113 protein-coding genes and 4 tRNA genes (1 of these 117 only partly in view) are annotated in these 111,317 nt (G+C 69.9%); 29 read left to right on the top strand and 88 right to left on the bottom strand.

All coding sequences use genetic code 11. The features are described 5' to 3' along the window. The 4 genes from ABVB68_RS08555 to ABVB68_RS08570 all read right to left on the bottom strand — a co-directional run. Positions 1-1,192 (bottom strand): hypothetical protein (locus tag ABVB68_RS08555; RefSeq protein ID WP_503006045.1); only part of this gene is annotated, 1,192 nt, incomplete at its 3' end. Between the two features lie 358 nt (positions 1,193-1,550). After that, complete coding sequence (locus tag ABVB68_RS08560; protein WP_353600293.1) at positions 1,551-2,294, bottom strand: LPXTG cell wall anchor domain-containing protein; 744 nt, start codon at positions 2,292-2,294, stop codon at positions 1,551-1,553. A 230-nt stretch (positions 2,295-2,524) separates the two neighbouring features. After that, positions 2,525-3,085: an ATP-binding protein gene (locus ABVB68_RS08565; RefSeq protein WP_353600294.1), complete on the bottom strand. Its 561-nt coding sequence runs from the start codon at positions 3,083-3,085 to the stop codon at positions 2,525-2,527. Positions 3,086-3,394: 309 nt separating this feature from the next. Further along, on the bottom strand, positions 3,395-3,772 hold the full coding sequence (locus tag ABVB68_RS08570; RefSeq protein ID WP_353600295.1) for an STAS domain-containing protein: 378 nt from the start codon (positions 3,770-3,772) through the stop codon (positions 3,395-3,397). 250 nt (positions 3,773-4,022) lie between these two features. Here ABVB68_RS08570 and ABVB68_RS08575 point away from each other — a divergent pair, with 250 nt between their 5' ends. Beyond that, positions 4,023-4,919, top strand: coding sequence for an RNA polymerase sigma factor SigF (locus ABVB68_RS08575; protein WP_353600296.1), 897 nt, complete (start codon positions 4,023-4,025; stop codon positions 4,917-4,919). A 231-nt stretch (positions 4,920-5,150) separates the two neighbouring features. Beyond that, complete coding sequence (locus tag ABVB68_RS08580; RefSeq protein WP_353600297.1) at positions 5,151-6,680, top strand: ricin-type beta-trefoil lectin domain protein; 1,530 nt, start codon at positions 5,151-5,153, stop codon at positions 6,678-6,680. Positions 6,681-6,790: 110 nt separating this feature from the next. Here ABVB68_RS08580 and hutI read toward each other — a convergent pair whose 3' ends face one another. From hutI to hutU, 4 genes are read right to left on the bottom strand one after another with little or no spacing between them, the layout of a single operon-like run. After that, complete coding sequence (hutI, locus tag ABVB68_RS08585; RefSeq protein WP_353600298.1) at positions 6,791-7,966, bottom strand: imidazolonepropionase; 1,176 nt, start codon at positions 7,964-7,966, stop codon at positions 6,791-6,793. Between the two features lie 38 nt (positions 7,967-8,004). Continuing rightward, positions 8,005-9,366 carry a formimidoylglutamate deiminase gene (locus ABVB68_RS08590; RefSeq protein WP_353600299.1) on the bottom strand — a complete coding sequence of 454 codons (1,362 nt, stop codon included), beginning with the start codon at positions 9,364-9,366 and terminating at the stop codon, positions 8,005-8,007. Further along, positions 9,363-10,580 carry an allantoate amidohydrolase gene (locus ABVB68_RS08595; protein WP_353600300.1) on the bottom strand — a complete coding sequence of 406 codons (1,218 nt, stop codon included), beginning with the start codon at positions 10,578-10,580 and terminating at the stop codon, positions 9,363-9,365. Before ABVB68_RS08595 ends, ABVB68_RS08590 begins: the two co-directional genes overlap by 4 nt. Continuing rightward, a complete protein-coding gene (gene hutU / locus ABVB68_RS08600) occupies positions 10,577-12,241 on the bottom strand; it encodes a urocanate hydratase (protein ID WP_353600301.1) in 1,665 nt (554 codons plus the stop codon). Before hutU ends, ABVB68_RS08595 begins: the two co-directional genes overlap by 4 nt. A 138-nt stretch (positions 12,242-12,379) precedes the next feature. On the opposite strand from hutU, the gene ABVB68_RS08605 reads away from it, so the two are divergent. The 5 genes from ABVB68_RS08605 (at position 12,380) to ABVB68_RS08625 (ending at position 16,057) form a co-directional block, all read left to right on the top strand. Continuing rightward, positions 12,380-13,753, top strand: coding sequence for a type III PLP-dependent enzyme domain-containing protein (locus tag ABVB68_RS08605; RefSeq protein WP_353600302.1), 1,374 nt, complete (start codon positions 12,380-12,382; stop codon positions 13,751-13,753). 178 nt (positions 13,754-13,931) lie between these two features. After that, positions 13,932-14,321: a hypothetical protein gene (locus ABVB68_RS08610; protein ID WP_353600303.1), complete on the top strand. Its 390-nt coding sequence runs from the start codon at positions 13,932-13,934 to the stop codon at positions 14,319-14,321. Further along, a complete protein-coding gene (locus ABVB68_RS08615) occupies positions 14,318-15,118 on the top strand; it encodes a transcriptional regulator (RefSeq protein WP_353600304.1) in 801 nt (266 codons plus the stop codon). The genes ABVB68_RS08610 and ABVB68_RS08615 overlap by 4 nt, the downstream gene beginning before the upstream one ends. A 31-nt stretch (positions 15,119-15,149) precedes the next feature. Continuing rightward, positions 15,150-15,662 carry a roadblock/LC7 domain-containing protein gene (locus ABVB68_RS08620; protein ID WP_353600305.1) on the top strand — a complete coding sequence of 171 codons (513 nt, stop codon included), beginning with the start codon at positions 15,150-15,152 and terminating at the stop codon, positions 15,660-15,662. Between the two features lie 20 nt (positions 15,663-15,682). After that, the gene (locus ABVB68_RS08625; protein WP_353600306.1) at positions 15,683-16,057 is read left to right on the top strand and encodes a roadblock/LC7 domain-containing protein; all 375 of its coding nucleotides are present in this window, start codon (positions 15,683-15,685) and stop codon (positions 16,055-16,057) included. On the opposite strand, the gene ABVB68_RS08630 is transcribed toward ABVB68_RS08625, so the two are convergent. The 3 genes from ABVB68_RS08630 to ABVB68_RS08640 all read right to left on the bottom strand — a co-directional run bounded on the left by ABVB68_RS08630 (position 16,054) and on the right by ABVB68_RS08640 (position 19,118). Further along, positions 16,054-16,638 (bottom strand): hypothetical protein, encoded by a 585-nt coding sequence (locus tag ABVB68_RS08630; protein WP_353600307.1) that lies wholly within the window; start codon positions 16,636-16,638, stop codon positions 16,054-16,056. The two genes, ABVB68_RS08625 and ABVB68_RS08630, sit on opposite strands and share 4 nt — an antisense overlap. A 90-nt stretch (positions 16,639-16,728) precedes the next feature. Further along, on the bottom strand, positions 16,729-17,613 hold the full coding sequence (locus tag ABVB68_RS08635) for a MurR/RpiR family transcriptional regulator (protein WP_353600308.1): 885 nt from the start codon (positions 17,611-17,613) through the stop codon (positions 16,729-16,731). Further along, on the bottom strand, positions 17,610-19,118 hold the full coding sequence (locus ABVB68_RS08640) for an aromatic amino acid ammonia-lyase (protein WP_353600309.1): 1,509 nt from the start codon (positions 19,116-19,118) through the stop codon (positions 17,610-17,612). Before ABVB68_RS08640 ends, ABVB68_RS08635 begins: the two co-directional genes overlap by 4 nt. A 141-nt stretch (positions 19,119-19,259) precedes the next feature. On the opposite strand from ABVB68_RS08640, the gene ABVB68_RS08645 reads away from it, so the two are divergent. The 6 genes from ABVB68_RS08645 to ABVB68_RS08670 are packed head-to-tail and all read left to right on the top strand — an operon-like array spanning position 19,260 to position 24,447. Further along, the gene (locus tag ABVB68_RS08645; RefSeq protein WP_353600310.1) at positions 19,260-20,294 is read left to right on the top strand and encodes an ABC transporter ATP-binding protein; all 1,035 of its coding nucleotides are present in this window, start codon (positions 19,260-19,262) and stop codon (positions 20,292-20,294) included. Then, entirely contained in the window at positions 20,291-20,932 is a 642-nt protein-coding gene (locus ABVB68_RS08650; RefSeq protein WP_353600311.1) for an ABC transporter permease, read from the top strand. The genes ABVB68_RS08645 and ABVB68_RS08650 overlap by 4 nt, the downstream gene beginning before the upstream one ends. 1 nt (position 20,933) lies before the next feature. Beyond that, positions 20,934-21,596 carry an ABC transporter permease gene (locus ABVB68_RS08655; protein WP_353600312.1) on the top strand — a complete coding sequence of 221 codons (663 nt, stop codon included), beginning with the start codon at positions 20,934-20,936 and terminating at the stop codon, positions 21,594-21,596. A 24-nt stretch (positions 21,597-21,620) separates the two neighbouring features. Next, positions 21,621-22,553: an ABC transporter substrate-binding protein gene (locus ABVB68_RS08660; RefSeq protein ID WP_353600313.1), complete on the top strand. Its 933-nt coding sequence runs from the start codon at positions 21,621-21,623 to the stop codon at positions 22,551-22,553. After that, positions 22,554-23,978, top strand: a complete 1,425-nt coding sequence (locus ABVB68_RS08665; RefSeq protein ID WP_353600314.1) for a purine-cytosine permease family protein — start codon at positions 22,554-22,556, stop codon at positions 23,976-23,978. Between the two features lie 10 nt (positions 23,979-23,988). Next, complete coding sequence (locus ABVB68_RS08670) at positions 23,989-24,447, top strand: hypothetical protein (RefSeq protein WP_353600315.1); 459 nt, start codon at positions 23,989-23,991, stop codon at positions 24,445-24,447. Positions 24,448-24,731: 284 nt separating this feature from the next. On the opposite strand, the gene glmS is transcribed toward ABVB68_RS08670, so the two are convergent. After that, on the bottom strand, positions 24,732-26,579 hold the full coding sequence (glmS, locus tag ABVB68_RS08675; protein WP_353600316.1) for a glutamine--fructose-6-phosphate transaminase (isomerizing): 1,848 nt from the start codon (positions 26,577-26,579) through the stop codon (positions 24,732-24,734). A 548-nt stretch (positions 26,580-27,127) separates the two neighbouring features. Between glmS and ABVB68_RS08680 the strand changes: the two genes are divergently transcribed. The 4 genes from ABVB68_RS08680 (at position 27,128) to ABVB68_RS08695 (ending at position 34,707) form a co-directional block, all read left to right on the top strand. Next, positions 27,128-32,080: an RICIN domain-containing protein gene (locus ABVB68_RS08680; RefSeq protein ID WP_503006046.1), complete on the top strand. Its 4,953-nt coding sequence runs from the start codon at positions 27,128-27,130 to the stop codon at positions 32,078-32,080. A 28-nt stretch (positions 32,081-32,108) separates the two neighbouring features. After that, positions 32,109-32,462, top strand: a complete 354-nt coding sequence (locus ABVB68_RS08685; protein ID WP_353600318.1) for a hypothetical protein — start codon at positions 32,109-32,111, stop codon at positions 32,460-32,462. A gap of 309 nt (positions 32,463-32,771) precedes the next feature. Beyond that, a complete protein-coding gene (coaA, locus tag ABVB68_RS08690; protein WP_353600482.1) occupies positions 32,772-33,740 on the top strand; it encodes a type I pantothenate kinase in 969 nt (322 codons plus the stop codon). Between the two features lie 31 nt (positions 33,741-33,771). Next, entirely contained in the window at positions 33,772-34,707 is a 936-nt protein-coding gene (locus ABVB68_RS08695; RefSeq protein WP_353600319.1) for a DUF389 domain-containing protein, read from the top strand. 31 nt (positions 34,708-34,738) lie between these two features. On the opposite strand, the gene glmM is transcribed toward ABVB68_RS08695, so the two are convergent. The 3 genes from glmM to rplM form a co-directional block, all read right to left on the bottom strand. Next, on the bottom strand, positions 34,739-36,097 hold the full coding sequence (glmM, locus tag ABVB68_RS08700; RefSeq protein ID WP_353600320.1) for a phosphoglucosamine mutase: 1,359 nt from the start codon (positions 36,095-36,097) through the stop codon (positions 34,739-34,741). Positions 36,098-36,275: 178 nt separating this feature from the next. Further along, positions 36,276-36,788 (bottom strand): 30S ribosomal protein S9, encoded by a 513-nt coding sequence (gene rpsI / locus ABVB68_RS08705; RefSeq protein ID WP_161162943.1) that lies wholly within the window; start codon positions 36,786-36,788, stop codon positions 36,276-36,278. A 41-nt stretch (positions 36,789-36,829) separates the two neighbouring features. Then, positions 36,830-37,273 (bottom strand): 50S ribosomal protein L13, encoded by a 444-nt coding sequence (gene rplM, locus ABVB68_RS08710; RefSeq protein ID WP_353600321.1) that lies wholly within the window; start codon positions 37,271-37,273, stop codon positions 36,830-36,832. 289 nt (positions 37,274-37,562) lie between these two features. On the opposite strand from rplM, the gene ABVB68_RS08715 reads away from it, so the two are divergent. Beyond that, the gene (locus ABVB68_RS08715; protein WP_353600322.1) at positions 37,563-38,441 is read left to right on the top strand and encodes a hypothetical protein; all 879 of its coding nucleotides are present in this window, start codon (positions 37,563-37,565) and stop codon (positions 38,439-38,441) included. A gap of 1 nt (position 38,442) precedes the next feature. Here ABVB68_RS08715 and truA read toward each other — a convergent pair whose 3' ends face one another. The 49 genes from truA to ABVB68_RS08960 all read right to left on the bottom strand — a co-directional run bounded on the left by truA (position 38,443) and on the right by ABVB68_RS08960 (position 78,589). Further along, a complete protein-coding gene (gene truA / locus ABVB68_RS08720; protein ID WP_353600323.1) occupies positions 38,443-39,297 on the bottom strand; it encodes a tRNA pseudouridine(38-40) synthase TruA in 855 nt (284 codons plus the stop codon). Between the two features lie 141 nt (positions 39,298-39,438). Beyond that, complete coding sequence (rplQ, locus tag ABVB68_RS08725; RefSeq protein WP_353600324.1) at positions 39,439-39,933, bottom strand: 50S ribosomal protein L17; 495 nt, start codon at positions 39,931-39,933, stop codon at positions 39,439-39,441. A 194-nt stretch (positions 39,934-40,127) separates the two neighbouring features. After that, complete coding sequence (locus tag ABVB68_RS08730; protein WP_003966937.1) at positions 40,128-41,150, bottom strand: DNA-directed RNA polymerase subunit alpha; 1,023 nt, start codon at positions 41,148-41,150, stop codon at positions 40,128-40,130. 149 nt (positions 41,151-41,299) lie between these two features. Then, positions 41,300-41,704, bottom strand: coding sequence for a 30S ribosomal protein S11 (rpsK, locus tag ABVB68_RS08735; protein WP_003956432.1), 405 nt, complete (start codon positions 41,702-41,704; stop codon positions 41,300-41,302). A 65-nt stretch (positions 41,705-41,769) separates the two neighbouring features. Then, a complete protein-coding gene (gene rpsM / locus ABVB68_RS08740) occupies positions 41,770-42,150 on the bottom strand; it encodes a 30S ribosomal protein S13 (RefSeq protein ID WP_020135802.1) in 381 nt (126 codons plus the stop codon). 188 nt (positions 42,151-42,338) lie between these two features. Continuing rightward, positions 42,339-42,452 carry a 50S ribosomal protein L36 gene (gene rpmJ, locus ABVB68_RS08745; RefSeq protein WP_003974245.1) on the bottom strand — a complete coding sequence of 38 codons (114 nt, stop codon included), beginning with the start codon at positions 42,450-42,452 and terminating at the stop codon, positions 42,339-42,341. A gap of 60 nt (positions 42,453-42,512) precedes the next feature. Then, positions 42,513-42,734 (bottom strand): translation initiation factor IF-1, encoded by a 222-nt coding sequence (infA, locus tag ABVB68_RS08750; RefSeq protein ID WP_003948620.1) that lies wholly within the window; start codon positions 42,732-42,734, stop codon positions 42,513-42,515. Positions 42,735-42,897: 163 nt separating this feature from the next. Beyond that, the gene (gene map / locus ABVB68_RS08755; protein ID WP_353600325.1) at positions 42,898-43,734 is read right to left on the bottom strand and encodes a type I methionyl aminopeptidase; all 837 of its coding nucleotides are present in this window, start codon (positions 43,732-43,734) and stop codon (positions 42,898-42,900) included. A gap of 124 nt (positions 43,735-43,858) precedes the next feature. Continuing rightward, positions 43,859-44,524, bottom strand: a complete 666-nt coding sequence (locus ABVB68_RS08760; protein WP_353600326.1) for an adenylate kinase — start codon at positions 44,522-44,524, stop codon at positions 43,859-43,861. Continuing rightward, the gene (gene secY, locus ABVB68_RS08765; protein ID WP_353600327.1) at positions 44,524-45,837 is read right to left on the bottom strand and encodes a preprotein translocase subunit SecY; all 1,314 of its coding nucleotides are present in this window, start codon (positions 45,835-45,837) and stop codon (positions 44,524-44,526) included. The genes ABVB68_RS08760 and secY overlap by 1 nt, the downstream gene beginning before the upstream one ends. A gap of 232 nt (positions 45,838-46,069) precedes the next feature. After that, positions 46,070-46,525 carry a 50S ribosomal protein L15 gene (gene rplO, locus ABVB68_RS08770; protein WP_003974249.1) on the bottom strand — a complete coding sequence of 152 codons (456 nt, stop codon included), beginning with the start codon at positions 46,523-46,525 and terminating at the stop codon, positions 46,070-46,072. Between the two features lie 2 nt (positions 46,526-46,527). Next, positions 46,528-46,710 carry a 50S ribosomal protein L30 gene (rpmD, locus tag ABVB68_RS08775; RefSeq protein ID WP_003974250.1) on the bottom strand — a complete coding sequence of 61 codons (183 nt, stop codon included), beginning with the start codon at positions 46,708-46,710 and terminating at the stop codon, positions 46,528-46,530. A 2-nt stretch (positions 46,711-46,712) separates the two neighbouring features. Then, entirely contained in the window at positions 46,713-47,318 is a 606-nt protein-coding gene (gene rpsE / locus ABVB68_RS08780) for a 30S ribosomal protein S5 (RefSeq protein WP_353600328.1), read from the bottom strand. Between the two features lie 39 nt (positions 47,319-47,357). Next, a complete protein-coding gene (rplR, locus tag ABVB68_RS08785; protein WP_030860987.1) occupies positions 47,358-47,741 on the bottom strand; it encodes a 50S ribosomal protein L18 in 384 nt (127 codons plus the stop codon). A 3-nt stretch (positions 47,742-47,744) separates the two neighbouring features. After that, complete coding sequence (rplF, locus tag ABVB68_RS08790) at positions 47,745-48,284, bottom strand: 50S ribosomal protein L6 (protein ID WP_353600329.1); 540 nt, start codon at positions 48,282-48,284, stop codon at positions 47,745-47,747. A gap of 24 nt (positions 48,285-48,308) precedes the next feature. Next, on the bottom strand, positions 48,309-48,707 hold the full coding sequence (gene rpsH, locus ABVB68_RS08795) for a 30S ribosomal protein S8 (RefSeq protein ID WP_026248232.1): 399 nt from the start codon (positions 48,705-48,707) through the stop codon (positions 48,309-48,311). A gap of 209 nt (positions 48,708-48,916) precedes the next feature. Further along, complete coding sequence (locus ABVB68_RS08800) at positions 48,917-49,102, bottom strand: type Z 30S ribosomal protein S14 (RefSeq protein WP_003948630.1); 186 nt, start codon at positions 49,100-49,102, stop codon at positions 48,917-48,919. A 5-nt stretch (positions 49,103-49,107) separates the two neighbouring features. After that, positions 49,108-49,665: a 50S ribosomal protein L5 gene (gene rplE / locus ABVB68_RS08805; protein WP_121787373.1), complete on the bottom strand. Its 558-nt coding sequence runs from the start codon at positions 49,663-49,665 to the stop codon at positions 49,108-49,110. After that, entirely contained in the window at positions 49,665-49,988 is a 324-nt protein-coding gene (gene rplX / locus ABVB68_RS08810; RefSeq protein ID WP_030671805.1) for a 50S ribosomal protein L24, read from the bottom strand. The genes rplE and rplX overlap by 1 nt, the downstream gene beginning before the upstream one ends. 2 nt (positions 49,989-49,990) lie before the next feature. Next, on the bottom strand, positions 49,991-50,359 hold the full coding sequence (rplN, locus tag ABVB68_RS08815; RefSeq protein WP_003992364.1) for a 50S ribosomal protein L14: 369 nt from the start codon (positions 50,357-50,359) through the stop codon (positions 49,991-49,993). A 99-nt stretch (positions 50,360-50,458) separates the two neighbouring features. Next, on the bottom strand, positions 50,459-50,743 hold the full coding sequence (gene rpsQ / locus ABVB68_RS08820; protein WP_014674375.1) for a 30S ribosomal protein S17: 285 nt from the start codon (positions 50,741-50,743) through the stop codon (positions 50,459-50,461). Then, the gene (gene rpmC / locus ABVB68_RS08825) at positions 50,743-50,967 is read right to left on the bottom strand and encodes a 50S ribosomal protein L29 (RefSeq protein WP_010036720.1); all 225 of its coding nucleotides are present in this window, start codon (positions 50,965-50,967) and stop codon (positions 50,743-50,745) included. The genes rpsQ and rpmC overlap by 1 nt, the downstream gene beginning before the upstream one ends. Next, positions 50,967-51,386 carry a 50S ribosomal protein L16 gene (gene rplP, locus ABVB68_RS08830; protein WP_030745246.1) on the bottom strand — a complete coding sequence of 140 codons (420 nt, stop codon included), beginning with the start codon at positions 51,384-51,386 and terminating at the stop codon, positions 50,967-50,969. Before rplP ends, rpmC begins: the two co-directional genes overlap by 1 nt. 5 nt (positions 51,387-51,391) lie before the next feature. Further along, positions 51,392-52,213 carry a 30S ribosomal protein S3 gene (rpsC, locus tag ABVB68_RS08835; RefSeq protein WP_003998826.1) on the bottom strand — a complete coding sequence of 274 codons (822 nt, stop codon included), beginning with the start codon at positions 52,211-52,213 and terminating at the stop codon, positions 51,392-51,394. Continuing rightward, positions 52,213-52,560 carry a 50S ribosomal protein L22 gene (gene rplV, locus ABVB68_RS08840; protein ID WP_003974262.1) on the bottom strand — a complete coding sequence of 116 codons (348 nt, stop codon included), beginning with the start codon at positions 52,558-52,560 and terminating at the stop codon, positions 52,213-52,215. The genes rpsC and rplV overlap by 1 nt, the downstream gene beginning before the upstream one ends. Before the next feature lie 43 nt (positions 52,561-52,603). Next, positions 52,604-52,885 (bottom strand): 30S ribosomal protein S19, encoded by a 282-nt coding sequence (gene rpsS, locus ABVB68_RS08845; RefSeq protein WP_009190133.1) that lies wholly within the window; start codon positions 52,883-52,885, stop codon positions 52,604-52,606. 12 nt (positions 52,886-52,897) lie between these two features. Further along, positions 52,898-53,734: a 50S ribosomal protein L2 gene (gene rplB, locus ABVB68_RS08850; RefSeq protein WP_353600330.1), complete on the bottom strand. Its 837-nt coding sequence runs from the start codon at positions 53,732-53,734 to the stop codon at positions 52,898-52,900. Positions 53,735-53,774: 40 nt separating this feature from the next. Beyond that, a complete protein-coding gene (rplW, locus tag ABVB68_RS08855) occupies positions 53,775-54,194 on the bottom strand; it encodes a 50S ribosomal protein L23 (protein ID WP_353600331.1) in 420 nt (139 codons plus the stop codon). Next, positions 54,194-54,859 (bottom strand): 50S ribosomal protein L4, encoded by a 666-nt coding sequence (rplD, locus tag ABVB68_RS08860; protein ID WP_353600332.1) that lies wholly within the window; start codon positions 54,857-54,859, stop codon positions 54,194-54,196. The genes rplW and rplD overlap by 1 nt, the downstream gene beginning before the upstream one ends. A gap of 8 nt (positions 54,860-54,867) precedes the next feature. Then, positions 54,868-55,512, bottom strand: coding sequence for a 50S ribosomal protein L3 (rplC, locus tag ABVB68_RS08865; protein ID WP_123991105.1), 645 nt, complete (start codon positions 55,510-55,512; stop codon positions 54,868-54,870). A 17-nt stretch (positions 55,513-55,529) separates the two neighbouring features. Further along, a complete protein-coding gene (gene rpsJ, locus ABVB68_RS08870) occupies positions 55,530-55,838 on the bottom strand; it encodes a 30S ribosomal protein S10 (protein WP_003948644.1) in 309 nt (102 codons plus the stop codon). Between the two features lie 577 nt (positions 55,839-56,415). Further along, positions 56,416-56,940 carry a hypothetical protein gene (locus tag ABVB68_RS08875; protein ID WP_353600333.1) on the bottom strand — a complete coding sequence of 175 codons (525 nt, stop codon included), beginning with the start codon at positions 56,938-56,940 and terminating at the stop codon, positions 56,416-56,418. Further along, the gene (locus tag ABVB68_RS08880; RefSeq protein WP_353600334.1) at positions 56,937-58,994 is read right to left on the bottom strand and encodes a hypothetical protein; all 2,058 of its coding nucleotides are present in this window, start codon (positions 58,992-58,994) and stop codon (positions 56,937-56,939) included. Before ABVB68_RS08880 ends, ABVB68_RS08875 begins: the two co-directional genes overlap by 4 nt. Before the next feature lie 15 nt (positions 58,995-59,009). Further along, positions 59,010-59,369: a hypothetical protein gene (locus tag ABVB68_RS08885; protein ID WP_353600335.1), complete on the bottom strand. Its 360-nt coding sequence runs from the start codon at positions 59,367-59,369 to the stop codon at positions 59,010-59,012. A gap of 237 nt (positions 59,370-59,606) precedes the next feature. Then, on the bottom strand, positions 59,607-60,800 hold the full coding sequence (gene tuf, locus ABVB68_RS08890) for an elongation factor Tu (protein ID WP_353600336.1): 1,194 nt from the start codon (positions 60,798-60,800) through the stop codon (positions 59,607-59,609). A gap of 158 nt (positions 60,801-60,958) precedes the next feature. Continuing rightward, positions 60,959-63,085, bottom strand: a complete 2,127-nt coding sequence (gene fusA, locus ABVB68_RS08895; RefSeq protein WP_353600337.1) for an elongation factor G — start codon at positions 63,083-63,085, stop codon at positions 60,959-60,961. Between the two features lie 39 nt (positions 63,086-63,124). Beyond that, on the bottom strand, positions 63,125-63,595 hold the full coding sequence (gene rpsG, locus ABVB68_RS08900; protein ID WP_003992340.1) for a 30S ribosomal protein S7: 471 nt from the start codon (positions 63,593-63,595) through the stop codon (positions 63,125-63,127). 2 nt (positions 63,596-63,597) lie between these two features. After that, entirely contained in the window at positions 63,598-63,969 is a 372-nt protein-coding gene (gene rpsL, locus ABVB68_RS08905; RefSeq protein ID WP_003948652.1) for a 30S ribosomal protein S12, read from the bottom strand. Positions 63,970-64,731: 762 nt separating this feature from the next. Beyond that, the gene (locus ABVB68_RS08910) at positions 64,732-68,631 is read right to left on the bottom strand and encodes a DNA-directed RNA polymerase subunit beta' (protein ID WP_353600338.1); all 3,900 of its coding nucleotides are present in this window, start codon (positions 68,629-68,631) and stop codon (positions 64,732-64,734) included. Between the two features lie 97 nt (positions 68,632-68,728). Next, complete coding sequence (gene rpoB, locus ABVB68_RS08915; RefSeq protein WP_353600339.1) at positions 68,729-72,214, bottom strand: DNA-directed RNA polymerase subunit beta; 3,486 nt, start codon at positions 72,212-72,214, stop codon at positions 68,729-68,731. A 590-nt stretch (positions 72,215-72,804) separates the two neighbouring features. Next, positions 72,805-73,194 (bottom strand): 50S ribosomal protein L7/L12, encoded by a 390-nt coding sequence (rplL, locus tag ABVB68_RS08920; protein WP_353600340.1) that lies wholly within the window; start codon positions 73,192-73,194, stop codon positions 72,805-72,807. 116 nt (positions 73,195-73,310) lie between these two features. Beyond that, entirely contained in the window at positions 73,311-73,841 is a 531-nt protein-coding gene (gene rplJ, locus ABVB68_RS08925) for a 50S ribosomal protein L10 (RefSeq protein WP_353600341.1), read from the bottom strand. A 315-nt stretch (positions 73,842-74,156) separates the two neighbouring features. Then, the gene (locus ABVB68_RS08930) at positions 74,157-75,083 is read right to left on the bottom strand and encodes an SCO4651 family lipoprotein (protein WP_353600342.1); all 927 of its coding nucleotides are present in this window, start codon (positions 75,081-75,083) and stop codon (positions 74,157-74,159) included. 164 nt (positions 75,084-75,247) lie between these two features. Further along, a complete protein-coding gene (rplA, locus tag ABVB68_RS08935; RefSeq protein ID WP_345046720.1) occupies positions 75,248-75,973 on the bottom strand; it encodes a 50S ribosomal protein L1 in 726 nt (241 codons plus the stop codon). A gap of 98 nt (positions 75,974-76,071) precedes the next feature. Next, positions 76,072-76,506, bottom strand: coding sequence for a 50S ribosomal protein L11 (gene rplK / locus ABVB68_RS08940; RefSeq protein WP_353600343.1), 435 nt, complete (start codon positions 76,504-76,506; stop codon positions 76,072-76,074). A 133-nt stretch (positions 76,507-76,639) separates the two neighbouring features. Continuing rightward, a complete protein-coding gene (locus tag ABVB68_RS08945; protein ID WP_353600344.1) occupies positions 76,640-77,092 on the bottom strand; it encodes a hypothetical protein in 453 nt (150 codons plus the stop codon). 26 nt (positions 77,093-77,118) lie between these two features. Beyond that, positions 77,119-78,045 (bottom strand): transcription termination/antitermination protein NusG, encoded by a 927-nt coding sequence (nusG, locus tag ABVB68_RS08950; protein WP_353600345.1) that lies wholly within the window; start codon positions 78,043-78,045, stop codon positions 77,119-77,121. An 80-nt stretch (positions 78,046-78,125) separates the two neighbouring features. Further along, positions 78,126-78,410: a preprotein translocase subunit SecE gene (secE, locus tag ABVB68_RS08955; RefSeq protein ID WP_353600483.1), complete on the bottom strand. Its 285-nt coding sequence runs from the start codon at positions 78,408-78,410 to the stop codon at positions 78,126-78,128. Positions 78,411-78,516: 106 nt separating this feature from the next. Next, positions 78,517-78,589, bottom strand: a tRNA-Trp gene (locus ABVB68_RS08960). A gap of 262 nt (positions 78,590-78,851) precedes the next feature. On the opposite strand from ABVB68_RS08960, the gene ABVB68_RS08965 reads away from it, so the two are divergent. Together ABVB68_RS08965 and ABVB68_RS08970 are read left to right on the top strand one after the other, a co-directional pair. Then, a complete protein-coding gene (locus ABVB68_RS08965; protein WP_353600346.1) occupies positions 78,852-80,078 on the top strand; it encodes a pyridoxal phosphate-dependent aminotransferase in 1,227 nt (408 codons plus the stop codon). Between the two features lie 131 nt (positions 80,079-80,209). After that, the gene (locus tag ABVB68_RS08970; protein WP_353600347.1) at positions 80,210-81,250 is read left to right on the top strand and encodes an adenosine deaminase; all 1,041 of its coding nucleotides are present in this window, start codon (positions 80,210-80,212) and stop codon (positions 81,248-81,250) included. 180 nt (positions 81,251-81,430) lie between these two features. On the opposite strand, the gene ABVB68_RS08975 is transcribed toward ABVB68_RS08970, so the two are convergent. From ABVB68_RS08975 to ABVB68_RS09010, 8 genes are all read right to left on the bottom strand, one after another. Continuing rightward, positions 81,431-82,519, bottom strand: a complete 1,089-nt coding sequence (locus tag ABVB68_RS08975; RefSeq protein ID WP_353600348.1) for a UDP-N-acetylmuramate dehydrogenase — start codon at positions 82,517-82,519, stop codon at positions 81,431-81,433. 454 nt (positions 82,520-82,973) lie between these two features. After that, positions 82,974-84,434 (bottom strand): DHA2 family efflux MFS transporter permease subunit, encoded by a 1,461-nt coding sequence (locus ABVB68_RS08980; protein WP_353600349.1) that lies wholly within the window; start codon positions 84,432-84,434, stop codon positions 82,974-82,976. A gap of 110 nt (positions 84,435-84,544) precedes the next feature. Beyond that, positions 84,545-85,114 carry a TetR/AcrR family transcriptional regulator gene (locus ABVB68_RS08985; protein WP_353600350.1) on the bottom strand — a complete coding sequence of 190 codons (570 nt, stop codon included), beginning with the start codon at positions 85,112-85,114 and terminating at the stop codon, positions 84,545-84,547. A 248-nt stretch (positions 85,115-85,362) separates the two neighbouring features. Further along, positions 85,363-85,791, bottom strand: a complete 429-nt coding sequence (locus ABVB68_RS08990) for a MaoC family dehydratase (protein WP_353600351.1) — start codon at positions 85,789-85,791, stop codon at positions 85,363-85,365. Positions 85,792-85,798: 7 nt separating this feature from the next. Further along, positions 85,799-86,251 carry an FAS1-like dehydratase domain-containing protein gene (locus ABVB68_RS08995; RefSeq protein WP_353600352.1) on the bottom strand — a complete coding sequence of 151 codons (453 nt, stop codon included), beginning with the start codon at positions 86,249-86,251 and terminating at the stop codon, positions 85,799-85,801. 189 nt (positions 86,252-86,440) lie between these two features. After that, positions 86,441-86,605, bottom strand: a complete 165-nt coding sequence (gene rpmG, locus ABVB68_RS09000; RefSeq protein ID WP_003948671.1) for a 50S ribosomal protein L33 — start codon at positions 86,603-86,605, stop codon at positions 86,441-86,443. Positions 86,606-86,695: 90 nt separating this feature from the next. Continuing rightward, a tRNA-Met gene (locus tag ABVB68_RS09005) sits at positions 86,696-86,768 on the bottom strand. A gap of 46 nt (positions 86,769-86,814) precedes the next feature. After that, a tRNA-Thr gene (locus ABVB68_RS09010) sits at positions 86,815-86,887 on the bottom strand. Between the two features lie 574 nt (positions 86,888-87,461). On the opposite strand from ABVB68_RS09010, the gene ABVB68_RS09015 reads away from it, so the two are divergent. Together ABVB68_RS09015 and ABVB68_RS09020 are read left to right on the top strand one after the other, a co-directional pair. After that, positions 87,462-88,727 (top strand): amidohydrolase family protein, encoded by a 1,266-nt coding sequence (locus tag ABVB68_RS09015; protein ID WP_353600353.1) that lies wholly within the window; start codon positions 87,462-87,464, stop codon positions 88,725-88,727. A 273-nt stretch (positions 88,728-89,000) separates the two neighbouring features. Beyond that, positions 89,001-89,657 carry an SDR family oxidoreductase gene (locus tag ABVB68_RS09020; protein ID WP_353600354.1) on the top strand — a complete coding sequence of 219 codons (657 nt, stop codon included), beginning with the start codon at positions 89,001-89,003 and terminating at the stop codon, positions 89,655-89,657. Positions 89,658-89,913: 256 nt separating this feature from the next. Here the strand turns inward: ABVB68_RS09020 and ABVB68_RS09025 are convergent, their stop codons facing one another. From ABVB68_RS09025 to ABVB68_RS09035, 3 genes are read right to left on the bottom strand one after another with little or no spacing between them, the layout of a single operon-like run. Beyond that, on the bottom strand, positions 89,914-90,126 hold the full coding sequence (locus ABVB68_RS09025; protein WP_353600355.1) for a hypothetical protein: 213 nt from the start codon (positions 90,124-90,126) through the stop codon (positions 89,914-89,916). Between the two features lie 41 nt (positions 90,127-90,167). Further along, on the bottom strand, positions 90,168-90,392 hold the full coding sequence (locus ABVB68_RS09030) for a hypothetical protein (RefSeq protein ID WP_353600356.1): 225 nt from the start codon (positions 90,390-90,392) through the stop codon (positions 90,168-90,170). Between the two features lie 44 nt (positions 90,393-90,436). Next, a complete protein-coding gene (locus tag ABVB68_RS09035) occupies positions 90,437-90,790 on the bottom strand; it encodes a DUF6233 domain-containing protein (protein WP_353600357.1) in 354 nt (117 codons plus the stop codon). Between the two features lie 169 nt (positions 90,791-90,959). Between ABVB68_RS09035 and ABVB68_RS09040 the strand changes: the two genes are divergently transcribed. From ABVB68_RS09040 to ABVB68_RS09050, 3 genes are all read left to right on the top strand, one after another. Then, complete coding sequence (locus ABVB68_RS09040) at positions 90,960-91,262, top strand: ArsR/SmtB family transcription factor (RefSeq protein ID WP_353600358.1); 303 nt, start codon at positions 90,960-90,962, stop codon at positions 91,260-91,262. Beyond that, positions 91,259-91,651, top strand: a complete 393-nt coding sequence (locus ABVB68_RS09045) for a VOC family protein (protein WP_353600359.1) — start codon at positions 91,259-91,261, stop codon at positions 91,649-91,651. Before ABVB68_RS09040 ends, ABVB68_RS09045 begins: the two co-directional genes overlap by 4 nt. A gap of 1,100 nt (positions 91,652-92,751) precedes the next feature. Continuing rightward, the gene (locus ABVB68_RS09050; RefSeq protein WP_353600360.1) at positions 92,752-93,000 is read left to right on the top strand and encodes a hypothetical protein; all 249 of its coding nucleotides are present in this window, start codon (positions 92,752-92,754) and stop codon (positions 92,998-93,000) included. 261 nt (positions 93,001-93,261) lie between these two features. On the opposite strand, the gene ABVB68_RS09055 is transcribed toward ABVB68_RS09050, so the two are convergent. Further along, a complete protein-coding gene (locus ABVB68_RS09055) occupies positions 93,262-94,443 on the bottom strand; it encodes a DUF4231 domain-containing protein (protein WP_353600361.1) in 1,182 nt (393 codons plus the stop codon). 371 nt (positions 94,444-94,814) lie between these two features. On the opposite strand from ABVB68_RS09055, the gene ABVB68_RS09060 reads away from it, so the two are divergent. Continuing rightward, entirely contained in the window at positions 94,815-95,600 is a 786-nt protein-coding gene (locus tag ABVB68_RS09060) for a tyrosine-type recombinase/integrase (protein ID WP_353600362.1), read from the top strand. Between the two features lie 174 nt (positions 95,601-95,774). Here the strand turns inward: ABVB68_RS09060 and ABVB68_RS09065 are convergent. Next, positions 95,775-95,856: transfer RNA gene (locus ABVB68_RS09065), tRNA-Tyr, on the bottom strand. A gap of 228 nt (positions 95,857-96,084) precedes the next feature. Here ABVB68_RS09065 and ABVB68_RS09070 point away from each other — a divergent pair. Continuing rightward, on the top strand, positions 96,085-96,573 hold the full coding sequence (locus tag ABVB68_RS09070; protein WP_353600363.1) for a YajQ family cyclic di-GMP-binding protein: 489 nt from the start codon (positions 96,085-96,087) through the stop codon (positions 96,571-96,573). A gap of 383 nt (positions 96,574-96,956) precedes the next feature. On the opposite strand, the gene ABVB68_RS09075 is transcribed toward ABVB68_RS09070, so the two are convergent. After that, complete coding sequence (locus ABVB68_RS09075; protein WP_353600364.1) at positions 96,957-97,223, bottom strand: GlsB/YeaQ/YmgE family stress response membrane protein; 267 nt, start codon at positions 97,221-97,223, stop codon at positions 96,957-96,959. A gap of 387 nt (positions 97,224-97,610) precedes the next feature. On the opposite strand from ABVB68_RS09075, the gene ABVB68_RS09080 reads away from it, so the two are divergent. Next, positions 97,611-98,012: a YccF domain-containing protein gene (locus ABVB68_RS09080; RefSeq protein ID WP_353600365.1), complete on the top strand. Its 402-nt coding sequence runs from the start codon at positions 97,611-97,613 to the stop codon at positions 98,010-98,012. A 762-nt stretch (positions 98,013-98,774) separates the two neighbouring features. Continuing rightward, positions 98,775-99,749, top strand: a complete 975-nt coding sequence (locus ABVB68_RS09085; protein WP_353600366.1) for a DUF2637 domain-containing protein — start codon at positions 98,775-98,777, stop codon at positions 99,747-99,749. A 249-nt stretch (positions 99,750-99,998) separates the two neighbouring features. Here ABVB68_RS09085 and htpX read toward each other — a convergent pair whose 3' ends face one another. From htpX to ABVB68_RS09135, 10 genes are all read right to left on the bottom strand, one after another. Continuing rightward, the gene (gene htpX / locus ABVB68_RS09090; RefSeq protein WP_353600367.1) at positions 99,999-100,862 is read right to left on the bottom strand and encodes a zinc metalloprotease HtpX; all 864 of its coding nucleotides are present in this window, start codon (positions 100,860-100,862) and stop codon (positions 99,999-100,001) included. 214 nt (positions 100,863-101,076) lie between these two features. Next, the gene (locus tag ABVB68_RS09095; protein ID WP_353600368.1) at positions 101,077-102,594 is read right to left on the bottom strand and encodes an NADH-quinone oxidoreductase subunit N; all 1,518 of its coding nucleotides are present in this window, start codon (positions 102,592-102,594) and stop codon (positions 101,077-101,079) included. Continuing rightward, positions 102,591-104,165, bottom strand: a complete 1,575-nt coding sequence (locus ABVB68_RS09100) for an NADH-quinone oxidoreductase subunit M (protein ID WP_353600369.1) — start codon at positions 104,163-104,165, stop codon at positions 102,591-102,593. Before ABVB68_RS09100 ends, ABVB68_RS09095 begins: the two co-directional genes overlap by 4 nt. Before the next feature lie 6 nt (positions 104,166-104,171). Further along, positions 104,172-106,166 (bottom strand): NADH-quinone oxidoreductase subunit 5 family protein, encoded by a 1,995-nt coding sequence (locus tag ABVB68_RS09105; protein ID WP_353600370.1) that lies wholly within the window; start codon positions 106,164-106,166, stop codon positions 104,172-104,174. Next, positions 106,163-106,537 (bottom strand): NADH-quinone oxidoreductase subunit NuoK, encoded by a 375-nt coding sequence (nuoK, locus tag ABVB68_RS09110; RefSeq protein WP_353600371.1) that lies wholly within the window; start codon positions 106,535-106,537, stop codon positions 106,163-106,165. Before nuoK ends, ABVB68_RS09105 begins: the two co-directional genes overlap by 4 nt. Continuing rightward, positions 106,537-107,322 carry an NADH-quinone oxidoreductase subunit J family protein gene (locus ABVB68_RS09115; protein ID WP_353600372.1) on the bottom strand — a complete coding sequence of 262 codons (786 nt, stop codon included), beginning with the start codon at positions 107,320-107,322 and terminating at the stop codon, positions 106,537-106,539. Before ABVB68_RS09115 ends, nuoK begins: the two co-directional genes overlap by 1 nt. Then, on the bottom strand, positions 107,319-108,005 hold the full coding sequence (locus tag ABVB68_RS09120; protein WP_353600373.1) for a NuoI/complex I 23 kDa subunit family protein: 687 nt from the start codon (positions 108,003-108,005) through the stop codon (positions 107,319-107,321). The genes ABVB68_RS09115 and ABVB68_RS09120 overlap by 4 nt, the downstream gene beginning before the upstream one ends. Before the next feature lie 2 nt (positions 108,006-108,007). Further along, positions 108,008-108,976, bottom strand: coding sequence for a complex I subunit 1/NuoH family protein (locus tag ABVB68_RS09125; protein WP_353600374.1), 969 nt, complete (start codon positions 108,974-108,976; stop codon positions 108,008-108,010). Beyond that, positions 108,973-110,886: an NADH-quinone oxidoreductase subunit C gene (locus ABVB68_RS09130; protein WP_353600375.1), complete on the bottom strand. Its 1,914-nt coding sequence runs from the start codon at positions 110,884-110,886 to the stop codon at positions 108,973-108,975. The genes ABVB68_RS09125 and ABVB68_RS09130 overlap by 4 nt, the downstream gene beginning before the upstream one ends. Next, positions 110,883-111,317, bottom strand: partial view of an NADH-quinone oxidoreductase subunit B gene (locus ABVB68_RS09135; RefSeq protein WP_353600376.1) — the 3' portion only. It continues 339 nt past the right edge of the window; 435 of the gene's 774 nt are visible here — the last part of the coding sequence; its start codon lies off the right edge, out of view; it ends in the stop codon at positions 110,883-110,885. The genes ABVB68_RS09130 and ABVB68_RS09135 overlap by 4 nt, the downstream gene beginning before the upstream one ends.

A 111,317-nucleotide genomic window follows, 5' to 3' on the forward strand; every position in this document is an offset into this window, starting at 1 on the left:
GCCCGGATGCCGGGCTCCCGCCGGACGCCCCGCTCTGTCCGGGCGCCGGCCCCTCACCGGGGACCACGGACACCGGCCCCCCACCGAGGACCGTGCTCCGCCCCGCCGCCGGGTTGTCACCAGGGACCTCGCTCCCCCCGGCCGCCGAACCCTCACCGGACGCCCCGCTCTGCCCGGATGCCGGGCTCCCGCCGGACGCCCCGCTCTGTCCGGGCGCCGGCCCCTCACCGGGGACCACGGACACCGGCCCCCCACCGAGGACCGTGCCCCACCCCGCCGCCGGGCTGTCACCAGGGACCTCGCTCCCCCCGGCCGCCGGACCCCCGCCGGACGTCGCGTCCTCGTCTGCCGCCCGGCCGTCGTCCGGCCCGCGGCTGCGCCTGCGTCGTACGGCGATCGCCGCGGCCGTGCCCGCGGCCAGCGTGCCGGCAGCGGCGGCCGGTACCGGCCACGGCACGAAACGCGCGGTCGTGGTCGCCGTGTCGTGGGCTCCGCCCGCTGCCGTGACCGTCACCCGTACGTCGACCGCGTCCAGTGCCGGCCGGTTCGGCCAGGGCTCGGTCAGCTTCAGCCGGGCGCCCGGTGGCAGGCGGACGGGCAGGTCGCGCGGGGCACGGTCCAGGACCCGGCCGAGGACGCCGTCCGCGCGCACCGCGAGCCTCGGCACGAGGACCGTGGTGCCACGGTTGACCAGCTCGTAGCCGATCCGGTCGGTGTGCACGGACAGGTGCTCGACGGTCAGCGCGGCGAGCGCCGGAGCGGCGACGCGCAGCCGCAGCGCGACGGTTTCCGTCCGGCCGCCGTCGGCGCGCGCGACGACGGCGCCGGAGCGGTCGCCGGACACCGATCCGGTCGGGACGGTCACCGTGAAGGGCACGTCGGCGCGGGTGCGGGCGGGGACGCGCAGGGTGTTGGCGGCGAAGGCGATCGGGACACCGGTGCCGGAGAGCCGTACGACGAGCGGCGTCCGCCCGGGGTTGGTGACCGACACCTTGTCCTGCAGCACCGCTCCGGGCGGCCCCTCGGCGTACAGGGAGGGCCGTCCGCCGCCCGCCGGCGCGACGGACCAGGTACCGGCGGCAGCGGCCCGTGGCGCGGCGCTCAGCAGGGCGAGCAGGCACAGGGACGCGGATCCGGCGGCGGCCGGGAGCGGATGCGGGCGGCGGTGCGCGGCGCGGGTGGCGGACGGCATGGACGGCTCCAGCGGTCGTGGGCCGGGCGGGTTCAGCGGCGTGGGCCGGTGTGTTCAACGGCCTGGGCCGGGCGGGTTCAGCGGCCTGCGGCGGCGGTTTCAGCGGGCTGGACCCGTCCGTTCAGCGACCTGGTCCAGGCGGATTCAGCGGCGTGGGCCGGTGTGTTCAACGACCTGGGCCGGGGGCTTCAGCGGGCTGGGCCGGGGGCTTCAGCGGGCTGGACCCGTCCGTTCAGCGACCTGGACCGGGCGGGTTCAGCGGGCTGGGCCGGTCCGTTCAGCGGCGTTGGCCGGCGCGTTCGGCGGCGTGAGGCGGTGCGTTCGGCGGCGTGAGGCGGTGCGGCCTGGGCCGGTCCGTTCAGCGGCGTGCGGTCTGGCCGCGCCTGGTCAGCCACAGGGTGCCCGCGGCACCGGCGAGCAGGACCGTGCCGCCGAGTGTGCCGAGGGCCACGGCGGAGTCCACGGGGCCGGTCTGCGGAAGACTGCCGCCCGTGTCACCGCCCGAGGAGGAGCCGGCGGAGGAAGACCCTCCCGAGGACGAGCCACCGGAGGTGGAACCGCTCGATGACGAGCCGCCGGAGGAAGAGCCGCCGGGTGCCGTCACGTCGAGTGCCAGGGACGGCGCGGGGTTGTTCGTCGGCGTGCAGGTCGTCGTCGTACCGAGCGCCCTGATCGTGAGGACGGCCGCCGTGAAGGTGACCTTTCCGCTCTTCCTCGGCGTGTACGTGCCGCTCAAGTCGCTTATCCTGATCGGGGTGTCGGCCGGAATGGCGGCCGCGTTGGCCGGGCCGCTGACGGCGAGGCCGCCGCTGTCGGCGCCGCCGAGCCTGATGGTGGCGCTCGGCGTCATCGCCCCTTTGCCCAGCTCCACCGGGCTGGAGGAGACGCCCTTCTGCCAGGACATGGTGATCTTGTAGCCGTTGCCGCTCCCGACGCCCTTGATGTCGATGGGCGAGACGGCGGTCTTGACGCCGATCGGCGTCTGGCAGCGGTAGTTGACGTCGACGACGTCGGCACGGGCGGCCGGCGCGGTCAGCAGCACCACCGAGCCGGCCAGGGCCGCGGCGGACGCGAGCGCGGCGGTTCGCTTCGGGTACGACACGATCGGTCCACCCCATTCGTTCATGACGGCAGAAAGCTGACGGCATATCAGATTCGGCCGTCAAGGTACGCCCGGGGCCGTGAGGAAGGAAGACGCGGTACGCGCGGGATCCGTGGCGATGCGAAACGCCACGCGCGGGCGCCGGAGCGGCCGGGCTCCGCCGGCGCACGGCTTCGCAGGCCCTCCGGATGGAAGGCCTGCGTCGAGGGGAGGAGCCGAGCGAAATACGCCTACGCGGGAGCGCCCAGCTCCGCCCACACCGTCTTGCCGGGGCGGCCGGTCGCGCGGACCACGCCCCAGTCCAGGCACAGCCGCTGCACGATGAACATGCCGTGGCCGCCGGGGCGGCCGGCGCGGTGCGGCGTCCGCGGGGCCGGCTGGCCGGCGCCGCGGTCGGAGACCTCGATCCGGATCACCTTGTTGTCGCAGGCGAGGACCAGCTCGTCGGGGCCCTCGGCGTGCAGGCAGGCGTTGGTGACCAGTTCGGACACGACGAGCAGCACGTCCTCGGCGGCGGCCCGCTGCTCCGCGCCGGCGGCGGGCAGCCAGCCCCACGCGTACAGCGCCTGGCGGGTGAAGTCACGCGCCAGCGGGACGACCCCGCTCTCCCCCTCCAGGCCGAGTCTGCGGATCTGCCTGCCGCGGGTCCCCGCAGTGCCGCCGGACGGCACGGACGGCGCGGCTGCCTCCGTGGCTGCGCCGGCAACCGGCGCATCCCCCTCGGGCGCCCCGGAAGCGCCGCTGGGCTCCGGGCCGCGGTCGCCCGGCGAGTAAGGCCGGGTGGTGCTCATCAGCGCTTCACCTCACCGATTCACCAGTTCACGATTCAAGAGTCGACATCCTCCGATGCCGGCCGGTCCGTACGTCTGTCCACCCGCTGTGGGCGCGGGTCGGTTTCCGTCCGTCGCACGTGTGCCCCGTCCAGGACACACTCCGGGCCGTTCTCGGGTCGCGGAACGATCCGGCGGCGGACGGTCGGCAGGATGCTTCCTGCCTTCCCCTGCCCTCTCCTGCCCGACGGATCCGGCGAAACACCCCTGTATTCGGCGTGACAGACGCAACGCCCGGAGTGGCCGCGGCACGGGAGGGCCGGGCCGGGCTCAGTCGGCGCCGTCGGCCAGGGCCGCCTCCACGGAGTCGTGAACGGTGAAGACCGTCTCGGCCCCGGTGATCTCGAACACGCGAGCGACCACCGGCAGCATGCCAGCCAGATGGACCCCGCCACCGGCGGCCTCCGCCTTCAGTCGCGCCCCGAGCAGGACGTTCAAGCCCGTGGAGTCGCAGAACTCCAGGCGTGAGCAGTCCACCACCAGGCGTGAGAAGCCCTTTGCCAGAAGGTCGTCGAGGGGCTCACGCAGAAGATCGGCGGTGTGGTGATCGAGCTCACCCGCCGGTGTCACAACGGCGCTGGAGCCCTCTTCCCGCACCTCCACCAGAAGCCGGCCCGACTGTGCGCTGCCGACCGTCCCGTGGTCCATGCCGTCTCTCTCTCCCGAGGTCGTGGCTGCTGATGCCCTCGAACATTACGCCTTCCGTCCACACTCCGACACCCGAACAACCGCACACAAACGGACATACCGCAACATAACGCACTTGCGACTCGCTCAGGGAAGCGGGTAGGGCTAGTACGTACACACGCACCTACACGCCGGCTTCGGAGGCGCCGCACACCGCAGTGCACGCTTTTTGGCTTCGGCAGCCATATGCCGAGAACGATGGAGGACACCCATGTCACCCCGGCTCGACGCATCGCATACCCAGGTCGCGACGTCGACATCCCCACCGGAAAAACTGGATCATCCCATCGATCCCCTCGACCTCTTCGAGGGTCTCCCGGAGATCCCCCCGTACGACGAGATCGGCGCGGTCGACGCGCGGGCCCTGTCCAAGACCCTCTTCGAGCGGCTGGAGTCGCTGGCGGAAGGGACGTACGAGTACTCGTACGTCCGCAACACGCTGGTCGAGCTCAACCTCGCGCTCGTCAAGTTCGCCGCCTCCCGCTTCCGCTCGCGCAGCGAGCCGATGGAGGACATCATCCAGGTCGGCACCATCGGCCTGATCAAGGCGATCGACCGCTTCGAACTCGCCCGCGGTGTGGAGTTCCCCACCTTCGCGATGCCGACCATCATCGGCGAGATCAAGCGCTTCTTCCGCGACACCTCGTGGTCCGTGCGCGTCCCGCGCCGGCTGCAGGAGCTGCGGCTCGACCTCGCGAAGGCCGGGGACGAGCTGGCGCAGAAGCTGGACCGCGCCCCCACGGTCGCGGAACTCGCCGAGCGGCTCGGCATCTCCCGTGACGAGGTCGTCGAGGGCATGGCCGCCTCGAACGCCTACACCGCCTCCTCGCTGGACGCCCAGCCCGAGGAGGACGAGACCGAGGGCTCCCTGGCGAACCGCATCGGGTACGAGGACCACGGGCTCGAGGGCATCGAGTACATCGAGTCGCTCAAGCCCCTGATCGCCGGCCTGCCCTCGCGAGACCGGCAGATCCTCTCCCTGCGGTTCGTGGCGAACATGACCCAGTCGGAGATCGGTGAGGAACTCGGCATCTCCCAGATGCACGTCTCCCGGCTGCTGTCGCGCACGCTGGTGCGGTTGCGCAAGGGGCTGACCGTGGAGGAGTGAGCCTCCGCACGGGTCCTGGGCTACTCCGGGTGACCTCCGAAAAGCGAAGCGGTCCGGCGCACGACGCCGGACCGCTTCGCTTTTCGGAGGTCGGCTTCCCGGTTGTCGGGGACCCTTCTCGATTACCGCGGGTAACCCTCTTTTCCAAAAGGGCCGCCTCCGCCACCATGGGCACCCCAAACTGGCTGGTACGTCAGGACGGGGGATGGTCGGCGGGCGAGGAGGGCGAGGATGGCTCAGGGCGGCGACGCTGCCGGGGACGCGGGCGGCGGGCCGTACGGCCAGGCGCCGGACGCGCGGCTGACCGTACTGCTGCGCGGCGACACCGCCACCGCCTACGCGGCGCTGCGGGAGCTCCACCGACGGCACCGCCCGACGGTCCTCGGCTACGCCCGGCTGTGCACCGCGAGCGAGTCGGCGGCCCGGCGGCTGGTGGCCGAGACCTTCACGGTGGCGGCCCGCGAGACGGCACACGGTGTGGAACCCCGCGTCCCCCTCCGCCACCACCTCCTGCTGCTGACCGCCCGGCTGGCCGCCTCCTGGGCCCGCGACGACCGCTCCGCGGGCCTGGACCCCGGCCTGCTGCTGGTCCTGAACACCACCGGCACCCCGGAGGGCCCGCTCCCGCCCCTGCTGGCCGCGTTCCACACCCTGTCCTCCCGCACCCAGGGCCTGCTCTGGTACGCCGTCGTGGACGAGGAGCCCGAGGACCGCACGGCCGCCTTCCTCGACCTCGCCCCCCAGGACGTGGGGTACGGCACCCCGCAGGCCCTCCACGCGATGTCCCAGGCCTGTCTCAGGTCCCGCCTGGCCGCCTCCGACGACCCGCGCTGCGCGGACTTCCGCCGCCTCATCGAGGAGTCGACGCGGGCGGACGCCCCCCGCCACAGCGCCGACCTGCACGCCCACATGGCGCAGTGCCCGCACTGCACGGCCGCCCACGAGGAGCTGACGACCCTGCGGGACACCCCGCGCGCCGCCCTGGCGGAGGGCCTGCTGCCCTGGTCCGGTTCGGCGTACACGACCCGGCAAGGCCCCGAGCCCCGGGTCGTCGCCGGCGGCGCGGGCTCGCGGCGCCCGCCGTCCCACCGCTTACTGCTGGCGTCCGCGGCCTTCGGCGTGGCCCTGGTCCCCCTGGTGATCCTCATGCTGCCCTCGGACGGCTCGGTGGACCACCGCCCGGCGGGCGCCGTCGGCACGCCCACGACCGCGCCGCCGGTCACGGTCACGGCCACGGTGTCCGCGACACCGTCGCCGCCCCGGACCTCCAGGCCCCCGTCTCCCGCGCGGAGCCCGAGCCCGACGACCCGGCCCCCGAGCCGCAGCCCCCGCCCGTCCCCCTCCCCCACGGCCCACGCGCCGGACGGCACGTACGCCCAGGTCGTGAACGCCGCCTCGGGCCTGTGCCTGGACGTGTCCGGCGACTTCGACAACGGCACCGACGTCGTCACCGCCCCCTGCAGCGCCGCCCCCAGCCAGCGCTGGCGCGTCGACACCGGCCGCGGTGTCGTGCAGTCGTCCGCGAACCCCGGCTTCTGCCTGGACAGCCGCGGTTCCGTCGACAAGGGCGTGGGCATCTGGGACTGCGACTCGGTCGACGGCGACCACGGCGACAACCTGCGCTTCACGGTCGACGCCGACGGGGTGATCCGCCCGGCGATCGCCATCGAGACGGCGGTCACCGAGGACGGGAGCGGCGGGCTGTCCCTGGAGCCGCTGACCGGGGGCACGGCTCAGCGGTGGCGGGCCGGGGGGGAGTGACCCCGCCCCTCCCGACGCCGTCGCACGACGCCCGGGAACCCGCGTACCGGATCGCCGGACCGCGCCGTCGGGACTGGTCGCCGCCGGACATCCGGGCGGGTCCGGGCGGGTCAGACCACGCGCGCACCGCGCCGCCAGACCCCGGCGACCAGCGGGACGCCCGGCCGGTACGCCAGGTGGACATGGCTCGGCGCGTCGAGGAGGGTCAGGTCGGCGCGAGCACCCGGCGTGAGGCGGCCGATGTCGTCGCGGCGCAGGGCCGCCGCGCCGCCCGCCGTCGCCGACCAGACCGCCTCGTCCGGGGTCATCCCCATGTCCCGCACCGCCAGCGCGATGCAGAAGGGGACCGACGAGGTGAAGGACGAGCCGGGGTTGCAGTCCGTGGACAGGGCCACCGTGACGCCCGCGTCCAGCAGGCGGCGGGCGTCGGGCCACCGGGCGCGGGTGGAGAACTCGGCGCCGGGGAGGAGTGTGGCGACCGTACGGCCGCTCGCCAGGGCGTTTACGTCCGCGTCCGTGAGGTGGGTGCAGTGGTCCGCGCTGGCCGCGTCGAGCTCCACCGCGAGCTGCACACCCGGGCCGTACGACAGCTGGTTGGCGTGGATCCGGGGGTGGAGCCCCTTCGCCCTGCCCGCCGTGAGAACCGCGCGCGCCTGGTCGCCGTCGAAGGCGCCCTTCTCGCAGAACACGTCGATCCAGCGGGCGTGCGGCGCGCAGGCGTCCAGCATCTCGCCGGTGACCAGGGCCACGTAGGCGGCGGGGTCGTCGGCGAGGTCCGGGGAGACGATGTGGGCGCCGAGGTAGGTCACCTCCTCGGTGTGCCGGGCCGCGATGCGCAGGGCGCGGGACTCGTCCTCGACGGTGAGGCCGTAGCCCGACTTGGTCTCGAAGGTGGTGGTGCCCTGGCGGAGCGCCTCCGCCAGGTAGTGGGTGAGGTTCGCCTCCAGTTCCGCGTCGCTCGCGGCGCGGGTGGCCGCGACCGTGGTGCGGATGCCGCCCGCCGAGTAGGAGCGGCCGGACATGCGGGCGTTGAACTCCGCCGTGCGGTCACCGGCGAAGACCAGGTGCGAGTGGGAGTCCACGAAGCCCGGCAGCACCGCCCGGCCGCCCGCGTCGACGCGGTTGTCGGTGGCGGGTGCTCTGCTGGACTCACCGGTCCACGCGACGCGGTCGCCGTCGATGACGACGGCCGCGTCCTGGATCAGGCCCAGGGGGGATCCGTCACCGGAGGAGGGGTCGTTGGTGACCAGCGTGGCGATGTTGGTGATGACGGTGCTGCTGCTCATGGTGTCCTCACGAGTGACCGGGTGGGGGGCGGCTGGCCTCAGCCGCGGACTGCTGCGATCGCGTCCGCCAGCGCCGACGGCACGTCCGGTACGAGCGCGTGCGCGCCGTCCCGTACGACATGCCGGCCGCCCACGACCGTGTGGCGTACATCCGCCGCGGACGCGGCGAATACGGCGGTCTCGGCGCCGAGCCGCGGCACCGGGCCCGCCGTCCTGACGGTGTCCAGGGCGACGGTCGTGAAGTCGGCGAGCGCCCCCGGTTCCAGGGTGCCCGCGTCCGGCCAGCCCAGGGCGGCGTGACCGTCCTCCGACGCCGCGCGCAGCAGGGCCGCGGCCGTCCAGTGGCCGCGGGTGCGGGTGCGCAGCCGCTCGTCCAGCTCCATCGCGCGCGCCTCTTCGAGCAGGTCGATGACGGCGTGGCTGTCGGAGCCGAGGGAGAGCGGGGAGCCGGCCCGCTGGAGGGCGGCGGCCGGGCCGATGCCGTCGGCCAGGTCGCGCTCGGTCGTCGGGCACATGCAGGTGCCCGTGCCCGAGCCGCCGAGCAGGGCGATGTCGTCGTCGGTGAGGTGGGTGTTGTGCACGCCGGTGGTGCGCGGCCCGAGGACGCCGTGGTCGGCGAGCAGCCGGGTGGGCGTGCGGCCGTGCGCGGCGAGGCAGGCGTCGTTCTCCGCGGTCTGCTCCGACAGGTGCACGTGCAGCGGGACCCGCCGCTCCTGCGCCCACCCGGCCACGGTCGCCAGCTGGTCGGCGGGCACGGCCCGGACCGAGTGGATCGCCGCCCCGATCCGTGCGTGATCCCGTTCCTCGAGCACGGCGCAGCGTTCGGCCCAGGCGTCCGCGCTGCCGTCGGAGAAGCGCTGCTGGTGCCTGTCGGGCGGCTCGCCGAAGCCGGCGGAGAGGTAGCAGGTGTCGAGCAGGGTGATCCGGATCCCGGCCTCGGCGGCGGCCGCGATCAGCGCCTCGCCCATCGCGTTGGGGTCGGTGTAGCGGGTGCCGCCCGGCTGGTGGTGCACGTAGTGGAACTCGCCGACGCAGGTGACGCCGGCCAGCGCCATCTCGGCGTACACCGCGCGGGCGAGTGCGTGGTAGGTGTCCGGGGTCAGCCGGTCGGCGACGGCGTACATCAGCTCGCGCCAGGTCCAGAAGGTCCCGGAGCCGACCTGGACGGTGCCGCGCAGCGCCCGGTGGAAGGCGTGGCTGTGCGTGTTCGCCAGGCCGGGCAGGGTGAGTCCGCGCAGGATCTCGGCGCCGGGCGGCGGGCTGGGGACACCGGTGCGGACGGCGCCGATCCGGCCGTCCGCCGCAGCGCCGCCGTCGCCGGACGACACCGTCACGAGGACTCCCGGCTCGACGAACGTGCCGAGCCAGGCGTGTTCCAACCAGTAGGTCCGTTCGGTCACCTGCAGGCCAGCCCTTCCAGTACGTCGGCGAGCGCACTCACCCCGGCCACGCAGTCGTCCTCGGCCGCGAACTCGGCCGGGGAGTGCGAGACACCGGTGGGGTTGCGCACGAACAGCATGGCGGTCGGGATGCTGGCGGAGAGGATTCCGGCGTCGTGTCCGGCGCCGGTCCCGAGGACGGGCACCGTCAGCCCGCCGTCCTTGCCCAGGATGCGGCCCAGTTCGTCGCGCAGGGCGTGGTCGAACTCCACGACCGGCGTGAAGGACTCCCGGACGACGTCCAGGTCGATGCCGTGGGCGTCCGCGTGCTCCCGGGCCGCCCGCTCGATGCCGCCGACCACCGTGTCCAGGGTCTGCTGGTCGGCGGCGCGGGAGTCCAGCCAGCCGCGCACCAGCGAGGGGATCGCGTTGACCCCGTTCGGCTCCACCGCGATCTTGCCGAAGGTGGCGACCGCACCGGCGAGTTCGGCCTGCCGTCGGGCGGCGAGGACGGTCTCGGCGTACGACGGCATCGGGTCGCGGCGGTCGGCCAGCCGGGTGGTGCCGGCGTGGTTGGCCTCGCCCCGGAAGTCGAACCGCCAGCGTCCGTGCGGCCAGATGGCGCTGGCGATGCCGACCCGGTCGCCGGACAGGTCCAGCGCGCGGCCCTGCTCGACGTGCAGCTCCACGAAGGCGCCGATCCGGGCCAGCCGCCCGGGATCGGGCCCGATGGCCTCGGGGTCGTGTCCGGCGGCGGCCATGGCCTGCGGCAGGCTGATCCCGTCGGTGTCGGTGAGCCGGTGGGCCTGCTCGACGGTCAGCTGTCCCGCGGTGAGCCGGGAGCCGACGCAGGCGAGCCCGAAGCGGGCGCCCTCCTCGTCGCCGAAGTTGACGATCGCGAGGGGCTTGGTGAGGTGCGCGTTCCTGTCGCGCAGCTCGTCCAGGGCGGCGAAGGAGGACACGATGCCGAGGGGGCCGTCGAAGGCACCGCCGTCGGGCACCGAGTCCAGGTGCGAGCCGGTGACGACGGCGTCCGTACCGGCCGGATCCCCGAGCCAGGCCCACTGGTTGCCGTTGCGGTCCACCTCGTACGACAGCCCGCGCGCCGTGGCCTGCTCCTCGAACCAGGCCCGGCAGTCGGCGTCGGCGCCGGTCCAGGCGTAGCGCCGGTAGCCGCCGGAGGCGCGGTCGCGACCGATCGGCAGCAGCTCCGCCCACATGCTGTGGAAGGTCACGCGTCGTCACCCTCGCGCATCGGCACCCGCACCCCGCGCTCGCCGGCCACCGACTCCGCGATGTCGTAGCCCGCGTCCACGTGCCGGATGACGCCCATGCCGGGGTCGTTGGTCAGCACGCGGCGGATCTTCTCGCCGCCCAGCTTCGTGCCGTCGGCCACCGTCACCTGGCCGGCGTGGATGGACCGGCCCATGCCGACGCCGCCGCCGTGGTGGAGGGAGACCCAGGAGGCGCCCGATGCCACGTTCACCATGGCGTTCAGCAGCGGCCAGTCGGCGATCGCGTCGGAGCCGTCGAGCATGGCCTCGGTCTCGCGGTACGGCGAGGCCACGGAGCCGCAGTCCAGGTGGTCGCGGCCGATGGCGAGCGGCGCGGCCAGTTCACCGGAGGCGACCATGTCGTTGAAGCGCTCGCCGGCCTTGTCGCGCTCGCCGTAGCCGAGCCAGCAGATGCGTGCGGGCAGGCCCTGGAAGTGGACGCGCTCGCCGGCCAGCTTGATCCAGCGGGCCAGGGACTCGTTCTCCGGGAACAGCTCCAGGATCGCCTTGTCGGTCTTGGCGATGTCGGCGGGGTCGCCGGACAGGGCGGCCCAGCGGAAGGGGCCCTTGCCCTCGCAGAAGAGCGGCCGGATGTAGGCGGGGACGAAGCCGGGGAAGGCGAACGCGCGGTCGTATCCGGCCAGCTGGGCCTCGCCGCGGATGGAGTTGCCGTAGTCGAAGACCTCCGCGCCGGCGTCCTGGAAGCCGACCATGGCCTCCACGTGCCGGGCCATGGACTCGCGCGCCCGGGTGGTGAAGCCGGCCGGGTCCTTGGCGGCGGCGTCGGCCATGTCCTCGAAGGCGATGCCGACGGGCAGGTAGGCCAGCGGGTCGTGGGCCGAGGTCTGGTCGGTGACGATGTCGATCGGCGCGTCCATCGCGAGGAGCTGCGGGACCAGTTCGGCGGCGTTGCCGAGGACCCCGATGGACAGCGGCCGGCGCTGGTCGCGGGCCTCGACGGCCAGGCGCAGCGCGTGGTCGAGGGAGTCGGCCCGGACGTCCAGGTACCGGTGCTCGATGCGGCGCTCGATGGCGCGCGGGTCGCAGTCGATGCAGAGGGCGACGCCGTCGTTCATGGTGACGGCGAGGGGCTGGGCGCCGCCCATGCCGCCGAGGCCGGCGGTGAGCGTGATCGTCCCGGCGAGGGTGCCGCCGAACTTCTTCGCGGCGACGGCGGCGAAGGTCTCGTAGGTGCCCTGGAGGATGCCCTGGGTGCCGATGTAGATCCAGGAGCCGGCGGTCATCTGGCCGTACATGGTCAGGCCGAGGGCCTCCAGGCGGCGGAACTCCTCCCAGTTGGCCCAGTCGCCGACGAGGTTGGAGTTGGCGATGAGGACGCGCGGGGCCCACTCGTGGGTCTGCATCACGCCGACGGGGCGGCCGGACTGGACCAGCATGGTCTCGTCCTGCTTGAGGGTCCGCAGCGTGCGCACCATGGCGTCGAAGGAGCGCCAGTCACGGGCGGCCTTGCCGGTGCCGCCGTAGACGACGAGCTTGTCGGGGTGCTCGGCGACCTCGGGGTCGAGGTTGTTCTGCAGCATCCGCAGGGCGGCTTCCTGCTGCCATCCCAGGGCGCTGAGTTCCGTGCCGCGCGGGGCTCGTACGGGGCGGGGTCCCGACATCGTCTGCTCCTCCTGTTAGTTCCTCTATTCACATCCTGGCCATCTGAATAGAACTAGTCAATACATCGGTGGGGCCCCGTCGGCGCGCGGCGGATGTTTGGCTGGAAGGACCGGTAGCCGAGACAGGATGGGGAAGCCGTGCAGCACGACGACGACACTGAGGCCCAGGAACGCTCCGGCCGGCGGGACGAGGCGGTGCGGGCGGCGGTCGAGCAGGGTCTGCTGGGGCCGGAGGCGGCCGTGGTGGGCCTGCTGGACGTCACCGGGATCCGGCGGTCGGCGGCGGCCCTGCGGGCGGCCTTCGACGCGGTCACCGCGCCCGGGACGCCGGTCCTGCACGCGTTCGCGGTGAAGGCCACCCCGCTGGTGCCGGTACTGCGGCTGCTGCACGAGGCCGGCATCGGCGCGGAGGTGGCGAGCCCCGGGGAGCTGGCGCTGGCCCGGGCCGCCGGGGTGCCGCCCGCCCGGACGGTGCTGGACTCGCCCGCCAAGACGCCGGCGGAGCTGCGCGAGGCGCTGGCGCTGGGCATCGCCGTGAACGCCGACAACCCGCAGGAGCTGGACCGGCTGGACGCCGCGGTCCGGTCCGCTCCCGTCCGCTCCCCGCTCGGCATCCGGGTCAATCCGCAGGTCGGCGGCGGCAGCATCGGGGCGACCTCCACAGCGACCACGACGTCGAAGTTCGGGGTGGCGCTGCGCGACGAGGGGGCGCGCGAGTGGGTCGTCGGGGCGTTCCTGGAACGGCCGTGGCTGACCCGGCTGCACGCGCACACCGGCTCGCAGGGCATTCCGCTGCCGCTGCTGGCGCGGGGCGTGGCGGAGACGTACGCGCTGGCCGAGGAGATCAACGCGCGCGCCGGGCGGCGGCAGATCGACACGCTCGACATCGGCGGCGGGCTGCCGGTGAACTTCGGCTCCGAGGCGACGGCACCGACGTACGCGCGGTTCGCGCGGCTGCTGGCGCGGGAGGTCCCGGGGCTCTTCGACGGGCGGTACGGACTGGTGACCGAGTTCGGGCGGTCGCTGCTGGCCAAGCACGGGACGGTGGTGGCGCGGGTGGAGTACGCCAAGAGCGCGGGCGGCCGGCGGATCGCGGTGACGCACGCGGGCGTGCAGGTGGCGACGCGCACGGTGTACGCGCCGCAGGCCTGGCCGCTGCGGATCGCCGCGTACGACGCCAAGGGACGCCCCAAGGCGGGGCCGGACGTGGTGCAGGACGTGGCGGGACCGGCCTGCTTCTCGGGTGACCTGCTGGCCGAGGGCCGCGCGCTGCCGCGGCTGGAGCAGGGCGACTACGCGGCGGCGCTCGACACGGGGGCGTACTACTTCGCCCACCACTACTCGTACAACTCCCTCGCCCGGCCGGGCGTCTACGGCTTCGCACCCGACGGCGCGGGCGGCATCACCTTCGCGACCGCGCGGGAGCCCCAGACGATCACGGAGATCGTGGCGGAGGCCGGCGGGGCACACACCCCGGCACTCACCGCCCTGGGTACGCCCGAGCGCGGCTGACGCACCCCGGGCGGCCCTGGACGAACGGGTCAACCGCCCTGAGGCAAACGTCAGTTGCCCAACAGTAGTACTCCGGAAGCATGTTCCGCCGGAAAATGCCAAAGGCCTCACCCGTCGCGCACACGTTGCGTAGTGTCGGCGTCACTCAGCCGGAGACCCAGGCGGGAGGGGAGCCACGGTGCCCGGAATCGACGAGTGCCTGCTGGAAGCCATGCGATTGCCCGGTGCCCGGGGGGCCGCACTGGTCGACTGGACGAGCGGACTGGCGCTCGGCACGGTCGGGGAGGCCCCCGGCGGCGATCACGAGACGACCGCCGCCGAGGCGGCCGAGCTGGCCCGGATGGCCGCCGAGCACGGCGCCTTCACCGCCGGCGCCGTCCCGGACGGCCGGCCTCCGGTGGAGGACGTGATCGTCAGCAACCACGACAGCTACCACCTGCTGCGGTTCGTGGACACGTCGTTCGACAGCAGTGTGTTCCTGCACCTGTGGCTCGGACGTGAGGAGGGCAACCTCGCGCTGGCCCGAATACGGCTGGGCGAGATGGCCGCGCGGCTGGTGCTCGGATGACCATGGTCCGAACCCCTCCGCCGCCGCTGCCGGTACGCGACAAGGCGCTGGCGCGCGCCCTGTCGCCGATGCTGACCCGGCTCGCCGAGGAGCGGGCCACCGGCGTCCTGCTCCGTGAGCACGGCACCCTGTACCTCGCCGAGGGCCGGGTGGTGCACGCCGAGAGCCCCCTGGCCCCCGGCCTCGACGTGCTCCTCACCGCCCACGGCACCCTCGCCGGCGCCGCCTGGCAGCGGGCCGCCGCCCGGGCCGCCGGCCCGCTGCAGGCCGCCGAACTGCTGCTGGACTCGGGGCTGCTGCCCGCGGGCGCGCTGGAACTGTGCCACCTGGACGCGCTGTACGACGCCGGGTACTTCGCGCTGGCGCCGAGCAGCACCCCGGGCCGGTTCCGCTACGACAACACGCCCCGGCCCGGCCCGCTGCCCTCGGTCCCGGTCGTGGCGCTGGAACGCGAGACGCTGCGCCGCCGTCTGCTGCTGCACCGGCTGTGGCGCGACCCGGCCGCCGACAGCGCGCCGCTGATCCGCGCGGACCCGGCCCACGGCGCGCCGGTCACGCCCCGGCAGCGGGCGGTCCTGGACCGGGTGGACGGGGTCCGCACGGCCGCCGAGATCGCCCGGAACCTGGGCCGGCAGGCCTTCCACACCCTCGTCGACGTGCGCCGGCTCGCGGCGGCCGGACACGTGACGCCGGTGGCACCCCTGTTCACCGACCCCGTCCCGCCGCCCCCACCCCCGGTCACCGACCCCGACGTCGCGCTGCTGAAGAGGCTCAGGGATGCGCTGGAGGCGCTTTGAACGGCACCGCCCCGCCGAGAGGAGAGAGCTGATGGTGTCCGAGGAGGACCGGAGTTCCGTCCTGGACGAGCTGCACCGGCTGCGCAACCGGGTGCCCCAGCTCACCGGCGCCCTCGCGGCCGGCGTCGACGGGCTCGTCGTGGCCCACGACACCCCCGGGGTCGACCCGGACGGCCTGTCGGCGCTGACCGCGGCCGCGCTGGGCGTCGCGGTCCGCGTCGCCGACGCCACCGGGCACGGCGGCTTCCGCGAACTGCTGGTGCGCGGCGAGCACGGCTACATCGCCACCTACGCCGCCGGCCGGACCGCCGTACTGACCCTGCTCGCCCAGGACCGGGTCAACGTGGGCCGGCTGCACCTGGAGGGCCGCCGGGCCGGCGCCCGCGTCGGGGAACTGCTCGACGCCGCCGAGGCCGCCGCCCGGGCCGCCCGCCCGGCCGGGAGACCTCTGGGCGCCGTCAGCACCGCACCGCCGGCCCGTACCCGCACGACCCGCACGACCCGCACCCCGGGCGCCGAAGCGCGCACCGCAACCGACAGTTGAACGATCCGAGAGGACTCACCATGGCGAACACCGAGACCGCACTGAAAGAGGCGCTCACCTCCATCGAAGGTGCCACCGGCGTCGCGCTCGTCGACTACACCAGCGGAATGGCGCTGGGCACGATGGGCGGCAGCAAGACCTTCGACCTGAACGTGGCGGCCGCCGGCAACACCGACGTCATCCGCGCCAAGATGCGCACGATGGAGATGCTGGGCCTCAAGGGCGGCATCGAGGACATCCTCATCACCCTCTCGGACCAGTACCACCTGATCCGCCTGCTCAACAGCCGCGGCGGCAACGGCCTGTTCCTCTACCTGGTCCTCGACGCGAGCCGGGCCAACCTGGCGATGGCCCGGCACCAGCTGAAGAAGATCGAGGCGGAACTCGAGGTCTAGACGAGGGCGGCGGTACGGCGGCGGGCCCCGCCCGGGGCCGCGTCGCCGGCCGCGACGCCGGTGCCGCGCAGGGCCTTCACGGCCCTGCCCGCCGGCCGGCCGCCGCGGGCGTCGAGCCAGTCGACGCGCACCCACAGCAAGGTCTCCTCGGCCCGCTCGCGCCGGCCCAGCCAGGCGGCCTTCAGCCGGAGCCCGGTGCCGAGCCCGGCGAGCAGCATGCCGCCGGCCGCGGGCACCGCGAAGGACGAGCCGAGCGCCGCGAGGAAGGCCGCCAGCAGCCACCAGCGGTGTCCCCGGCGCCAGTTGCGCACGGTCACCGCCCGGTCCTGCAGGATGTCGTACCTGCCCGCGCGGGCGGCCCCGCGGGCGAGGGCGGCGTACCGGCCGCGGCTCGCCAGTGCCACCACGGCCGCGCCGAGGAGGAACAGCGCGGCTCCGGCCGCCACGCCGATCCGGCGCCCGGTCAGCCCGGGCACCAGTACACCGATCCCCGCCGCGAACACCCCGAGCCACCACATCGGGGCGGCCCCCGCCCGTACGACGACGGCCACCCGGGCCAGTCCCTGTCCTCCGCGCGCCACGTCGGCCTCCCGTGTCACGTCCTCGCGCACTGCCTGTCTTCGCGGGGAAGTTAACGGCCGAACGTGAGACGAACATGAGAGAGCGGCGGCTCACTCCACGAACAGCCCGCGGGCGGCCGCCTTCGCGTCGAACTCCTCCAGCCGGGCCTGTGCCTGCGGCAGGTCGTCGCAGAGCGCCTCCAGCAGCACCCGGCCGAGCAGCATCGGCGCGCACGCGGTGTCGAAGGCGAGCCCGGTGCCGACGGCGGCGGGCAGCAGGAGGTCGGAGTACTTGGCGACCGGCGCGAAGGCGGAGTCGGCGACCGTGACGACGGTCAGTCCCGCCTCCTTGGCGTAGGCGAGGGTGTCGACGACTTCGCGCGGATGCCGGGGCAGGGCGAAGCAGAGCAGGGCCGTGGCGCCCGCGCGCACGGCCGCGTCGATGCGGTCCTGGATCATCGTGCCGCCCTCGTCGAGCAGCCGGACGTCCGGGTGGACCTTGGCGGCGAAGTACGCGAAGCCGTAGGCCTGGGAGGCGGCGGCGCGCAGCCCGAGCACCGGCAGCGGCCGGGAGGCGGCGAGGATCCGGCCGGCCTTCTGCACCGGGCGGGGGTCGGCGAGCAGCTCCGCGAGGTGCCTGAGGTTCTCGATCTCGGCCTCGACGGCCTGCTGGTACTCGTTGAACGAGCCCGCCTCGGCGGCCGGTTCGGCGGGCACGACCTCGCGCAGGTGCCTGCGCAGGGCGGGGTAGCCGTCGAAGCCGAGCGCGACGGCGAACCGGGTCACCGACGGCTGGCTGACCCCGGCCAGCTCGGCCAGTTCCACGCTGGACAGGAAGGGCACGTCGGCGGCCCGGCGCACCATGCTGTGCGCGATGCGGCGCTGGGTCGGCGTGAGCCGGTGCCCCTCGAAGAGCGCCTGCAGCCGGGTGGCCGGGCTGTCCGTGGCCCTGGACGTGCCACCCGTGCTGATGTCGGTACTCCGGTCGACGCTCATGGCGTGCTCCCCCTCCAGATGTCCGTGAACCGGTCGAGCAGTGCGGCCGCCGCCGTCACGTCGCCCGTGAGCGGCCGGTCGGCCGGGTCGGCGTCGAGGACCGCTTCGGCGAGCGCGAACGCCCGGCCGACGGGCAGCCCCGGTTCGGGCCTCAGGTCGCGCTGGCGCAACGCCCGGACGGCGGCGACGAGTTCGCAGCCGACCACCAGGCGGTACGCACCGCACGCGCGCAGGGTCTGCCGCGCGGCGAGCGAGGCGAAGCTCGCCTGTTCCTCGACGCCCCGGGAGAGTACAGCGTGGCCGAGCGAGGCGGGGGCGGAGAAGGCCCGCAGATCGCCGAGGGCGGCTCCGGCCGCGTACTCCAGGATCATCACGCCGGAGGAGGCCGGCTCGTGGTCGGCGAGGAAGGGGCGCAGCCGGGTGTAGGCGGGCTCGTTGAGCGTGGACAGGCGGGACGTCGACAGCCGGGCCACCTGGGTCACCGCCAGCCTGAAGTGGTCCAGGGCGAGCGCGAGTTGGGCCTGGTAGAAGCCGCCGTGGTGGTAGGCGGCCAGGTCCTCGGGGGCGATCAGCGGGTTCTCGGCGGCCGCGTTGATCTCCACGGTCAGGACCTGCTCCAGGGCGTCGGCGGCGTCCTGCGCCGGGCCGTGGATCTGGGGCAGGCAGCGGAACCCGTACGGGTCCTGGAGCCGGCCCAGTGGCGGGGTCGGCCGGTCCGCGGCGCCGACCAGCTCCCGCATCCGGCGTGCCACCTCGGCGCTGCCCCGGTGCGCGCGGGCGGCGTGCACGGGTGCGGCGTAGGCCTCGTGGGAGCCGTCGACGGCGAGCAGGGACAGCGCCCCGACGACCTGGGTGGCGCCGATGAGGCCGCGCAGCTCGTGCAGGGCGAGCGCGGACTGGCCGAGGGTGAGGGCGTTGCTGCTGATCAGGGCGAGGGCGTCGTTGTTGTCGAGGGGCTGCGGGGCGGGGGCGCCGGCGCCCCGCCACGGGTGCTCCCCGGCCAGGGCCAGTCCGGCCTGGGCGAGTGCCGCGATGTCGCCGGTGCCGACGGAGCCGAACTCGTTGACGACCGGGTAGGCGCCCGTCTCCAGCGCCTCGCACAGGGCGGTGACCACACCGGGCCGCAGTCCGGCGCCGCCGGCCAGCAGCTGGTTGGCCCGGACGGCGAGCATGGCGCGCACCTGCCGCGCCGGGAGTTCCTCGCCTATGGCGCCGGCGTGGCTGCGCAGCAGGCGCAGGCCGTGCCCGGCGGCCGCCTCGGTGGGCACGTCCTCGTTCCGGTTCGCGCCGACTCCGGTGGAGCGGCCGTAGACGCGGCCGGTGGCGGCGATCTGCCGGGCGGCGTTCCAGGACTCCTCGACCCGCTTGACCGCCGCGGCGCCGGGGAGCGGCACGGCGGCGCCGTCGGCGAGCCGTACGACGTCCTCGACGCCGAGTCCGGCGCCGTCGAGGACGACGGTCCTGGACCGCACGGACTCCGGCGCGTCCACCATGCGAGACGACATCAAGCCCAAACTCCCCTCAACCGTGACATCAGGTCTTGCCCTGCGGCCATCGGTTACCTCGGATTAACACCGGCCCATTGACAATCTATTCAGACACCAAGAACTCTGCATGACGTTATACAGCCGGGCAAGGGACATCTCATGATCCAGTTCGATGCGGTCCACAAGCGCTTCCCCAACGGCACCACGGCAGTCCACGATCTCCACCTGGAGATCCCGGAGGGCGGCATCACCGTCCTGGTGGGATCCTCCGGTTGCGGCAAGACGACCACCCTGCGGATGATCAACCGCATGGTCGAACCGACCTCCGGCACGATCCGCGTCGGCGGCCGGGACGTCACCCGGCAGGACGCGGCCGAGCTGCGCCGCTCCATCGGCTACGTCATCCAGCAGGCCGGCCTCTTCCCGCACCGCACGGTGCTCGACAACATCGCCACCGTCCCGCTGCTGCTCGGCCGGCGCCGCCGCGAGGCCCGGGCCCGCGCCGCCGAACTGCTGGAGACCGTCGGCCTCGCCGCCGACGCCGGCAAGCGCTACCCGCACCAGCTCTCCGGCGGCCAGCAGCAGCGCGTCGGCGTCGCCCGCGCCCTCGCCGCCGACCCGCCGGTCCTGCTGATGGACGAACCCTTCGGCGCGGTCGACCCCGTGGTCCGCACCCAGCTGCAGGACGAACTGCTCAGACTCCAGAAGGACCTGAACAAGACCATCGTCTTCGTCACCCACGACGTGGACGAGGCCGTCCGGCTCGGCGACCAGATCGCGGTCTTCCGCACCGGCGGGCACCTCGTCCAGTGCGCCTCCCCCGCCGAACTGCTCGCCCGCCCCGCCGACGACTTCGTGGCCGGCTTCCTCGGCGCCGAGCGCGGGCTGAAGCTCCTGTCGCTGACGACCCTCGCCGACGTGCCCCAGGGCCCGGCCCCCGAGGGCGGCGCCTGGTCCCTGGTCCTGGATCCGGCGAACAGGCCCCTGCACTGGTCCTCGGCCGGCGCCGAACTGCCCGTGCGCCCGCTGAGGGACACCGACTCCCTGCTGTCGGCCCTCAACGAGTCGCTCTCCTCCCCCACCGGCCTGATCGTCCGCGTCGCCGCCGACGGCACGCTCACCGGCGTCTCCTCCCGGGACGACGTCCACGAGCACGCCGGCCGGGCCCACGCCGAAGTGCGGGTGGCCGCATGACGATCGACTGGTCCTGGATAGCCGCCCACACCGACGACCTCACCACCCTCACCCTCTCCCACCTGCAGGCCGCCCTCACGGCCGTCCTGCTCGGCCTGCTGATCTCCCTCCCGCTGGCCGTCGTCGCCCACCGGATCCGCCCGTTGCGCGGCTTCCTGCTCGGCGCCTCGAACGTCCTGTTCACCATCCCCTCGATCGCGATCTTCGTGCTCCTGCTGCCGGTCAGCGGCCTCACCCGGACCACGACCGTGACCGGCCTGACCGTCTACACCCTGGTCGTCCTGCTGCGGAACACCGTCGAGGGCCTCGACTCGGTCCCGGTGAAGGTGAAGGAGGCGGCGAAGGCGATGGGCACGCGCCCGCTGCGCACGCTCCTCACGGTCGAGATCCCGCTGGCCCTGCCCGTGATCATGGCGGGGGTCCGCATCGCCACCGTGATGTCGATCTCCCTCGTCTCCGTCGCCACCTACATCGGCGACGGCGGGCTCGGCCAGCTCTTCACCGACGGCTTCCAGCGCGACTTCCCGACCCCGGTGATCGCCGGAGTGGTGCTCACCCTGCTCCTCGCCGTCGTCGCGGACGCGGCCCTGGTCGCCCTCCAGTACGCCCTCACCCCCTGGCAGAGGCGGCGAGCCTGACATGTACGAACTCCTCGCGAACCTCGGCGGCTGGCTGACCGACGGCGCCCAGTGGACCGGGCCCGACGGCATCGCGCACCGCCTCGCCGAACACCTCCAGTACTCGCTGCTGGCCACGCTCATCGCGGCCGCCATCGGCCTCCCGCTCGGCCTGCTGATCGGCCACACCGGCCGGGGCGCGTTCCTCGCCATCAACCTCGCCTCCTTCGGCCGCGCCCTGCCGACCGTCGGCCTGGTCGTCCTGGTCTTCCTGGCCGGCGGCCTGTCGATGCTGCCGGTGTACGTCGCGCTGGTCGCGCTCGCGGTCCCGGCGATCGTCACCAACACCTACGCGGGCATGACGGCCGTGGACCCGGACGTGCGCGACGCCGCGCGCGGCCAGGGGATGCGCGGCCACCAGGTCCTGCTCCAGGTCGAGTTGCCGCTCGCCCTCCCGCTGATCATGACCGGCCTGCGCCTCGCCCTGATCCAGGTCGTCGCCACGGCCACCATCGCCGCCTACGTCTCCTTCGGCGGCCTGGGCCGCTACGTCTTCGACGGCCTCGCCCAGCGCGATCTCGTCCAGGTGCTCGGGGGCGCGGTGCTCGTCGCCGTCGTCGCCATCGCCCTGGACCTGGCCCTGTCCGGCCTCCAGCGCCTCCTCTTCCGCCACCGCACCGCCTGACGGCCCGACTGACTGGGAACCCCGATGAATCGTCGTACTGTCCTCGGCGGCCTGCTCGCGGTCGCCTCGGCCCCCGCACTCTCCGCCTGCGCGAGCGGCGTCACCTCCCTGAAGGGCGACGGCTCCGGCGCCGGCGGTGGCGGCTCCAGCAAAGGCGGAGTCACCATCGGCACGGCCAACTTCACCGAGAACCAGGTACTCGGGTACCTGTACGCCGCGGCCCTGCGCGGCGCCGGGGTGAAGGTGAGCGTCCGCCCCAACCTCGGCACCCGGGAGATCGTCATCCCGGCCCTGCGGGGCGGTGACATCGACCTGCTGCCCGAGTACCAGGGCGCCCTGCTCAACTACCTCGACCCGAAGGCCACCCCCACCGAGTCGGGTGCCATGCAGAACGCCCTCACCCTCGCCCTGCCGGCCGGCCTGCAGGTGCTGCCCTACGGGCTCGCGGAGGACTCCGACGCCTTCGTCGTCACCCGCGAGACGGCACGCAGGTACGGTCTGGCCTCGCTCGCCGACCTCAGGAGGCACAACGGCGAGCTGGTGATCGGCGCCGCTCCCGAGGTGAAGAAACGCCAGGTGGGCGCGGTCGGCCTGAAGGAGGTGTACGGCGTGGAGTTCAAGGAGTTCAAGTCGCTGGACTCCGACGGTCCGCTGGTCAAGGGCGCGCTGAAGAAGGGCGACGTGGACGTGGCGAACCTGTTCACCACCGACACCGACATCAGGGCCGAGGACTGGGTGGTGCTGTCCGACCCCCAGCACCTGATCCCCAGCCAGCACATAGTCCCCCTCATCGCCGACCGCAAGGCCGACGACACCGTCCGCAAGGCGCTCGCCCGGCTCGGGAACATTCTGACCACCGCCCAGCTCACCGAGCTCAACCGGCTGGTGGACAAGGACAAGAAGGACCCCGAGGACGTGGCGGACACGTACGCGAAGCAGCACGGGCTGGTGAAGTAGATGAGCGGCCTGGTGGAACTGCGCTCGATCGACGTCGTCCCCGACGAGGAGCGGCACGGCAGGGCCGTCAGCCAGTTCACCCTGTGGCTCGGGGCGAACCTGCAGATCACGGCCGTCGTCACCGGCGCCCTCGCGGTGGTCTTCGGCGGTGACGTGGTGTGGTCGGTGACCGCACTGCTGCTCGGCAATCTGCTCGGCGGCGCCGTGATGGCCCTGCACTCGGCCCAGGGCCCCAGGCTCGGCCTGCCGCAGATGATCCAGTCGCGGGCCCAGTTCGGGGTGCGCGGAGCGGTCGTACCGCTGCTGCTGGTCGTCGTCATGTACGTCGGCTTCTTCGCCTCCGGCAGCGTGCTGGCCGGGCAGGCGGTGGGCGAGCTGACGCACACGAACGACACGACCGGCATCGTCGTCTTCGCGGCCGTCACCGCGGTCACGGCGGCCGTCGGCTACCGGGTCATCCACGCCCTCGGCCGCGTCGCGAGCACCGTCTGCGCACTCGCCTTCGTCTACCTGGGCATCCGCCTGCTGGAGCGCGCCGACGTCACCGCCCTGGCGCACGACGCCCACTTCTCGCTGCCGATGTTCCTGCTGGCCGTGTCCCTGTCGGCGTCGTGGCAGCTGGCGTTCGGCCCGTACGTCGCCGACTACTCGCGCTATCTGCCGCGCACCACGTCCGCGAAGGCCACCTTCTGGTGGACCCTGTCCGGCTCGGCGCTCGGCGCGCAGTGGTCGATGACCTTCGGTGTGCTGGTCGCGGCCACGGCGGGCGAGAAGTTCCTGGCGAGCCAGGTCGGCTACGTCGTCGCGCTCGGCGGCACCGGCCTGGTCGCGTCCCTCTTCTACTTCGTCATCGCCCTCGGCAAGCTCACCGTCAACGTCCTCAACACCTACGGCGGCTTCATGTCGATGGTGACGAGCGTCAGCGGCTTCCGCGGACAGCGCCGGCTGTCCCGCACCGGGCGGGCCGCGTACATCGCGCTGGTCATGGCCGCGGGCACGGCCGTGGCCCTGCTGGGCAAGGACAGCTTCCTGTCGTCCTTCAAGGACTTCCTGCTGTTCCTGCTGACGTTCTTCACGCCCTGGTCGGCGATCAACCTGGTCGACTACTACCTGATCTCCAGGGAGCGGTACGACATCCCGGCCCTGTCCGACCCCAACGGCCGCTACGGCGCGTGGCGCTGGGACGCGCTCGGGGTCTACGCGCTGGGCCTGCTCGCCCAGCTGCCCTTCCTCGCCACGGGCTTCTACACCGGTCCGCTGGTGGACCCGCTGGGCGGCGCGGACATCTCCTGGATCGTCGGACTGGCCGTACCCGCGCCGGCGTACTGGCTGGTCGCACGGCGGAACGCGGCGGTCCCGCCCGAGCCGCCCGAGGACGCGAAGAGGGGGGCTGTCCCCAGTGCGGAGGGCCTGACCGCTCCCTAGGGTGAACCGCATGAGCGCACCGGACCCGCGAGACGTCGGGCTGAAACAGGACATGGACCTGCGCAAGGACCTCGACGCCACCGTACGGACCCGCAGGGAACTGGGTGAGGAGTACGACTCCGCGCTGGTGGACTCGTTCCTGGAGCGGGTCGAGCAGCGGATCGACGACGTCACGGACCGCCGGGTGCGGCGGCACCTGGCCGAGCAGCAGCTGGCGGCGGCCCGCGGGAGCCGGCGGCCCAAGGACGCCGACACCTGGGCCGAGCGCCACGGTTTCGCGCTGATCACCCTGGTCCTGGCGATCCCGCTGTCCGCGATCGCCGGCGCCCTCGCCGGGATCACCGGGATCGTGGCCGGCTGGATCGGCATCGTCGGCGTCAACGCGGTCCAGGCCGTACGGCTCAACCCGGAGCTCCTCGCGGGCCGGCGCGCCCGCGACCGGTCCGACGGGTCCGGCCAGGACCGCTGAGCGGGACCACCCCTCGGGACGGCCGAGCGGAACGCGGTCCCGGGCAGTTCCCGGACACGGTCCCGGGCAGCGGTGCCGGACACCGGGCCCGGACACCCGACGGGACCGCCGGCCGGACCGGCGGGCGCCCTCGGGGTCCCCGGCTCCGGCCGCCGACCGCGGCGTCACGCCTGCCGGGCCGGCGGCACCGTGATCCGGCGGAGGTCGACGCGCCGGGCGGCCGGGCGGGGCCGGGGTGCGAGCGTGGGCGACGCCGTCCTGGGGAACCTCGCCGCCCAGCCGTCTCACTCCACCGTCACGGACTTCGCCAGGTTGCGCGGCTGGTCCACCTCGTTGCCCCGGGCGGTGGCCAGTTCGCACGCGAAGACCTGCAGCGGGACCGTGGCCACCAGCGGCTGCAGCAGCGTCGGCGTGACCGGGATGCGGATCAGGTGGTCGGCGTACGGGACCACCGCCTCGTCCCCCTCCTCCGCGATCACGATCGTCCGCGCCCCGCGGGCCCGGATCTCCTGGATGTTGGAGACGATCTTGTCGTGCAGGACGGACCGGCCACGCGGTGACGGGACGACCACCACCACAGGCAGGTCCTCCTCGATCAGCGCGATCGGGCCGTGCTTCAGCTCGCCCGCCGCGAAGCCCTCGGCGTGCATGTAGGCCAGCTCCTTGAGCTTCAGGGCGCCTTCGAGGGCGACCGGGTAGCCCACGTGCCGGCCCAGGAACAGCACCGTGTCCTTGGTGGCCAGGGTGCGGGCCAGCGCCCGTACCGGCTCCATCGTCTCCAGGACCCGCTCGACCTCCTCCGAGATCCGGGACAGGTCGCGGATCACGTCCTGGATCTCGTCGCCCCACTTGGTGCCCCGGACCTGGCCCAGGTACAGGGCCACGAGATAGCAGGCGACCAGCTGGGTGAGGAAGGCCTTCGTGGAGGCGACGGCCACCTCGGGTCCGGCGTGCGTGTACAGCACCGCGTCCGACTCGCGCGGGATGGTCGAGCCGTTGGTGTTGCAGATCGCCAGCACCTTGGAGCCTTGCTCGCGGGCGTGCCGCAGCGCCATCAGGGTGTCCATGGTCTCGCCGGACTGGGAGATGGCGATGACGAGCGAACGCCCGTCCAGGATCGGGTCCCGGTAGCGGAACTCGCTGGCCAGCTCCACCTCGCACGGGATGCGCGTCCAGTGCTCGATGGCGTACTTGGCGATCAGACCGGCGTGGAAGGCCGTACCGCAGGCGACGATGACGACCTTGTCGAGCTCGCGCAGCTCGGACGGGCTGATCCGCACCTCGTCCAGGGTCAGCGAGCCGGACGGGTCGATGCGCCCGAGCAGGGTGTCGGCGACCGCCTTGGGCTGCTCGGCGATCTCCTTGAGCATGAAGTAGTCGTAGCCCCCCTTCTCCGCGGCGGAGGCGTCCCAGTCCACGTGGTAGGAGCGGGTCTCGGCCGGCCGGCCGTCGAATCCGGTCACCGTGACGCCGTCGCGGCGCAGCTCCACCACCTGGTCCTGGCCCAGCTCGATCGCGGAGCGCGTGTGGGCGATGAACGCGGCGACGTCGGAGGCCAGGAACGCCTCGCCCTCTCCGACACCCACCACCAGCGGGGAGTTGCGCCGTGCGCCGACGACCACGTCCGGCTCGTCGGCGTGCACCGCGACCAGCGTGAACGCGCCCTCCAGCCGCCGGCACACCAGCCGCATCGCCTCCGCGAGGCCCCCGGTCACCGAGAACTCCTCGGCCAGCAGGTGCGCGACCACCTCGGTGTCCGTCTCGGAGGCCAGATCGTGGCCGCGCTCGGCCAGTTCCGCCCGCAGCACGGCGAAGTTCTCGATGATGCCGTTGTGCACCACGGCGACCCGGCCCGCGTTGTCCAGGTGCGGGTGCGCGTTGGCGTCCGTGGGGCCGCCGTGCGTGGCCCAGCGCGTGTGCCCGATGCCCGTCGAACCCGTCGGCAAAGGCCCCTCGACCAGCGCCTTCTCCAGGTTGACCAGCTTTCCGGCCTTCTTCGCCGCGGCCAGCCCGCCGTCCGCGAGCACGGCGACACCCGCCGAGTCGTACCCCCGGTACTCCAGCCGCTTGAGCCCGGCCATCACGACATCGAGCGCCGACTGCGACCCTACGTATCCCACGATTCCGCACATGTGGCGCAGCCTACGACCCGGGAGCCGCCGAAAACGGTCACCGCCTGCCCGAAATCGGAAATCGGCACGGGGGTACCAACGGTTTCCGGGGCTGCCGCCCCCACCGGCCGGAGAGGTCGAAAATCAGCCAAGTTCAATCGGCCATGGCACCTCCCACGCTCCTCCTGTCCACCGGAAGCACACATGAATTCCTTGCTCATGCAGGGAAGGTGAGGACTTCGTCCGGCTCGCGGTCGTGATCGGACGCCGCGAGATTTCACGCCAGTCGCTCTCTCCACAAAACGACCCCTTGTTCGAGACTGCGTGTACATGCCTAAAGTGACGCCGCGCGCGGACACGGCCTGACCACCGCGTCATCACGCGCATCGCGACCCGGGGAACGGCGTCGCTCACGGGGAGGGGTCACATCGTCATGCCGCCGCGCCGGCCATCGGCACACGTCAGCCCGGCCGGCCCGGTGTGCTTCTGAGGCGTCCTCAGCACACGGCTCGTCTCCGCTTCCCGCTCTTCGCCCCCCTCCGGCCGACAGCCCCCTGACCGAGAAAGGGATGCTCTTGCATTCCAGACCTTGGTTCCGCCTGCGCGGAACCCGAAGTCCACGAAAGATCTTCTCCGCCGTCACCTCGGTGACCACGCTGGCGGTGCTGGCCGGTCTGGCCGTCCAGCCCGGCTCGGTACGGCTGAACGCCGAGCCCGTGAGCGACTCGCACCCGTGGTACGACGACACGGCCGCCGAGCAATTGCGGCAGGACCAGTGCCTGATGAGCGAGGTGCTGCGGCTGGGCGGCCCGTCGATGGCCGCGGTCGCGCAGGACGGTCTCAACCAGCCGGCGGACAGGCTCCATGTCCTGGCCGACCGGAAGAACTGGGAGCAGACGCCGCTGGCCGGCGCCTACAAGAGCGACCGCGACGCCGCCGGCAAGCAGCTGGACGACCTCGCCGCTCTGCGGGACGGATGGAAGAAGCCCCTCGACGGCCTGGAGACGCCAGGGGGATTCACCGTCACCGGCTTCCACTGGCCGCCCGGCTCCCCGGGCGACGGCCAGCAGACGTTCTACGACCAGACGGGCCTGACCACCTGGGTCGCCGACCGGTTCTGGAAGAACGACAGCGACTTCTACGAGGACTCCACCCCGAAGGCCGACGACAAGACCGTCAAGGCCGTCGACGATCTCGGCACCCCGCTGTACGGGCAGGACCCGACGCCGGACGGCAAGACCCGGGACGAGTGGAACCGGGCGCTCGACGAGCGCGACGCCTTCGAGTGGATGCACACGTCCATCGCCGGGATGGGCGCGGACGACGCGCGGATCTTCCTGTCCGCGGGCGGTTTCCCGCGCACGGCGCCGCAACCGGGCACGGCCGAGTACCGCGTGGCGGTCGAGGACCTCAAGACCCGCTTCGCCTCCTGCGCCTGGCGTGACCCGCTCGACCCGGACGCCGTCCTGAACGACGCCACGTCCACCGCGGCCGGTGAGTGGCAGCAGGAGGTCTCCGCGCAGGCCACGCAGCGCAACCAGATCGTCAACGCGAACAAGGACGCCACCGACGCCCTGGCCAAGGGCGCGAAGGCGCTGTCCGAGATGCTGGGTCAGTCCTGGGTCGCCGACCACATCACCCGCTGGCAGGACTACTGGTCCCCCGGCGGCCTCGGTTACATCGGTGACGCCCCGCTGGTCATCCAGGTGCCGGGCGCTTCCGGCAAGTGCCTCGACGTCGCGGGCGCCGGCAAGACCAACGGCACCCCGGTGCAGATCTACACCTGCAACGGCAGCACCGCGCAGAAGTGGCAGTTGTGGGCTGCCTACGACGGTGGCTACACCCTGCGCAACATCAACTCGGGCAAGTGCCTGGAGGTGCTGAACGGGGCCACCGCCGACGGTACGAAGATCCAGATCCGGGACTGCGGCAGCGCCAAGGCCCAGCAGTGGAAGTTCGACGTGCGCAGCGCCGGTCCGCTGGTGAACGCGGCGTCCGGCAAGTGCGTGCACCTGCCGACGTTCGACAACAGCAAGGACGCCGTGCAGTCGACCTGCAACGGCTCCGCCGCGCAGAAGTTCAGGATCGTCCCGGAGGGTCACACCGGCGACGACAAGCTGGACTATCCGACCACGGCGCAGTTCACGAAGGCCAAGTCCGGTCTGTCGGCCGCGCAGGCCGCCGCGAAGAGCCAGCTGGCCGTCCTCAAGACGCAGCTGGCCGCCGGGCAGAAGGCGGCGACCTCGTCGGACACGGCGCTGCAGGCGGCGTACGGCATCGCTGACGCGGCGGGTGCTCCGCGGGGTCGCGGTCTGCTGGTGGGTCTGCAGAAGGACCAGGTCACCAAGGGTGCGGCCGCCGCGCTGACGGCGCTGGAGAAGGCCGGCGAGACCGCCGAGGCCGCGACCCGCGCCGCGGCCGGGGACAGCGCGACGATCGCGCAGCGCGCGTTGGCGCAGGCGGCGCAGTCGAAGGCGGAGTTCCGTAAGAAGGCCGCCGAGGCGGCGGAGTTGCAGGCCAAGGCCGCGGCCGATGCGGCCAAGGTGCACCGGGACAACGCCAAGAAGGACAAGGAGACCGCGGAGGCCAAGCTCGCCGTCGCGGTGAAGGCGGAGGGTGACGCGAAGGCGGCCGCCGCCGACGCGCACGCCAAGCGGCTCTCGGCGGAGGCCGAGGAGAAGACGGCCAAGGCGGAGAAGGAGAACGCCGCCGCCAGCCGGGCCGAGGCCGCCGAGCACCGCAAGAACGCCGAGTCCGAGGCGACGAAGGCGAAGGATGCCAAGGACAGGGCCGAGGCCGCCGAGAAGACGGCCGGGGACCGGCGCGACGACGCGGTCGCGGCCAAGGACCACGCCAAGGAGATGCGCGACGACGCGTGGGACGCCGAGCAGAAGGCGGACGCGGCCCGCGCCAAGGCGGACGCCAAGGAGGCCTACGCCGACAAGCTGGACTCGGGCGCGGCGGCCGACGCGGCCCGTGCCGCGGCGAACGACGCGGACAAGGCGGCCGACCAGGCCGAAGCCGCGGCGGGCAGGGCCCGTTCGGAGGCGGACGCCGCGACCAAGGCGGCGGCCGACGCGGATGCCGCGGCCACGCGCGCGGAAGCCGCCGCGAAGCGTGCCCGCTCCGACGCGGACGCCGCGCAGGCGGACAAGCTCAAGGCCGACGCGGCGGTGAAGACCGCCACCAGCGCCGCCGCGGACGCCATCAAGGCGTCCCAGGACGCCGCCGCCGAGGCGAAGGCCGCCGTCAAGCTGGCCGACGAGGCCGAGCAGCACGCCAAGGACGCCAAGACCCAGGCCGACGCGGCGAACAAGGAAGCCGGCAACGCACTCGCCGCCGCCGCCAAGGCCGCCGGCTACGCCCACGTCACCGCGCAGGCGGCCGTGGACGCGGGCGAAGCGGCCCAGCAGGTCGCCAACCCCGCCAACGACGCCGTCCAGCTCGGTTCCGCGTACGTCGACACCGACTCCGCCGCCGGCCTGGTCGTGCTGACCGGCCAGTCGTCGAAGACGATCGCCGAGCAGCAGCAGGCCGTCGCCGACGCGCACGCCAAGAACGCCGCCGCCGAGGCCGACGCCGCCAAGAACCTCGCCGACCAGGCCAAGGGCGACGCCAAGGAGGCCTACCAGCACGCGGCGAACGCGGCCAAGTACGCCGCCGACGCCCGCACCTACTCCAAGGAGGCCCTCGGCTACTCCGCCGACGCGGCCAAGGCCGCGGCAGCGGCACAGTCGTCACTGGCCCGCACCATCGAGTACGACCAGCAGGCCACCGACGACGCGGCAGCCGCCGACAAGGCGGCCGGCAACGCCGAGGGCTACGCCAAGGACGCCCGCGACTCCGCCGACGCCGCCGAACTCGACGCCGCAGCCGCCCGCTCCGCCGCCAGCCAGGCCGAACAGGACGCCAAGGACGCCCGCGCCGCCGCCACCCGCGCCGACGCCGCCGCGACCGAGGCCGAACAGGCGGCGAAGGACGCCGACAAGTACGCCAAGGAGGCCCAGGAAGCGGCCGACCGGGCGGAACGGGAGGAGGCCAACAAGGACGCATCCCAAGGAGCCGGTACGGGCCTTCCCGGCGTGTTCGCCGTCCCGGACGAGTCCACCGTCGAGATCGTCAGCTCCAAGCAGATCGGCACCTGCCCGGGGATGCCCGAAGCGGCCTTCCAGGGCTGCAACGCGACATACGATCTGGTCGTCACCTACGAGGCCGACTTCTACCTGTGCACCGACGACCAGGCCCAGGCCACGGCCGACGGTTGCCCCAAGGCGGCGTGGCAGTTCCTCAAGCGAGCGACGCTGAAGAACATCAAGATCGACGGCTGGACGCACAAGTTCTCCGGCAAGGACATCGTCCGCGCCGGATGGCAGAGCCTCTTCGGTGATGTGGCCGGGTCGATCCTGTTCTCCTTCTTCGCCGAAGACCTGATGGACTGCTGGCACGGCGACAAGACCGCCTGTGCCTGGAGCCTCGCCACCTACGTTCCGGTCGACGGCGCGCTCGCCGAGATCTCACGTGCCGTCAAGGCCCTCGACGCCGCCGCTCGTACCGGCATCGGATTCACGGACGCCTGGAAGGCCCTGCGCACTGCCGGGCTCTCCGAAGAGGCAATCGCCGGAATCGGTGCCAAGGCGCTGGAGGCTCTCGGCAAGGCGCGGAAGTTGTGCACCGGCAACAGCTTCCCGGGCACCACGCGCGTGCTGATGGCCGACGGAACGACCGAGGAGATCAAGGACGTCAGGATCGGCGACGCGGTCCTGGCCACCGATCCCGAAAGCGGCCGAACCGAAACCCACACCGTCTCCCGCACCATCTACACACCGGACGACACCGACTTCGCCGACATCACGATCGACGTCGGGCATGCCCGGATCACCGCCACTCAGCACCACCCCTTCTGGTCACCCAGCGCCCATCGCTGGATAGACGGAGGCGACCTGCGGCCCGGACAGACGCTGCGTACCAGCAGTGGTGCGACCGTCACCGTGGTCCGTGTCCACCGCTTCCACGGGCTCCACTCCGCCTACAACCTCACTGTCGACAGCCTCCACACCTACTATGTGCTGGCCGGAACGACACCGGTTCTGGTGCACAACACGAATGCGTGCCCGACCGGAACCATGGTGCTCGGAATCGGCGAGCACTCGGAAGCTCTGGCCAAGGAGATCCAGGGGGGCTACACCTTCAACGGCGACGCATTCGCGGAAGTGGTCGGCAAGGTCAACGGGAAGCCGATCGCCCTATGGATGACCGAGGTCTCGAACGTCCTGCGCAACAACGGCAAGGTCGCAGTCAGCCTGAAGGGTTTCGATGGAGATTCCCCGGCTGAGCAGTATGCGCTCGCCTACAAGGCCTGGCGATCCGGTGACTGGGCAGCCACTCAGTGGGAAATGGGTCAGATCGGCCTCCAGATACAGCTGGAGAACTTCGAATGGCGGAACATCACGTTCTACAGCAAAGAGGGGCAAGTCGTGCACATACCCGAACCGAACTGGGACGCACTGAATGGCGGGAGTTGAGTTGACGCCGGAGTCCACCGGTTCCGAGATGTTCCGATCGGACAGGTACTTCAAGGTCTGGCAGTACGCCGTAGGTCATCGCAGGCTGCTCCTCCGCAGCAGCCGGGACAGGCCACCGGACACCCGGATCGACATCCACTTCGCCAACGTCGACCTCATGCTGCTCCGTCCCGGCTACGACGGCCTGGTCATCCGCCGTGCCGACGACGAGGAATGCGAGAAGATCGGCCTCGACTACGGGGTGGAAGTCAAGCCCGGGCGTCTGTTCGCGCTGGGTGGTGACCTGAGGAGCTTCGTCGTTTCGGCGCCTCCTCAGTGGCACGAGGACGAGGGCGCGATGGACGACCCGTCCTGGTTCGGCCACATGCGGGGAACGCGCTGAAACAGGTCGGGAGGCCCCTTCACGAAGGGGCCTCCCGATGCCGTCGGACCGTTTCCCGGTTCCCCGGCTGACCGTCCCGGTGTGGGAGCTCTGCTACCCCGGGGGCCTCGTGGACGACCACGTCGACGTCGGCCGGGGACGACCGGTCCGACGAGCGCCACTCGGGTCCCGCGGGGACGGAGCCGTACCGGCTCCGGTCTCGGCGGGACCTTCTCCATGCCGCACGGGCCGCCCCCACGTGACGCACCCCACCCCACCGCCCCGTTCAAACTCCGTTAACAATGGACTGTGATCTCACAGGTCTCCTCGATGCCCCGGAGCGCCCACCGGCACAGGCCGGAGGCGACTCCCTACGTCGACCTCACCCGCGCCGAGTGGAGCGCGCTGCGCGACAAGACGCCGCTCCCGCTCACCGCCGAGGAGGTGGAGAAGCTCCGCGGCCTCGGCGACGTCATCGACCTCGACGAGGTGCGGGACATCTACCTCCCGCTCTCCCGGCTCCTCAACCTCTACGTCGGCGCCACGGACGGCCTGAGAGGAGCACTGAACACCTTCCTCGGCGAACAGGGCTCCCAGTCCGGCACCCCGTTCGTCATAGGAGTCGCCGGCTCCGTGGCCGTCGGCAAGTCCACCGTGGCCCGGCTGCTGCAGGCCCTGCTCTCCCGCTGGCCCGAACACCCGCGTGTGGAACTCGTCACCACCGACGGCTTCCTGCTGCCCACCAAGGAGCTGGAGGCCCGCGGTCTGATGTCGCGCAAGGGCTTCCCCGAGTCCTACGACCGCCGGGCCCTGACCCGGTTCGTCGCGGACATCAAGGCCGGCAAGGGCGAGGTGACGGCCCCCGTCTACTCCCACCTCATCTACGACATCGTCCGCGACGAGCGGCTCACCGTCCGCCGCCCGGACATCCTGATCGTCGAGGGCCTGAACGTCCTGCAGCCCGCGCTCCCCGGCAAGGACGGCCGCACCCGGGTCGGCCTGGCCGACTACTTCGACTTCAGCGTGTACGTGGACGCCGGCGCCGACGACATCGAGCGCTGGTACGTCAACCGGTTCAAGAAGCTGCGTCAGACGGCCTTCCAGAACCCGAACTCCTACTTCCGCAAGTACACCCAGGTGTCCGAGGAGGAAGCCGTCGACTACGCCCGCACCCTGTGGCGGACGATCAACAAGCCCAACCTCGTCGAGAACATCGCCCCCACCCGCGGCCGCGCCGCCCTCGTCGTGCGCAAGGGCCCGGACCACAAGGTGCAGCGGCTCAGGCTGCGGAAACTGTGACGTGTCCCTGGCGACCTGTTAGAAAGGCGTCATGCTGCACCTGCGCCTGATCACCCCGGCCGAGACGACGGACGAGGTGGTGCGGCTGGTCGAGAAGACGGTCGGCACCACCCACCTCGTCGTCCTGCCGGGAGCCGCCCGCAATCCCGCCGGGGACGTGGTGATGTGCGACGTGGCGCGCGAGGCGGCCGACGAACTCCTCGCCTCGCTGCGCGGCCTCGGCCTGGACAGGACCGGGTCCATCGCGATGGAGAACATCGACCTCTCCCTGTCCCGGCGGGCGGACAAGGCGGAGGACGAGGCGCCGGGCGAGGGCGCGGACGCGGTGCTGTGGGAGGGCCTGACCGAGGCGTCCCACGAGGAGTCGACCCTGTCGGTCACCTACGTGGCCTTCATCACGCTGGCCACGATGATCGCGGCGTGCGGCGTGGTGCTGGACAACGCCATCCTGATCGTGGGCGCCATGGCGGTGGGCCCGGAGTTCGGCCCACTGGCCGGCATCTGCACCGCCCTGGTCCGGCGCCACCCACGACTGGCGTGGCGCTCGGTGATCGCGCTGCTGGTGGGATTCGCCGCGGCCGTGGCGGTCACCGTCGCCTTCAGCCTCTTCATGGACGCCATCGGGCTGTTCGACCGGGCCGACCTGGAGGGCGAGCGGCCCAACACCGCCTTCGTGTACGCCCCGGACGCCTTCTCGTTCATCGTGGCGGTCCTCGCCGGCATCGCCGGCACCCTGTCCCTGACCTCGGCCAAGTCGGGCGCGCTGGTGGGCGTGGCCATCTCCGTGACGACGGTGCCGGCCGCCGCCAACGCGGCGGTGGCCCTCGCCTACGGCGACACGGGCCAGACCGCCGGCTCGATCGAACAGCTCCTGCTGAACCTGCTGGGCATCGTCCTGGCGGGGACGGCCACGCTGCTCACCCAGAAGTACTTCTGGTCCAGGCAACGGCAACGTACCGGCGGCTAGGGCCGGCGAGGCCGGCCCCGGGCCCCCGGAACTATCCCAGCGCCGACTTCACCGCGTCCGCCAGCCGCCCCGCGACCGACCGGGCCTGCTCGATGTCGGCGGCCTCGACCATCACCCGGACCAGCGGCTCGGTCCCCGAGGGACGCAGCAGCACCCGCCCGGTCTCCCCCAGCTCCCGCTCCGCCTCGGTGACGGCGGCGGCAAGGTCCGCGGACGTCTTCACCCGGGACTTGTCCACGTCCGGGACATTGATCAGCACCTGCGGCAGCCGCTCCATCACGGAGGCCAGGTCCCGCAGCGTACGGCCGGACTGGGCGACCCGCGCGGCCAGCAGCAGGCCGGTCAGCGTGCCGTCACCGGTCGTCGCGTGGTCGAGGATGATCACGTGCCCGGACTGCTCGCCGCCCAGGGCGAAGTCGTGCCGCTTCATCTCCTCCAGCACGTACCGGTCGCCGACGGCCGTCTGCACGAGCCGGACGCCCGCGCGCTCCATCGCCAGCTTGAAGCCGAGGTTGGACATCACCGTGGCGACGACCGTGTCGGCCCGCAGCTCGGACCGCTCCCGCATCGCCAGCGCGAGCACGGCGAGGATCTGGTCGCCGTCGACCTCCTCACCGGTGTGGTCCACGGCCAGGCACCGGTCGGCGTCACCGTCGTGCGCGATGCCCAGGTGCGCGCCGTGCCCGACGACGGCGGCCCTCAGCTTGTCCAGGTGGGTGGAGCCGCAGCCGTCGTTGATGTTGAGCCCGTCCGGCTCGGCACCGATCGTGACGACCTCGGCGCCCGCCCGGGAGAACACCGCCGGCGAGACCCCCGAGGCCGCGCCGTGCGCTTCGTCCAGGACGATCTTCAGGCCGTCGAGCCGGTTGGGCAGCACCGACAGCAGGTGGGCGACGTACTGCTCGAAGCCCTCCCCGTACGACCGCACGCGGCCGACCCCGGCGCCCGTCGGCCGCTGCCAGGGCTCACCGTGCCGGTGCGAGTCGTAGACCGCCTCGATCCGGTCCTCCAGGTCGTCGGCCAGCTTGTGGCCGCCGCGGGCGAAGAACTTGATGCCGTTGTCCGGCATGGCGTTGTGGCTGGCGGAGAGCATCACGCCCAGGTCGGCGCCGAGCGCACCGGTGAGGTGGGCGACCGCCGGCGTCGGCAGCACACCGACGCACAGCACGTCCACGCCCGCGCTGGCCAGGCCCGCGACCACGGCCGCCTCCAGGAACTCCCCGGACGCGCGCGGGTCCCGTCCGACCACCGCCGTCGGCTTGTGGCCCTCGAAGGTGCCCGACTCGGCCAGCACGTGTGCCGCGGCGACGGAGAGGCCGAGCGCCATCTCGGCCGTCAGATCCGCATTGGCGACACCGCGCACGCCGTCCGTGCCGAAGAGTCGTCCCACTTGTCCTCCTGAGGAAGCGTCCATGTGCCGGGAATGATGGCAGACGCCATGCGATCCGATCACACAAGCCTTTGAGCGTCTTGTGTCGTTATACGCCGTTGGCCGGGATAAACGAACGCCCCGACGGCACATGTGGCGTGCCGCCGGGGCGTTCGGAGTACGAGCAGGCAGCTGCTGTTTACCGCTTGCTGTACTGCGGAGCCTTGCGGGCCTTCTTCAGACCGGCCTTCTTGCGCTCGACCGCACGGTCGTCGCGCTTGAGGAAGCCGGCCTTCTTGAGCGGGCCACGGTTGTTGTCGACGTCGGCCTCGTTCAGGGCACGGGCGACACCGAGACGGAGCGCACCGGCCTGACCGGAGACACCGCCACCCGCGATGCGGGCGATGACGTCGTAACGACCCTCGAGCTCGAGCACCTTGAAGGGCTCGTTGACTTCCTGCTGGTGCACCTTGTTCGGGAAGTAGTCCTCGAGGGTGCGACCGTTGATCTTCCACTTGCCGGTGCCCGGGACGATCCGGACGCGGGCGATGGCGTTCTTGCGGCGGCCCAGGCCGGCGGCCGGCTGGGGCTCGCCGAAGCGGGACGCCATCGACTCCGAGGTGTACTCACCCTCGACGGGGACCTCGGACTCGGTGGTGTAGCTCTCGATGTCGATCTCTTCGATCGGCTGCTCGGCAGTGGTCTCGGCCACGATTCTCCTCAGATTCTCTTCAGTCTTAGGGGTGGCCGGTACTACTGCGCGACCTGGGTGATCTCGAACGGCTGCGGCTGCTGCGCGCCGTGCGGGTGCTGGTCACCCTTGTAGACCTTCAGCTTCGAGAGCATCTGACGGCCCAGCGTGTTCTTGGGGAGCATGCCCTTGACGGCCTTCTCGACCGCCTTCTCGGGGTTCTTGTCGAGCAGCTCGTCGTAGCGGACGGAACGCAGACCACCCGGGTAGCCGGAGTGGCGGTACGCCATCTTCTGGGTCCGCTTGTTGCCGGACAGGTGCACCTTGTCGGCGTTGATGATGATGACGAAGTCACCAGCGTCGACGTGCGGCGCGTAGATCGGCTTGTGCTTGCCCCTGAGAAGGGTCGCTGCGGTGGTGGCGAGACGGCCCAGGACAACGTCCTGAGCGTCGATGACGTGCCACTGGCGCGTCACATCGCCGGGCTTGGGGCTGTACGTACGCACGGTTCGTAGCCTTCGCTTCGAGTGAATGGTCCTGAACAGGTCACCGAAACGATCACGACAGCCTGGACCTCACTGCGGCGACGCATACCGCGTACGTGGGTCGCTGGTCATCGGCCCGGTGGACCGGTGTAAGGGCCCGTCCCGTGAGAATGAGCAAGCCAATACACAACGAAGAAGCAGGTTACCGCCCGCCCCCCGGACGGGTCAAAACGAGGCATGCCGACGGACAAACGCGGCATGCCGCCGCACGCGGTCCGACACACCCCGTCCCCCGTCTAAGATGCGCCCCATGAGTTACGGGCAGGGGGGACCCCAGTCTCAGTGGGATCCCTGGAAACCGCAATCGCAGCAGCCCTGGAGCAGCGGCGCCGACGACGGGACTCCGGACTGGGCCGCGCTGGCGGAGGCCTCGGAGACCCGGAACAAACGCCGGAGGCTGCTGTTCATCGGCGGCGGCGCGCTCGCCGTGATCGCCGTGGGCACGGCCGTCGCCATGGCCGTCGTCTCCGCGAACGGCGGCGGCGACCCGGAGGCCGGGCCCAGCAGCCTGCCGGCCAGCGGCACGCTGCCCAACGGCTCGCCCACGGCTCCGTCCTTCGCGCCCACCAGCGCGCCGCCGCCGCTGGATCCGAAGGACTTCATATCCAGCGCCAAGAAGGACACCGCCCCGCTCAGCGCCGGCACCCTCTTCCCGGGCACCCGGCTGACCATGGGCGACGCGGTGTACAAGAAGGGCGCCACGGCCGACACCAAGAGCTGCGCCACCGCCGCCGGCGGCACCCTGCCCAAGGTGCTCACGGCGAACGGCTGCACCCGCCTGATCCGCGCCACCTACAGCAACGGCGGCATCGCGGTCACCGTCGGCGTCGCCGTCTTCGACACCGAGGCCCAGGCCACGAAGGCCAAGGCCCAGACCGACGACCGCAGCATCGTGCGCTCGCTGTCCGGCAAGGGCGTCAAGCCGTTCTGCGACGGGGCGTTCTGCCGCTCGACACGCAACGCCTACGGCCGCTACGCCTACTTCACGATCTCCGGCTTCACCAGCGGGAAAGACGTGGCCAAGAAGGACACGAAGGTCTTCCGCACCGGCGACGACCTGGCCGAGTTCGCCTTCCGCCAGATCCACCGCCGCGGCGAGGTGCAGGCCTCCGCGGCAGCGGGCCGGTAGCTCAGCAGCACCCCGCCGACGGAAGCGAGCGCTTGTTCCGCGCCTCCTTGTTGCGCGCGGCCAGCAGTTCGTCGGCGGGGTAGCCGACCTCCTCCAGGGTCAGCCCGTGCGGCCGTACGACGTGCACGGCGGAGTCCCGCACCCCGGCGGCCAGCACCTTCCCCGGCCACTCCGGGCCGCGGTGCCCGTCCCCGACGAACAGCAGCGCGCCGATCAGCGAACGCACCATGTTGTGGCAGAACGCGTCCGCCCGGACCGTCGCCGTGACGACGCCGTCCGCGCCGCGCACCAGGCTCAGCTCCTGCAGCGTGCGGATGGTGGTCGCGCCCTCCCGCTTCTTGCAGTAGGCGGCGAAGTCGTGCTCGCCGACGAGCGCCTGCGCGGCCTCGTTCATGGCGTCCAGGTCGAGCGGCCAGTCGTGCCAGAGCACGTGCCCGCGCAGCAGCGGGTCGACGCCGCCGGGGTCGTCCGTCACCCGGTACGCGTAGCGCCGCCAGATCGCCGAGAACCGGGCGTCGAAGCCGGCCGGGGCCTCGGTGAGCCGCCAGACCCGCACGTCCTTGGACAGCCGCCCGGCGAGCCGCTTGAGCAGCTTCTCGCGGTGCTCGGCCCACACCGGCGCCGGCAGGTCGACATGCGCCACCTGCCCGCGCGCGTGGACGCCGGCGTCCGTCCGCCCGGCCACGGTCAGCTCGTACGTCTCCTTCGACCGCGTCACCGTGCGCAGGGCGTCCTCGATCTCCCCCTGCACCGTGCGCCGGCCGCCGGCCTGCTTGGCCCAGCCGTGGAAGCCGGCGCCGTCGTAGGAGAGGTCGAGGCGGACGCGCACGGACCCCGGCGCTGCTTCATCACTCACGTACAGATCCTCTCAGCAACACGAGAACGGGCCCGCTCCGCAAGGGAACGGGCCCGCCGACGCCCCTGAAGGGGCGCGGGGAACTGCGCGACCGGCCACGACGGTGCCGCGGCCGTCGGCCGGCAGTCCCCGGCGACACGCTTACGCGTCCTTCGACTCCTCGGCAGCGGTCTCCTCGGCCGGAGCCTCGGTGGTCTCCGCGGCCTTGGCCTCGTCGGACTCCTTGACCGCACGCTTGGTGGCGGCCTCGGCCTCACCCACGGCGTTCTGCTGCACGGTCAGCGCCTCGACCAGCTCGATGACGGCCATGGGCGCGTTGTCGCCACGGCGGTTACCGATCTTGGTGATGCGGGTGTAGCCACCGGGACGGTTCTCGTAGCGCGGGCCGATCTCGGTGAAGAGCGTGTGGACGATGCTCTTGTCCGTGATGACCTGGAGCACCTGACGGCGGTTGTGAAGGTCGCCCTTCTTCGCCTTGGTGACCAGACGCTCCGCGTACGGGCGCAGGCGGCGGGCCTTCGCCTCGGTGGTGGTGATGCGGCCGTGCTCGAAGAGGCTCTTCGCGAGGTTCGCGAGGAGGAGCTTCTCGTGCGCGGCGCCGCCGCCCAGACGGGCACCCTTGGCGGGCTTCGGCATGGTGTTTCTCCTAGGTGTCTGCCCCGGCCGTGTCAGGTACCGGGGTCAGTATCCGAGCAGGCGGTCGCCTGTCGGAGATCCGGGCGTCCCTTTCGGGAACGCCCGGAGGGTCCGCGCCCCCGAAGGGACGCGGGGTACTGCGCGACCAGCCACGACGGCCCCGCAGTCACAGAACCGGCCTCCTCGCGGAGTGCTCAGTACTGCTCGGTCTCCACGAAACCGGCGTCGGCGTCGTCGTCGGCGCCGAACGCGTCCGCGGCAGCGGTCGGGTCGAATCCGGGCGGGCTGTCCTTGAGGGCCAGGCCCATGCCGGCCAGCTTCGCCTTGACCTCGTCGATGGACTTCGCACCGAAGTTGCGGATGTCCAGCAGGTCGGCCTCGGAGCGCGCGACCAGTTCACCCACGGAGTGGATGCCCTCACGCTTGAGGCAGTTGTAGGAGCGGACGGTGAGCTCCAGCTCCTCGATCGGCAGCGCGAGGTCGGCGGCCAGGGCGGCGTCCGTGGGGGACGGGCCCATGTCGATGCCCTCGGCGTCGATGTTCAGCTCACGGGCGAGACCGAACAGCTCGACCAGGGTCTTGCCGGCCGACGCCATGGCGTCGCGGGGACGCATGGCCTGCTTGGTCTCGACGTCGACGATCAGCTTGTCGAAGTCGGTGCGCTGCTCGACACGGGTCGCCTCGACCTTGTAGGTGACCTTGAGAACCGGCGAGTAGATGGAGTCGACCGGGATACGGCCGATCTCCTGGCCCACCTGCTTGTTCTGCACGGCGGAGACGTAGCCGCGACCGCGCTCGACGGTGAGCTCCATCTCCAGCTTGCCCTTGCCGTTGAGCGTGGCGAGGACCAGGTCGGGGTTGTGCACCTCGACACCGGCCGGGGGCGCGATGTCGGCGGCGGTGACCAGACCCGGGCCCTGCTTGCGCAGGTACATCACGACCGGCTCGTCGTGCTCCGAGGAGACGACCAGCTGCTTGATGTTGAGGATCAGGTCGGTGACGTCCTCCTTGACGCCCGGCACGGTGGTGAACTCGTGCAGCACGCCGTCGATCCGGATGCTGGTGACAGCGGCGCCGGGGATCGAGGACAGGAGGGTACGGCGAAGGGAGTTGCCGAGGGTGTAGCCGAAGCCCGGCTCCAGCGGCTCGATCACGAACCGGGAGCGGAACTCGTCGACGACCTCTTCGGTCAACGAGGGACGCTGAGCGATCAGCATGTGTGGATCAGATCCTTCTTTCGTGGACGCCCGCTATTTGACGCCCGACGGAAACCGCACCCGGTGAGAAGTGCGGGTACTGCAAGGGTACGGGCGATACGGCCCTTGTTACGGGGTCGTACCGCCCGAATCCTCGAAGCGACCGTGCGTCAGACGCGGCGGCGCTTCGGCGGACGGCAGCCGTTGTGCGGGGTCGGGGTGACGTCCTGGATGGAGCCGACCTCGAGGCCCGTGGCCTGCAGGGAGCGGATCGCGGTCTCACGACCGGAACCCGGGCCCTTGACGAACACGTCGACCTTGCGCATGCCGTGCTCCTGGGCGCGGCGGGCAGCCGACTCGGCGGCCATCTGCGCGGCGAACGGCGTGGACTTCCGGGAGCCCTTGAAGCCGACGTGGCCGGCGGAGGCCCAGGAGATCACGTTGCCGGACGGGTCCGTGATGGAGACGATCGTGTTGTTGAACGTGCTCTTGATGTGCGCGTGGCCGTGAGCGACGTTCTTCTTTTCCTTGCGGCGCACCTTCTTGGCTGCGCCCTGACGTCCCTTGGGGGGCATCTGCTAACTCCTACGGGAGGTGGTCGGTCCTACAGCGAAGACCGTGGACAGGTGTCCGCTGCGGACTACTTCTTGCCCGGCTTCTTCTTGCCGGCGATGGCGCGACGCGGGCCCTTGCGGGTACGAGCGTTGGTGCTGGTGCGCTGACCGCGGACGGGCAGACCGCGACGGTGACGGAGGCCCTGGTAGCAGCCGATCTCCACCTTGCGGCGGATGTCGGCCTGGATCTCGCGACGGAGGTCACCCTCGGTCTTGATGTTGTTGTCGACGTACTCGCGGATCGCGACCAGCTGCTCTTCGCTCAGGTCACGAACACGGGTGTTCGGGTCGATGCCCGTCTCCGCCAGCGTCTGCTGCGAAAGGGTCCGGCCGATGCCGAACACGTAGGTGAGGGCGACCTCCACGCGCTTTTCGCGCGGGATGTCAACACCGGAAACGCGTGCCATTCAATGGCTCCTGGTGATCTTCGGAGGTCTTCCGCAGAACCGGCTCCCGGCCGCCGTACCAGGTACGAACCGGGTCCCCGGCCTCCGAACCGGGGGTGTCGAGCGCGAAGGCTCGGGTTCTGCGTATGAACATATTCAGCTCGCGTCGCGCGAATCCCTGCGATGAGTGCAGAGGGATCGGTCGTGCGTCAGCCCTGGCGCTGCTTGTGGCGCGGGTTGTCGCAGATGACCATGACCCGGCCGTGACGGCGGATCACCCTGCACTTGTCGCAGATCTTCTTGACGCTCGGCTTGACCTTCATGGGGTGAGGTTCTCCGGGTCAGTGCCATCGCTCCGGGCGGGCCCGGGGCGCGGGCAAGATCTACTTGTACCGGTAGACGATCCGGCCACGCGTCAGGTCGTACGGAGACAGCTCCACCACGACCCGGTCGTCAGGGAGGATACGGATGTAGTGCATACGCATCTTGCCGCTGATGTGCGCCAGGACCTGGTGGCCGTTCTGGAGCTCGACCTTGAACATGGCGTTCGGCAGAGACTCGACGACAGTGCCCTCGATCTCGATGGCACCTTGCTTCTTGGCCACGCTTCGCCCTTCGAATCGACTACCTTGATCGACTCTCGAGCGTTTCCCTTGGTTTCCCTTACGGGAGCATGCGGACATGCGGGTGCACGAGAGCCGACGAGTCAGTCTACGTCGGAGCACCCGGAAAGGCGAATCGAGGAAGTCTGCCCCATGGGAGTGCTCCCTATGCGAGAGGGTCGGGAGCTGCCGTGATGCCGTACTCGGCGAGCTTCGCCCGGCCGCCGTCGGGCGCCGTCAGCACCAGGGGGCCGTCCGGCGTCAGGGCGACCGAGTGCTCCCAGTGGGAGGACCAGGTGCCGTCGGTCGTGATGACCGTCCAGTCGTCGGAGAGGACCTCGGTCCTCGGGGTGCCCAGGGAGACCATCGGCTCGATCGCGAGGCAGAAGCCGGGGACCAGCTTGGGGCCCTTGCCGCGGCGCCGGTCGACGTAGTTCAGCAGGTGCGGGTCCATGTGCATCTCGGTGCCGATGCCGTGGCCGCCGTAGTCCTCGATGATGCCGTAGCGTCCGCCGCCGGGCTTGGGCTGGCGGCGGATGTAGGTCTCGACGGCCCGGGAGATGTCGACCAGCCGGCCGCCCGCCTTCATGGCGGCGATCCCGGCCCACATCGACTCCTCGGTCACGCGGGACAGCTCGACCAGTTCCGGAGCGTGGCCGGAGCCGACGAAGGCCGTGTAGGCGGCGTCGCCGTGCCAGCCGTCGACGATCGCGCCGCAGTCGATGGAGATGATGTCGCCGTCCTTCAGGACGACGTCCTCGGAGGGGATGCCGTGGACGACCACGTCGTTGACCGACGTGCAGATCGTCGCCGGGAAGCCGCCGTAACCCAGGAAGTTCGACTTGGCCCCGTGCTCGGCGAGCACCTTGCGGGCGACCTCGTCCAGGTCCTTGGTGGAGGCCCCCGGGACGGCCGCTTCGCGGGTGGCGGCGTGGATGGCGGCTACGACCAGGCCCGCCGCCCGCATCTTGGCGATCTGCTCGGGGGTCTTGATCTGCACCATGGGGGCCTGCGCTCTCCGTCACTCACGTCGGCTGGGTTACCTGTACAAGGCTACGGCCGCGGCGCCCTCGTGGTCCCGCGGACGAGGTCCGTGGGGAGGGCACCGCGGCCGGAAGGACCGCGATCTACTTGTTTCCGGCCTTCTCGCGCTTGAGTGCCTCCAGGGCACGCTGCGTGATCTCGTCCACGGGGCCCAGGGCGGAGATCGTCCGGACCAGGCCCTGCGCCTTGTAGTAGTCGATGATCGGCTCGGTCTGCGTGTGGTAGACCTCGAGCCGCTTGCGGACCGTCTCCTCGGAGTCGTCGTCGCGCTGGTACAGCTCGCCGTCGCAGACGTCGCAGTCGCCTTCCTTCTTCGGCGGGCTGTACGTCACGTGGAAGACGTGGGAGGAGTCGTTACGGCAGATGCGCCGGCCGGCGATCCGCTTGACGACCTCGTCCTCGGGGACCTCCAGGTCCAGCACGGCGTCCAGCTTGATGCCCTGGGACTCCAGCAGCCGGTCCAGCGCCTCCGCCTGCGAGACGTTGCGCGGGAAGCCGTCCAGCAGGAATCCCTTCGCCGCGTCCGGCTGCTCCATGCGGTCCTTGGCCATGGCGATCGTCACCTCGTCGGGGACGAGTTGACCGGCGTCCATGTAGGACTTCGCGAGCTTGCCCAGCTCGGTCTGCCGGCTGATGTTGGCCCGGAACAGGTCGCCCGTGGAGATGTGCGGAATACCCAGCTTCTCAGCGAGCCGGACGGCCTGCGTTCCCTTACCGGCACCCGGCGGCCCGACGAGGACGATACGCATCAGCGGAGGAACCCTTCGTAATTGCGCTGCTGGAGCTGGCTCTCGATCTGCTTCACCGTCTCGAGGCCCACACCCACGATGATGAGGATGCTGGTCCCGCCGAAGGGGAAGTTCTGGCTTGCCCCGAAGCCCACCAACGCCATTGTCGGCACGAGAGCGATCACGCCCAGATACAGCGAACCCGGCCAGGTGATCCGGTTGAGTACGTAGCTCAGGTACTCAGCGGTCGGTCGGCCAGCCCGGATGCCCGGGATGAAGCCACCATACTTCTTCATGTTGTCGGCGACTTCTTCGGGGTTGAAGGAGATGGCGACGTAGAAGAAGGCGAAGAAAACGATGAGCAAGAAGTACGTAACGATGTAAATCGGGTGGTCGCCCTTGGTCAGATTCTGCTCGACCCAGGTCTTCCAGCCCGACTTGCCGCCCGCGAACTGCGCCACGAGTGCCGGGATGTAGAGCAGCGAGGAGGCGAAGATGACGGGAATCACACCCGCCTGGTTCACCTTGAGCGGGATGTACGTGGACGTACCGCCGTAGGAACGCCGGCCGATCATGCGCTTCGCGTACTGCACCGGAATGCGGCGCTGGGCCTGCTCCACGAAGACGACGAGCGCGACCATGACCAGGCCGACCAGGATCACGGTGCCGAACTCGATCCAGCCGCCGGCCAGGGTGCCCTGCTTCTTGATCGCCCACAGCGCGGACGGGAAGGTGGCGGCGATCGAGATGAACATCAGGATCGACATGCCGTTGCCGATGCCGCGGTCGGTGACCAGCTCGCCGAGCCACATCACGACGGCGGTGCCCGCGGTCATGCAGATGACCATGGTGATGGTCGTGAAGATCGCCTGGTCGGGGACGATGCTCGTGGCGACCGAGCAGCCGTTGAAGAGCGCGCCGCTGCGGGCGGTGGCGACCAGACCCGTGCCCTGCAGGATGGCCAGCGCCACCGTCAGGTAGCGGGTGTACTGCGTGATCTTCGCCGTACCGGCCTGGCCCTCCTTCTTCAGGGCTTCCAGACGCGGGATGACCACGGTCAGCAGCTGAAGGATGATGCTGGCCGTGATGTACGGCATGATGCCGAGCGCGAAGATCGTGATCTGCAGCAGCGCGCCGCCGCTGAACATGTTCACGAGACCGAAGAGGCCCTGGTTGCCCTGTGCCTCGTTCACGCAGGTCTGGACGGCCTTGTAGTTGACGCCGGGGATCGGGATGTGGGTACCGACCCGGTAGACCACGATGATGCCCAGCGTGAAGAGCAGCTTCTTGCGCAGGTCGGGCGTCTTGAACGCCCGGGCGAACGCGGTGAGCACGGTGCCTCCTGCGACCCCCGCGCGACTGCGTCAAGGGTGACGGTCTTGAAGTTCGACGAATGGATAACGGACGACTGCCGCTCAGAGTGCCCCATGGGGACGCCCGGTGAAAGTAGACAGTGCAAGCCACCTTACCGGCGAGAGCCCCGCCCTAGGAACGACCGACCGGGGATACCCCTTTTGTGGGTATCCCCGGTCGGGATCGTTCACGTCATCGAGGAGTCCGAGAGACTCAGACCAGCTCGGTGACCGTACCGCCCGCGGCGGTGATCTTCTCCTTGGCGGAGCCGGAGACGGCGTCGACCGTCACCTGCAGCGCCACGGAGATCTCGCCCTGGCCGAGGACCTTGACGAGGCTGTTCTTGCGAACGGCACCCTTGGCCACCAGACCCTCGACCGTGACCTCGCCACCCTCGGGGTAGAGCGCGGCCAGCTTGTCGAGGTTCACGACCTGGAACTCGGTCTTGAACGGGTTCTTGAAGCCCTTCAGCTTCGGCAGACGCATGTGGAGGGGCATCTGCCCGCCCTCGAAGCGCTCCGGAACCTGGTAGCGGGCCTTGGTGCCCTTGGTACCACGACCGGCCGTCTTACCCTTCGACGCCTCACCACGACCCACACGGGTCTTGGCGGTCTTGGCGCCCGGGGCGGGACGGAGGTTGTGGATCTTGAGCGGGTTGTTCTCCGCCATGATCAGTCGACCTCCTCGACCGTCACGAGGTGGCGGACGGTGTGCACCATGCCGCGGAACTCGGGACGATCCTCCTTGACGACCTGCGTGTTGATGCCCTTGAGACCAAGGGACCGCAGGGTGTCGCGGTGGTTCTGCTTGCTACCGATGTAGGACTTGACCTGCGTAATCTTCAGCTGCGCCATGATTACGCACCCGCCCCGGCACGTGCACGCAGCAGAGCCGCGGGGGCGACGTCCTCGAGCGGCAGACCACGGCGGGCCGCGATCTCCTCGGGACGCTGCAGGCCCTTCAGGGCCGCCACGGTCGCGTGCACGATGTTGATCGCGTTCGACGAGCCGAGCGACTTCGACAGCACGTCGTGGATGCCGGCGCACTCGAGCACGGCACGCACCGGGCCACCGGCGATAACACCGGTACCGGGAGACGCGGGCTTGAGCAGAACGACGCCGGCAGCCTTCTCACCCGTGATCGGGTGCGGGATGGTGCCCTGGATACGGGGGACCTTGAAGAAGTGCTTCTTGGCCTCCTCAACACCCTTGGCGATGGCGGCCGGCACCTCCTTGGCCTTGCCGTAACCGACACCCACGGTGCCGTCACCATCGCCCACCACGACCAGCGCGGTGAAGCTGAAGCGACGACCACCCTTCACAACCTTGGCGACGCGGTTGATCGCGACAACGCGCTCAACGTACGCGGTCTTCTCGGCGGCAGCAGCGCCGCCGTCACGGCCCTTCCGGTCCCGCCGCTCGCCGCCACCGGCACCGCCACCGCGGCGCTGGGGTCCAGCCATTGGAATTACCTCTCTCTGTTTCCGCTAGCTACGGCAGGCTCAGAACTTGAGCCCGGCTTCGCGGGCGGCGTCCGCCAGGGCGGCGATGCGCCCGGCGTACTGGTTGCCACCACGGTCGAACACGACAGCCTCGACACCGGCGGCCTTGGCGCGCTCGGCGACCAGGGCGCCGACCTGCTTGGCCTGCGCCGACTTGTCGCCCTCGCCACCGCGGACGGACGCGTCCAGGGTGGACGCGGACGCCAGGGTGTGGCCCTTGAGGTCGTCGATCACCTGCGCCACGATGTGGCGGTTGGAGCGGGTCACGACCAGACGGGGGCGCTCCGCCGTACCGGCGATCCGCTTGCGGATCCGGATGTGACGGCGCTTGATCGCGGCGCGCTTGTAGGCGTCGCCCTTGAGGATCTTCTGCCCGTATGCCATGGCTTACTTACCCGCCTTTCCGACCTTGCGGCGGATGACTTCGCCCTCGTACTTGACGCCCTTGGCCTTGTACGGGTCAGGCTTGCGCAGCTTGCGGATGTTGGCCGCAACCTCGCCGACCTTCTGCTTGTCGATGCCCTCGACCTGGAAGCGGGTCGGGCTCTCCACCTTGAAGGTGATGCCCTCGGGCGCCTCGACGACGATCGGGTGGCTGTAGCCGAGCGCGAACTCGAGGTTCGAACCCTTGGCCGTCACGCGGTAACCGACACCGCTGATCTCGAGCTTCTTCACGTAACCCTGGGTCACGCCGGTGATCATGTTCGCCACCAGCGTGCGGGACAGGCCGTGCAGGGCCTTGTTCTGACGCTCGTCGTTCGGACGGGTGACGTTCAGAACGCCGTCCTCACCCTTGACGATGTCGATCGGCGCGACAACGGTGTGGGTCAACGTGCCCTTGGGGCCCTTGACCGCGACCGTACGGCCGTCGATGGTGACGTCCACGCCGGCGGGAACCGTGATGGGGAGCTTGCCAATACGCGACATAGCTGTTTCCTCCGTTCCCTTCCGCTACCAGACGTAGGCGAGGACTTCCCCACCCACGCCCTTCTTGCCGGCCTGCTTGTCGGTGAGGAGACCGTGCGACGTGGAGATGATCGCCACGCCCAGGCCGCCCAGCACCTTCGGCAGGTTGGTGGACTTCGCGTACACCCGGAGACCGGGCTTGGAGATCCGCTTGATGCCCGCGATGGAGCGCTCACGGTTCGGGCCGAACTTCAGCTCGAGAACGAGGTTCTTGCCGACCTCGGCGTCCTCGGTCTTCCAGCCCGTGATGAAGCCCTCCTGCTGGAGGATCTCCGCGATGTGCGACTTGATCTTCGATGCCGGCATCGTCACGGAGTCGTGGTATGCCGAGTTCGCGTTCCGCAGACGCGTAAGCATGTCTGCGATCGGATCAGTCATGGTCATGAATTGGCCTTCGGCCTCTCTCGCCGGGGTTTCCTGGTGCGCCATCCCTCTCCCCGATCCGAGACGGGACGGGTGCGGCGCGGTGGACCTACGGCGTAGTAAGTCGTACGGGCGACAGACGCCCAACCCCGCTAGCCTACGGCATGCGGAGAAGGGCCCCTGCCGACCCAGATGCTTACCGAGAGCTTCAGGAATCCCCTGTTAAGGGATTACCAGGAGCTCTTGGTCACGCCCGGCAGCTCGCCACGGTGAGCCATCTCACGAAGGCACACGCGGCACAGGCCGAACTTGCGGTACACGGAGTGCGGGCGGCCACAACGCTGGCAGCGGGTGTAGCCGCGCACACCGAACTTGGGCTTGCGAGCAGCCTTGGCAATCAGAGCCTTCTTCGCCATCTCGCTCACGCCTCCTTGAAGGGGAAGCCGAGGTGACGAAGGAGCGCGCGGCCCTCAGCGTCGTTGGTCGCCGTGGTGACCACGGTGATGTCCATACCCCGGACGCGGTCGATCTTGTCCTGGTCGATCTCGTGGAACATGACCTGCTCCGTGAGACCGAAGGTGTAGTTGCCACGGCCGTCGAACTGCTTGGGGGACAGGCCGCGGAAGTCGCGGATGCGCGGGAGCGCCAGCGACAGGGTGCGGTCCAGGAACTCCCACATGCGGTCGCCACGAAGCGTGACGTGGGCACCGATCGGCTGACCCTCGCGCAGCTTGAACTGCGCGATGGACTTGCGGGCCTTGGTGACGGCCGGCTTCTGACCGGTGATCGTGGTGAGGTCGCGGATGGCGCCATCGATCAGCTTGGAGTCGCGGGCGGCGTCGCCCACACCCATGTTGACCACGATCTTGACGAGGCCGGGGATCTGCATGACGTTCTCGTACTTGAACTCGTCACGCAGCTTGCCCGCGATCTCCTCGCGGTACTTCTGCTTCAGACGCGGAGTGGTGGTGGTAGCCATCAGATGTCCTCACCCGTCCGCTTGGCAACGCGGATCTTGTTGCCCTCGTCGTCGAAGCGGTAACCGACACGCGTGACGACCTTGTTGCCGTCCTTCTCAACGACCAGCTGGACGTTGGAGACGTGGATCGGCGCCTCGGTCGTGACGATGCCGCCGGCCTGCGAACCGCGAGCGGTCGGACCGGCCTTGGTGTGCTTCTTGACCCGGTTGACACCCTCGACCAGGACGCGGTCCTCGCGGGGGTAGGCCGCGATGACCTTGCCCTGCTTGCCCTTGTCCTTACCGGTGATGACCTGGACCAGGTCGCCCTTCTTGATCTTCATGCTTACAGCACCTCCGGCGCGAGCGAGATGATCTTCATGAACTTCTTCTCGCGCAGCTCACGGCCGACGGGGCCGAAGATACGGGTGCCGCGAGGGTCGCCGTCGTTCTTCAGAATGACAGCGGCGTTCTCGTCGAAGCGGATGTACGAGCCGTCCGGACGGCGGCGCTCCTTGACGGTGCGAACGATGACCGCCTTGATGACGTCACCCTTCTTCACGTTGCCGCCGGGGATCGCGTCCTTGACGGTGGCGACGATGACGTCACCGATGCCCGCGTAGCGGCGACCGGAGCCACCGAGCACACGGATGCAAAGGATTTCCTTCGCACCAGTGTTGTCGGCGACGCGCAGTCGCGACTCCTGCTGGATCACGTCTATCTCCTGATCGTCTGCCGGTTCCCGGCAGGGGCCTCAGTGACGAGGACCCCTGCCGAGCCTGGCGGAACTGACCTGCGGGTTTGCCCGCAGGAATTACTTGGCCTTCTCGAGGATCTCGACGACGCGCCAGCGCTTCGTCGCGGACAGCGGCCGGGTCTCCATGAGGAGGACGCGGTCGCCGACACCCGCGGCGTTCTGCTCGTCGTGGGCCTTGAGCTTGTTCGTACGGCGGATGACCTTGCCGTACAGCGCGTGCTTCACACGGTCCTCGACAGCGACGACGACGGTCTTGTCCATCTTGTCGCTGACGACCAGACCCTCACGGGTCTTACGGAAGCCACGGGCTTCGGTGTTCTCAGTCACGTTGCTCTCGCTCATCAGGCGCTCTCCACCGTCTCGATGCCCAGCTCGCGCTCACGCATCAGGGTGTAGATCCGCGCGATGTCCTTACGGACGGCCTTGAGCCGACCGTGGTTCTCGAGCTGACCCGTCGCCGCCTGGAAGCGGAGGTTGAACAGCTCTTCCTTGGCCTCGCGGAGCTTGTTCAGCAGCTCCTCGTTGCCCAGCTCGCGCAGCTCGGACGCCTTGGTACCGGCCGACATCACGCTTCACCTGCCTCGCGCTTGACGATCCGGCACTTCATCGGCAGCTTGTGGGCCGCACGGGTCAGCGCCTCACGGGCGATCTTCTCGTTGGGGTACGACAGCTCGAACATCACACGTCCGGGCTTGACGTTGGCGATCCACCACTCCGGAGAACCCTTACCGGAACCCATGCGGGTCTCGGCGGGCTTCTTGGTGAGCGGACGGTCCGGGTAGATGTTGATCCAGACCTTGCCGCCACGCTTGATGTGGCGGGTCATCGCGATACGGGCCGCCTCGATCTGGCGGTTCGTGACGTAGGCCGGGGTCAGCGCCTGGATGCCGTACTCGCCGAACGCAACCTGCGTTCCACCCTTGGACATACCGCTGCGCTTCGGGTGGTGCTGCTTGCGGTGCTTGACCCTACGGGGGATCAGCATTTCGGTCAGGCCTCCGTTCCGGTGCTCTCAGCCGGAGCGGACGCGGGAGCCTCGGCCTTGGGGGCCTCGGCGCCGGCAGCCTGCTGCGGCTTGCGACCGCGCCGCTCGCCACCACGGCCACCACGGGCCGGGCGGTCTGCACCACCACGGGCCGGGCGGTTACCCGCACGGGCCGCAGCGTTCTCGGCGCGGACCTCGGCGATGTTCTTGACGTCGCCCTTGTAGATCCAGACCTTCACGCCGATGCGGCCGAAGGTCGTCTTGGCCTCGAAGAAGCCGTAGTCCACGTTCGCGCGGAGCGTGTGCAGGGGCACACGGCCCTCGCGGTAGAACTCCGAGCGGGACATCTCGGCGCCGCCGAGGCGGCCACCGCACTGGATCTTGATGCCCTTGGCGCCGGCCTTCATGGCGGACTGCATGCTCTTGCGCATGGCCCGACGGAAGGAGACGCGGGAGGATAGCTGCTCGGCGACGGCCTGCGCGACCAGCTGGGCATCGGTCTCGGGGTTCTTGACCTCGAGGATGTTCAGCTGGACCTGCTTGCCCGTGAGCTTCTCGAGGTCACCGCGGATGCGGTCGGCCTCGGCGCCACGGCGGCCGATGACGATGCCCGGACGAGCGGTGTGGATGTCCACACGCACGCGGTCACGGGTGCGCTCGATCTCGACCTTCGAGATGCCCGCGCGCTCCATGCCGGACGTCATCATCCGACGGATGGCGACGTCTTCCTTGACGTAGTCCTTGTAGAGCTTGTCGGCGTACCAACGCGACTTGAAGTCGGTCGTGACACCGAGCCGGAACCCGTGCGGGTTTACCTTCTGGCCCATTACCGGGTTCCTTCCTTGCTGCTGACGACCACGGTGATGTGGCTGGTCCGCTTGCGGATCCGGTAGGCACGGCCCTGGGCACGCGGCCGGAACCGCTTCAGGGTCGGGCCCTCGTCGACGTAGGCCTCGGAAATGAAGAGGCTGTCGGCGTCGGTGTGGTCGTAGTTGTGCGCGGCGTTGGCAATGGCGCTGTCGAGCACCTTGCCCACCGGCACGGAGGCGGCCTGCGGAGCGAATCGCAGGACGGCCTGGGCCTCCGTGGCATCCATGCCACGGATGAGGTCCACCACGCGGCGGGCCTTCATGGGCGTGACGCGGATGTACCGCGCCTGGGCCCTGGCTTCCATGGTTGTCCCTTCAGTTACTTACGTGTCTGAATGCGATCCGCTACTAGCGGCGCTTCGACTTCCGGTCTTCCTTGACGTGGCCCCGGAAGGTGCGCGTCGGCGAGAACTCGCCGAGCTTGTGGCCGACCATCGACTCGGTGACGAACACCGGGATGTGGGTCTTGCCGTTGTGCACCGCGATCGTGTGACCGAGCATGGCCGGGACGATCATCGAGCGACGGGACCAGGTCTTGATGACGTTCTTGGTACCGGCTTCGTTCTGGACATCCACCTTCTTGATCAGGTGGTCGTCGACGAAGGGTCCCTTCTTCAAGCTACGAGGCATCTCAACCCGTCCTTAGCGCTTCTTGTTCGTCTTGCGGCGGCGGACGATGTACTTGTTCGACGCCTTCTTGGGCGAACGAGTACGGCCTTCCTTCTTGCCCCACGGGGACACAGGGTGGCGACCACCGGAGGTCCGGCCCTCACCACCACCGTGCGGGTGGTCAACCGGGTTCATGACCACACCACGGACGGTCGGGCGAACGCCCAGCCACCGCTTACGGCCTGCCTTGCCCCAGTTGATGTTGCTCTGCTCGGCGTTGCCGACCTCGCCGATGGTGGCGCGGCAGCGGACGTCGACCAGGCGGATCTCACCGGACGGCATGCGGAGGTGGGCCATCGAGCCCTCCTTCGCGAGCAGCTGCACGGAGGCACCGGCGGAGCGGGCGAACTTGGCACCGCCACCGGGACGGAGCTCGATCGCGTGGATCGTGGTACCGACCGGGATGTTGCGGATGGCCAGGTTGTTGCCCGGCTTGATGTCGGCCCCGGGACCGTTCTCGACGCGGTCACCCTGCTGCAGGTTGCGCGGGGCGAGGATGTAGCGCTTCTCGCCGTCGGCGTAGTGCAGCAGCGCGATGCGCGCGGTGCGGTTGGGGTCGTACTCGATGTGCGCGACCTTCGCCGGCACGCCGTCCTTGTCGTGACGACGGAAGTCGATCACTCGGTAGGCGCGCTTGTGTCCGCCACCCTGGTGGCGAACGGTCACACGACCGGCGTTGTTACGGCCGCCCTTGCTGTGCAGCGGGCGGACCAGCGACTTCTCCGGCGTGGACCGCGTGACCTCGACGAAGTCGGCGACGCTGGCGCCACGACGGCCCGGCGTAGTCGGCTTGTACTTGCGGATTCCCATTTCTCAGTCCTCGTCCGATATCGGACGATCCGGACCGCCCTCAGGCGGTCGGACCGCCGAAGATGTCGATACGGTCGCCCTCGGCGAGGGTCACGATCGCGCGCTTGCTGCCGGCACGCTGACCGAAGCCGGTCTTCGTGCGCTTGCGCTTGCCCTGGCGGTTGATCGTGTTGACCCCGGTGACCTTGACGTCGAAGACCGCCTGGACGGCCTGCTTGATCTGGGTCTTGTTGGCGCCCGGGGCGACGATGAACGTGTACTTGTTCTCGTCGAGGAGCGCGTAGCTCTTCTCCGAGACGACCGGCTTGAGCAGCACGTCACGGGGGTCCGTGAAGGACTTGCTCAGCGGGGTCTCGACGGTGTTCTTGCCCTCGGTCGCGTGACGCTTCGCCTTGGCGAGGCGCGCGACCTTGGCGGCCTTGGCGGCCTTCGAGGCGATGCTCGGGTGACGCGTAGCCATCAGGCCTCGCTCCCTTCGGTGTCAGCAGCCGATACAGCCGGCGCGCCAGACACGAAGGACTCGAAAGCGGCCTGGGTGAAGACCACGTCGTCCGAGACGAGAACGTCGTACGTGTTCAGCTGGCCCGGCTCCAGGATGTGGACCTGGGGCAGGTTGCGGGCGGACAGCCACGCGGCCTCGTCGGAGCGGTCGACGACCAGGAGCAGGTTCTTGCGCTCCGAGATCTTGCCGAACAGGCTCTTCGCGGCCTTGGTGCTGGGGTTCGCGCCCTCGACCACGCCGGAGACGACGTGGATGCGGTTGTGACGCGCCCGGTCGGTGAGGGCGTGGCGCAGGGCCGCGGCCTTCATCTTCTTCGGGGTGCGCTGCGAGTAGTCACGCGGCACGGGACCGTGCACGACGCCACCACCGGCGAACTGCGGCGCGCGGGTCGAGCCCTGACGGGCGCGGCCGGTGCCCTTCTGGCGGTAAGGCTTCTTGCCACCACCACGGACTTCGCCACGGGTCTTGGTCTTGTGCGTGCCCTGGCGGGCAGCGGCCAGCTGTGCGACGACGACCTGGTGGATCAGCGGAATGCTGATCTTCTCCACGTCGAAGATCTCCGCGGGGAGCTCGACGGAACCGGCCTTGTCGCCCGCCGGCGAAAGGATGTCAACAGTGCTCATCGGTTACCTCAGGCCCCCTTGGCCGCGGTGCGGACCAGGACGAGGCCGCCGTTCGGACCGGGAACCGCGCCCTTGATGAGCAGCAGACCCTTCTCCGCGTCAACGGCGTGGACGGTCAGGTTCTGGGTGGTGACCCGCTCGTTGCCCATGCGACCCGCCATGCGGAGGCCCTTGAACACGCGGCCCGGGGTGGCGCAGCCACCGATGGAACCGGGCGAGCGGTGCTTGCGCTGGGTGCCGTGTCCGGCGCCGAGGCCCTTGAAGTTGTGACGCTTCATGACACCGGCGAAGCCCTTGCCCTTGCTCTTGCCGGTCACGTCGACCTTGATGCCGGCCTCGAACACCTCGGCGGTGATCTCCTGGCCGAGGGTGTACTCGCTGGCGTCAGCGGTACGGATCTCGACGAGGTGGCGGCGGGGAGTGACGTCGGCCTTGGCGAAGTGGCCCTTGAGGGGCTTGTTCACCTTGCGCGGGTCGATCTCGCCGAACGCGATCTGGACGGACTCGTAGCCGTCGGTGTCGTTCGTGCGGACCTGGGTGACGACGTTGGGGCCGGCCTTGACGACGGTGACCGGAACAACACGGTTGTTCTCGTCCCACACCTGCGTCATGCCGAGCTTCTCGCCCAGGATGCCCTTGATCTGCTTAGCCATTCTCAGATCACCAGCCCTCAGAGCTTGATCTCGATGTCGACACCGGCCGGGAGGTCGAGTCGCATCAGAGAGTCAACGGTCTTGGGGGTCGGGTCGAGGATGTCGATCAGGCGCTTGTGCGTGCGCATCTCGAAGTGCTCGCGCGAGTCCTTGTACTTGTGCGGCGACTTGATGACGCAGTACACGTTCTTCTCAGTGGGCAGCGGCACCGGGCCCGCGACCGACGCACCAGTGCGCGTCACCGTCTCGACGATCTTCTTCGCCGAAGAGTCGATGACCTCGTGGTCGTAGGCCTTGAGCCGGATGCGGATCTTCTGTCCCGCCATGGCTACTCAGTAGTCCTGTCTCTCTAACGCTCTGGAACCCGGCGGTTACGCCTTCTGTCTCCGACCCACGCGGTCGGGCGTGTCGCGCTCCCGCTGACACAGATGTCCCTTGTTCGAACATCCCTGCGGGGAATGCACACGGCCCTTCCGGAACCGCAAGCCGGGGGCAAAGACCCACCGGGTGCCTGGCCGGTGTCGCGCTCACACTTCCCGGAAGATTCCCGTACGTCCGCCCCAGCGCTGCCCGCAGGCAGTTAGGGCGACGAGTACTGTGGGACTCGCTTCCGGTCCTCCCGGCGGGAGGCGCGCAGCATCAACACTCGACCGAGCAACTCGGACAGTCTGCCATATGGGGCAGGGGGCTGGCCAATCGGGCGCAAGAGATTACCCCGAAGGTGACGTAGGTCAAACCGAACGCCCCGCGACGCGCATCCGGCACCCGTCCGAGGTGCCGCCGCAGAGGGCCTCCCACTGCGCCGACCACCCGCACCCCACGCACCGGTCCGCCGATCGCCGTTCCCGATCACCGACACCGACACCCGACCGGTCCAGCGAGCCGAGCGAGCGGGGCTCGCACCTACGCGCAGTGCAGCGTTCTCACGGTGGCGGGGAAGTAGGCCCGCATGAATTTCTCGATGTCCTTACGGTGGGATTGATCGGTGACACGGATGCGGGGAACTTGCAGAGTGAGGGTGAAATATCTCCCGCGTTTGGTTTTACAGGGAGCTTGAGAGATTGCGCCGTCTGATCCCACGAGAGTCTTGTACTTGAAATTGATACTCCGCGGATTGGCGACCCCCGAGACAGTTCCTGTATCCGTCGCCAGATACATGAGATCTGTGGCCACGGATCGCCATGAGAAACGGAACTTGAGTGCTACTGCCTGACCCGAAACGACCAGACAGGGGGCCGTGATGGCCTCCGTTCGGTCCACCCGGTTGTACTCATGCCACTCCTCGCCCGACTGCACCAGAGCATGGGTGAGTTGTGGGTCGACACGGGTGCCGCAGAGCACGGGCGGAACCTGGTGGCGCGTCGGCCGCCCGCAAGCCACTAGGAGCAGGGAGAGGGCCACGAAAATAAGAGTCGGCCGCTTGTTCATTTGACCGTCTCTCCTGAGATCCCGACTGCATGGGCCATGCCGTCTCCAGCAGATCTATGAATCTCGGTCTGTGGGTCGAAAAGCGAGTCGCCGTCCGTTCCATGCGCCTTGGACCACTCGTGTGCGAGAGCCATCAACTGCTGGTTCCTTGAGGTGTACGACTCGATGTTTTCTTTCTCCTGCTTCTCATCCAGCCTCTTCTGCTCGTCCTCCAGCCACTGGTCCGTCACGTAGTCGAAGCCTTCCTGGACGTCGTCGCCGGCCACCGGGAGGTAGCTGATCGCCTTGTCGAAGAGCGGCTTTGCCTCGAATTCCGCCGTCTTGGGGTCGCCCTGCGCCTGCAGCCGGGCCTCTTCCAGGAAGCCGACCGTGCGGCCGGCGCGGATCAGGGATTCCGCGGAGTCGGGGTGGTCCCTGTGGATCCCGGAGACCATCGCCTGGTTCAATCCCCCGTTCAGCGCCCCGTACGCTCCCTCGTCCTTGGACACCTGCTTCACCACCTCGAAGAGCTGGTCCTGCTCCAGAGGCGAGCGGGCGATGTCGATCTCGCTCATGGAGGCGTGGACCGTGGCCCCGTGATTGACCAGGACGTCGGCCAGCGGGCGCCGCAGCGACGGCGGGAAGTCGTCTCCCCGCGCGGCCAGTTGGGCCAGGGCCGACCGGAAGACCGCCTCGTTCCGCTCGCCGTGGGCGACATAGTGCGCGTGCCTGTCCGAGGGGTCGATCCCGGTCGCCGCCGCCTGGAGCGCGGCCCCGAAGCCGGCCCGGTCGTCCGCGTCGAGTCCGGCCGCGTACAGGGTGGCCGTCGGCCCCTGCCGTACGTGCAGCGTGACGTCCCAGTCCCGGTCCTTGACCAGGTACGTCATCCGGGCGTCCGAGGACAGGTAGTGCGCCGCCGTCGCGGGGTCCCGGCTCATGATGCCCAGCGCGCCGTCCACCGGGTCGTTGGCGAACCAGCCGCCGTGCGGCCCGGCGTACTCGCCCTTCAGCCGCCAGATCCCCGGTTCGCGGCGTTCCGCGGCGATCATGTCGTCGGTCAGATCCTCCAGCATGTCCGGCGCGTAGCCGTGCCCGTGCCGCATCAGCGTCACCAGGGACTGGTAGCCCACGGCCTGGTCCAGGCGGGCCGCCTGTTCGGCCGTCGGGAAGCGCTCGACGCCCGCGTCCCGCATGTCCGTCCGCCACTGCCGGTACCAGTCCGAGTCCGTGTGCCGGGTCGCCGTCGCCAGCGAGTCCGCCAGGCCGGCTTCGATCGCGGAGCAGGACAGCAGGAGGGCCCCGCTGCGTCCGCCCCGTACGTGCATCAGGTCGTTCAGCTGATTCGTCAGCCGGATCGTGCCCTCGGCGCCCAGGCCGTCCAGCAGGGTCCGTGAGAACGCCTCGTCGCCGGCGTTGTCGCGGAACGTCCTTTCCAGTTCGGCCAGTTCACGGCCGGAGAGACGGTCTCCCCGGCTCAGGCGGGCCAGGGCCCTCTCCGCGGCCAGCGCCTCGTACCTCTCGACGTCACCCGTCGCCCTGCCGTTGAAGCCGGGGCCCCCGGCCGGTGCGGCGGAGTCGACGACCACCGCCGCCAGCGCGATCCGTACGCCGGTGTCCGCGTCCGTGACGTCCCGGACCGCCTTGTCGATGCGCTCCTGCCAGGAGTGGACGGCCGAAGCGGGGTCCCGGTGGGCCGCCGCGGCCCCGGAGTCCGGGTCGTGGGCCACCAGGCCGCGCTCGGAGACCCGTATCCCCGCCGCCACCGCCTCCCGCCGCACCGCCGTCAGCCGGCCCTTCAGTGCCACGAACTGGGCGTGCGCGTCCCGCAGGAGCGAGGCGATCGCCTTCGCCTCGGTCTGCGCGTACGCGAACTCCCTGAGCGTGACGGCGAACCGGCCGTGCGCCGCCTCCGCGCTCATGCCCGCCCAGGACGCGGGGCCGGTGGAGACGCCGTACACGTCCTTGCGGTACTCCCCCTCCCGCTTGGCGAACTCCGCCGCCATGCCGTCCCAGCGGTCCGCCGCGGTGGTCAGGCTGCCGAGGTCGGCGGTCATGATCTCGTGGTACGTCGGCATCGGTGGCCGTCCCCGTCAGTACCGGTCCAGTGCGGACAGCTTGCGCAGCGCCCCACCGGTGCCGATGTCCGCGCCGGTGAGCACCGTGTTCGCGGCGCGCAGGGCGTCCTTCTCCGCGCCGAGCCGGTCCAGCAGGTTCTTGACCTGTCCGGTCCAGGTCGCGTGGGCCGCGTGCAGTGCGCGCGAGGTCAGCCAGCCGTCGCCGTCCCGCGCGCCGAACGCCTTCACCGCGGCCGCCGTCTCCTCGTCCGCCCATCGGCCGGCCGTGCGGGTGCCCGGCTCCAGGTGGTCCTCGACGGCCCGGGCCGCCGCCCGCTTCTCGGCGGGCGAGGACACCAGGTCCCTCGCCGCCCCGCCACCGGACAGACCGCTCATCGTGCACCTCTCGCCGCCGAGGCGGCCGGCGCACCACCGCCGGACCGCCGGATCCACCGTCCGAGGACTTCAACCGGTGGAAGCCCGTCCCCGTCACGGTGTGTGGCGGCGGCGTCGGGGCGACGAGCCCGTGCGCTGTCCCCGGGCATGACGAAGAGGCCCGTACGACCGGAGTCGTACGGGCCTCTCGCAGGTCGGAGACCAACAGGTCAGTCGATGACCCTCAGCAAGCGGAGCTTACTTGAGGATCTTGGTGACCTGGCCGGCGCCCACAGTGCGGCCACCCTCACGGATGGCGAACTTCAGGCCCTCCTCCATGGCGATGGGCTGGATCAGCGCCACCGTCATCTCGGTGTTGTCGCCCGGCATGACCATCTCGGTGCCCTCGGGGAGGGTCACCACGCCGGTCACGTCCGTGGTACGGAAGTAGAACTGCGGGCGGTAGTTGTTGAAGAACGGCGTGTGGCGGCCACCCTCGTCCTTGGACAGGATGTACGCCTGAGCCTCGAAGTCGGTGTGCGGGGTCACCGTGTTCGGCTTGATGATGACCTGGCCGCGCTCGACGTCCTCGCGCTTGATACCGCGGAGCAGCAGACCGACGTTCTCACCGGCCTGACCCTCGTCCAGCAGCTTACGGAACATCTCGATGCCCGTAACCGTGGTCTTGGTCTTCTCTTCCTTGATGCCGATGATCTCGACTTCCTCGTTCACCTTGAGGACACCGCGCTCGATACGGCCGGTGACGACCGTACCGCGACCGGTGATGGTGAAGACGTCCTCGATCGGCATGAGGAACGGCTTGTCGACGTCGCGCTCCGGCTGCGGGATCGACTCGTCGACGGCCTTCATCAGGTTGAGGACGGAGTCCACCCACTCCTGCTCGCCCTCGAGGGCCTTGAGCGCGGAGACCTTGACGACCGGAACGTCGTCGCCGGGGAACTCGTACTCGGTGAGGAGCTCACGGACCTCGAGCTCGACGAGCTCCAGGATCTCCTCGTCGTCCACCATGTCGGCCTTGTTCAGGGCGACGACGATGTACGGAACGCCGACCTGGCGGGCCAGGAGCACGTGCTCCTTGGTCTGCGGCATCGGGCCGTCGGTGGCGGCGACCACCAGGATCGCGCCGTCCATCTGCGCGGCACCGGTGATCATGTTCTTGATGTAGTCCGCGTGACCAGGGCAGTCGACGTGGGCGTAGTGACGCGCCTCGGTCTGGTACTCGACGTGCGCGATGGAGATGGTGATACCGCGCTGGCGCTCCTCGGGCGCCTTGTCGATGTTGTCGAACGGGGTGGCCTCGTTCAGGTCCGGGTACGCGTCGTGCAGCACCTTGGTAATGGCGGCCGTGAGGGTCGTCTTACCGTGGTCGATGTGACCGATGGTGCCGATGTTGACGTGCGGCTTAGTCCGCTCGAACTTCGCCTTCGCCACTGGGGTCCTCCTGTGGAGTGGTTCTGTACGCCTTACTTCATCGGCGCCAGGTGATCTTTGCTGTAATGGCCCGGAACCCGGGGGCATTCCGTCCGCGTTTGCGAGGGAATGCCCCTGGAGGCTCCGGAGTCAAGCCTACGGCGTGTGAACGCGGTGCGTTACTCGCCCTTGGCCTTCGCGATGATCTCCTCGGCGACGTTCCGCGGAACCTCGGCGTAGGAGTCGAACTGCATCGAGTAGCTTGCGCGACCCGACGTCTTGCTACGGAGGTCGCCGACGTAGCCGAACATCTCCGACAGGGGCACGAGGCCCTTCACGACGCGGGCACCAGCCCGCTCCTCCATGGCCTGGATCTGACCACGGCGGGAGTTGATGTCGCCGATGACCTCACCCATGTAGTCCTCGGGGGTGGTGACCTCGACGGACATCATGGGCTCCATGAGCACGGGCGAAGCCTTGCGCGCGGCCTCCTTGAAGGCCTGCGACCCGGCGATCTTGAACGCCAGCTCGGAGGAGTCGACCTCGTGGTAGGCACCGTCGAGCAGCGTCACGCGGACACCGGTCATCTCGTAACCGGCGAGGATGCCGAACTGCATGGCCTCCTGCGCACCGGCGTCGACCGAAGGGATGTACTCCTTCGGGATACGACCACCGGTCACCTTGTTCACGAACTCGTACGAGGTGTCGCCACCCTCGATCGGCTCGATCGCGATCTGCACCTTGGCGAACTGACCGGTACCACCGGTCTGCTTCTTGTGGGTGTAGTCCACGCGCTCGACGGCCTTGCGGATCGTCTCACGGTACGCGACCTGGGGCTTGCCGACGTTGGCCTCGACCCGGAACTCACGGCGCATACGGTCGACCAGCACCTCGAGGTGCAGCTCGCCCATACCGCCGATGATGGTCTGGCCGGTCTCCTCGTCGGAGTGGACCTGGAAGGACGGGTCCTCCTCGGCCAGACGCTGGATCGCTACGCCGAGCTTCTCCTGGTCGCCCTTCGACTTGGGCTCGATGGCGACCTCGATGACCGGCGCCGGGAAGTCCATGGACTCCAGGATGACCGGGTTCTTGTCGTCGGACAGCGTCTCACCGGTGGTGGTCTGCTTCAGGCCCATGACGGCGACGATGTCGCCGGCGCCCACCGACTCGATCTCCTCACGCTTGTTGGCGTGCATGCGGTAGATCTTGCCGATGCGCTCCTTCTTGCCCTTGACGGAGTTCAGCACCGCGGTGCCGGACTCCAGGCGGCCCGAGTAGACCCGGACGAAGGTGAGCTTGCCGAGGTGCGGGTCGCTCATGATCTTGAACGCCAGCGCGGACAGCGGCTCGTCGTCGGACGGCTTGCGGCGGACGACCTCCTCCGGGTCGTTGACCGCGTGGCCCTCGATGGCCTCGATGTCGACGGGGGAAGGCAGGTAGCGCACGACCGCGTCGAGCAGGGGCTGGACGCCCTTGTTCTTGAACGCGGTACCGCAGAACACCGGGGTCACGGTGGTGCCGGTGCCCTTGCCGGACGCGATGGTGATACGACGGATCGCGGCGTACAGCTGCTCCACGGAAGGCTCCTCGCCCTCCAGGTACAGCTCCATGATCTCTTCGTCGTTCTCGGCCACGGCCTCGAGCAGCTTGCCGCGGTACTCCTCGGCAGCCTCGGTGTGCGTGTCCGGGATGTCGACGGTGTCGTACATCTCGCCCTTGGTGGCCTCGGCGGACCAGACCAGGGCCTTCATCGTCACGAGGTCGATGACGCCCTTGAAGTCGGCCTCGGCACCGATCGGGAGCTGCATCACGATCGGCTGCGCGCCCAGGCGGTCGCTGATCATGTCGACGCAGCGGTGGAACTCGGCACCGGTCCGGTCGAGCTTGTTGACGAAGCAGATGCGCGGGACGCCGTAGCGGTCCGCCTGACGCCACACCGTCTCGGACTGGGGCTCAACGCCGGCGACGCCGTCGAACACCGTCACGGCACCGTCGAGCACACGCAGGGAACGCTCCACCTCGACGGTGAAGTCGACGTGTCCCGGGGTGTCGATGATGTTGATGGTGTGGTCGACGTCTTCCAGCGGCCAGTGACAGGTGGTGGCAGCAGAGGTGATCGTGATGCCACGCTCCTGCTCCTGCTCCATCCAGTCCATGGTGGCAGCGCCGTCGTGGACCTCACCGATCTTGTAAGACACACCGGTGTAGAACAGGATCCGCTCGGTGGTGGTCGTCTTGCCCGCGTCGATATGGGCCATGATCCCAATGTTGCGGACCTTGGCCAGGTCAAGTGAAGTGGTAGCCATAAGGCTTCAGTCTTCTCTCGGTCTCGATGTGGGTAGCGACTACCAGCGGTAGTGCGCGAAGGCCTTGTTGGACTCGGCCATCTTGTGCGTGTCCTCGCGCTTCTTCACAGCGGCACCCAGGCCGTTGGAGGCGTCGAGAAGCTCGTTGAGCAGACGCTCGGTCATGGTCTTCTCGCGACGGGCGCGGGAGTAACCGACCAGCCAGCGCAGCGCGAGCGTGTTGGCGCGACCGGGCTTGACCTCGATCGGAACCTGGTACGTCGCACCACCGACACGGCGGGACTTGACCTCGAGGGTCGGCTTGATGTTCTCCAGCGCGCGCTTCAGCGTGATGATCGGGTCGTTGCCCGTCTTCTCACGCAGACCCTCCATGGCACCGTAGACGATGCGCTCGGCGGTGGAACGCTTGCCGTTCAGCAGCACCTTGTTGATGAGGGAGGTCACCAGAGGAGAACCGTAGACCGGGTCGATGATGACCGGGCGCTTCGGGGCGGGGCCCTTACGAGGCATTCTTACTTCTCCTTCTTGGCGCCGTAGCGGCTGCGGGCCTGCTTGCGGTTCTTGACACCCTGGGTGTCGAGCGAACCACGGATGATCTTGTAGCGAACACCCGGCAGGTCCTTCACACGGCCGCCGCGCACGAGCACGATGGAGTGCTCCTGCAGGTTGTGTCCCTCACCCGGAATGTAGGCGGTGACCTCGATCCCGCTGGTCAGACGCACACGCGCGACCTTACGCAGGGCCGAGTTCGGCTTCTTCGGGGTGGTCGTGAACACACGCGTGCAGACGCCACGACGCTGAGGGGAACCCTCGAGTGCGGGCGTCTTGTTCTTCTCGACCTTGTCCTGCCGGCCCTTACGGACCAGCTGCTGGATCGTAGGCACTACTTCTCCGGTTTCTGTGTGCCGATAGGTAAAGCTAACCTGGAACTTCGCCGACCCACGCGGTCGGGTGTGTCGAATCCCGCAGATCCCCGCCGCCAGGCAGGAAGGGCGCAGATTACGGTGGCCGGTGACGGCTCGCTATGCGGTTGAAGGCACGCACGAGAGCCAGGGCACACCCCAGGCACAAGGTCTGAGCGTACCTACCTCATTCGCTGCGGTCAAAACAAATGGGACGCGCCCCTACCACGGCAGGCGCGCCACCGCGGCGGCACCCCTCGGCGATCATGGATACGGGAGGCCGGAGGGCCTCCCCCGGGCGGCTCACGGGCCCCGTCAAGCCGCCCAGCGGGCCCTCACGGCGTACGGCGGCCCCGCCGCGCCTCCCGTTGCCCCGCACCCGGCGCCAGGGCCGTGCGACGGCACACACGCGTACGCGTCCCGGCCACCGGCGGCACTCACGCGCACGCGGCCGGACCGGTGCCGGGGGCCGTACGCCGGCCCGCATGCGTCACGTATCACACCGTCGCCAGCGCCATGCACCGCGCGCAGCACACCGTCGGCCGGCCATGCGCCATGCGCCCGCGCCCGCGCCCGCGCCCGCGCCCGCTCGTGACGTGTCCCGCGGCGCCTGCGCCCACGCCCGCGCATGACGTGTCCCGCGGAGCCGGGGCGGTGCGCCGGCGCCCGCGCGCCGCACCGCGCAACGCCGAAGGGCGGCCACCCCCGCGTGGGGGTGGCCGCCCTTCGGCTCATGCTGCCCGCTTACTGGTTGTACGGACCGTAGTCGTAGTCCTCCAGCGGAACGGCCTGGCCGGAGCCGGTGCCGAACGGCGAGTAGTCGATGTCGTCGTAGCCGACGGCCGAGTACATCGCGGCCTTGGCCTCCTCGGTCGGCTCGACCCGGATGTTGCGGTAGCGGGACAGGCCCGTACCGGCCGGGATGAGCTTACCGATGATGACGTTCTCCTTGAGGCCGATGAGGCTGTCGGACTTGGCGTTGATCGCCGCATCCGTCAGGACTCGGGTCGTCTCCTGGAAGGAGGCGGCCGACAGCCAGGACTCCGTCGCCAGCGAGGCCTTGGTGATACCCATCAGCTGCGGACGACCGGAGGCCGGGTGACCGCCCTCCTGGACCACACGACGGTTCTCGGTCTCGAACTTCGAGCGCTCGACCAGCTCGCCGGGCAGCAGCTCGGCGTCGCCGGACTCGATGATCGTCACACGGCGGAGCATCTGCCGGATGATGATCTCGATGTGCTTGTCGTGGATCGACACACCCTGCGAGTTGTAGACCTTCTGGACCTCGCCGACCAGGTGGACCTGGACGGCACGCTGACCCAGGATGCGCAGCACGTCGTGCGGGTTGGTGGCACCCACGGTGAGCTGCTGGCCCACCTCGACGTGGTCGCCGTCGCGGACCAGGACCTTGGCACGCTTGGAGATCGGGTACGCCGTCTCGTCGCTGCCGTCGTCCGGGGTGACGACGATCTTCTTGGTCTTCTCGGTCTCCTCGATCCGCACGCGGCCGGAGGCCTCGGAGATCGGGGCGACACCCTTCGGGGTACGGGCCTCGAAGAGCTCGACGACACGGGGCAGACCCTGGGTGATGTCGTCACCGGCCACACCACCGGTGTGGAAGGTACGCATCGTCAGCTGGGTACCGGGCTCACCGATGGACTGGGCGGCGATGATGCCGACCGCCTCACCGATGTCGACCAGCTTGCCGGTGGCGAGCGAACGGCCGTAGCACATCGCGCAGGTACCGACGGCGGACTCGCAGGTCAGGACCGAACGGGTCTTGACCTCCTCGACGCCGCGGCCGACGAGCTCCTCGATGAGGACGTCGCCCAGGTCGGTGCCGGCCGGGGCCAGCACCTGGCCCTCGACCACGATGTCCTCGGCGAGGCAGCGCGCGTACACGGACGTCTCGACGTCCTCGGTCTTGCGCAGCACACCGTCCGCGCCCCGCTCCGCGATCTTGAGCTTGAGGCCGCGGTCGGTGCCGCAGTCCTCCTCGCGGATGATGACGTCCTGGGAGACGTCGACCAGACGACGGGTGAGGTAACCCGAGTCGGCGGTACGCAGGGCGGTGTCCGCCAGACCCTTACGGGCACCGTGGGTGGAGATGAAGTACTCCAGCACGGACAGGCCCTCACGGAAGGACGCCTTGATCGGACGCGGGATGGTCTCGTTCTTCGCGTTCGACACCAGACCGCGCATACCGGCGATCTGCCGCATCTGCATCATGTTTCCTCGGGCACCCGAGTCAACCATCATGAAGATGGGGTTCGTCTTGGGGAAGTTCGCGTTCATCGCCTCGGCGACCTCGTTGGTCGCCTTGGTCCAGATGGCGATGAGCTCCTGCGTGCGCTCTTCCTTGGTGATCAGACCGCGCTCGTACTGCTTCTGGACCTTCTCGTCCTGCGCCTCGTAGCCCTTGACGATCTCCTTCTTCGCCTCGGGAACGACGACGTCGGAGATGGCCACGGTGACGCCGGAACGGGTCGCCCAGTAGAAGCCGGAGGCCTTCAGGTTGTCGAGCGTCGCCGCCACGATGACCTTGGGGTAGCGCTCGGCCAGGTCGTTGACGATCTCGGAGAGCTGCTTCTTGCCCACCGAGTAGTCGACGAACGGGTAGTCCTCGGGCAGCAGCTCGTTGAAGAGCGCGCGGCCCAGGGTGGTGCGCAGGCGGAACGAGTCCCCCTGCTGCCACTCGGGCTCGCCCTCCTCGCGGGCCGGCGGCATCCAGCCACGCGGTGGGATGGTGCCCACCGGGAAGCGGATGTCGATCTGCGACTGCAGGGCCAGCTCGCCGGCGTCGAACGCCATGATCGCCTCGGCCGTGGAGCCGAACGCGCGGCCCTCGCCCTTGGTGTCACGCAGCTCGCCGTCGGTGGTGAGGAAGAACAGACCGAGGACCATGTCCTGGGTCGGCATCGTCACCGGGCGGCCGTCGGCCGGCTTGAGGATGTTGTTCGAGGACAGCATCAGGATGCGGGCCTCGGCCTGCGCCTCCGCGGACAGCGGCAGGTGCACGGCCATCTGGTCACCGTCGAAGTCCGCGTTGAACGCGGTGCAGACGAGCGGGTGGATCTGGATGGCCTTGCCCTCGACCAGCTGCGGCTCGAAGGCCTGGATGCCGAGGCGGTGCAGGGTGGGAGCACGGTTCAGCAGCACCGGGTGCTCGGCGATGACCTCTTCGAGGACGTCGTACACGACGGTGCGGCCGCGCTCCACCATGCGCTTGGCGCTCTTGATGTTCTGCGCGTGGTTCAGGTCGACCAGGCGCTTCATCACGAACGGCTTGAAGAGCTCCAGCGCCATGGCCTTGGGCAGACCGCACTGGTGCAGCTTCAGCTGCGGGCCGACGACGATGACGGAACGCGCCGAGTAGTCGACTCGCTTGCCGAGCAGGTTCTGACGGAAGCGGCCCTGCTTGCCCTTGAGCATGTCGGACAGCGACTTCAGCGGACGGTTGCCGGGGCCCGTGACCGGGCGGCCGCGACGGCCGTTGTCGAAGAGCGCGTCGACGGCCTCCTGGAGCATGCGCTTCTCGTTGTTCACGATGATCTCGGGCGCACCGAGGTCGAGAAGCCGCTTCAGGCGGTTGTTGCGGTTGATCACACGGCGGTACAGGTCGTTCAGGTCGGAGGTCGCGAAGCGGCCACCGTCCAGCTGCACCATCGGACGCAGGTCCGGCGGGATGACCGGGACGCAGTCCAGGACCATGCCCTTGGGGCTGTTGGACGTCTGCAGGAACGCGGAGACGACCTTCAGGCGCTTGAGCGCACGGGTCTTCTTCTGGCCCTTGCCGGTGCGGATGATCTCGCGGAGGCGCTCGGCCTCCTCGTCGAGGTCGAAGGACTCCAGGCGCTTCTGCAGCGCCGCGGCGCCCATCGAACCGTCGAAGTAGGTGCCGAAGCGGTCGCGCAGCTCGCGGTAGAGCAGCTCGTCGCCCTCGAGGTCCTGGACCTTGAGGTTCTTGAACCGGTTCCACACCTCGTCGAGGCGGTCGATCTCGCGCTGCGCACGGTCGCGCAGCTGCTTCATCTCACGCTCGGCACCCTCGCGCACCTTGCGGCGCACGTCGGCCTTGGCACCCTCGGCCTCGAGCTCGGCCAGGTCGGTCTCGAGCTTCTTGGCGCGGGCCTCGAGGTCGGCGTCGCGGCGGTTCTCGATCTGCTGGCGCTCCACGGAGACGTGCGCCTCCAGGGAGGGCAGGTCGCGGGTGCGGCGCTCCTCGTCGACGAACGTGATCATGTACGCCGCGAAGTAGATGACCTTCTCGAGGTCCTTCGGCGCCAGGTCCAGCAGGTAGCCGAGGCGCGAGGGGACACCCTTGAAGTACCAGATGTGGGTGACGGGCGCGGCGAGCTCGATGTGGCCCATCCGCTCACGGCGCACCTTGGCGCGCGTGACCTCGACGCCACAGCGCTCACAGATGATGCCCTTGAAGCGGACACGCTTGTACTTGCCGCAGTAGCACTCCCAGTCCCGGGTCGGACCGAAGATCTTCTCGCAGAAGAGTCCGTCCTTCTCGGGCTTGAGGGTGCGGTAGTTGATGGTCTCGGGCTTCTTGACCTCGCCGTGGCTCCACTGACGGATGTCGTCAGCGGTGGCCAGGCCGATCCGGAGCTCGTCGAAGAAGTTGACGTCGAGCACTATGCGTCAATCCCTCTCAGGGTCGAAAGTCTGTGGTCTGAAACGGGGGCCTGGGGGTCGGCGGGGCCCTGTGGGTGAGGGCCCCGCCGGACTCCCGTCAGACCTCTTCGACGCTGCTCGGCTCGCGCCGGGACAGGTCGATGCCGAGCTCCTCCGCAGCGCGGAAGACGTCCTCGTCGGTGTCGCGCATCTCGATGGACATGCCGTCGCTGGACAGCACCTCCACGTTGAGGCAGAGCGACTGCATCTCCTTGATGAGCACCTTGAAGGACTCGGGGATGCCGGGCTCGGGAATGTTCTCGCCCTTGACGATGGCCTCGTAGACCTTCACGCGGCCGGTGACGTCGTCGGACTTGATGGTCAGCAGCTCCTGGAGGGCGTACGCGGCGCCGTAGGCCTCGAGGGCCCACACCTCCATCTCACCGAACCGCTGGCCACCGAACTGGGCCTTACCACCCAGCGGCTGCTGGGTGATCATCGAGTACGGACCGGTCGAACGGGCGTGCAGCTTGTCGTCGACCAGGTGGTGCAGCTTGAGGATGTACATGTACCCGATGGAGATCGGGTCCGGGAACGGCTCACCGGAGCGGCCGTCGAACAGCCTCGCCTTGCCGGTCGGCTGCACCATCCGCTCGCCGTCCCGGTTCGGGATGGTGTGCTGCAGCAGACCCGCCAGCTCGTCCTCGCGGGCACCGTCGAACACCGGGGTGGCGACGTTGGTGCCGGGGGCGACCTGGTCGGCGCCGATGACCTGCAGGCGCTGGGCCCAGTCCTCCGCGAGGCCGGAGACGTCCCAGCCGCGGCTGGCGAGCCAGCCGAGGTGGATCTCCAGGACCTGTCCCGGGTTCATTCGGGACGGGACACCCAGCGGGTTCAGGATGATGTCGACCGGGGTGCCGTCCTCGAGGAACGGCATGTCCTCGATGGGCAGGATCTTGGAGATGACACCCTTGTTGCCGTGCCGGCCGGCGAGCTTGTCACCGTCGGTGATCTTGCGCTTCTGCGCGACGTACACGCGCACCAGCTGGTTCACACCGGGGGGAAGCTCGTCGCCCTCCTCGCGGTCGAAGACGCGGACGCCGATGACCTTGCCGATCTCGCCGTGCGGCACCTTCAGCGAGGTGTCACGGACCTCACGGGCCTTCTCACCGAAGATCGCGCGCAGCAGGCGCTCCTCCGGCGTCAGCTCGGTCTCACCCTTGGGCGTGACCTTGCCGACGAGGATGTCGCCGGCGACGACCTCGGCACCGATACGGATGATGCCGCGCTCGTCGAGGTCGGCGAGGACCTCCTCGGAGACGTTCGGGATGTCCCGGGTGATCTCCTCGGGGCCGAGCTTGGTGTCACGGGCGTCGACCTCGTGCTCCTCGATGTGGATCGAGGAGAGGACGTCGTCCTGCACGAGGCGCTGCGACAGGATGATCGCGTCCTCGTAGTTGTGACCCTCCCACGGCATGAACGCCACGAGCAGGTTCTTGCCCAGGGCCATCTCGCCGTTCTCGGTGGCCGGACCGTCCGCGAGCACCTGGCCCGCGACCAGGCGGTCGCCCTCGTTGACGATGACCTTCTGGTTGACCGAGGTGCCCTGGTTGGACCGGGAGAACTTGGCCAGGCGGTACGTGATGTACGTGCCGTCGTCGTTGGCGGTGGTGATGTAGTCCGCGGAGACCTCCTGGACCACACCGTCCTTCTCGGCCTTGACCACGTCGCCGGCGTCGGCGGCGGAGCGGTACTCCATGCCGGTGCCGACGAGCGGAGCCTCGGACTTGATCAGCGGCACGGCCTGCCGCATCATGTTCGCGCCCATGAGGGCGCGGTTGGCGTCGTCGTGCTCCAGGAAGGGGATCATGGCGGTCGCGACCGACACCATCTGGCGCGGCGAGACGTCCATGTAGTCCACGTCCTCGGGGCCGACGTAGTCGACCTCGCCGCCACGGCGGCGGACCAGCACGCGGGCCTCGGCGAACCGCATCTCGTCGTTGAGCGGCGCGTTGGCCTGCGCGATGACGAAGCGGTCCTCCTCGTCGGCGGTCAGGTAGTCCACCTCGTCGGTGACCTGGCCGTCGACGACCTTGCGGTACGGCGTCTCGATGAAGCCGAACGCGTTGACCCGGCCGTAGGAGGCGAGCGAGCCGATCAGGCCGATGTTCGGGCCTTCGGGCGTCTCGATCGGGCACATGCGGCCGTAGTGCGACGGGTGGACGTCTCGGACCTCGAAGCCGGCCCGCTCACGGGAGAGACCACCCGGGCCGAGCGCGTTGAGGCGACGCTTGTGCGTCAGACCCGACAGCGGGTTGTTCTGGTCCATGAACTGGGACAGCTGGCTGGTGCCGAAGAACTCCTTGATGGAGGCGACGACCGGCCGGATGTTGATCAGGGTCTGCGGCGTGATCGCCTCGACGTCCTGGGTCGTCATGCGCTCGCGCACGACGCGCTCCATACGGGCGAGACCCGTACGGACCTGGTTCTGGATCAGCTCGCCGACGCTGCGGATACGACGGTTGCCGAAGTGGTCGATGTCGTCGGTCTCGACGATGATCGAGCGGCCGGACTCGCCGGTCGTCTCGGTCTCGCCGGCGTGCAGCTTGACCAGGTACTTGATGGTGGCGATGACGTCGTCGGTGGTGAGCACACCGGCGTCGAGGGGCTCGTCCGCACCGAGCTTCTTGTTCACCTTGTAGCGGCCGACCTTGGCGAGGTCGTAGCGCTTGGGGTTGAAGTAGAGGTTCTCCAGAAGCGTCTGGGCGGCCTCACGCGTGGGGGGCTCGCCCGGGCGCAGCTTGCGGTAGATGTCGAGCAGCGCGTCGTCCTGGCCCTGGGTGTGGTCCTTCTCCAGGGTGGCGCGCATCGACTCGTACTCGCCGAACTCCTCGAGGATCTGCTCGGTCGTCCAGCCGAGAGCCTTCAGCAGTACGGTGACCGACTGCTTGCGCTTGCGGTCGATGCGGACACCGACCATGTCGCGCTTGTCGATCTCCATCTCCAGCCAGGCACCCCGGGACGGGATGATCTTGGCGGAGAAAATGTCCTTGTCGGACGTCTTGTCGATGGAGGAGTCGAAGTAGACACCGGGGGAACGGACCAGCTGGGACACCACGACACGCTCGGTGCCGTTGATGACGAAGGTGCCCTTGTTCGTCATGAGCGGGAAGTCGCCCATGAAGACCGTCTGGGACTTGATCTCACCGGTCTCGTTGTTGGTGAACTCGGCGGTGACGAAGAGCGGGGCTGCGTACGTGAAGTCGCGCTCCTTGCACTCGTCGATGGAGTTCTTCGGCGGCTCGAAGCGGTGGTCCCGGAACGTCAGCGACATCGACCCGGAGAAGTCCTCGATCGGGGAGATCTCCTCGAAGATCTCCTCCAGACCGGACTTGGTGGGGACGTCCTGACCGTTCTCCAGAGCCTCCTCGACCCGACTCTGCCAGGCGGTGTTGCCGAGCAGCCAGTCAAAGCTCTCGGTCTGCAGCGCGAGCAGGTTCGGAACCTCGAGAGGCTCCTTGATCTTTGCAAAGGAGATGCGCAGCGGGGCGGTGCTGGCGCCGTAGTTCGAATTCGCGGTCGAGGCATTGCGCGAGGCGGCCAAGAGGGGGTCCTTCCGAGGGCTCGGACTCACTACGCGCGTACCGGCCCCTCCCTCGTATACCGACACAGAAACCCCAGGTCAAAGGAGCTTTTGTCGTCAGTGCTCGAGTGAGGGCAGACCCCTGGTGACGGGCAGGGGACAGCTAACAGGCAGCGCAAAGGGTCAGTGTAGCCACTTGGCACACTGATGTCCAGCGCGGGTTTTTCGAGACCCTCGTTGTGCTCACCGCTCTTGTCTACGCCCTCGGCATGCTGCCCTCAACGCACGTTGATACTGCCCTCTTCGTCGTCGATCCATGCCTCGGATTCGGATCCTTGTGACGACGCGTCCTGAGAATTGCGCGCTGCGTGCGGTTCGTCAAGGCCCCTCAGTCCAAACGAGACTGGCAGGAGACACGACGAAGATCACCATACCCCTCGCCGTCGCGAGTGCAAGGCAACCGCGGTCGGCCCTCCTGATACGCCGAAGAGCGACCACCCGGATGGATGATCGCTCTTCGGTGCGTTCGCGTTACAGCCCTACGAGGCGCGGTTCACCGCGACACGGGCCGCAGGCCGCGTGCAGTCGGGTTCGGCAGAACCCGGACGGTCTTACTTGACCTCGACGGAGGCGCCGGCGCCCTTGAGGGACTCGGCGGCCTTCTCGGCGGCGTCCTTGGCGACCTTCTCGAGGACGGGCTTCGGGGCACCGTCGACGAGGTCCTTGGCCTCCTTCAGACCCAGCGAGGTCAGCTCACGCACGACCTTGATGACCTGGATCTTCTTGTCGCCGGCGCCGGTGAGGATGACGTCGAACTCGTCCTTCTCCTCCTCGGCCTCGGCGGCGCCGGCGCCGGCGCCGGCGCCGGCCACGACGACCGGGGCGGCAGCGGCGGCGGTGACGTCGAACTTGTCCTCGAAGGCCTTCACGAACTCGGAGAGCTCGATGAGGGTCATCTCCTCGAACTGGGCAAGCAGCTCGTCCTGGGTGAGCTTCGCCATGATGGCGGTCCTTCCACTCAATCGGCGGGTGCCGGATGTACTGGGTGTGGCGGGCGTACGTCGGCCCGCTGAGACCCTCGCCGCGTCATGCGGCCAGGATCAGAAAGCGAGCCGAATTACTCGGCACCGCCCTGCTCGGCCTGCTTGGCACGGAGCGCGTCCACGGTGCGGACGAGCTTCGACGGCAGCGCCTGGAAGACGGAGGCAGCCTGGGACTGCTTCGCCTTGAAGGCACCGGCCAGCTTGCTGAGCAGAACCTCGCGGGACTCGAGGTCCGCAAGCTTCTTGATCTCGTCGGCGGACAGCGCCTTGCCGTCAAGGACACCGCCCTTGATGACGAGATTCGGGTTGTCCTTGGCGAAGTCACGGAGACCCTTCGCCGACTCCACCGGGTCACCGGTGACGAAGGCGACAGCCGTCGGACCGTTGAACAGGTCGTCCAGCGTCGAGATCCCGGCCTCGTTGGCCGCAATCTTGGTCAGCGTGTTCTTCACCACGGCGTACTGGGCGTTCTCACCGAGCGACCGGCGCAGCGTCTTGAGCTGCGCCACGGTGAGACCGCGGTACTCGGTAAGCACGGCAGCGTTGGAGTTGCGGAACTGCTCCGTCAACTCGGCCACTGCGGCAGCCTTGTCGGGCCTCGCCATAGAGCCTCGGCCTCCTTCCGGGTGATTCTGACCGCGCGGACCCGAAGGAGGTCTGGGGAAACGAAACGCCCCGGCGCAGGCGCACGGGGCGGACTCGACCGATCGCACACGCGAGAGCGTGTACCGTCCGGGAGTACTTCCACATTCACCTGCGCGGGTCGCCCACTTTTCAGCGGATCCTTCGGCCACCGCACCCTCTTACGAGCGCACGGCAACGACCAGCGGTCTTTGGCTTCCTCTGGAGAGTACGGGACCGGGGCGCCGTCGAGCAAATCGGCCCGAACGGGCCGCCCCGGTCCTTCGGCTTCGCCGGTCTCAGGAGCTGGTGCCGGTGCCGCCCCCGAGGGTGCCGCCGCCCATGGTTCCGCCGGACTTGAGCAGGTCCGCGAAGTCCTTGGTGTCACCGGCCGGCGGCGCCTGGGCGCTGACCTTCACGCCGTAGTCGCTGTAGAACGTCGTGTTGGTCATGGTGCCGTTGGCGGTGTTCGCCTTCTCGGTCTTCTTGACCAGCAGGTTGTCGTCGTTGATCCAGATGTTGACGGTGTCGGTGCTGACGCCCGCCTGGCCGAGCTGCTTCCTCAGGGCTGCCAGCTGGCCGGCGCTGAGGTTGCTGCTCCTGTCCGCGAGGTCCGCGACGTTCACCGTGCCCGCGTAGTGCGTGGTGTGGGCGCCGGAGACGGTCTCCTCGCCGACCTTCTTGACGTCGCCCGACGCCAGCAGCATCCGCACGGACTGGTCCGGCGTGGAGCTCTGCAGCTGGTCCTTCATGTACGAGCCGGAGGCGCCGCCGAGCTTGGCGAGGTCGTCGTAGGAGTACCTCAGCCAGTGCTTGCCGCCGGTGTGCTCGGCGTAGGTGTCGCTCATGTGCGCGTAGTAGGCGTCCGGCAGGTAGCGGGCCTCCATCGACGTGGAGCCTGCCTGACGCATCATCTCGGCCATCTTGCCGCCGGTGTAGGTGATGGTCAGGGTGCCCTGGAGGCCGTCACGCCAGGTGAGGGCGCCGTTGGCCGTCATCGCCATGAGGTCGCCCATGGCGGTGGTGGACCGCACCTTGGCCGAGTCGGCCTTGTCCGTGGACTTCTCGACGGATCGCAGGGCGGCGATGGGGCTGACGTGCACCGCGCCCCCGCCGGCCGCCTTGCCGTCCTTGCCTGCGTCCGTGGAACCGCAGGCCGCCACGCCGGTCAGTGCGGCGGCCACCGCGATCGACAGGCCCATTCCGCGCACGGTCGTGCTCTTCATCCAGTCCCACCCCTATACGAGTCCCGTGCCAGCACCGTAACCCAGGCCACTGACAGTGGTACGACAAGTCGCACAAAGAAAGGACGGGCCCTGCACCTCGAAGGTTGCAGGGCCCGTCCTCCAGTTGCGCGTACCCGACGCGGCTACCGGGGTGAGCGGGAGGCTCAGACGGCGGCCGGGTCCTCCTCGACGAGGAGGTTGCGGGTGCGGTTGGGGTCGACCGGGATGCCGGGGCCGATCGTGGTGCTGATGGCGGCCTTCTTGATGTACCGGCCCTTGGCGGCGGACGGCTTCAGGCGGAGGATCTCCTCCAGCGCGGCGCCGTAGTTCTCCACCAGCTGCGAGTCGTCGAAGGACGCCTTGCCGATGATGAAGTGCAGGTTCGAGTGCTTGTCGACGCGGAACTCGATCTTGCCGCCCTTGATCTCGGTGACGGCCTTGGCGACGTCGGGGGTGACGGTGCCGGTCTTCGGGTTCGGCATCAGACCACGCGGGCCGAGGACGCGGCCGAGGCGGCCGACCTTGCCCATGAGGTCCGGGGTGGCGACGACGGCGTCGAAGTCCAGACGGCCCTTCGCGACCTCGTCGATCAGTTCGTCGGAGCCGACGATGTCGGCGCCCGCGGCCTCCGCGGCCGCAGCACGGTCACCGGTCGCGAAGACCAGGACCCGGGCGGTCTTGCCGGTGCCGTGCGGAAGGTTCACGGTGCCACGGACCATCTGGTCGGCCTTGCGCGGGTCGACACCCAGGCGGAAGGCGACCTCGACGGTGCCGTCGAACTTGGTGGTGGAGGTCTCCTTGGCGAGACGGACCGCCTCGAGCGGGGCGTACAGCTTCTCCCGGTCGATCTTGGCGTCCGCAGCGCGGAGAGCCTTGCTGCGCTTGCTCACAACTGCTCCTGTGTGTTCTGAAAGGAGTCGTGGTACGGGCCGAGCGGGCCCTGCCACGTGCGACCGGCTACGGCCGCATCGACTGCTGGGGGGTGACGTCAGCCCTCGACCGTGACGCCCATGGAGCGCGCGGTGCCGGCGATGATCTTCGCGGCCGCGTCCAGGTCGTTCGCGTTGAGGTCGGGCATCTTGGTGGTGGCGATCTCGCGGACCTGCGCCTCGGTGATCCTGGCGACCTTGGTCTTGTGCGGCTCGCCGGAGCCCTTCTCGATGCCCGCGGCCTTGAGGATCATCTTCGCGGCCGGCGGCGTCTTGGTCACGAAGGTGAAGGAACGGTCCTCGTAGACCGTGATCTCCACCGGGATGACCCAGCCACGCTGCGACTCGGTCGCGGCGTTGTAGGCCTTGCAGAACTCCATGATGTTGACGCCGTGCTGGCCCAGCGCGGGGCCGACCGGCGGAGCCGGGTTGGCCGCACCGGCCTGGATCTGGAGCTTGATAAGCCCCGTGACCTTCTTCTTCTTGGGAGGCATGCTCTCTCCGGGTCCTTGCTGAGAGGTTGATTACCATCCATGTCCTGGACCTGCGCCCATCGGGGCAAGATCACATAGATGGCATACCGCACCACGATAGCCGGTGTCTCATCCAGACAGGAAATCGCCCTGGTCAGGCAGCCCGCGCAGGTCGTTCGGACCGCCGCTCGCGCAGCAGGAGCACGGCTCCCGCCGACACCGCGAGCACGGTCGCGCCGGCCGGCACGGCGAGGAGCGCGGCGACGCTCCCGCGGCCGCTGTCGTCGGCGAGCGCGACCCGGTCCGGCTCACCGGGCACGTGGAGCACGTCCCCGGTGTCCCCTTCCGCACGGCCACGCGCGCGCGTGCCGAACGGCAGGCCGGCCGTCAGATCCTCGCCCGCCTCGGAAAAGGTCACTCGGCAGCCGCCGAGGAAGCACACCCCGTCGTGGAAGGTGGCCTCGGCCGGCTCCGCTCCCCGCGCCTCGGTCCGCAGGAAGGCGGCCGGGACGAAGGCGGCGTACACCGGCACCAGCAGCGCCAGGGCGGCCACGGCACCGAGGACGGCGGGCCGGACACGGCGAGAGCGCCCCGGACCGGTGCTCACCGGCGGGGCGCTCTCGGGGTGTGTGCTCAGTTCTTCTGGATCTGGTCGAAGGACAGCTCGACCGGCGTCTCCCGGCCGAAGATCTCCACCAGGCCCTTGACCTTCTTCGAGTCGGCGTTGATCTCGTTGATGGTCGCCTGCAGCGTGGCGAACGGGCCGTCGGTGACGGTGACCGAGTCGCCGACCTCGAAGTCCAGCACCTGGACCTCGACCTTGCGCTGCGGAGCGGGCTTGCCCTCGGCCTCGGCGGCCTCGCGGGCGGCCTTCTCCTCGGCCTCCGGGGCGAGCATCTTGACGATCTCGTCCAGGGTCAGCGGGTACGGGTCGTAGGCGTTGCCGACGAAGCCGGTGACGCCGGGGGTGTTGCGGACGACGCCCCAGGACTCGTTCGTCAGGTCCATGCGGACCAGGACGTAACCCGGCAGCTTGTTCTGCTTGATCGTCTTGCGGTCGCCGTTCTTGATCTGGACGACCTCTTCCTGCGGCACCTCGGCCTGGAAGATGTAGTCCTCGACGTTCAGCGAGACGGCGCGCTGCTCCAGGTTGGTCTTCACGCGGTTCTCGTAACCGGCGTAGGTGTGGATGACGTACCACTCGCCGGGCAGGGTGCGCAGTTCCTCGCGCAGGGCCTGGACCGGGTCGACCGGCTCGGCCGGCTCCTCCTCGGCGGCTTCCGCTTCGGCGTCTTCGGTGCCCTCGGCCGCGGCCGCGTCGGCGGCTCCCGCGTCCTCGGTGTCCTCGGCGGCGACCGCTTCCGCGTCGCCCTCCTCGGCGTCGTCTTCCTCGTCCTCGACGTGCACAGCGGCCACTTCGGCCGGCTCGCCCGCCTCGGCCTCGGCAGCCTCGAACTCGTCCTGCTCGTCCGCGCCCTCGACGATGTCGAGCTCGTCGTCCACCGTCTCGGCGGCATTTTCGCGAGGCTCGGTGGCGTCGTTCAGGTTCGGGTCAGACACGATGGCTGCTTCTTCCTGGATACATAGGGGTGGAACATGCGAAAAGGGGCGCCGGTACCACGGCGCCCTTCGCTCTGGACTCAGCCGAAGACGTACTTGGCCGCGTGGTTGAGCCCATAGTCAATCACGGTCACCAGTGCGATCATGATGGCGACGAAGAAGATCACCACGGTGGTGTACGACGTCAGCTGATTGCGCGACGGCCAGACGACCTTGCGGAGTTCCGCGACGATCTGGCGGTAGAAGGTGGCCAGACGCTTGAGCGGGCCCTTCTTCGCGCGCTTGCCGCCCTTGCGAGTCTTCCTCGACTCGGGCAACTCGTCCTGAGCATCAGGCGTGTCGATGGAGCCCACGGCGTCCGTCATAGTCCTCACCTGATCCCGGGTCGTGGCCGTGCCGCGCCCGGTTTCTGAGCCGCACGGCGGTGCAATGCTGTACGTACATGCGCACACATCCTGGCGGTGTGTGTAGCAGGGCCGGAGGGACTTGAACCCCCAACCGCCGGTTTTGGAGACCGGTGCTCTACCAATTGAGCTACGACCCTTTGTGTGTCCACCAACGTACCGCATCCGACCGGGTGCTCGGTGTGCACCGGTTACGGCGGCGGCTGCCGGAGGCCAACGAGGTGTGAGTGTACGTGGTCGACGGCCCGCCGTCGAACAGAATGCGCCCGTCCGAAGCGGTCCGGCCGAAGATCGTCCTGGCCGGCGGCCGGATTCGAATCCCAGTTCACGCCTCGACCCCTTGCTGTTCAGTCTGTGAAACCCGTGTACCGGGGTCGTTTGCGGTCTGGAACGATGGGCCTCATGAGCCCTGCAACCCCTCCCACCGAGCGCCGGGTCTCCGCCCGAGTCGGCGCGATCTCCGAGTCCGCCACCCTCGCCGTGGACGCCAAGGCCAAGGCCCTGAAGGCCGCCGGACGTCCGGTGATCGGCTTCGGCGCCGGTGAGCCCGACTTCCCGACCCCGGACTACATCGTCGAGGCGGCCGTCGAGGCCTGCAAGAACCCGAAGTACCACCGCTACACCCCGGCCGGCGGCCTTCCGGAGCTGAAGTCGGCGATCGCCGCGAAGACGCTGCGCGACTCCGGGTGGGAGCCCGACGTCTCGCAGATCCTCGTCACCAACGGCGGCAAGCAGGCCATCTACGAGGCGTTCGCCGCGATCCTCGACCCGGGCGACGAGGTCATCGTCCCGGCGCCGTACTGGACGACGTACCCGGAGTCGATCCGTCTCGCCGGCGGTGTCCCGGTGGAGGTCGTCGCCGACGAGACGAGCGGCTACCGCGTCTCCGTCGAGCAGCTGGAGGCTGCACGCACCGAGAAGACCAAGGTCGTCCTCTTCGTCTCCCCGTCCAACCCGACCGGCGCCGTCTACAGCGAGGCCGAGACCGAGGCGATCGGCCGCTGGGCCCTCGAGCACGGTCTGTGGGTGCTGACCGACGAGATCTACGAGCACCTGGTCTACGGCGACGCCGTCTCCGTGTCCCTGCCGTCGCTCCTTCCCGAGCTGCGCGACAAGTGCATCGTGGTCAACGGTGTGGCGAAGACGTACGCCATGACCGGCTGGCGCGTGGGCTGGGTCATCGGCCCGAAGGACGTGGTCAAGGCCGCGACCAACCTCCAGTCGCACGCCACCTCGAACGTCTCCAACGTGGCCCAGGCGGCCGCCCTCGCCGCCGTCTCCGGCGGCCTGGACGCCGTGGCGACGATGCGTGAGGCCTTCGACCGCCGCCGCAGGACGATCGTGCGGATGCTCAACGAGATCGACGGCGTGTTCTGCCCGGAGCCCGAGGGCGCCTTCTACGCCTACCCGTCGGTCAAGGCGCTGCTCGGCAAGGAGATCCGCGGCAAGCGCCCGCAGGACACCGTCGAGCTGGCCGCGCTGATCCTGGAGGAGGCCGAGGTCGCGGTCGTCCCGGGCGAGGCCTTCGGCACGCCGGGGTACCTGCGGCTGTCGTACGCGCTCGGCGACGAGGACCTCAGCGAGGGCGTCAGCCGGATGCAGAAGCTGCTGGCGGAAGCGCGGGACTGAGGCCTTCCCACCTCCCACGCGCGCGTGCGGGCCGTTTCCCTCCGGGGAGGCGGCCCGCTTCTGTGTGCGAGCAAGACCACCAAGGGGGAAACGGCTACCGGGAGGGCGGGTCCGTGCGGCAGGATCCTGGAATGGAGCGTGTACGTGATCTGACCGAGCTGCCGAAAGCCCATCTGCATCTGCACTTCACCGGCTCGATGCGGCCGGGGACCGTCCTGGAACTGGCCGACAAGCACGGGGTACCGCTGCCCGACGCGCTGACGGAGGCGCTGACCAGCGGGGAACCCCCCAGCCTGCGGGCCACGGACGAGCGGGGTTGGTTCCGCTTCCAGCGGCTGTACGACGCGGCGCGCTCCTGTCTGCGCGAGCCCGAGGACATCCGGCGGCTGGTCCGGGAGGCCGCCGAGGAGGACGTGAAGGACGGCTCGGGCTGGCTGGAGATCCAGGTGGACCCGACGTCGTACGCGCCCCGGCTGGGCGGCCTGATCCCGGCGCTGGAGATCATCCTCGACGCGGTGGAGACGACGTCCCGGGAGACCGGCCTCGGCATGCGCGTCCTGGTGGCCGCCAACCGCATGAAGCACCCGCTGGACGCGCGCACCCTGGCCCGCCTGGCCGTGCGGTACGCGGACCGGGGCGTGGTCGGCTTCGGGCTGTCCAACGACGAGCGGCGCGGCATGGCGCGGGACTTCGACCGGGCCTTCCACATCGCGCGCGAGGGCGGTCTGCTGTCGGCCCCGCACGGCGGCGAGCTGACCGGCCCTGCCTCGGTGCGCGACTGCCTGGACGATCTGCACGCCTCCCGGATCGGGCACGGGGTGCGCGCGGCCGAGGACCCGGGGCTGCTGAAGCGGCTGGCCGACCGGGGCGTGACGTGCGAGGTGTGCCCCGCCTCCAACGTGGCGCTCGGCGTCTACGAGAAGCCGGAGGACGTCCCGCTGCGCACGCTGTTCGAGGCGGGGGTCCCGATGGCCCTCGGCGCCGACGACCCGCTGCTGTTCGGCTCCCGGCTGGCCGCGCAGTACGAGATCGCCCGCCACGCCCACGGCTTCACCGACGCCGAACTCGCGGAGCTGGCCCGGCAGTCGGTACGGGCTTCCGCCGCACCCGAGGACGTCAGGGCACGGCTGCTGGCCGGCGTGGACGAATGGCTCGCCCGCCCGGCCGCCTGAAGCGGTCGCGGGACGGACAGGACTGGAAGCGGACGACCCTCCGCAGCCTGCGGCGCGGTCCGGGGCACGGGAACCGTCGACCCGGTCCGGGACACGGGAGCCGTCCATCGGTTCCGGCCCCCGCCTGCCGATCCAGGGGGTCTCCGCCATGCCGAGCCGGACCGATCCGGTCCGGTCCGGCTACAGGCTGACGCCGACCGTCACCGGCTCGTTGACCAGGGTGACGCCGAAGGCCTCCCGGACTCCCGCGACCACCTCACGGGCCAGGGCCAGCAGGTCTTCGGTGGTGGCCTCGCCCCGGTTGGTGAGGGCCAGGGTGTGCTTGGTGGAGATGCGGGCGGGCCCGGTGCCGTAGCCCTTGCTGAAGCCCGCCTTGTCGATCAGCCACGCCGCGGAGGTCTTCCTGCGGCCCTCCCCCGCCGGGTACGCGGGCGGCTCGACGCCCTCCCCCAGCCGCTCACGCACGCGCGCGTGGAACGCGGCGAACTGCTCGTCGGTGAGGATCGGGTTGGTGAAGAAGGACCCGGCCGACCAGGTGTCGTGGTCCTCGGGGTCGAGGACCATGCCCTTGCCGGCCCGCAGCTTCAGCACGGTCTCGCGGGCGTCGGCGAGCGGCACCCGGTCGCCCGGTTCCACGCCGAGGGCCCGGGCCGCCTCCGCGTACTTGACCGGCGCGGACTGCCCGCCCGCGTCCTCCAATTCGAACCGGACGCGCAGCACGACATAGCGCTCCGGGTCGGCCTTGAAGCGGCTGTGGCGGTACGAGAAGGCGCACTCCTCGTTCGTCAGCGTGACGGTCTCGCCGGCCCGGCGGTCGTACGCGATCACCTCGCTGATCGTGGCGGAGACCTCCTGGCCGTAGGCACCCACGTTCTGGATCGGCGTGGCGCCCGCCGACCCCGGGATGCCGGCCAGGCATTCGACCCCGGCGAGCCCGGCCTCGACCGTGCGGGCGACGGCGTCCGTCCACACCTCGCCGGCGGCCAGCTCCAGCGTCGTACCGCGCAGCTCGACACCGCGCGTGGCGATGCGCACGGCGGTGCCGTCGAAGCCCTTGTCGCCGATGACCAGGTTCGAGCCACCGCCGATGACCAGCAGCGGGGTGCCGGTGTCGTCGGCCTCGCGGACGGCGGCGATCACCTCGGCGTCGGTGACCGCGGTGACCAGCCGCGTCGCGGGGCCGCCCAGCCGGAAGGTGGTCAGCGGGGCAAGGGGGGCGTCGTGGAGTACCTGCACGCGCCCAAGACTACGAGACGCCTCCGACGGCACGGCACGCCCGCGTGGGCGCGTGGCCGCACGCCCGCGTCTGCGGCGAGGGGCGGCCACGCGCTGCCGCGAAGGATGGGCGGCTCTGCGGCGAAGGGCGGGCGTACGCGTACGAAGTCCCGTCACCGGCCGCCGTGAGGTACTACTGGGACGGCACCACCGGACCGCTGCCCCACCGGACCGCTGCCCCACCGGACCGCTGCCCCACCGGACCGCTGCCCCACCGGACCGCTGCCCCACCGGACCGCTGCCCAGCGACAGGACACCCCGTCGCACCGGCACGCGCGCGTGGGCCCCGTTGTGAGGTCCACGCGCGCGTGAAGGCCCTGCCGGGCAACGCCGTCCGGAGATCCGCGGGCGAGCGGGTGGCCGCCTGGCCGGTGGGCATGACGGCGTCGTCGGTGAGCGGTCGCCTGGTCGGTGCCTGTGGGGGCCTGACCAGTAGGTGGTGGCCCGGTCAGCCGGTGGTGGTCTGGAGGACCTGGGCCGGGCTCTCCTCGGCCGTCGGGGTGAGCCGGCCGGCGCAGTCGCGGCGGCCCGGGATCAGCAGAGCCGCGACCGCGGCGGCGGCGACCACCGCGGAACCGGTGACCAGCGCGGGCCGCAGGCCGTCCACGAAGCTCCGCGCACTCTCGTAGCCACCCTGCGCGGAGAAGATCGACGACATGACCGCGATGCCGAGCGCACCGCCCACCTCGCGCAGCGCGTTGTTGGCGCCGGAGGCGATGCCCTGCTCCTGCGGACGCACGCTGGACATCACCAGGTTGGCCGCCGGGGCGAAGTACAGCGCCATGCCGATGCCGTTGATGATCAGGGCGGGCAGCTGGGCGGCGTAGGAGGCGTCGGCGGTGGCCACGAACGCCATGTAGCCGAGCCCGGCGGCCTGCAGGAACAGGCCCGCGGCGACGACCGGCCGCCCCCCGATGCGGTCGGACAGGATTCCCGCCACCGGCGCGACGAGCATCGGCATTCCGGTCCACGGCAGCATCCTGAGGCCCGCCTCGGTGGGCGAGTAGCCGAGGACGCCCTGCATGTACTGGCTGAGCAGGAATATGGAGCCGAACATCCCGACGAACATCAGCAGGCTGGCCGCGTTGATCCCGGCGAAGGCGCGGGAGCGGAACAGCCGCATCGGCAGCATCGGGGCGGCCGCGCGGGAGCTGTAGAGGACGAAGCCCACCAGCAGGGCCGCCCCGGCGAACAGCGCGGTGAGCACCACGGAGTCGGTCCAGCCGTCCGCGGGTCCGCGGACCAGGCCGTACACGATCCCGAAGAGGCCGCCGCTGGCGAGCAGCGTGCCGGGGATGTCGAGCCGGGCGCCGGTGCCGTAGGACTCCGCCAGCCGCAGGCGCGCGAGCGGCAGCACGGCCAGGCCGAGCGGGACGTTCAGCCAGAAGATCCAGTGCCAGGAGACATGCTCGGTGAGGCTGCCGCCGATGAGCGGTCCGGAGGCGACGGCGAGCCCGTTGACGGCGCCCCAGATGCCGTACACGGTTCCGCGTCGGGCGGCGGGCACGGCCGCTGTCAGCAGGGTGAGCGTGAGCGGCATCATCACCGCCGCGCCCACACCCTGGACCGCGCGGGCGGCGATCAGCGAGCCGATGCCCGGCGCCATGGCCGCGGCGGCGGACGCGCCGGTGAAGACGACGAGGCCGGCGATGAAGAGCCGGCGACGGCCGAAGCGGTCGCCGAGCGCGGCGCCGAACATCAGCAGGACGGCGAACGTGAGCGTGTAGGCGCTCACGGTCCACTCCAGGTCGTCCAGCGCGCCCCCGAGGTCCTTGCGGATGGAGGGCAGGGCGGTCGTGACGACGAGGTTGTCCAGGGCCGCCATGAATCCGGCGACGCTGGTGATGACCAGGGCCCACACGGCTCCCCCGCGCCGTCGTGCGCCGTCCTGTGCGGTCTGTTCCGACATCTCTCCCCCAGAGAGTGAGATCTAGTTAGTTATCGATGACTAACTTTCCTGGCCGTGAAAAGGCCGCGTCGCCCCCACTGCCGGCTCCGCGCAGCCTCCACCGCCCCGCGCTACTTCTCCAGGCGGCCCTTCAGCCGCGCCGACGGATAGAGCCCTTCCCACACCCGATGCCCGGGCGGGAACCCCATGGCCACCAGGCAGTTGATCAGCATTCCGTACGCCAGGAAGACGGTCGTCTCGTTGACGTCCGCGCCGAGCGCCTGACGCACGGTCTCCCACAGCCGCATCCAGCCGGCTCGGACACTCTCGCCGAACTCGCGGTCGCCCTCCTGCTCGGCGGCCGCCACGGCGACGTACATCTGCATCTGCATCATCAGCCGCTCGGGCCGCTCCGCGATGACCTTGGTGTACGCGTTGGCCATGGCATGCAGGGCCTCTTCCCCCCGCAGCCCCTCGGCGGCCTCCTCGAAGGTCCGGATGGTGTCCTCCACGCAGCGTTCGGCCGCCGCGAGGAAGATCGCCTTCTTGCCCGGGAAGAGCCGGAAGAGATACGGCTGCGACACCCCGACACGTCTGGCGATCGCCTCGGTGGAGGTGCCGTGGAAGCCGCCGCGCGCGAACTCGGCGGTCGCAGCGCGGACGACGCTCTCGCGCCGCTCCTCGGCGCTCATTCTGGGCATGCACCTAAGTTAGTGCTCAATCACTAACTTAGCAAGGGTGAGGATGGGGGTATGGCATGCGCACGAGGTGCCTCGCCCACACGCTCAAGAGCCCTCGCCCGGGCCTGTCGCCCATGTGTAAGGGGCGCCTCGCCTCGGAGAACGCCCCTTACGCCCCGGACCTCTCGCCCATGCGTGAGGGGCGCCTCGCCCTGGAGAGCGCCCCTTACTTCCGCGGGTACGCCGACTTGCCCGGCGCAGGACTGCCGTCAGGCCAGCCGGACGGTCGCCCGGGACATGCCCAGCACCTTCTGGCCGGCGCTCATCGCCGTGAGGTCCACCCGCACGGTGTTGTCGTCCAGCTTGGCCGCCACCTTGCCGCTGACCTCGATCAGGGCGCCCCGGTCGTCGTTCGGCACGACGACGGGCTTGGTGAAGCGGACGCCGTACTCCACGACCGCACCGGGGTCGCCGAGCCAGTCGGTGACCACCCGGATCGCCTCGGCCATGGTGAACATGCCGTGCGCGATGACGTCGGGGAGGCCGACCTCCTTGGCGAACTTCTCGTTCCAGTGGATCGGGTTGAAGTCCCCCGAGGCGCCCGCATAACGCACGAGCGTGGCACGGGTCACGGGAAAGGTCTGCGCCGGCAGTTCGGTGCCGACCTCGACGTCGTCGTACGCGATCTTCGCCGCCATCAGGTCCTCACGCCTCCTCGGCCGCGCGGGCCACGAGCTTCGTCCAGGCGGTCACGACGTGCTCGCCCGCCTCGTCGTGCACCTCGCCGCGCACGTCGAGGATGTCGTTGCCCGCGAGGGACTTGACCGCCTCGATGGTCGAGGTGACCGTGAGCCGGTCGCCGGCCCGGACCGGACGGCTGTACGCGAACTTCTGGTCCCCGTGGACCACGCGGTTGTAGTCCAGTCCGAGTTGCGGGTCCTGGACGACCTGGCCCGCGGCGCGGAAGGTGATGGAGAACACGAAGGTGGGCGGGGCGATCACATCGGAGTGACCGAACGACTTCGCGGCCTCGGGGTCCGTGTACACCGGGTTGGCCTCTCCCACCGCCTCGGCGAACTCGCGGATCTTCTCCCGGCCCACCTCATAGGGCGCGGTGGGCGGGTAGGTCCGTCCCACGAAGGACTGGTCGAGCGCCATGGCCCGGCACCTCCTGGTATCTGCTGTGAAGGGCCCCAAACTAGCCGGAAACCACCCGGGGAACGCGCACCGGGCAGGGCGGCACGTGGAGCGGGTGATCGCGGACCGGCACACGGCCGGGTCGCCGAGCGGGGCGAAAACGCCGTGAGGCCGCCCCCACGAAGGGGACGGCCTCACGAACGAGCCTATTTATCGCGTTTCGCGGTGCGCGGTGTGCGCATTGCAACGCGGGCAGTGCTTCTTCATCTCAAGTCGATCCGGGTTGTTACGCCGGTTCTTCTTGGTGATGTAGTTCCGCTCCTTGCACTCCACGCAGGCCAGCGTGATCTTTGGGCGGACGTCGGTGGCAGCCACGTGAGTGCTCCTAAGACGAACGGATGGACTAATTCAACGCAAGAAAGAGTAGCCGATCGAAGGACCGACCCCGCAATCGGCTACTGTCAGTAGCGGTGACCGGACTTGAACCGGTGACACAGCGATTATGAGCCGCTTGCTCTACCGACTGAGCTACACCGCTGTGATGCGATCGGGCCCCGTCTTTCGACGGGTACCTCACACACCAGAGCCCCAAAACGGAATCGAACCGTTGACCTTCTCCTTACCATGGAGACGCTCTGCCGACTGAGCTATTGGGGCGAGCGATGAAGACATTACACGGTCCGCCGCCGTTCACCCAAATCCGTATCGGGCCGCCCCCCGTGCCCCGGTTCCCAGGCCTCTCCACCGCCCCCTGGGCCCGGCGAGCACCGGGTGCGGACACCGGTGGCGACGGGCCGAGCGGGTGACGGCGCCGACGACGGCACGCGCGCGTGGGGCTACCGCGGCGAGGCACCGGTGGCGGCCACGGCACGCGTACGCACGCGTGGAGCGAGCCGACCCCTTCACGTCTTCGCACACGCAGAGTCACCCCCGCGGGCCGGCCACGGCACGACACGAACGTGACGAACGCCGCATTCGCGGAGACCCCGGCGACGGCCTTCCGTCACCGAGAGCGACGACGGAAGGCGGTCACCGAAAGCGGTGTGCGCCACACGCGTGGGCGGCCGGTGTACTGCCAAGGGTGGACCACACCGGTACGACTATTGCGCTCCTGCGCGACCCCGGCGGCGCGCCACCCTAGGCTCGACTCACTCTGCGTGATCTTGGGGTTCCGGCCTCCGAGCCCTCACGCCGTCCCGCCCCGAGCCCCCGGCCCCGACCCTGGAGCGCGATGCCCGACAGCCAGCCGCAGCCCCACCAGCCACCGAACTCGTCGGGCTCCTCCGGATCGCCCGAACCGGCCGCCCTGCTGCTGTGCGGGGCGCGGCTCACCGACGGACGGACCGTGGACGTGCGGCTGAGCGGCGGTCGCATCGAGGCGGTGGGCACGGCAGGCAGTCTCGCGCCCCGCCGCTCCCGGACGGCGTCCCCGCGCTTGGACCTGAGCGGCTACCTGCTCCTCCCGGCCCCGGCCGAACCGCACGGCCACGGTGACACCGCGCTATCCGCCGAACACCCCGGGCCGGTGTCGTACGCGCCCGAGGACGTCCAGCGCCGGGCCACGGAGGCCGCCCTGCTGCAGCTCGGCCACGGGGCGACGGCGGTACGCGCGCACGTACGCGTGGGCGACGTCCAGGGGCTGGGTGCACTGGGGGCGGTCCTGCAGGCCCGGCGTTCACTGCGGGGGCTCGCGGAGCTGACGACGGTGGCGATGCCCCGGCTGCTGACCGGGGCGGCCGGGGCCGACGGGCTCGCGATGCTGCGGGACGCGCTGAAGATGGGCGCCTCCGTGGTGGGCGGCTGCCCGGACCTGGACCCGGACCCCACCGGCTATGTGGAGGCGGTCCTGGAGGTGGCCTCCGAGCACGGCTGTCCCGTCGACCTGCACACGGACGCCGCCGACCCAGCCCGGCTGGCCCGGCTCGCGGCCATGGCGGGTGGCCTGCGCCCGGGAGTGGCGATCGGCCCGTGCGCCGGTCTCGCGCGCCTGCCCGGCGAAGCCGCCTCCCGTGTCGCCGACCAGCTGGCGGCGGCCGGCGTGACGGTCGTGTGCCTTCCCCAAGGCGGCTGCGGCAACGCCGACCGGCAGGGCACGGCACCGGTGCGGCTGCTGCGGGCGGCCGGGGTGCGGGTCGCGGCCGGAAGCGGCGCCCTGCGCGACGTCTCCAACCCCGTCGGCCGTGGCGACCCGCTGGAGGCCGCCTACCTGCTCGCCTCCGCCCACGGCCTGCGCCCTGAGGACGCCTACGACGCCGTGTCCGCCTCGGCCCGCGCGGCGCTCGGTCTGCCGGACGTGCGCGTGGAGGCGGGCTTCCCGGCCGAACTGCTCGCCGTACGCGGTGACCACTTGTCCGGCGCGCTCTCCCTGGCCTACAGCCGAATCGTGGTGCACCGGGGCCGGGTGGTGGCACGCACCAGCGCGGTGCGCGAGTACTGCAACTCGGCGGCGGCAGCGGAACTCGGGCTGCCGCGGCAGGGGCGGAAGGAACTGTCGTGAGGTGGCCGGGCCCGATGCGGGGCAGAAGGGTTCGGCCGGAGTGCGGATTTTCCCCAGGAGTCGGCGGCACAGCTTGCTGATGGCACGCGACGAGAGGTGCGCGCCGGGCGCATGACCGTCGACCACGCGCTGAGCGCGTGACCGACCGGCTCACGTGGGCGCGACCCGGTGGCCGGACGCCGGGCGCTCGGCTTCGGCACGAGCCGGGCGTACTCCGACCGCGCCGGTTAACTCGTGCGGCGGACGGGCCTCTTCGGGCGTACGGTCGGAATCATGCGCATTGTCATCGCTGGTGGTCATGGTCAGATCGCGTTGCGGCTGGAGCGTCGGCTCTCCGCGCGCGGAGACGAGGTCGCAGGAATCATCCGGAACGCCGCGCACGGCGACGATCTGCGGGCGGCCGGTGCCGAACCGATCCTGCTCGACCTGGAGTCGGCTTCGGTGGAGGAGGTCGCGGCCCATCTGCAGGGCGCGGACGCGGCGGTCTTCGCGGCCGGTGCGGGCCCGGGCAGCGGTCCGCGCCGTAAGGAGACGGTGGACAAGGGCGCGGCGATCCTGTTCGCGGACGCGGCCGTCCGCGCGGGCGTTCGCCGCTTCGTGGTGGTGTCGTCGATGGGCGCGGATCCCGAGCACCAGGGGGACGAGGTCTTCGACGTGTACCTGCGCGCGAAGGGCGAGGCCGACGCCTACATCGCCCAGCAGGAGGCGCTGGACTGGACGATCCTGCGCCCCGGCACGCTGACGAACGACCCGGGCACGGGCCTGGTGCGCCTGGAGGCGCACACCGGGCCGGGCACGATCCCGCGGGACGACGTGGCGGCCGTCCTCGCTGAGCTGGTGGACACGTCGGCGACGGCCGGCCTGATCCTGGAAGTGATCAGCGGGTCGACGCCGGTCTCGGTCGCGGTCAAGTCGGTGGCCGGGAACTGAGGGCCGCCTCCGGCCGGGGACCACGGACGAGACACGGCAGGCCCGGACACGGCAGGCCCGGTGGCGGTGTCCGGGAGGGCCGCTGACAGGCCCTCGGCCCGGGCCCGGCCCCTCGTCGGCCGGCCCTCACCGCCCGCAGTCCGCAGTGCCGCCGTCACCGGAAGCAGTCCCGTCGTCACGGGAAGCCGTCCCGTCGTCACCGGAAGCAGTCCCGCCGTCACGGGAAGCCGTCCCGTCGGAACTGAAAGATCAGAACTCAGAAGAGGGGCAGCTGCCCGGGGAAGTCCGGCACGCCGTACCCGTCCAACGCCGGCTGGACGGCACCGAGTTGCGCCTGCTGCCGTGATCCGGCGCAGGAGACGAGCTCCCCGTTCTCCCGTGCCCCGGGCGGGTCGTGGCGGGCGAAGCGGCCCGCCACCACGGCGATTTCGCGGCGGCACACCGGACAGGTTCTGCGTCGGGAGGACATGGCGTCAGTGTGCCGGTAGCCGGGCGGAGGCGGCACCGGCGTCACGTGCGGGTCTCCGCCTCCCACCGCTCCGGGCCCACCCCGCGCCAGTCGATCAGCGGCGAGTCGGCCACCTGCTCGGGCTCGATCTCCAGTCCCGCCCGGCGCAGAAACTCGACCAGGTCCCGCACGTTGTGCGCGAGGCCCAGGATCTCGCCGTCCACCCGGACCCGGCGGCCGCCGGTCGGGGACGGCAGCTGCACGATGATGGGACGCTTCCCGGCCATGGCTCCAGCATCGTCCGCACCGCCTGGGCCCGCACCCGGGCCGGTCATTCGACGATTCCCAGCATCGTGTCCGGACGGCACAGTGGACATGCCGTGACACCTCCTTCGGTGAGCGCTCGTACCGCCTGCCGACGGCCGATCCCCTTCGAGCGGCCGCCGGCGCTCGAGCAGCCGCCGACGTGGACGTAGACCATGCTCCGGCCGTTCAGGCCGCGCTCGATCAACCAGTCCGGAGCGGTCCGCCGCACCGCGAGCCGGCGTTGCCGTTCGGCCTCGCGGCGCTCTTCGTCGGCTATCCACCGGTCCATGAGCGCAAGCTGCCGCGCGGCCTGGTGTTCGACGACGCGGCGCGCGAAACGCAGCATGTCGAGACGCGTCAGCGGACGGTCATCGTTCACACGTTCGATTCTAGTGGCGTCGCGGGAGAAAGTGCGACCACGGTCGCGAGCGCACCGCGTGCGGGGGGGCACGGGGCGCCGGGATCGGGGAGGGCCGGGCGGTGGACCGGCCCGGGACACGGACCGTCTCGGCTCGATAGGCGAGTCAAGGGTTGCCTATTCTCGGGTCGTGGCCGACGACCTCTGCAAAGCCCTGGCCGACCCCAGCCGCCGCACGATCCTCGACGAGCTCACGGAGGAGCCCGGGCAGACCCGGTCCGAGATCTGCTCCCGGCTGAGCATGACGCACCGGCTCGGCATCTCGCGTCAGGGGGTCTCTCAGCACCTCGCCGTGCCGGAGGCCGCGGGACTCGTCGAGACCAGGCGGGAGGGCCGCTGCAAGTTCCACGACCTGAACACGGAGCCGCTGCGGCGGATCGCCGAGCGTCGGCTCGTGCCCGACACGTCCGGACCGGAGAAGAGCACCCCGTGAAGATTCATCTGACCAGCGTCTTCGTCGACGACCAGGCCAAGGCCGCGCATTTCTACACCGAGATCCTCGGCTTCGTGAAGAAGCACGACGTCCCGCTGGGCGGGAAGGACCGGTGGCTGACCGTCGTCTCGCCCGACGAGCCCGACGGCACCGAACTCCTGCTGGAGCCGGTCGGCCACCCGGCCGCCAGGACCTACCGCGACACGCTCGTGCAGGACGGCATCCCGCTCGCCCAGTTCGCCGTCACCGACGTGCGGGCGGAGTACGAGCGCCTGCGCGGACTCGGTGTCCGCTTCACCCAGGAGCCCGTGGAGACGGGCCCCGTCACCACCGCGGTCTTCGACGACACCTGCGGCAACCTGATCCAGATCGCGACCGAGCCGCGGTAGCCGGCCGTCCGGGTACGGCCGACACCTCGACCGCCTTCCTGACGGCCCCTCACCGACCGGCCCGCTACGAGCCCGACCGGGCGTGCCGGGCCGGCGCGGCTCCACGTCGACCTGCGCCTTCGACGACAGACACCCAGGGTCCGCTGTCACAGAGACCGGCAACGCCCCGCCCGAAAATCCGACGTCGGGAACGACCAGGGCCCCGTGATCTGCTCTCACAGATCACGGGGCCCTGATTCCCGTGTGGCGGCGCCAGGATTCGAACCTGGGAAGGCTGAGCCGGCAGATTTACAGCGGGCTGGCTGCGGGTGTCCTGAGCAGGCCTTTTAGTCGCTGCTGACCGCCACGGGGAACGCCTGGGGAAACACGCCCCCCGCAAGGCTCCAGTTCGCCACTCACCCTTTGAGAAAGGACGCTCCTGGAGCACGAGCGTTTCAGTTCATGAGCAGTGCCTGGCCGCTCCCAGCCCCTGGGGATGCGAATGCCGCCTGTCGGAGGTCAAATAGAGAGAGGCCCCCTGCACTCAGAGGCGAGAGGCGTGAACGACTCGCCATCGCCAGCGGAGCGCCTGGACAAGTGCCAGGCCAAGGCCTGCAAGGGGTTGACGCCCATGGTGTGACTGGGCATCTTGTCATCGAGACGAAGTAATGTGGGAGTTACTAATGTCTGGACCAATCGATCCACCTCGATGGCCTTTCCTCGATAAAAATCTGTTTGTGGAAGACGAAGCCGACACCCAAATCTGGACTCGACCGGCTGCGGGTTTCGGAGCCGAGAGGCGCGATGACGGCATACATTTCACAAAAGGAGAGGGTTACGACGGCCCTTCTCTGATCTTCCGAAATTTCGGCGCCACATGGTACGCGAAGCTGGCGGCAGGTCGCCTTGTAGATTCCCCGACGGGAAGTTGGACTTCAACTCCCCATGTTGACCTATCAGGTCAGATTTACGGTTACGTAGGAGCGGGGGACATATTTTCTGGGGATCGCTGGTGCAAGTGCTGGTTGATAACTAGGCAGAGGATTTATCAGAACCTGTTGGCGCCACCCGGGGTTAGTCCGCAAGTCAACATCTGCGGTCCTCGCGAGGTACCTACGGAGATGATGTTCATCGAAGAAAGCGGAAGCGGTGAAAGCATCTCACACATTCGGTACATGCCCGGAGATCTGCCAATGCCCTCCCTAACTTTCAGCCGTAGCGATCTACGCGAGACGACCGGTGAAATTTGGGCGGAACTCGAAGTGCGTTTTGAGGTGCAGATGGAGGGCAACAGCGAGCTGTTTTTGCATGGTGGGCCGAACCCTGATATTCACCTACGTACCTCCGACTGGAGACTAGATAGAACCTAGGAGTCCGCGCGGCGTTCTAGGGAGTGAGCCCACGACTAGTCGGGGCCGGTGTCCTGGGAGCTGTGCAAGCGTTCGAGTGCCTGCGAGATATCCAACGGCGAATCCTTGAGGTCGCCCACCGGCCCATGACCGCGGCGGATGCTTCGGCTAGATCGGGGAGACCTGGCGGGTGGTGCCCAGTCGACTGCGAGGAAGGAGTCTCCCCTCACATGAGGTGCCGCGTCGGTCGGGTTGGCCGCCCTGTCTGCGTCCTACTGCCAGTCAGATGACGTCGGCCTGCCCCTGATGCGGCTGTTCCAGCTGTTGTTCCCGCTTGCGCTGCTCCGCCCGCAGCATCTCTACGTTCTCCGCGAACCTCTCCAGGTTTACTGCCGCGTCCGCATCCGAGTATGGCGTAATGCCCAGATCGAAGGCCATGGCGTGCTGTTCTACCTGGTCTGCGGTCTGCTGAAGGTTGTATGCCCGCTCACGGAATTTGAAATAGCCCGTCACCGCGGTTGCGAACGCGAGGAACGACCCCAGCACGATCAGGATCGTCTTACCCGGCTGCGGGGTATCCCAGAAAGCCGTAGTTGTCGTGGTCCCAACGGACGCGAAGAATACCCCCCACTGGAACCAGTTGTGAATACGCCGATAGAACCTTGTATCCCGCCTAAGACGCTCTACCACCCGCGGTATGCGCTCCCGGTAGCCGTCCCTATGCTCCCTCGTGGGGCGCGCCTTTGAGGCGTTGAGGATCCATCGGTCATGGATGATCTCCAGATCTTTGCGGAGCAGGAACACCGACTGGACACCGTGTTTGTCGTCCTTCACCCGCAGAATGAAACCGACCAGGAACACCACTACTAGGACCAGCATCACCGCGATGATCACGATGTTGAAAGTGCGCAGGTCCGACACGTCTCCCGGCCACAGGTTTCCCCACCCGCCCACTGCCAGAACCAGCGACATCAACACAAGCGGTACCAGCCGGAGCCACCGCGACAGAAGAGCCCTGCGTATACGGCGCTCCGTTGTCGCGATGTCTCGCCGGTAGGTGATAACGCTGTTGGCGTACTCGTGCTGTCGAGCGGGCTCTAAGTTCCATCCGTACTCTTGTTTTGGGTCATTGAGGGTTTCAATGACTTCCTCAACGAGGCTGCCCCAGGTAGAATTCGATTCCGCGGTGAAAACACTCTCAAGACGTACGTACCGCTTGTATCGGTCAGGTGACCCATACCGTTGATGGAAGACGTATGCACCATCACTGGCGTATCTGACCTGTCGAGCTATTTCAACGAATAAAGTCCATTTGAGTTCTTCTCTATCGGTTTTCCAAGCGGCGGAGAGGATCGCGTCTACGCCCTCCCAGGTCAATGCGAAGTCCTCAGGGAGGGGGGTGATTGTGTCGGCCTCGGACAGCCGCTGGTCTTCGTATGCGAGGTGACGCAGGACATCACCCACCCACGGTTTGTAACTGCCGGCGGTCTCGGGTTCATGTTCGCGTGGCACGTCAGTGAGGCCAGACATCGTGGAGTGCCTCCCGGTCAAGGGTGGTGGTGTGTCGTCGACGGCACGCTACCGCCGCCCTACCTTCCACGAGCAGGTAACCCTCTTGCCTGCGAGTGGAGTTGACCACCTCTGCCCCTAGAGAGCGCCAAGCCTCGCACTTGCCCGCTCGCTCAGCCCACCACTCACCCCAACTCCCATCCCCGCCGTCGACCCACACGTCTGTGGAGCGGGCGTGGTTCATGGCGTCCAGGTGGAGCGCGCCACTGTACGAACGACACCGACGGGAAGGCTGCTTCACCACGCACCGCGAAGAGGAAGCGGGCGTGCCTGAGCGACTTCTGGGGCTCGCCGTGGAGGAGAAATACTTCGCCCTCCCAGTCAACCCGCTCGCAGCCGTGAAATGGACCGCCCCCAAGTCGGTGGAACAGGTCGACCCTGAGAGCGTCGCCAACCCCCGTCAGGTGCGTGCGCTGCTGGCCGGAGTCCGGGAGCAGGGGCCCCGGGGTCAGCGCTTGGAGGCGTTCTTCGGATGCCTGTACTACGCGGCCATGCGGCCGGCTGAAGCCGCTGGGCTGCGCGCTGCCCAGTGCCACCTGCCGGAATCCGGGTGGGGCATGCTCACCCTGCGGCAGGGGGTCGTGCGGGCCGGTCGGGGCTGGACGGATGACGGCACAGCGCACGAGCTGCGGCACCTCAAGGCCCGTGCCGAGAAGGATTCTCGACCGGTCCCCATCCCGCCTCATTTCGTCCGCATGCTGCGGCAGCACATTGCCGTGCACGGGACCGCTCCCGACGGCCGGCTGTTCCGGACCAACCGCAACGGCCTGCTCCAGGAGACAGGCTATGGGGAGGTGTGGGCGCGGGCCCGCCGGGACGTGCTGAATGAAGCGGAGACGGTTTCACTGCTGGCTCGCCGCCCTTACGACCTGCGGCACGCCGGGGTGTCGTTCTGGCTCAGCTCAGGTGTGGACGCGATGGAGTGCGCTCGCCGCGCCGGTCACAGCATCGCGGTGCTGCACAAGGTGTACGCGAAGGTGCTCGACCAGACCCGGGAGCGTGCGAACAGCCGGATCGATGCGGCTCTGCGGGAGTGGAACGAGCCGGAGTGATCACCCGCTCCCCCGGGGGACACCTGGGGGAGACGCGCTGATCGATGCCGGGATACGGGCGGTATGAAGTGAGACACGTCCGCGTCTCGTCCACGATGACTCGAACCGACACCGACAACGGGAAACCCCCTCCGACCTGCCGTGATGGCTGGTCGGAGGGGGTTTCCCTCAGCGTGGCGGCGCCAGGATTCGAACCTGGGAAGGCTGAGCCGGCAGATTTACAGTCTGCTCCCTTTGGCCGCTCGGGCACACCGCCGGGGGTTGCTGCCGATCGCCCCGCATCTCGGCGGTGCTCCCTGGCAACGACGTAAACAATACCCGATACACGGGGGTGCTCCGCCACCCGATTGATCGCCACTCCTCGGCTCACGGGGTGGCTAGGCTGGTGCGGATGCGGCCCGGCACCACACCGGGCCCGGCGGCCGCCGCTTCGCGCACGCCGGCACGCACCCGACACGCACCCCGATACAAGGAGCCACAGGACATGGCCGACTCCAGTTTCGACATCGTCTCGAAGGTCGAGCGGCAGGAGGTCGACAACGCCCTCAACCAGGCCGCCAAGGAGATCTCGCAGCGCTACGACTTCAAGGGCGTGGGCGCCTCGATCTCGTGGTCCGGTGAAAAGATCCTGATGGAGGCGAACTCCGAGGACCGGGTGAACGCTGTCCTCGATGTCTTCCAGTCCAAGCTGATCAAGCGCGGCATCTCGCTGAAGGCGCTCGACGCGGGCGAGCCCCAGCTCTCCGGCAAGGAGTACAAGATCTTCGCCTCGATCGAGGAGGGCATCTCCCAGGAGAACGCCAAGAAGGTGGCGAAGATCATTCGCGACGAGGGCCCCAAGGGCGTCAAGGCCCAGGTCCAGGGCGACGAGCTGCGGGTCAGCTCCAAGAGCCGCGACGACCTGCAGGCCGTGATCGCCCTCCTCAAGGGCCAGGACTTCGACTTCGCACTGCAGTTCGTGAACTACCGGTAGGTCTGCGGCAGGGCTCCGGCCGCGCGGCTGCGCCGCCGGGGGGACATGAGCGAAGAAGGGCGGGCGCCCCGAGGCCGGACTGGCGGCCCGGGCGCCCGCCCTTCTGCTTGGCGCGCCGTTGCGAGCACGCCGTACGGCTGTATGCCGTACGGCTGCTTGCGGCACAGTTGCGCGCCCTACTGCCGCTTGCGGCACTGTTGCATGCCGTACTGCGCTTGCGGCACAGTTGCGCGCCCTACTGCCGCTTGCGGCACTGTTGCATGCCGTACTGCGCTTGCGGCACCGTTGCGTGCCGTACTGCTGCCTGTCAGAGCGCCGCTCACCGCGCCGCCGCCCGCCGCGCCGCCGCCCGCCGCGCCTGCTTGTCGTGCCGCGGCCCGTGCTCAGTCGCGTGAGTTGCCGAACAGGATGCGGTAGGCGATCAGCAGCACCAGGGAGCCTCCGATGGCCGCGGCCCAGGTGGCGCCGTCGTAGAAGTGCTTGCTTATCGGGTGGTCCAGCCAGCGGGCCGAGATCCAGCCGCCGATGAAGGCTCCCGCCACGCCGATGAGGGTCGTGCCGATGAAGCCGCCGGGGTCACGACCCGGCAGCAGGACCTTGGCGATGGCTCCGGCCAGCAGTCCCAGGATGATCCAACTGATGATGCCCATGCCGTGAACCTGCCCTCCCGCGCCGTGTCTGGCACTCTCCGGCCCCCGATATCTCGGTGAGGGGCCGGCCGACCGTCGCGCGTGTGTTCGTGCCGTGTCTGTGGGGAGGACGCCTTGGGCCCGTCGCTCGGTTGCGGTGATCGGTGAGCTCGCGCTGCACGTGCCTGCCGCGTTCACGGCGGTCACGGCCGCTCACGGCGAGTCGGTCGGTCGGCCGGTCGGCCGGTCGGCCGGTCGGCCGGAGGCGACGGCTGCGGCGGTGACCCGTTGCGCGCGCAGGCACTGCGTTTCCGTCCGGAAGCGCGATCGGCACCCGCCCGGAAGTGTGATCAGCTGATACTGGTGTCAGCAGGCATGCCGACGGAGTGACCTGGAGAGGTGCCGACCATGAAGGTGTTCAACCTGCTGCTCAATATCCTCTGGCTCGTCTTCTGCGGCTTCTGGATGGCGCTCGGCTACCTCGTCGCTGCCCTCATCTGCTTCGTCCTGATCATCACCATCCCGTTCGGCATCGCGTCGCTGCGTATCGCCGGCTTCGTCCTGTGGCCGTTCGGCCGGACCACCGTGGACCGGCCGGACGCCGGGTCGGGGTCCTTCATCGGCAACGTGATCTGGGTGATCTTCGCGGGATGGTGGCTGGCGCTGGCCCACCTGATCACGAGCATCCCCCTGTTCCTGTCGATTATCGGGATCCCCTTCGGCTGGGCGAACCTGAAGCTGATCCCGATCTCGCTCATGCCTCTGGGGCGAGAGGTCGTCCCTTCGGATCAGGCCTTCGGCGGACGCTGACCGTCCGGCCCGCCCGCGATCGCACAGTGAGCCCGGGCCGTGAGCCTCCAGCGCCTCGAGACCCTGAAGACGGTCCGGACACGGCTCGGTGCCACTCGCCCGAGCACCGGAACCTTCATTCACCGTGACGCGCGCAATCCGTTACCTCGACCATGCCGAATAAAGGCCTTTCGGAATTCCAGAATTGGGCAGGCGTCGCCACATGATAAGGTTCCCGTGCGACGGTCCGACATCGGGTGAATACTCATCGTTACCCGATGGGATGAAAACCTGACGATGCGATCACACGGTGTGGCATCACATTTGCGGAGATACTCTTATTTCCGCCCTTGCGGCTGCGGAACATTCTTCGATCATATTTCTCATACGGGCTACATATAGGTCCGACCGATACCTCAACAACGTGGTTGTCCGGCTAATCCTTCACCCGTTTGCCACACACCCATCACGGTATGACGGAGTTAGTCCGACCGTGATGAAGGCGTTGAGGGGTCAGGTACCCCAAGCCGTTGCAGAGCGGCCCCACTCGACTGGCGTACGGCCCGCGCGGCTAGGTGCCTACACCTACCTGCCCGCACCGTCCGGTACGGATAGCACCAAGGGAGTTCTGATGATGGGTGGCCTCCCCGTCCCGCTCGAGGTGACCGAAGAGATCCTCCAGGATTTCATGGAATCGATGAGCTTCCTGGAAAGAGACGCCGCAAAGCGTTGGGTGAGTCTGGGAACCTGGTCCTGTGCTTCGCCGGCGGAATGAGACCCGCTATGTGGGATGGGCAGATGGAATATTATCCAGATCCTGCTGTCGATCATTCGAACGGTTATTACGACGACGGGGGGCCGCACCGATTTCCGACCGAGGGAATCTACTCCCCTCTGATTCCTCCGGAATCGAGCTGGGACCCTGCAGAAGAGCTCGCCTTCATGCTGCAGGACGCCATCGAGCAACAGCCGAAGATCCCGGTCGCGCGCAATGAGGATCACTTCGCGAGTCCGGGACCGAAGTCTCCCCGTGAAGCCCTGGTGGAACTCACAGCAGAGCTGCCCCCGGTCAAGGCACCCCATAGAGGGCACCGCAAAGTCCGGGAAAGACAGCGCCCGGGCAGGGCCCGCATCACCAGCTACTTCATCGCGGCACTGGTGACCGTCATCGCCTCTGCCGTGAGCATTTTCGGCGGCCTGATCGCCTATGACCCGCTGCGGTTCGTGGCAGAGACCCGGACACAGAGCAGCGTGGTCTCCTGGTGGCCTTTCCTGGTGTTCGGCCCCTGGCTCGTGGCGTCACTGTCCATTGTCCGGGCCGCGCTGCACCAGCGTCGGGCCTTCCACTCCTGGTCCGTGCTCCTGCTGTTCTCAGCCGTCGCCATGACGCTGTGCGTGGCGCAGGCGCCGAAAGACCTCGTCGACACCGCGGCTGCCGCCCTGCCGAGTTTCGCCTCACTGGCCTGCTTCCAGCAGGTGGTGCGTCAGATCACCCTCACCAGGCCGCCCCGACGGACGATGCCGCGACATCGTCTGCAGCCTCCCGAGGCGCCCGCCAACGAAGCGACCGACGCGCAGCCGCAGGGCAGTACGCCGTCGACCAGACTTTCTCAGGAAGACCACACGAGTGAAAAGCCTAGTCTCGACGGCGCATCTGCTCCTCCCCGACGTCGCCCGGCTCCTGCCTCGCCAGCAGATGGCCATGGACTGCGCCATCTGCGCCCGCCCGCTGGGAGCGGGCGGCCGGATGCTGGGTGAGGTGCTGTACCGGGGACTGCCGTTCCAGCTCTGGGCGTGCATTTTCGGCTGTCATGCGGCCCCATCGCCCTTCCAGACCACATAGGACGACCGTCACGGTCCGGACGAGCTTCGAGAACTCCGGACGAGCTTCCAGAGACTCCAGGGCGGGGGCGATGCGCTCACGCGCGGCAGGCCGGCGTGGGCGGAGTGCGGCACGGCGCTCGACGCGAGGAGCCGCCGCTCAGGAGAGCCGGACGAGGTCCGGCTTCACCGGGCGCGGCCTGCCATCTTCTCGAGCCGCGCGATGCGCTCCGCCATCGGCGGGTGCGTGGAGAACATCTTGGTCAGTCCCTGGCCCGGGCGGAAGGGATTGGCGATCATCATGTGGCTCGCGGCCTCGATCCGCGGCTCGGGCGGCAACGGCAGCTGCTTGGTGCCGATGTCCAGCTTGCGCAGCGCGCTGGCGAGGGCGAGCGGGTCGCCGGTGAGCTGGGCTCCCGAGGCGTCCGCCTCATACTCCCGGGAGCGGCTGATGGCCAGCTGGATGAGGGTGGCGGCGAGCGGGCCCAGGATCATGATCAGGAGCATGCCGAGCAGACCGGGGCCCTCGTCGTCGTCCGAACGGCCGATCGGGATCAGCCAGGCGAAGTTCACCAGGAACATGATCACCGAGGCGAGGGCGGCGGCGACCGAGGAGATGAGGATGTCCCGGTTGTAGACGTGGCTCAGCTCGTGGCCGATGACGCCGCGCAGCTCGCGCTCGTCCAGCAGGCGCAGGATGCCCTCGGTGCAGCACACCGCGGCGTTGCGCGGATTGCGGCCCGTGGCGAAGGCGTTGGGGGCCTCCGTCGGGGAGATGTACAGCCGTGGCATGGGCTGACGGGCCTGCGTGGACAGGTCGCGCACCATTCGGTACAGCGCGGGGGCCTCGAATTCGCTGACCGGGCGGGCGCGCATCGCACGCAGGGCGAGCTTGTCGCTGTTCCAGTACGCGTACGCGTTGGTGCCGAGGGCGATCAGGACCGCGACGATCAGCCCGGTACGGCCGAAGAAGCTGCCGATGACGATGATGAGTGCGGACAGTCCCCCGAGGAGTACGGCGGTCCTGAGCCCGTTGTGCCGGCGGTGCACGGTGCGCCCTCCAAGTCGTGCAGCTGGGGAACACTTTGGTCCAGTGGACCCTCCCGCTTCTGACAACGCCAGGCGGCGGTCGCGAGTTCCCCGGTGTGCGCGGTCGGCAGGGTTCGACCGTACGGGTGACGTGCGGGTCCGGCCTCACGCGCGCGTGGTGGCACGGGTGCCCCACGCGCGCGTGCCGACTCCTTCGCAGGGGTCCGGCCGGCCCTCAGAACAGTCCGGTCGCCGCGAAGCGCAGGACCAGCTGGGGTGCTCCGGAAAGGGCGACGCCGAGGACTCCGGTCAGGGCGATGGCGGCCGTCAGGGGGGCCGGGACGCGGTGCCGGGCGGGCTCGCCCTCGGGGGCGCGGAACAGCAGGGCCGTCCACTGGAGGTAGTAGAAGAGGGCGATGACGACGTTGAGGGCCATGACGACGGCGAGCCAGCCGAGGCCCGCGTCGACGGCCGCCGAGAACACGGTGACCTTGGCGAACAGGCCGATGACGCCCGGCGGCAGGCCGGCCAGGCAGAGCAGGAAGAAGGCCAGGAGGAGCGCGCCGAGCGGGTTGGTGGCGTACAGGCCCCGGTAGTCGGCGAGCCGGTTGAGGGAGTTCGTACGGCCCACCAGGGCGGCGACGGCGAACGCGCCGAGATTCACGGCGGCGTACATCAGGGCGTACGCGACGGTGGAGCCGACCGCCTTCTGCGGGTCCTGCGCGTAGCCGGCGGCGGCGATCGGCACCAGGAGGTAGCCGGCCTGTCCGACGGAGGACCAGGCGAGCAGGCGTACGGCGCTGTACGCGCGCGTGGCCTGCTGGCGCAGGGCGCCGACGTTGCCGACGGTCATGGTCAGGGCGGCCAGGACGGCGAGCGCGGGACCCCAGATCTCGGCGTACGACGGGAACGCCACGACGGTGACGAGGATCAGGCCGGAGAAGCCGACCGCCTTGCCGACGACGGAGAGGTAGGCGGCGACGGGCAGAGGCGCGCCCACGTAGGTGTCGGGCACCCAGAAGTGGAAGGGCACGGCGGCCGTCTTGAAGGCGAAGCCGACGAGGGTGAGGACGACGCCGGTCTGGGCGAGCGTGTGCAGCTGCCCGTCGGTGTGCGGCAGGCGCTGGGCGACCTGGGTGAGGTAGAGGGTGCCGGTGCAGGCGTAGACGAAGCTGACGCCCATCAGGCTGACCGCGGTGGCGGTGACCGAGGACAGGAAGAACTTCAGGGCGGCCTCGGAGGACCGTCTGTCGCCGTGCCGGATGCCGACCAGGGCGAAGGCCGGCAGGGAGGCGACCTCCAGGGCGACGATCAGGGTGGCCAGGTCGCGGGAGGCGGGCAGCAGGGCGGCGCCGGCGGCGGAGGACAGCAGCAGGAACCAGAACTCGCCGGCCGGGACCCGCCGCCGGTCGTCGTCGAGGTTCGTGACCGACAGCAGGGCCGCGAGCAGGGCGCCGCCGAGGACCAGGAACTGGACGACGAGGGTGAAGCGATCGGCCGTGTAGCTGCACGCGCGCGCGTGGCCGGTCAGGCAGAAGGTGCTGCGGTCGCCGTCCAGGAGCGGCAGAAGCGTCAGGCCCGCCGCGGCCAGGCCGGCGACCGAGACCCAGCCGAGTACCGCCTTGCGGGGCTCTGGCACGAACAGGTCGGCGACGAGGACGACGAGCGCCACGACGGCGGTGATCGTGGGCGGGGCGATCGCGAGCCAGTCGACGGACTGGACCGCCGACGCGGCGAGCGGCTGGGCGCTCATCGGGTGCCTCCTGCGAGGAGCTGCTGCACGGCCGGGTCGGTCAGGCCGAGCAGGGCCTTCGGCCACAGTCCGGTGACGACGGTGAGGGTGACGAGCGGGGTCCAGGCGGCGAACTCGTACCCCTGGACGTCGGCGAGCTTCGGCGTCTCCTGCTCCACGCCGCCCATGCAGACGCGGCGGACCACGGTCAGCATGTACGCGGCCGTCAGCAGGGTGCCGAAGGCGCCGACGGCCATGAACGTGAGGAACGCGGGCCGGCTGAGGCCGGCGGCGGGCTCGAAGGCGCCGAACAGCGACAGCATCTCGCCCCAGAATCCGGCCAATCCTGGCAGTCCGAGCGAGGCGACCGCGCCGAAGGCGAGCAGCCCGCCGAGCCGGGGAGCCCTGCCGTACAGCGCGGCCCCGGTCTTCTCGGCCAGCGTGTCGAGGTCGGTGCTGCCGGTGCGGTCCTTGAGCGCGCCGACCAGGAAGAACAGCAGGCCGGTGATGAGGCCGTGGGCGATGTTGGCGAACAGGGCGCCGTTCACGCCGGTCGGGGTCATGGTGGCGATGCCCAGCAGGACGAAGCCCATGTGGCCGACGGAGGAGTAGGCGATCAGGCGCTTGAGGTCGCCTTTCGCGCCCCGCTTGGCGAGGGCCAGGCAGGCCAGGGATCCGTAGATGATCCCGACGACGGCGAGCGCGGCGAGGTACGGCGCGAAGGTGCGGAAGCCGTGCGGCGCCACCGGCAGCAGGATGCGGACGAAACCGTACGTGCCCATCTTCAGCAGGACACCGGCCAGCATGACGGAGCCGACGGTCGGCGCCGCGGTGTGGGCGTCGGGGAGCCAGCTGTGCAGCGGCCACATCGGCGTCTTGACCGCGAGCCCGAGCCCGATCGCCAGAACGGCGATGACCTGCACGGACGTGCTCAGCGACCGGCCGTTGTCAGTGGCGAGTGCCACCATGTCGAATGTGCCCGCCTTGAGCCCGATCAGGAGCAGGCCGAGCAGCATGACGACGGAGCCGAGCAGCGTGAACAGGATGAATTTCCAGGCGGCCCGGGTCCGGCCCTCGCCGCCCCAGCGGGCGATGAGGAAGTACATCGGGACGAGCACCATCTCGAACGCGAGGAAGAACAGCAGCAGGTCGAGGACGGCGAAGGTCGCGAGGGTGCCGGACTCGAGCAGCAGCAGCAGGGCGACGAACGCCTTGGGGGACGGGCCCGAGGGCGGCTTGAAGTACGAGTAGAGCGCGCACAGGAAGGTCAGCAGCGCGGTCAGGACCAGAAGGGGGAGGGAGATGCCGTCGATGCCGAGGTGGATGCGCACGTCGAGCGCGGGGATCCAGCTGATGTCGGTCGTGGCCTGCATCCTCGACGGGTGGTCGTGGTCGAAGCCCAGAGCCAGGACGATCGCGGCGACGAGGATCACGCCGGTGACGGTGACGCCGTGCCGGAGCACGGCCTGTTCGGGCGACTTCCCCTTCAGCCCGGGCGGGGCGGGCAGGAGAGCGGCGGCGGCGCCGAGGAGCGGGCCGACGACGGTGAACGCCAGAAGGAACTGCATCACGGACTCGTTGATATCGATCACGCCTGCTCACGCTCCGGTCGCGACGAGGACGACGGCGACCGCCAGGACGACGGTGCCGGCGAGCAGCGCGCTCACATAGGTCTGCACATTGCCGGTCTGCGCGCGCCGTACGGCGGCCCCGAGCAGCCGGGGCAGGGCGGCGGCGCCGTTCACGTAGGTGTCGACGACCTCGCGGTCGAGGAACCGGACGAGACGCGCTCCGGCCTGGACCGGGCGGACGAACAGCGCCGTGTACACCGCGTCCAGGTGGAAGCCGGCGGCCGCGGGCCGGTGCAGCGGGCCGAGCAGCAGGCGCCCGGGGTCCGCCGGGTCGGGGGCGTAGGCGATGTCGCCGTAGACCGGTTCGTGGGTGGCGATGGCCTCGGCCTCGACCAGGCCGGCGTCGCCCTCGGGGTGGGCGACGACCGCGCCGATCGGGGTACGGGCGGCGAGTGCGGAGGTGCGCTGCCAGGCGCCGTAGGTGAGCAGTCCACCCACCAGGGCGAGGCCCGTGCCGAGGACCGAGGTGAGGAGCGTCGGGGTCAGGTCGCGGCCGTCGAACCAGCCGGGCAGTGACCGGTAGGCGAACCCGCCGAAGGCCAGGGACGGGACCGCGAGCACCCACAGCACCACGGTCATCGTCAGCGGCTGGCGGCCGTGGTCGGGGGCCTCGGTGCCCCGGCCGCGGAAGGCCAGCAGCCACAGCCGGGTGGCGTAGGCGGCGGTGAGGAGGGCGGCGGCCAGGCCGGCGACGAGGACGATCCACCCGGCCGCGCCGGGCACGTGCGCGGCGTGGCCGTCGGTGGCGTGTTCGGCGGCGCCGAGGACGGACTCCTTGGAGAAGAAGCCGCTGAACGGCGGGATCGCGGCGAGCGCGAGCAGCGCCACGGTCATCGTCCAGTAGGCGTCCGGGATGCGGTCGCGCAGGCCGTGCATGCGGGACATCGCGGCCAGCGAGTTCGTGCCGGCGGCGTGGATGACCACGCCGGCCGCGAGGAAGAGCAGCGCCTTGAAGGCACCGTGGGACAGGAGGTGGAAGACGGCGGCACCGCGGTCGCCGACGGCGAGGGCGCCGGTCATGTAGCCGAGCTGGCCGATCGTCGAGTAGGCGAGGACGCGCTTGATGTCGTCCTGGGCGAGGGCGGCCAGACCCGAGCCGGTCATGGTGACGGCGGCCATCACGGCGAGGACCACCATGGCGGCCGCGGATGCCTCGAAGACGGGAAGGAGGCGTGCGACGAAGTAGACGCCGGCGGCGACCATCGTGGCCGCGTGGATCAGCGCCGAGACGGGCGTCGGACCCGCCATCGCGTCCGGCAGCCAGGTGTGCAGCGGGAACTGGGCCGACTTACCGGCGACGCCGGCGAGCAGCAGCAGGGCGATCACCGTCGGGTGGCCGAGGCCGCCGCTCGCGACGGTGCCGAGGACGCGGGTGATGCGGAACGATCCGGCGTCGGTGGCGAGGGCGAACAGGCCGATGAGGAAGGGCACGTCGCCGAGCTTGGTGACCAGGAAGGCCTTCAGGGAGGCGGCGCGGGCCTCGGGGGTCTCCCAGTAGTGCCCGACCAGGAAGTAGGAGCAGATGCCCATGACCTCCCAGCCGACCAGCAGCACGATCAGGTCGCCCGAGTAGACGACCAGGAGCATCGCGGAGGTGAACAGGGAGACGAGAGCGGCGTAGGACGGGTAGCGCGGGTCGTCGCGCAGGTAGCCCGTCGAGTAGATCTGGACGCAGGTCGCGACGAAGGCGACCAGGACGGCGACGAGCGCGGCGAAGCCGTCGATGTCCAGGGCCAGCTCGACGGGGACGGACCCGGTGGGCGTCAGCTCGGTGTGCGCCTCGACGGCCGGGCCGCCGCCCTGCCGTACGGCGACCAGCGCGGCGGCCGCGAGGGCGGCCAGGGTCGGCAGTACGGCGAGCGGGCGGACGAAGCCGGGGGCGGTGCGGCCCAGCAGCAGGCCGGCCACGGCGCCGAGGAACGGCAGGAGGGGGACGAGGACGGCGAGGTCGGTCGTGGTCACGCGGTGGCCTCAGCCTTCTCGGCCGCGGAGGTGCCGGAATCCTCGCCGTCGGGGCCCTCGGCGGTGTCGCGGAGCTTGTCGATGTCGGAGGTGCCGCGGTTGCGGTGGACGGCGAGGACGATCGCCAGGCCGATGCCGATCTCGGCCGCGGCGATGGCGATGGTGAACAGGGTCAGCGCCTGGCCGGAGTGCAGGGTCTCCTCGGCGGCCCGGCTGAGCCAGACGTCGAAGGCGACCAGGTTGAGGTTGACGGCGTTGAGCATCAGCTCGACCGACATCAGGACCAGGATCGCGTTGCGGCGGGCGAGGACGCCGTACAGGCCGGTGCAGAACAGGAGGGCGGAGAGTACGGCGGGATAGGCGAGGTGCATCAGCTGGCGCCTTCCTCTTCGCCGGAGCGGGCCGCCGGGCCGTTCCCCGCAGCGGGTGCCGCGCCGCCGGTGGGGACGGACGCCGGGGCGGCGGCGGTGGGGGTGACCGCCGGGCCGGCGGCGGTGGGGGCGGGGGTGGACGCCGGGGCGGCGGTCGGTGCGGACGTCGGGGCGGGCGTGCCGGGGGCGGTCGCTTCCGTCTTCTCCTTGCGGGACAGGACGATCGCGCCGACCAGGGCCGCGAGGAGCAGGACGGAGAGGGCCTCGAAGGGCAGGACCCAGTGCTGGAAGAGGCTTTCCCCGGTGACGTGCGTGGTGCCCGCGGCCGGGCCGTCCAGGTCGATCCAGGTGGTGCGGAAGGCGTCGGCGACCACCCAGACCAGGGCGACGGCGGCGGCGACCGCGACGGTCAGGGCGGCCCAGCGGTTGCCGGAGTCGGCGTCCGGGGAGTGGCCGATGGGGGCCCTGGTGAGCATCAGGCCGAAGAGGAGGAGGACGACGACGGAACCGACGTAGATCAGGACCTGCATCCAGGCGATGAACTCGGCTGTGAGGAGCAGGTACTCCACGGCGAGGCCGCCGAGGGCGACCACGAGCCACAGGGCGGCGTGCACCAGTTGGCGCGTGGTGACCGTGACGAGTGCGGCGCCGAGGGTGACGAGACCGACGAGGAGGAAGACGATCTCGACGCCGTTCGGGGACAGGAAGCCGTGCCGTTCGGTCGCGGCGAGGAGGGCACCCGGGGTGCCGGAGGCGAGTGGGCCGGCGGTTGCGGCGAGGCTCATGACTCTCCCTCCTCTCGTTCCTGCGCTCGGGCCTGGGGATCCTGTGCCTGGGCTCGGGGATCCTGTGCTTCGGCCTGTCGCTGCGGTGCTCCAGCCTGCGGCTTCGGCGCCTCGGCCGGCGGCTTCGGTGCCTCGGCCGGCGGCTTGTGCGCCTCGGCCTGGGCGGCGGCCAGTTTCTCGGCGGTCTTGCGGGCGGCGGCGATCTCCTTGGCCTCCTCCGCGCCGGGGTCCAGGGCGGGCGGGGCGGGGACCGTCCACATCCACTCGCGGAGCTTGTCCCGCTCGTGGGTGAGGTCGCGGATGTCCGTCTCGGCGTACTCGAACTCCGGGGACCAGAACAGGGCGTCGAAGGGGCAGACCTCGATGCAGATGCCGCAGTACATGCACAGGGAGAAGTCGATGGCGAAACGGTCGAGGACGTTCCGGCTGCGTTCGCGTCCGCCCGGGGCCGCCGGGGGGACCGTCTCCTTGTGCGAGTCGATGTAGATGCACCAGTCCGGGCACTCGCGGGCGCACAGCATGCAGACGGTGCAGTTCTCCTCGAACAGACCGATCACACCGCGCGTGCGGGGCGGGAGGTCGGGCAGGACGTCCGGGTACTGCTCGGTGACCGTCTTCTTCGTCATCGTGCGCAGGGTGACGGCAAGGCCCTTGGCGAGACCGGAGCCGGGGATGGGGGCCATGGTTAGGAGATCACCACCTTGACGATGCCGGTGAGGGCGATCTGGGCGAGGGAGAGCGGGACGAGGAGGGTCCAGGAGAGCTTCTGGAGCTGGTCCTCGCGCAGCCGGGGGTAGGTGACGCGGAGCCAGATGACGACGAACGCGAGGATCGCGGCCTTCAGCAGGGTCCACAGCCAGCCGAGGCCGTCGCCGCCCCAGGGGCCGTGCCAGCCGCCCAGGAAGAGGACGGTGGTCAGGCCGCACAGGACGACGATGCCCGCGTACTCGGCGAGCAGGAACAGGGCGAAGCGCAGCCCCGTGTACTCGGTGTACGCGCCGAAGATGATCTCCGAGTCGGCGACGGGCATGTCGAACGGCGGGCGCTGCAGTTCGGCCAGTCCGGCGACGAAGAAGACCACCGCGCCGACGATCTGCCAGGGCACCCACCACCAGTGGAAGGCGTGCAGGATGCCGGGCAGGGAGACGGTGCCCGCCGCCATCGCGACCGAGGCCGCGGCCAGCAGCATGGGGAGTTCGTAGGCGAGCAGCTGGGCGGCCGTGCGCAGGCCGCCGAGCAGGGAGAACTTGTTCGCGCTGGCCCAGCCGGCCATCAGCGAACCGAGTACGCCTACGCCCATCACCGCGAGCACGAAGAACACGCCCGCGTCGATGAGCTGGCCGACGGCGCCCTCGCTGGGGCCGATCGGGATGGCGAGCAGGACGAGCAGGTACGGCAGCAGGGCGACCGCGGGGGCGAGCTGGAAGACGCGGCGGTCGGCGCCCGCCGGGACCACGTCCTCCTTCTGGGCGAACTTCACGCCGTCCGCGATGAGCTGGGCCCAGCCGTGGAAGCCGCCCGCGTACATCGGGCCGAGGCGGCCCTGCATATGGGCCATCACCTTGTGCTCGGTCTGGCCCACGATCAGCGGGAACGTGAGGAAGACGACGAAGACGACCAGGAGTCGCAGGGCGACGTCCGACACGTCGTTCACTGCGGGCCTCCTGTGGGGTGGTCGGGGTGGTCCGGGCGGTCAGGGCGGCGGCCTCGGCGGCCGGGGTCGTCGCCGGGCTCTTCCTGCTCGGCGGACTCCCTCGGGGCGGGGGGTTCTTGGGGCTCTTCGGGCGCTTCGGGTGCTTCGGGCTCATGAGGCACCCGAGGCTGTTCGGCTGTGCCGGGGTCTCGGGGAGGCCCGGCGGTTCCGGGCGCCTGGGACTCGGCGGGCATGCCGGGGCCTCGGGGAGGCTCGGCGGCTTCCCGGGCTCGGGGCTCGTCGGGCGCGGCAGGCCCTCGGAGCTGCTCGGCTTCTCCGGGCGCCTGGGACTCGGCGGACGTACCGGGGTCTCCGGGACGCTCGGCGGCTTCCGGCGCTCGGGGCTCGTCGGGCGTGCCGGGCCCTCGGAGCTGCTCGGCTGCTCCGGGCGCCTGGGACTCGACGGGCGTACCGGGGTCTCCGGGACGCTCGGCGGCTTCCGGTTCCGGTCCGGCGGTGTGCGCGGACTCCTCCGGACGGGACGGAGGCGTCGACTCCGGTCCGTCGAAGGCAGGGCGCGCGTGATGCCAAGGGGCGTCCGAACTCCGCGGAGCCGCACTGCGCCGGGCGGGCCGAGCGGCATCGCCCGATTCCGCCGGGGCCGGTTCGGTCGAGCCCGATTCCGCCGGGCCCGGTTCGGTCGGGCCCGGTTCGGTCGGGCCCGGTTCCGCCGACTCGGCTTCAGCGGGGGCGACTTCGGTCGGCGAGGACGCGGTCGCCGCGGCTTCAGTGGCTGCATGCTCAGTCGGCGCGGCTTCGCTCGGTGTCTGGGCTCGCTGCGAGGCCGAGCCCTGCGAGGCGGTGCGTGCGCGGCGCGGTCGTCCCGGTGCCGGTGCCGGTGCGGGGGCGGTCGGCTGGGCCGAGCCGGGCTCGTGTGCCACCGAGGCCTCGGCGGCCGGCCCCTCCGAAGACGCGCCCGCAGCATCCACGGCACCCGCGACGCCCGCAGCATCCGCAGCTCCCACGGCACCCGCAGCATCCGCAGCTCCCACGGCACCCGCAGTGCCCGCAGTGCCCGCAGTGCCCGCAGTGCCCGCAGTGCCCGCAGTGCCCGCAGTGCCCGCAGTGCCCGCAGTGCCCGCAGTGGCAGAGTCCTCGGGTCGCTTCCCCGTGGCTTCCTCCGCGGCGGCGGATGCGGCTGCTGCCGCGGACGCGGTCGCAGCGGTCCGGCCCGTGGAGCCCTCTGCCGCTGTGCGGGTGCGTCGGGGCGGACGTTCGCCGGTCGCGCGTACGGGCCGGTCTGCCGCCGGGCGTCCGGCCGCGCGGGCCGGGCGGGTGGGGGCGGCGGGCAGCTGCCCCTTCAGCGGGCCCCACTCGTTCGGGTCGGGAACACCCGGGGGCAGCATCTGGCGGCGCTTGGGGCCGGCGTGCCCCGCGCCCGCCGCGGACTCCCCCGGCTCCTTGGCGCCGGGCCAGGCCTTGGCGACACGGGCGGCGAGCACGAAGTCCTTGCGGAGCGGGTGGCCCTCGAAGTTCTCGGGGAGCAGCAGGTGCTCGAGGCCCGGGTGGTCGGCGAAGACCACGCCGAACATCTCGTGGGTCTCGCGCTCGTGCCAGGCGGCGCCCGCGTAGACGCCGACGGCGGAGGGGAGCGCCGGTGCCTCGTGCGGGACGGTCGTGCGGACGAGGAGTTTGCGGACCGGGTGCAGCGCGACGAGGTGGGCGGACACGCGGAAGCCCGTGCCCGGTTCGTCGACCGCGCTCAGCCAGTCGAAGTAGGTGCAGGACAGGGTCGTACGGGCCGTCTCCAGGGCGGTGAGCCAGGAGGACGGCGGTACGTCCACGGTCAGGACGTCGTACGACTCCTCGGCCGTGGCATCCGGGCCGAAGAGCTCCTCGGCGGGGGCGGGCAGCCAGCCGGCCGTACTCATCGGGCATCCCCCTCCGCTCGGCCGTCCCGCTCAGCTCGGGCATCCCCCTCGGCTCGGCCGTCACTCTCGGCTCGCCTGTCCCCCTCGGATCCCGGGTCCCCTTCGGCTCGGGCATCCCCCTCGACTCGGGCACCCCTCTCGACGCGGGCGTCCCCCTCGGATCCGGCGTCCCCCTGGGTGGCCGGGGCCGGAGGCTCGACCAGGCCGCTCTGCAGGGCAGCCGCGGACGGCCGGGCGGAACCGGTGCCGTACCGCTCCCCCAGGGACTCGCGGGCGATCTTCTCCTGGAGTTTGAGGATGCCCTGGAGCAGCGCCTCGGGGCGCGGCGGGCAGCCGGGGACGTACACGTCCACCGGGATGATCTGGTCGACGCCCTTGGTGACGGAGTACGAGTCCCAGTACGGGCCGCCGCAGTTCGAGCAGGCGCCGAA

The sequence above is a fragment of the Streptomyces sp. NPDC096012 genome (assembly GCF_040426375.1).
GTDB lineage: Bacteria > Actinomycetota > Actinomycetes > Streptomycetales > Streptomycetaceae > Streptomyces.

What these genes read in the sequence shown, in the direction of transcription:
- ABVB68_RS08565 (WP_353600294.1), bottom strand. Translation starts at nt 3,085, where the DNA reads ATGAGCACCACCCGGCCTTACTCGCCGGGCGACCGCGGCCCGGAGCCC.
- ABVB68_RS08570 (WP_353600295.1), bottom strand. Translation starts at nt 3,772, where the DNA reads ATGGACCACGGGACGGTCGGCAGCGCACAGTCGGGCCGGCTTCTGGTG.
- ABVB68_RS08575 (WP_353600296.1), top strand. Translation starts at nt 4,023, where the DNA reads ATGTCACCCCGGCTCGACGCATCGCATACCCAGGTCGCGACGTCGACA.
- ABVB68_RS08580 (WP_353600297.1), top strand. Translation starts at nt 5,151, where the DNA reads ATGGCTCAGGGCGGCGACGCTGCCGGGGACGCGGGCGGCGGGCCGTAC.
- hutI (WP_353600298.1), bottom strand. Translation starts at nt 7,966, where the DNA reads ATGAGCAGCAGCACCGTCATCACCAACATCGCCACGCTGGTCACCAAC.
- hutU (WP_353600301.1), bottom strand. Translation starts at nt 12,241, where the DNA reads ATGTCGGGACCCCGCCCCGTACGAGCCCCGCGCGGCACGGAACTCAGC.
- ABVB68_RS08615 (WP_353600304.1), top strand. Translation starts at nt 14,318, where the DNA reads ATGACCATGGTCCGAACCCCTCCGCCGCCGCTGCCGGTACGCGACAAG.
- ABVB68_RS08620 (WP_353600305.1), top strand. Translation starts at nt 15,150, where the DNA reads ATGGTGTCCGAGGAGGACCGGAGTTCCGTCCTGGACGAGCTGCACCGG.
- ABVB68_RS08625 (WP_353600306.1), top strand. Translation starts at nt 15,683, where the DNA reads ATGGCGAACACCGAGACCGCACTGAAAGAGGCGCTCACCTCCATCGAA.
- ABVB68_RS08635 (WP_353600308.1), bottom strand. Translation starts at nt 17,613, where the DNA reads ATGAGCGTCGACCGGAGTACCGACATCAGCACGGGTGGCACGTCCAGG.
- ABVB68_RS08640 (WP_353600309.1), bottom strand. Translation starts at nt 19,118, where the DNA reads ATGTCGTCTCGCATGGTGGACGCGCCGGAGTCCGTGCGGTCCAGGACC.
- ABVB68_RS08645 (WP_353600310.1), top strand. Translation starts at nt 19,260, where the DNA reads ATGATCCAGTTCGATGCGGTCCACAAGCGCTTCCCCAACGGCACCACG.
- ABVB68_RS08650 (WP_353600311.1), top strand. Translation starts at nt 20,291, where the DNA reads ATGACGATCGACTGGTCCTGGATAGCCGCCCACACCGACGACCTCACC.
- ABVB68_RS08655 (WP_353600312.1), top strand. Translation starts at nt 20,934, where the DNA reads ATGTACGAACTCCTCGCGAACCTCGGCGGCTGGCTGACCGACGGCGCC.
- ABVB68_RS08660 (WP_353600313.1), top strand. Translation starts at nt 21,621, where the DNA reads ATGAATCGTCGTACTGTCCTCGGCGGCCTGCTCGCGGTCGCCTCGGCC.
- ABVB68_RS08665 (WP_353600314.1), top strand. Translation starts at nt 22,554, where the DNA reads ATGAGCGGCCTGGTGGAACTGCGCTCGATCGACGTCGTCCCCGACGAG.
- ABVB68_RS08670 (WP_353600315.1), top strand. Translation starts at nt 23,989, where the DNA reads ATGAGCGCACCGGACCCGCGAGACGTCGGGCTGAAACAGGACATGGAC.
- glmS (WP_353600316.1), bottom strand. Translation starts at nt 26,579, where the DNA reads ATGTGCGGAATCGTGGGATACGTAGGGTCGCAGTCGGCGCTCGATGTC.
- ABVB68_RS08680 (WP_503006046.1), top strand. Translation starts at nt 27,128, where the DNA reads ATGCTCTTGCATTCCAGACCTTGGTTCCGCCTGCGCGGAACCCGAAGT.
- ABVB68_RS08685 (WP_353600318.1), top strand. Translation starts at nt 32,109, where the DNA reads ATGTTCCGATCGGACAGGTACTTCAAGGTCTGGCAGTACGCCGTAGGT.
- coaA (WP_353600482.1), top strand. Translation starts at nt 32,772, where the DNA reads ATGCCCCGGAGCGCCCACCGGCACAGGCCGGAGGCGACTCCCTACGTC.
- ABVB68_RS08695 (WP_353600319.1), top strand. Translation starts at nt 33,772, where the DNA reads ATGCTGCACCTGCGCCTGATCACCCCGGCCGAGACGACGGACGAGGTG.
- ABVB68_RS08715 (WP_353600322.1), top strand. Translation starts at nt 37,563, where the DNA reads ATGAGTTACGGGCAGGGGGGACCCCAGTCTCAGTGGGATCCCTGGAAA.
- rplQ (WP_353600324.1), bottom strand. Translation starts at nt 39,933, where the DNA reads ATGCCGAAGCCCGCCAAGGGTGCCCGTCTGGGCGGCGGCGCCGCGCAC.
- ABVB68_RS08730 (WP_003966937.1), bottom strand. Translation starts at nt 41,150, where the DNA reads ATGCTGATCGCTCAGCGTCCCTCGTTGACCGAAGAGGTCGTCGACGAG.
- rpsK (WP_003956432.1), bottom strand. Translation starts at nt 41,704, where the DNA reads ATGCCCCCCAAGGGACGTCAGGGCGCAGCCAAGAAGGTGCGCCGCAAG.
- rpsM (WP_020135802.1), bottom strand. Translation starts at nt 42,150, where the DNA reads ATGGCACGCGTTTCCGGTGTTGACATCCCGCGCGAAAAGCGCGTGGAG.
- rpmJ (WP_003974245.1), bottom strand. Translation starts at nt 42,452, where the DNA reads ATGAAGGTCAAGCCGAGCGTCAAGAAGATCTGCGACAAGTGCAGGGTG.
- map (WP_353600325.1), bottom strand. Translation starts at nt 43,734, where the DNA reads ATGGTGCAGATCAAGACCCCCGAGCAGATCGCCAAGATGCGGGCGGCG.
- ABVB68_RS08760 (WP_353600326.1), bottom strand. Translation starts at nt 44,524, where the DNA reads ATGCGTATCGTCCTCGTCGGGCCGCCGGGTGCCGGTAAGGGAACGCAG.
- rplO (WP_003974249.1), bottom strand. Translation starts at nt 46,525, where the DNA reads ATGGCGGAGAACAACCCGCTCAAGATCCACAACCTCCGTCCCGCCCCG.
- rpmD (WP_003974250.1), bottom strand. Translation starts at nt 46,710, where the DNA reads ATGGCGCAGCTGAAGATTACGCAGGTCAAGTCCTACATCGGTAGCAAG.
- rpsE (WP_353600328.1), bottom strand. Translation starts at nt 47,318, where the DNA reads ATGGCTGGACCCCAGCGCCGCGGTGGCGGTGCCGGTGGCGGCGAGCGG.
- rplR (WP_030860987.1), bottom strand. Translation starts at nt 47,741, where the DNA reads ATGGCATACGGGCAGAAGATCCTCAAGGGCGACGCCTACAAGCGCGCC.
- rplF (WP_353600329.1), bottom strand. Translation starts at nt 48,284, where the DNA reads ATGTCGCGTATTGGCAAGCTCCCCATCACGGTTCCCGCCGGCGTGGAC.
- rpsH (WP_026248232.1), bottom strand. Translation starts at nt 48,707, where the DNA reads ATGACCATGACTGATCCGATCGCAGACATGCTTACGCGTCTGCGGAAC.
- ABVB68_RS08800 (WP_003948630.1), bottom strand. Translation starts at nt 49,102, where the DNA reads ATGGCGAAGAAGGCTCTGATTGCCAAGGCTGCTCGCAAGCCCAAGTTC.
- rplE (WP_121787373.1), bottom strand. Translation starts at nt 49,665, where the DNA reads ATGGCTACCACCACCACTCCGCGTCTGAAGCAGAAGTACCGCGAGGAG.
- rplX (WP_030671805.1), bottom strand. Translation starts at nt 49,988, where the DNA reads ATGAAGATCAAGAAGGGCGACCTGGTCCAGGTCATCACCGGTAAGGAC.
- rpsQ (WP_014674375.1), bottom strand. Translation starts at nt 50,743, where the DNA reads ATGAGCGAGAGCAACGTGACTGAGAACACCGAAGCCCGTGGCTTCCGT.
- rpmC (WP_010036720.1), bottom strand. Translation starts at nt 50,967, where the DNA reads ATGTCGGCCGGTACCAAGGCGTCCGAGCTGCGCGAGCTGGGCAACGAG.
- rplP (WP_030745246.1), bottom strand. Translation starts at nt 51,386, where the DNA reads ATGCTGATCCCCCGTAGGGTCAAGCACCGCAAGCAGCACCACCCGAAG.
- rpsC (WP_003998826.1), bottom strand. Translation starts at nt 52,213, where the DNA reads ATGGGCCAGAAGGTAAACCCGCACGGGTTCCGGCTCGGTGTCACGACC.
- rplV (WP_003974262.1), bottom strand. Translation starts at nt 52,560, where the DNA reads ATGGAAGCCAGGGCCCAGGCGCGGTACATCCGCGTCACGCCCATGAAG.
- rpsS (WP_009190133.1), bottom strand. Translation starts at nt 52,885, where the DNA reads ATGCCTCGTAGCTTGAAGAAGGGACCCTTCGTCGACGACCACCTGATC.
- rplB (WP_353600330.1), bottom strand. Translation starts at nt 53,734, where the DNA reads ATGGGAATCCGCAAGTACAAGCCGACTACGCCGGGCCGTCGTGGCGCC.
- rplW (WP_353600331.1), bottom strand. Translation starts at nt 54,194, where the DNA reads ATGGCTACGCGTCACCCGAGCATCGCCTCGAAGGCCGCCAAGGCCGCC.
- rplD (WP_353600332.1), bottom strand. Translation starts at nt 54,859, where the DNA reads ATGAGCACTGTTGACATCCTTTCGCCGGCGGGCGACAAGGCCGGTTCC.
- rplC (WP_123991105.1), bottom strand. Translation starts at nt 55,512, where the DNA reads ATGGCTAAGCAGATCAAGGGCATCCTGGGCGAGAAGCTCGGCATGACG.
- rpsJ (WP_003948644.1), bottom strand. Translation starts at nt 55,838, where the DNA reads ATGGCGGGACAGAAGATCCGCATCCGGCTCAAGGCCTACGACCACGAG.
- ABVB68_RS08875 (WP_353600333.1), bottom strand. Translation starts at nt 56,940, where the DNA reads ATGAACAAGCGGCCGACTCTTATTTTCGTGGCCCTCTCCCTGCTCCTA.
- ABVB68_RS08880 (WP_353600334.1), bottom strand. Translation starts at nt 58,994, where the DNA reads ATGCCGACGTACCACGAGATCATGACCGCCGACCTCGGCAGCCTGACC.
- ABVB68_RS08885 (WP_353600335.1), bottom strand. Translation starts at nt 59,369, where the DNA reads ATGAGCGGTCTGTCCGGTGGCGGGGCGGCGAGGGACCTGGTGTCCTCG.
- fusA (WP_353600337.1), bottom strand. Translation starts at nt 63,085, where the DNA reads ATGGCTACCACTTCACTTGACCTGGCCAAGGTCCGCAACATTGGGATC.
- rpsG (WP_003992340.1), bottom strand. Translation starts at nt 63,595, where the DNA reads ATGCCTCGTAAGGGCCCCGCCCCGAAGCGCCCGGTCATCATCGACCCG.
- rplL (WP_353600340.1), bottom strand. Translation starts at nt 73,194, where the DNA reads ATGGCGAAGCTCACCCAGGACGAGCTGCTTGCCCAGTTCGAGGAGATG.
- rplJ (WP_353600341.1), bottom strand. Translation starts at nt 73,841, where the DNA reads ATGGCGAGGCCCGACAAGGCTGCCGCAGTGGCCGAGTTGACGGAGCAG.
- ABVB68_RS08930 (WP_353600342.1), bottom strand. Translation starts at nt 75,083, where the DNA reads ATGAAGAGCACGACCGTGCGCGGAATGGGCCTGTCGATCGCGGTGGCC.
- rplK (WP_353600343.1), bottom strand. Translation starts at nt 76,506, where the DNA reads ATGCCTCCCAAGAAGAAGAAGGTCACGGGGCTTATCAAGCTCCAGATC.
- secE (WP_353600483.1), bottom strand. Translation starts at nt 78,410, where the DNA reads ATGACGGACGCCGTGGGCTCCATCGACACGCCTGATGCTCAGGACGAG.
- ABVB68_RS08965 (WP_353600346.1), top strand. Translation starts at nt 78,852, where the DNA reads ATGAGCCCTGCAACCCCTCCCACCGAGCGCCGGGTCTCCGCCCGAGTC.
- ABVB68_RS08970 (WP_353600347.1), top strand. Translation starts at nt 80,210, where the DNA reads ATGGAGCGTGTACGTGATCTGACCGAGCTGCCGAAAGCCCATCTGCAT.
- ABVB68_RS08980 (WP_353600349.1), bottom strand. Translation starts at nt 84,434, where the DNA reads ATGTCGGAACAGACCGCACAGGACGGCGCACGACGGCGCGGGGGAGCC.
- ABVB68_RS08985 (WP_353600350.1), bottom strand. Translation starts at nt 85,114, where the DNA reads ATGCCCAGAATGAGCGCCGAGGAGCGGCGCGAGAGCGTCGTCCGCGCT.
- ABVB68_RS08990 (WP_353600351.1), bottom strand. Translation starts at nt 85,791, where the DNA reads ATGGCGGCGAAGATCGCGTACGACGACGTCGAGGTCGGCACCGAACTG.
- ABVB68_RS08995 (WP_353600352.1), bottom strand. Translation starts at nt 86,251, where the DNA reads ATGGCGCTCGACCAGTCCTTCGTGGGACGGACCTACCCGCCCACCGCG.
- ABVB68_RS09015 (WP_353600353.1), top strand. Translation starts at nt 87,462, where the DNA reads ATGCCCGACAGCCAGCCGCAGCCCCACCAGCCACCGAACTCGTCGGGC.
- ABVB68_RS09020 (WP_353600354.1), top strand. Translation starts at nt 89,001, where the DNA reads ATGCGCATTGTCATCGCTGGTGGTCATGGTCAGATCGCGTTGCGGCTG.
- ABVB68_RS09025 (WP_353600355.1), bottom strand. Translation starts at nt 90,126, where the DNA reads ATGTCCTCCCGACGCAGAACCTGTCCGGTGTGCCGCCGCGAAATCGCC.
- ABVB68_RS09030 (WP_353600356.1), bottom strand. Translation starts at nt 90,392, where the DNA reads ATGGCCGGGAAGCGTCCCATCATCGTGCAGCTGCCGTCCCCGACCGGC.
- ABVB68_RS09050 (WP_353600360.1), top strand. Translation starts at nt 92,752, where the DNA reads ATGATGTTCATCGAAGAAAGCGGAAGCGGTGAAAGCATCTCACACATT.
- ABVB68_RS09070 (WP_353600363.1), top strand. Translation starts at nt 96,085, where the DNA reads ATGGCCGACTCCAGTTTCGACATCGTCTCGAAGGTCGAGCGGCAGGAG.
- ABVB68_RS09075 (WP_353600364.1), bottom strand. Translation starts at nt 97,223, where the DNA reads ATGGGCATCATCAGTTGGATCATCCTGGGACTGCTGGCCGGAGCCATC.
- ABVB68_RS09080 (WP_353600365.1), top strand. Translation starts at nt 97,611, where the DNA reads ATGAAGGTGTTCAACCTGCTGCTCAATATCCTCTGGCTCGTCTTCTGC.
- ABVB68_RS09085 (WP_353600366.1), top strand. Translation starts at nt 98,775, where the DNA reads ATGTGGGATGGGCAGATGGAATATTATCCAGATCCTGCTGTCGATCAT.
- ABVB68_RS09095 (WP_353600368.1), bottom strand. Translation starts at nt 102,594, where the DNA reads ATGAGCGCCCAGCCGCTCGCCGCGTCGGCGGTCCAGTCCGTCGACTGG.
- nuoK (WP_353600371.1), bottom strand. Translation starts at nt 106,537, where the DNA reads ATGCACCTCGCCTATCCCGCCGTACTCTCCGCCCTCCTGTTCTGCACC.
- ABVB68_RS09115 (WP_353600372.1), bottom strand. Translation starts at nt 107,322, where the DNA reads ATGAGCCTCGCCGCAACCGCCGGCCCACTCGCCTCCGGCACCCCGGGT.
- ABVB68_RS09120 (WP_353600373.1), bottom strand. Translation starts at nt 108,005, where the DNA reads ATGGCCCCCATCCCCGGCTCCGGTCTCGCCAAGGGCCTTGCCGTCACC.
- ABVB68_RS09130 (WP_353600375.1), bottom strand. Translation starts at nt 110,886, where the DNA reads ATGAGTACGGCCGGCTGGCTGCCCGCCCCCGCCGAGGAGCTCTTCGGC.